This is a genomic window from Streptomyces sp. NBC_01471 (genome assembly GCF_041438865.1).
GTDB lineage: Bacteria > Actinomycetota > Actinomycetes > Streptomycetales > Streptomycetaceae > Streptomyces.
This window is the reverse complement of record NZ_CP109450.1, coordinates 4,015,628-4,129,091: the sequence shown is the minus strand read 5'-3', so window position 1 is coordinate 4,129,091 and position 113,464 is coordinate 4,015,628. Positions and strand designations below refer to the sequence as shown.

Sequence of the window (113,464 nt, the reverse complement as noted above, 5' to 3'; positions counted from 1 at the left end):
CCCGCCAACTCGATGATCTCCTCCGGGACACCCAACCGGTGCAGAGGCGTAGCTCCATACCGGTCGAGCCAGGCGACGCGTCTCTCTTGCTCACACCGCTCAAGGTCATGCCACGAATCGAGGGCCACCCCAGGCGCAATCCATGCACCCAGCGACCGCCGAAGCACTACGTGCCGAACGAGCGGCATGTATTTCACTGGGTCTCGCGCGAGAGCGATGAGACACCAAGCCGTCGAATCGGACATAGATGCGCCGTGAGTAGCTACGAGATGCCGAGCCCTCCATTGCCAGAGTGGGGCGAGGAGCCATCTGGTTTTTTGAGCCCTCACCCCCGGCCCCTAGCAAGCTCTGCCAAACATCTGCCCGCACTGCTGTAGGCCGGGATGCATCGACCGGACATCAGCTCGCACGCTCTTCATTCCCGGAGCTGGATGTTTCGAGTTGAAGCTCGCGCTTCCTCTGCTCTTCCTTGAGCCGTTCCACATAACGCGCAAACATCCGGAGTCGTTCATCTTCAGGAAGCGGCGTCTCATCATCCCGGCCAGCGTATTCATCGAGCATGAACTGCGAGGCGTTGTAGTGCTTCTCGATATCATCGGCCGTGGATTGCAGATTGTACCCTCGTTCACGAAACTTGAAGTATCCGGTCACGCCTGCTGAAATTCCGACGAGTGCGCTGAGGGAAGCCGAAGAAAGACGCAGCACTTGGCTACTGCCCTCGTTCATGGCAGCTAGCGTCGACGTGACGATCGACCCAGTGATGATTACGCCTTGGAAGGCGTTGTGAATCCGCCGATTCTTGTTAGCTGATTTTCTGTACTGATCGATCAGATCAAGCGAGGCTTCGCGGTAGATCCGGAGTCCGGAGGGTGAGTCAAGAGGCAGCTTTGCAGCGGCCGTTTGTCGATCCTGGAGTGCATTGCGCAGTTCACCGGTTCGACTAACAACTTTCTTACGATTCTTCCATAGCGCCACACCCATCGCTACCCAAAGGCAGTTGACAATGACTAGCCCAGCCCACCGGGTGAACACTGGCTGCGACTTCCACAGCCCCACGATAACCGTGTAGCCGAGGAGAAAGGTAAGGATTATCCCACCCAGCAGACACAAAAGATAGATTCGCTGGAAGGTTCTCGAAGTCCTTAGATCGTCTTCGATCTCATCGAATTTCTTGACGCTGCTTCGGTATTCCTCCTGCCGCCGAGCCTCATCTGTCGCAGAGATTCTGTTTGGCCCGATGCTTTCCTGACTCACTGACAGCCCCCACCTAGTTCAAACCACTCAGCGACAGCTGAAAGCCCTGCGGATTTCAGCGACACAAGTGGGAGATCGTAGAACCGAGATACCACACGAGCAAGGGCGCCTTACGAGCCACTACCTCTAGGAAGAATCGCGCCAAGATCCCTGCTGGCAAGAACTAGTTCATGCCAGCAGGCGTGTTTCCCATCAAGGCCCAATACAGGCCATGATCAAAACTCGATTGCCCCAATTGCTCCCCGAAGAAAAACCTTGCGCCCCTAAGAAATGGGCCGCACGGTAGACAGCCACACGAAGCTCCTAGTGAGAGGCAGCACCGGAGCGGAGCAAGCGGTGGGGCAATGGATGGTCAGAAGCCGATCCGGGCCACGGGCAGGCTCCGCACGCTCCTCTCGACCACATCTAGTCCCCAGCGGTACACGCCTTCCCACGTGTCCGCACTTGTGGGGCTGTGCCGTGGCGAAGGGGTCAGGGGTAACTGGACCGACGCGACCTTCGAGATCCGCCTGTTCCCGATGGAGGGACGCTGCGACAGTCCTCCGTCACGTTTCCCTCGGACACGTGCACGAGCATGCGACCAAACGGCGGCCGAAGCGGCAGTACAGCTGATTCCTCGTACCCGCCGGTCCGTCTCCGGACCAGGCGCTGCCGGCGCATCCGCTCACGCATCGCTCACGCACGAGCCCCGAAACGACTGAGTGCCCCGACCGGCAAACCAGGTCGGGGCACTCAGCTCCAGGTCAGAGGGGGTGTTCCCCCTCCTTCGTCGTAGACCGTGTGGGACTCGAACCCACAACCAATGGATTAAAAGTCCACTGCTCTGCCAATTGAGCTAACGGTCCGTGCTGACGCACCCCCCGAGCATAGCGGGAGCGTGCCCGGCAGCCGATCGGGTATCCCCTCTGCCGGGCAGGTCGGACTCCGCCGGCGGCCGCTGCGGGTCGTCGGCGGAGTGGTCGGACGGGAGCGCTCCGGCTCAGGGTGTCCCGGGGCCCTGGAGTACCTGGAGGTAGTTGCCGTCCGGGTCCAGCAGGGTGGAGAAGAACCAGCCGCCCCCGGTGTCCTCGACCGGCCTGACCCAGGTCACGCCGAGGCTGTTGAAGTGCTTCTCGGCCGCACGGATGTCGCGCACCATGATGTTGACCAGGTGCCGGCCGGGTTCAGCGGCCTTTTCCGCCACGTCGTCGCGGCGATCGAATCCGATGATCGCCTGCTGCCCGACGACGAGCATGTGGCCCTCCCAGCGGGCACCCAGCGGCTCCAGTGCGGCGCGGTACCAGTCGATGAGCGGTTCGGGGTCCGTACTGCCGAGGATGATGCCGAGTCCATTGATGTTGCCCGGGGCTGCCATGAGGTGTGCCTCCCTCTCGTCTTCGGTCGTGCTCGCCTGTGTGCGGCGCCTGCTGCGCCCACATGGCCGTGACCGGCCTCATGGTCATGACCGGCCCGGGCGGCGAAAGTCATCGGTCGGCGCCGGACACATCCGGACACGCGGATGACATTCGGCGCCGGACGTCCGGACACGAAGAAGCGGGCCCCTCCGCGAAGGAGGGACCCGCTTCTCAGGTCAGGCCGAATTCGACCGGTTCCGGCTCACCACCGGTTCCGGCTCGGGCCGGGCAGGTGCGTCAGCCGTTGCGCTTCCAGCGCGGCTTGTCGTCGCGGCGGCCGAACGAACCGGTGCCGGTACCCGTACCGGTCGTGCGGTGGTCGTCGCGGCGGCCGGTCGGACGGTCGCTGCTGCCGGAGCGGAAGCCGCCGGCAGGGCGGTCGTCACGGCGGTCGCGGTTGAACGGACGGTCGCTGCCGCGGTGGCCACCGGCGGGGCGGTCGTCACGACGCTGGAAGCCACCGTTGCCGCCACGGTCGTCGCGGCGGTCGCCGCCACGGAAACCACCGGACGGACGGTCGTTGTCACGACGCTCGCCACCACGGAAACCGCCACCGGAACCACCCGACGGACGGTCGTCACGACGGAAGCCACCGTTACCGCCACGGTCGTCACGACGCTCGCCGCCACGGAATCCACCACCGGAACCACCCGACGGACGGTCGTCACGACGGAAACCGCCGTTGCCACCCCGGTCGTCACGGCGCTGGAAGCCGCCACGGTCACCACCGCGGTCGTCACGGCGCTGGAAGCCACCGCGGTCACCACCGCGGTCACCGCCACGGTATCCACCGCGGTCGCCGCCCCGGTCGTCACGGCGCCCGAAGTTGCCGCGGTCGTCGCGACGCTCCTCGCGCTGCTCCGCCCTCGGCTGCTCCGGTACGGCGGCCGCGATCTCGGCCTCGGCGGCCTGCAGCACCTCGGCGACAGCGGCCTCGGGGTCGTCACCGCGCTCGCGGGCGGCACGCGCCACCAGACGGTCGGCCTCCTCGCGCAGCTCGGTCGCACGGCGCTGGATGCGCTCCAGCTCACGGGTGAGGTCCTTGGCCTCGCGCTCCGCCTGCTTGGCGGCGTTGTTCGCGGAGTCGGCCTGGACCTCGGTCAGCGAACGCGCACCGGTGATCTCGGCGACCTCGGGCTCGAACACCCCGGCACCCTGGACGATGTGGCGCGCGGCGTCGACGCCCGCGTCCTCCATCAGCCGGAAGATCTGGCGGCGCTGGTGCGGCAGCGACAGCGAGACGACAACACCGGACTTGCCGGCGCGGGCGGTACGGCCCGAGCGGTGCAGGTAGTCCTTGTGGTCGCCGGCCGGGTCCACGTTCAGGACCAGGTCGATGCCGTCGACGTGGATACCGCGGGCGGCGACGTCGGTCGCGACGAGCGCGTTGACGTAGCCCTTCTTGAAGTCCTCAAGAACGCGGGTACGGGCACCCTGCGTCATACCGCCGTGCAGGGCGTCCGCCTTGACGCCCGACTCGACGAGCTGCTCGGCGATACGGTCGGCGCCCAGCTGGGTCCGTACGAAGATGATCGTGCGGCCCTTGCGGGCGGCGATGGCGGCCGTGACCGGCGCCTTGTCCTTCGGCTTCACGACGAGGACGTGGTGCGACATGGTCGAGACATTGCCCTGGGCGCTGTCCACCTCGTGGCTGACCGGGTTGGTCAGGTAGCGCTTGACCAGCGTGCCGATCTCGTTCTCCATGGTGGCGGAGAAGAGCATGCGCTGACCGCCGCCGGGGATCTGGTCGAGCAGCTCGGTGACCTCGGGCAGGAAGCCCAGGTCGGACATCTGGTCGGCCTCGTCGAGGACGGCGACCTGGACGCTCGACAGCGAGCAGGCGCCGCGGTTGATGATGTCGCGCAGACGGCCCGGGGTGGCGACGAGGACGTCGACACCGCGCTCCAGGGCGTAGATCTGGTTGGACATCGACGTACCGCCGCAGACGACCTTCATCTTCAGGCCGAGCACGTCGCCGTACGGCTGAAGGGCGTCCGCGACCTGCATCGCGAGTTCACGGGTCGGGGTGAGGATGATGCCGCGCGGCTTCTTCTTCTCGGTGTGGCCGCCGGAGAGCGTCGCCAGCAGCGGGAGACCGAAGGAGAGGGTCTTGCCGGAGCCGGTACGACCACGGCCCAGGATGTCCTTGCCGGCCAGGGCGTCCGGGATGGTCGCTGCCTGGATCGGGAAGGGCGCGGTGACGCCGTTCTGGGCGAGCTTGCGGACGATGCCGTCGGGGAGACCGAGCGACCCGAAGGTCACGGTCGGCTCGGCGGGCTCTTCACCGATGACGGACTCGTCGGTGGCGCTCTCGTCGGCGACGGATCCGCCGGTGACTGCGGCCTCAGTGGCGGTGCCCTCGGCGGCTACGGCCTCGGCGACGGCCTCTACGACCTCGACCACGACAGCCTCGGCGTCGGCGACGATCTCGTCGTTCTCGGGCATGACGGCGTGGTCAGAACTGAAATTGGACATGCGAAATGCGAAACCTTCCGGAGTCTCGGCACGCGCCCATAACTCCGTGAATCGCTATTTCGACCGCCTCAATGCGGACCAGTCACGGTAAGGGAGAGTACGCGCCTCGGGGCGCTCTTCGTCTCTTGCTGATCAAGAGACACAGTGGCGCCGGGCAATGGGATCAAACGATCTACTACCATACTCACCCTCCCCCCTCCCTGGCAAACCCGGCCTGCCGCACCGGCTCCGCCTGCGGTGATGCCAGCGGAATCAGCATCGCCTCGGACCGCTTGGCGGGCCCGGCGGAAGGGGCCGTGGTGGCCCCGGGCGGCGAGCTGCCCGGATCGGGCGCCGGGCTCGTCCGCGGCGGGTCCGAGGGCTGCGCGGGCGGCTCGGGACTGCTGACGGGAGGCGCCGGACGGCCGGACGGCCTGCCACCCTGCCCCGGCGGCCGCCCGGCCCCGGAGTGCCCGGGCCGGGACGGCCGCGGAGCGCCGGGGGACGGGTCCGCCGAGGCCTCCGCCCCGTCACCGCCCTTCGCCGGGCTCCCGGCCTTGCTCCCGCCCTGGGCCTTCCGGCCGGACTTCCCGTGCGCGGGCTGCCCGTCCCCGCCTTCGCCCTTCCCGCCGGGCCCGGCGTGCACCTGGTCCCGCCCACCGCTGTCCGGGGCGGCGGCCGCGCCGTCCGACCGGGTGTCCGTACGCTGCGTCCCCTTCGTGGCGGACGGCGCGGGCCGGCCGGGGTGGTCGCTGACACTCATACAGCCCGCCGACGCCGCCACCGTCATCACGGCGGCGATCAACCGGGCGGGGACAGGCAACTGGCGCACGGGGCGCACCTCCGGAGGGAGCGGGCTGGGCGGGACCGCCCTGCCCAACTCCCCGGCCCCCGGAAGGGACACGCCCCGGCGGCCCGCCGAACGGACACCACCCCGGCGGCGCGCTGTACGGCGGAACCCCCGCGCACAGGCGGAACAACCCGTCAGGACGAGCGGAACACCCCTCAAGAGGGCAAAGCCGCCTGACCAGAAGCCAAGCCGGAAAGCCGAGCCGGGAAACCGAACCGGGAAACCCGAACCGGGAAACCGAGAAGGGGCGAGAACGGGCACGAAGGGGCGCGAAGGGGCGAGTCACCAGGAGCGCGAAGCCCGCCGCACCGGGCACCTCGGCACCCCGCTCAGCCGTACCCCAGCGCGTGCAGCCGTTCGTCGTCGATCCCGAAGTGGTGCGCGATCTCGTGCACCACGGTGATCTCCGTCTCGGCCACCGCCTCCTCCCGGGAGGCGCACATCCGCAGCGTCGGCCCCCGGTAGATCGTGATCCGGTCCGGCAGGACACCCGCGTACCACTCGCCGCGGTCCGTCAGCGGTGTCCCTTCGTAGAGACCGAGCAGCTCCGGGTCGTCGGAGGCCGGCTCGTCGTCGACGAACACCGCGACGTTGTCCATCAGCCGGGTCAGCTCCGGCGGGATGCGGTCCAGCGCCTCGGCGACCAGTTCCTCGAACTCCTCACGCGTCATCTCCAGCACCCGCCCATTGTCCCGTAGTTCCCCCGTATGCGCCGGGTCCGCATGGGACTTCCACCCCGTGGGCATACCGCACAAATGGCCGCCGCCGATCGACTACGGCAACTCCGGGCACTGAGCGCGCGCCGTCCCCGCATCCGGGGGCCACGCGCCGGACGGCCACGCACCGGCGGCACCCGGACCGCACGCCCCCGCTCCGCGCCGCCCGAGCTCTCCCTCGCCCCTCGTCCGCACCCCTGGGTCCGGGGGCCGGTCATGGTCGCCGTCGTCCTGCTCGGCGCCTGGCTGGGGCTGCTGGTCGTCGGCAACGTCCGGTCGCAGGTCGGCCCGATGGACACCACCATGACGCTGCGGCCCTCGCTCACCGGCGGCACCAAGATCAACGTCGCACCGCTCGGTGCGCTCGAACTCGACTCGCACACCGCCCCCATCCGGCTCGACGTCGACGTGGACCGCCTCGACCCGGTCCGCTCCCAGGCCCTGGTGGAACACCCCGAACGGATTTCCGGCCTCCAGACCGAGATCGCCCACGACGTCGAGCACAGCACCCTCGACCTGGCCGCCCGGTCCTGCGCCGCCGTGGTGATCGGCGCCACCGCGCTCGGCCTGGTCGTCTACCGCAGGCCGCGCCGCGCCCTGGCGGCCGGCGGCCTCGCGCTCGTGCTCCTCGCCGCTTCGGGCGCCACCGCGTACGCGACCTGGAACCCCAAGTCCCTGCTGGAGCCGAAGTTCTCCGGGCTGCTCTCGTCCGCCCCGCAGGTGGTCGGCAACGCGCGCTCGATCGTCACGGAATTCGACGTGTACCAGCAGGAGTTGGCCCGCCTCGTGACCAACGTGACGAAGCTGTACGACGCCACGTCGACCCTCCCCGCCTACCAGCCGGACCCCGGCACGATCCGCGTCCTGCACGTCTCCGACATCCATCTCAACCCGGCGTCGTGGCAGATCATCGGCTCGCTCGTGAAGCAGTACAAGATCGACGTGATCATCGACTCCGGCGACACGATGGACCACGGGAGCGCCGCCGAGAACACCTTCCTCGACCCGGTACGGGATCTGGGCGCGCCGTACGTGTGGGTCCGTGGCAACCATGACTCGGCCACCACGCAGAAGTATCTGAAGCACCTCAGGAACGTGCACGTGCTCGACAACGGCAGCGCCGTGACGGTCGGTGGGCTGCGGATCGCGGGGACCGGCGACCCGCAGTTCACCCCGGACCGCTCGGTCGTGCCCGGCGGTGACGCGGCCGAGCGGCTGGCCGGAATCCGGCTCGCCTCCGCCATCCGGGACCAGAAGGAGGCCGGCACCCCCGTCGACATCGCGGTCGCGCACGAGCCGCAGGCGGCCCGCGAGACGGACGGCACGGTCCCGCTGGTGCTCGCCGGGCACGTCCACCACCGCGAGAACCAGCTGCTCCCCCTCGGCACCCGGCTGAAGGTGGAGGGCTCGACGGGCGGCGGCGGTCTGCGCGCCGTACAGAACAAGCACCCGGAGAAGGTGCTCGCTTCGGTGCTCTACCTGGACCGGTCGACCCGGCACCTGCAGGCCTGGGACGAGATCACGCTGGGCGGTCTCGGCCTGACGACGGCCGAGGTCAGCAGGCATCTGCCGGACGACAACCTGCCGGGAGCCAAGCCCTCGCGCACTCCGCGCTAAACCGTTTTGGCGAACGGCGCCGCCATCCCATATGCTTCGGGACGTCCCCGACGCGCTGCAAAGCGCCCAGGCGGGCCCTTAGCCCTCATCGTCTAGTGGCCCAGGACGCCGCCCTTTCAAGGCGGTAGCACGGGTTCGAATCCCGTTGGGGGCACGCACAACTGTGTGCGAGAATATTTCTCGCACATTGCTTGGTCCTGTGGAGCAGTTTGGAGTGCTCGCCACCCTGTCAAGGTGGAGGCCGCGGGTTCAAATCCCGTCAGGACCGCTGCAGCGTCACCGCTGCTTCCCCAAGCTCTTCGAGCAGGGGATACCCCAAGGCTGGGTAGCTCAGTTGGTACGAGCGATCGCCTGAAAAGCGATAGGTCGCCGGTTCGATCCCGGCCCCAGCCACCATTACTTCGAGAGCCCCGACGGCGCGTCGGGGCTTTTCGTGTATTCCGGGGTTGCGCTACGCCCGCCGGCCGCCCAGCACCGTACGCCCGCCCGGGTGCCGGTGGCGCCAGGTCCAGAAGACGGCACACGACACCAGCGACCACCCGGCGAGCACCAGGAACGGGAAGGCGTGCTGGTAGCCGCCGAAGTAGACAGCGGTGTGCTGGGCATTGACCGAGGCGCCCGGCGGCAGCCACTGGCCGATGCGGCCCAGCGTCGAGGGAAGCAGCGGCCAGGACACCGCGCCGCCCGACGACGGGTTGCCGAGCAGCACCATCAGCCCCCAGGTGGGGAGCATCGCCCAGCGGCCGATGAGGGTGTTGAACATCGTGAAGACCATGCCGGACGTGAACATCGTGAAGGCCAGGATCAGCCACGACTCCACGAACGGCAGATCCAGCGCGCCCAGCAGCCAGTCGACGACGGCGGCGATGGCGAAGGCTCCGAGCAGCGCGTTGGCGACGATGTACGCGATGCGCTCCGCCGGATTCAGACCGCGGGCGTGCACGGAGAGCTGGATCGCGCCGACGAAACCGACGATCACCGCGGCCAGTGAGATGTAGAAGAGCGCGAGCCCCCGCGGATCGCCCTTCTGGAGCGGGTTGACGTCCTTCACCCGGACCGGCACGCCGGTCGCCTTCGCCACCGCGGGGGCGGACTCCACGAGCACCTGCGCGACCGAGGCACCGGACGCCCCGGACACGTCGAGCTGCACCGCACTGCTCCGTACATGCACGACCGCGAAGACCTTCTGCTGGTCCACGGCCCGCCGCGCCTGGGCGTCCGTCCCGTACACATGCAGCTTCAGCGAGGCGTCGAGGGCCTTCTCCATCCCGTCGATGAACCGCTTCCCGGTGGGCGATCCGTAGGGGCCGACGACGGCGGTCGGTACGCGGTGCGGGGTCGGGTTCGCCATGAAGTACGTGTACGAACCGGCGAAGAGCCCGGCGGCGGCGGCCAGGATGAACAGCAGCACGGTCGCCGGCACGAAGGGCGACTTCCGGAACGCCTCCCACCGTTCGGCCCCGGTCGGATGCCTGCCGTGGGCGCTGTGGGCGCCGTGGTGTTCCGTCTCGTCCGACATGGAACCAAGCTAAACCACGCATCGCGGACATACGTGTACATAAACGGGCGTCCAAATCCGTTCGCCAGCGGGTTGCGCAGGGTGAGATCCTGGATCAGGTATGTCTACTTCCTTCGCTGATATCCAGGCCACGCTCAACGAGCTGTCGCTGCGCGACGCGCACCGGCTCGGCCGACGCCTGGAGGGCGCCCGCCGTATCCGTAAACCAGAGGCCCGGCAGGCCGCGCTGGACCAGATCGCCGCCGACGCGGAGAAGTCCACCGCCCGCATGGCGCGCCGGGCTGCCCGGGTGCCCGCCGTCAGCTACCCCGAGCAGCTTCCGGTCAGCCGGAAGAAGGACGAGATCGCCGAGGCGATACGGGATCACCAGGTGGTGATCGTCGCCGGTGAGACCGGGTCGGGCAAGACCACCCAGATCCCGAAGATCTGTCTGGAGCTGGGGCGCGGGGTCCGGGGCATGATCGGCCACACCCAGCCCCGCCGGATCGCCGCGCGTACGGTCGCCGAGCGCATCGCGGACGAGATGAACACCCCGCTGGGCGAGGCGGTCGGCTGGAAGGTCCGCTTCACCGACCAGGTCGACCAGGAAGCCACCTTCATCAAGCTGATGACGGACGGCATCCTCCTCGCCGAGATCCAGACGGACCGCGAGCTGCGCGCGTACGACACGATCATCATCGACGAGGCGCACGAGCGGTCGCTCAACATCGACTTCCTGCTGGGGTACCTGGCCCAGCTGCTGCCGAAGCGGCCTGATCTGAAGGTCGTCATCACCTCGGCCACCATCGACCCGCAGCGCTTCGCCCGGCACTTCGGCGACGCCCCGGTGGTCGAGGTCAGCGGCCGTACGTACCCGGTCGAGGTGCGCTACCGCCCGCTCCTGGAGGAGGAGGGCGACGACGGCGACCGGGACCAGATCACCGCCATCTGCGAAGCGGTCGACGAGCTGCAGGGCGAGGGCTCGGGCGATGTGCTGGTCTTCCTCTCCGGCGAGCGCGAGATCCGGGACACCGCCGACGCACTGAACAAACGGAACCTGCGCCGCACCGAGGTACTGCCGCTGTACGCACGGCTGTCGCACGCCGAGCAGCACCGGGTGTTCCAGCGGCCCTCCGGCGGCGGCAGACGGGTGGTGCTCGCCACCAACGTCGCCGAGACCTCACTGACCGTCCCCGGCATCAAGTACGTGATCGACCCGGGCACCGCCCGTATCTCCCGCTACAGCCACCGCACCAAGGTCCAGCGGCTGCCCATCGAGCGGATCTCGCAGGCCAGCGCCAACCAGCGCAAGGGCCGCTGCGGCCGTACGTCGGACGGCATCTGCATCCGGCTGTACACCGAGGACGACTTCCTCACCCGCCCGGAGTTCACCGACCCCGAGATCCTCCGTACGAACCTGGCATCCGTCATCCTCCAGATGACCGCGGCCGGCCTCGGTGACATCGAGAAGTTCCCCTTCATCGACCCGCCGGACCACCGCAACATCCGCGACGGTGTCCAGCTGCTCCAGGAACTCGGCGCGCTGGACCCCAAGGAGAAGGACCCCAAGCGGCGGCTCACCGAGGAGGGGCGCAAGCTCAGCCAGCTGCCCGTCGACCCGCGGCTGGCCCGGATGGTCCTGGAGGCCGACCGGAACGGCTGCGTCAGCGAGGTCATGGTCATCGCCGCCGCGCTCTCCATCCAGGACCCGCGCGAGCGCCCGGCGGAGAAGCAGACGCAGGCCGACCAGCAGCACGCCCGCTTCAAGGACGAGACCTCCGACTTCCTCGCCTTCCTCAACCTCTGGCGCTACCTCCGCGACCAGCAGAAGGAGCGCGGCTCCTCCAGCTTCCGCCGGATGTGCAAGCAGGAGTACCTGAACTTCCTGCGGATCCGTGAGTGGCAGGACATCTACGCGCAGCTGCGCTCGGTCGCCAGGACCATGGGTATCCGGCTGAACGAGGAGGACGCGCCCGAGCAGGCGGTGCACACCTCGCTCCTCGCCGGGCTGCTCTCGCACATCGGGCTCAAGGACACCGAGAAGAACGAGTATCTGGGCGCCCGCAACGCGAAGTTCGCGGTCTTCCCCGGCTCGGCGCTCTTCAAGAAGCAGCCGCGCTTCATCATGTCCGCCGAGCTGGTGGAGACCTCACGGCTGTGGGCCAGGGTCAACGCCAAGGTCGAGCCGGAGTGGATCGAACCACTGGCCCAGCACCTGGTGAAGCGCACGTACAGCGAGCCGCACTGGGAGAAGGACCAGGCCGCGGTGATGGCGTACGAGCGGGTCACGCTGTACGGCGTCCCGATCGTCGCCCAGCGCAAGATCAACTACGGCCGGATCGACCCGGAGACCAGCCGGGAACTTTTCATTCGCAACGCACTGGTCGAGGGTGACTGGCGCACGCACCACAAGTTCTTCGCGGCCAACCGCAGACTTCTCGCCGAGGTCGAGGAGTTGGAGCACCGCGCACGGCGGCGCGACATCCTGGTGGACGACGAGACCCTCTTCGACTTCTACGACGGGCGGATCCCCGAACACGTCGTCTCCGGCGCGCACTTCGACTCCTGGTGGAAGCACAAGCAGCGGGACGAGCCCGAGGCGCTCGACTTCGAGCGCTCGATGCTGATCACCGAGAAGGCCGGAGCCGTCACCAAGGACGACTATCCGGACTCCTGGCGGCAGGGGAAGCTGAAGTTCCGGGTGACGTACCAGTTCGAGCCCGGCGCGGACGCGGACGGCGTCACGGTCCACATCCCGCTCCAGGTGCTCAACCAGGTGACGCCGGAGGGCTTCGACTGGCAGATCCCGGGGCTGCGCGAAGAGGTGGTCACCGAGCTGATCCGCTCCCTGCCCAAGCCGGTCCGCCGCCACTACGTGCCCGCGCCGAACTACGCCGGCGCCTTCCTGGACCGCGCGGTACCCCTCCAGGAACCGCTGCCGCTGACGCTCGCGCGGGAGCTCCAGCGCATGGTCGGCGTCCCGGTCACGGCCGAGGACTTCGACCTCTCCCGGGTGCCGGACCACCTCAAGATCACCTTCCGGATCGTGGACGAGCGTCGCCGCAACGTGGCCGAGGACAAGGACCTGGAAGCCCTCAAGCTCCGGCTTCGCCCCAAGGCCCGCCAGGCGATCTCCAAGGCGGCAGCGGCGACCGCGGGCCCGGCCGGCGAGTCGGTCGAGCGGACCGGGCTCACCGACTGGACGGTCGGCACGCTCTCCCGCGTCTTCGAGACCAGGCGGGCCGGCCAGCCGGTCCGCGCCTTCCCGGCCCTGGTCGACGCGGGCGGGAGCGTATCCGTACAGCTCTTCGACACCCAGGCCGAACAGCAGCAGGCGATGTGGCGGGGCACCCGCAGGCTCATCCTGCTCAACATCCCGGTGAATCCGGCCAAGTTCGCGTCCGACCGGCTCAGCAACCAGGCCAAGCTGGCCCTGTCCCGCAACCCGCACGGCTCGGTCCAGGCGCTCTTCGAGGACTGCGCCATGGCGGCGGCGGACCAGCTGATCGCTGACCACGGCGGGCCCGCCTGGGACGAGGAGTCGTACCGGAAGCTGTACGAGAAGGTGCGCGCCGACCTCGTCGAGACGACCATCAGGACGGTCGACCAGGTCCAGCAGATCCTGGCGGCCTGGCAGGCGGCCGAGCGCCGTCTGAAGTCCACCAGCAGCCTGGTGCTCGTCGCCAACCTGGCGGATGTGCGGACCCAGTTGGCGACGCTCATCAAGCCGGGCTTCGTCACCGCCACCGGGCTGCGCAGGCTGCCGGACCTGATGCGCTATCTGGTCGCGGCCGACCGCCGCCTCCAGCAGATGCCTACGGCCGTCCAGCGCGACACCACGCGGATGGAGAAGGTCCACGAGATGCAGGACGAGTACGCCTGGCTGCTTGAGCAGCTGCCGCAGGGGCGGCCGGTGCCCAAGGAGGCGCTCGACATCCGCTGGATGATCGAGGAGCTGCGGGTGAGCTACTTCGCGCATGCCCTCGGCACCGCGCAGACGGTCTCGGACAAGCGCATCGTGAAGGCCATCGACGCGGTGGTCGCGGGGGTCCGCTGAGCGGTTCGCAGCCGGTTCGACCGGGGGCCCCGACCTCCTGTACAGTCTGTCTCGCAGCCAAGCGGAAGCGACACCGTGCGAGTCTCTCGTACAGCGGGGCTGCGAAACCTGGTCCTGTGGAGCAGTTTGGAGTGCTCGCCACCCTGTCAAGGTGGAGGCCGCGGGTTCAAATCCCGTCAGGACCGCAGTAGAAGAGCACAGCAGAAGGGCCCGCATCCTCGCCGGATGCGGGCCCTTCTGCCGTTCCGGCCCCCCGCCGCCCGCGCACGCGTCTTGACGGCGCGTCCCGCCCGCGGGTACTTCAGACAGACAGCAGGGGTTCGCAGGGCGGCCGGGCGGCAGGCTGCCACGGCCCGGAGGGCGGCAGGGGGTCGGCGTATGACGACTGCGGCGCGACACGAGACGCGGGCGCTGCTGCGCGCCCATCTGGCGGCCGCTGTGGGCTACCGCCACCTCACCCGGCACTGCGCGGTCTGCCACCGGCTGCTGCGGCTGGCGATGGAGCCGTCCGCCACCGAGGAGGGCCGGCCCCCGGCGCGCCGGTGAACCATGACGCCCACCGGGTCTTTCCGTGACAGGCTCAGGTTTGGCAAGTGCCCCGCCATGTGACGGGTGTCACGGAAAGAGTTTTGATAAGTACTGAACTTAACCCCTTCCTACAACGGCCCAATTTAATATGTGCAATTGCACTGCTGTGCGAGACGTAACCAGCGGCACACGCTGAGCCTCCGGCAGCGCACCGACAACGGGACGACAGGGCGGAATCGGACGCCCCCCAACAAGCCCTGAGGGCCCGGCAGACGGCCCCGCGCGAGCGGCCGGTGACCGGCCGGAGGCCGGATCGCCACAGCCCTGCACGGCGCCGGGCAGGGCATGACACAAAAAAGATCGCGCTGGACCCGGCGGAGTCCAGCGCGATCAAAAACGGAAGTCCGTTGGGGCGGACAGCCGTCAAGTGGAGCAATAACGGGCCTAATCGGGTTGGGGGACCCGAAAACGCCCGATTTATTAGGGTGTTCAGGCCTCGCTGCGCTGCTGCGGAATACCCGCGAGCAGAGCACGGACCTCTGCCTCGCGGTACCGGCGATGCCCACCCAGCGTTCGGATGGACGTGAGCTTGCCCGCCTTCGCCCAGCGGGTGACCGTCTTCGGGTCCACGCGGAACATCGTGGCAACCTCAGCCGGGGTCAGCAGCGGCTCGGCATCAGGGGTGCGAGCGGTCATGAGCGGCCTCCTCGGGAGAACCGAACCATCTCGGTTCTTTCCTCTAAATTCTGCACCTTGACCCGCGTTGCCCGAAATGGCGGACACGGGCCGAGTCGGTTATAGGACGAACGGCTTGTCTTCGGCACTACAACTACACCATCCGTCCAGCCACGTCGGCCAAACCGATGGAATTGCCCTCTCAGGCGCTCATCAGCGGCCGAAGCCCGATGGACCATGCCATAGCGGACAGTCACGTCGCAGTGACGATCAGTCACATGGTCATCAGGAGTCATCAGACCCCCCATAGAGTGCAATGCCGAGGAATCCGCCCTTACTTGGACGGACGGAGCCCTCCCCGGACTCCTTGTCCTATTTTGACACGAGGGTGGGGGATGGGCGCAAGGCCCCGGTTAGTGCGGTCCGTCACGCTTGACGTAAAGGCCCGGATCAGGACCTAGGTCCCCGACCCCGGCCGTCCCCCGGACGGGCGAAGGCCGTCAGTTCGCGGTCTGCCGTGCCCGGACGGCCCGCCAGCGGTCCGCGAGGCGCTCGTACGCGGCGTCCGCCGTCTCCTCGTCGCCCGAGCGCAGCGCCGCCACCGCCGCCGCCACATCGGCGGCCGACCGGTCCTCCTCCAACTGCTCGCCGGACAGGGCGTGCACCAGACCGCCGTAGTCGAGCTCGACCAGCGACCGGGGGTGGAACTCCTCCAGCCACTTCCCGACATCGACAAGACCCTCGGTGAGCGGCCCCTCCTCGAAGTGCTCCCTGAGCGTCTTCAGCGACCGGGCCAGCCGACGCCTCGCCTGCACCATCGGCGTCCGGTAGCGCATGACCGGCGGCGTCCCGGCGGACGCCCCCTCACCGGGGCCGCCCTTCTCGTACTCGCGCTCCTCGTCGTCGAAGAGCGTGAACCAGCGCACCGGGACATGCCAGACCGTCGTCCGGATCCACGGCCGCGCGTCCGGGTTCCGCTCCAGCCAGCGCTCGTAGTCGGCGGCGGCCTGCAGGCGCACCACCGGCGGGAGCACCACGTCGAGCACCGGCTCCGGGTACTGCCCCGCCATCGCCTCCAGGGCCTGCCAGCCGCGCAGCCTGGTCCGCCAGGGGCAGACGCAGACCACACCGTCCAGCTCGGCCACGAACGCGTCGGCGCTCTCGTGCACCGGAACGGCGACCGGAGGCGTCGGCAGCAGATCCGCCAGCGCGCGCCGGAGCTCGTCCTGCGCCGTCGGCAGATCGCTGCGCCGCGCATAGCGGGCCCAGTGGTCGCGCTCGGCCTCCGGGAAGGCCGCCAAGGGCTCGTACACCCGCAGGTAGGACGTATAGGGGACGATCACTGAGGACACCACCGCCATAAGGTGAATCGTCCCATGTCGATGCGGAACGAGGGGGTGATCCTCGGCACTGCGCCTGATCCTCGGACGCGCAGGCCCTAATCTGCTGCCATCCGGCCCTCTCCACCCGTAAGAGGGCCGCCGCCTCGTACTTGGGAGTCACCACCGTGACCGATATGACCGGCGCTCGTGTTCCGGACGTCGCCGACGTCCCTGGCGTCCCTGCCGTACCTGTGGATGTGTTGCACACCCTGTTCCACTCGGATCAGGGCGGACACGAGCAGGTCGTCCTCTGCCAGGACCGCGCCTCCGGCCTCAAGGCCGTGATCGCCATCCACTCCACCGCCCTGGGCCCGGCCCTCGGCGGCACGCGCTTCTACCCGTACGCGAACGAGGAGGCGGCCGTCGCGGACGCGCTGAACCTCGCCCGCGGAATGTCGTACAAGAACGCCATGGCCGGGCTGGACCACGGTGGCGGCAAGGCCGTGATCATCGGCGATCCCGAGCTGATCAAGACGGAGGAACTCCTGCTGGCCTACGGCCGGTTCGTCTCCTCGCTCGGCGGGCGGTACGTGACGGCGTGCGACGTCGGCACGTACGTCGCGGACATGGACGTGGTGGCGCGTGAGTGCGCCTGGACCACCGGCCGCTCCCCCGAGAACGGCGGCGCGGGCGACTCGTCGGTGCTGACCGCCTTCGGCGTCTACCAGGGCATGCGGGCCAGCGCCCAGCACCTGTGGGGCGACCCCTCGCTGCGTGGCCGCAAGGTCGGCGTGGCGGGTGTCGGCAAGGTCGGCCACCACCTGGTCGATCACCTGCTGGCCGAGGGCGCGGAGGTGGTGGTGACGGACGTACGGGAGGACTCCGTGCGCCGCGTCACCGACCGCCACCCGGGCCGGGTCACCGCGGTCGGCGACACCGAGGCACTGATCCGCACCGAGGGGCTCGACATCTACGCCCCGTGCGCGCTGGGCGGCGCGCTCAACGACGCGTCGGTGCCGGCGCTCACCGCGAAGGTCGTGTGCGGCGCGGCCAACAACCAGCTCGCGCACCCCGGCGTCGAGAAGGACCTCGCGGACCTGGGCATCCTCTACGCCCCCGACTACGTGGTGAACGCCGGCGGGGTGATCCAGGTCGCCGACGAACTGCACGGCTTCGACTTCGACCGGTGCAAGACGAAGGCGGCGAGGATCTTCGACACCACACTGGCAATATTCGCACGTGCAAATGAAGATGGCATTCCGCCGGCTGCGGCGGCCGACCGGATCGCCGAGCAGCGCATGGCGGCCGCCCGTTCGGCCCGCGACCACTGACCGTGCGCGCCCGCTGACCCGCTGTCGGGGAGACGTGACTCACCCCCGTCGGCGGGTCGGCCGCCAAGAAGAGGTTAAAATCGCAGCTGACCAGCGAGGACGGGGCTCCTCGCCGGTTCTGTGAAGCGACGCTGCCTGCGGGCGGCGTACCGTATGGCCGCGGAAGCAGGTACCGTTGAAGCCCTACGGACCGGACTCTTTACGGAGAGTCCGTTCCGAATCATGAACGGGTGTCAAGACTCTGGGGCCGTCGAGCCCCGTCACCGAGGGGGTCGAGCCATGGGGCGCGGCCGGGCAAAGGCCAAGCAGACGAAGGTCGCCCGCCAGCTGAAGTACAGCAGCGGCGGAACGGACCTGTCACGTCTGGCCAATGAGCTGGGCGCATCTCCTACGAGTCAGCCACCGAACGCGGAGCCGTTCGAGGACGACGAAGAGGAAGATGACCCGTACGCACAGTACGCGGATCGTTATAACGAGGATAAGGACGAGGACGACGAGTCCGGTCCTTCGTCTCAGCGCCGCGGCGCTTGACGTACAACACCTCACAGCATTTCCCGGCGCCGTCTCCGGCTGCGCTGTCACACTGAACCCGGTCCAGGGCTCGCGCCACGGACCGGGTTCAGTGCTGTCCAGGCGGTGTACCGGCCCGCCGGTGCGGCGCGGGCGGCCCTTCGCGTCCGGACCTGTTCCCGGCCGCCTACTTGGCGTAGTCCCCGGTCAGCTCGGCGCCCGTCGAGTGAGCGCCGCGTCCGGTGATCTCCCCCGCGACCCAGGCGTCCAGGCCCCGGTCCTCGAAGGTCGCCAGGGCCGCGTCCACGGACTCGGCGGGGACGACGGCCATCATGCCGACCCCCATGTTGAGGGTCTTCTCCAGCTCCAGGCGCTCGACCTGTCCGGCCCCGCCGACGACGTCGAAGACCGCGCCCGGGGTCCAGGTCGAACGGTCGACCGTGGCGTGCAGGTGGTCCGGGATCACCCGGGCCAGGTTGTTGGCGAGGCCGCCGCCGGTGATGTGGCTGAAGCCGTGCACCTCGGTCGTACGGGTCAGCGCGAGGCAGTCCAGCGAGTAGATCCTGGTCGGCTCCAGCAGCTCCTCGCCCAGCGTCCTGCCGAACTCCGCGATCTCCCGGTCCAGCGCCCAGCCGGCCCGGTCGAAGACGACATGGCGCACCAGCGAGTACCCGTTCGAGTGAAGTCCGGACGAGGCCATCGCGATGACCGCGTCACCCTCGCGGATCCGGTCCGGGCCCAGCAGCCGGTCCGCCTCCACCACGCCCGTACCGGCGCCCGCGACGTCGAAGTCGTCCTCGCCGAGCAGGCCGGGGTGTTCGGCGGTCTCGCCGCCGACCAGCGAGCAGCCGGCCAGCACACAGCCTTCGGCGATGCCCTTGACGATCGCGGCGACACGCTCGGGGAAGACCTTGCCGACACAGATGTAGTCGGTCATGAAGAGCGGTTCGGCGCCGCAGACGACCAGGTCGTCCACGACCATGCCGACGAGGTCGTGGCCGATGGTGTCGTACACGCCCATCTTGCGGGCGAGGTCGACCTTGGTACCCACGCCGTCGGTCGCGGAGGCGAGCAGCGGCCGCTCGTACCGCTTCAGGGCCGAGGCGTCGAAGAGGCCGGCGAATCCGCCGAGCCCGCCAAGGCCCGCGACCTCGGGGCGCTGTGTCTTCTTCACCCACTCCTTCATCAGCTCGACGGCGCGGTCACCGGCTTCGATGTCGACGCCGGCAGCCGCGTAGCTGGCACCGGCGGCCTGGTGCGGAGCACGCTCGGAAGATTCAGCAGACATGGTTCTGGGACTTTCGTGTCGTACTGCGGGGCTTACGGGCGACGGAGCGCTTCGGCGGCGGCGGTGCTCGCCGGTCCGGCCGCGAGCTCGGTCTCCAGCAGCTGTTTGCCGAGCAGCTCGGGGTCGGGCAGTTCCATCGGGTACACGCCGTCGAAGCAGGCGCGGCAGAGGTTCGGCTTGTCGATGGTCGTCGCCTCGATCATGCCGTCGATGGAGATGTACGCGAGGGAGTCGGCGCCCATCGAGGTCGCGATCTCGTCCACGGACATGCCGTTGGCGATGAGCTCGGCGCGGGTGGCGAAGTCGATGCCGAAGAAGCAGGGCCACTTCACGGGCGGGGAGGAGATCCGGATGTGGATCTCGGCCGCGCCCGCCTCACGGAGCATCTTGACCAGGGCGCGCTGGGTGTTGCCGCGGACGATCGAGTCGTCGACGACCACCAGGCGCTTCCCGCGGATGACTTCCTTGAGCGGGTTGAGCTTCAGGCGGATGCCGAGCTGGCGGATCGTCTGGGACGGCTGGATGAAGGTCCGGCCGACATAGGCGTTCTTGACCAGGCCCGAGCCGTACGGAATCCCGCTGGCCTCGGCGTAACCGATCGCCGCGGGCGTACCCGACTCGGGCGTCGCTATCACCAGATCGGCTTCCGCCGGAGCTTCGGCGGCCAGCTTCCGGCCCATCTCGACCCGCGAGAGGTAGACGTTCCGGCCGGCGATGTCCGTGTCGGGGCGCGCCAGATAGACGTACTCGAAGACACAGCCCTTGGGCTTCGCTTCTGCGAATCGGGTGCTGCGCAGACCGTTCTCGTCGATGGCGATCAGCTCGCCCGGCTCGACCTCGCGGACGAAGGCGGCGCCGCAGATGTCGAGGGCGGCGGACTCGGAGGCCACCACCCACCCGCGCTCCAGACGGCCGAGGACCAGCGGGCGGATGCCCTGCGGGTCGCGGGCCGCGTAGAGGGTGTGCTCGTCCATGAAGACCAGCGAGAAGGCGCCCTTGGCTTCGGGCAGCACCTTGGGAGCGGCGTCCTCGATCGTGAGGGGCTTGCCGTCGTCATCGGTCTGGCCCGCCAGGAGCGCGGTGATCAGATCGGTGTCGTTGGTCGCGGCCAGCTGCGTGGAGCGGCCGTGCTCCTTGGGCAGCTCGGCGACGAGTGCGGCGAGCTGGGCCGTATTGACCAGGTTGCCGTTGTGACCGAGGGCGATCGAGCCGTGCGCGGTGGCACGGAACGTGGGCTGCGCGTTCTCCCACACCGAGGCTCCGGTGGTGGAGTAGCGGGCATGGCCCACCGCGATATGGCCCTGAAGAGAGCTGAGAGAGGTTTCGTCGAAGACTTGTGAGACCAGACCCATGTCTTTGAAGACCAGGATCTGGGACCCATTGCTCACTGCGATGCCCGCGGACTCCTGTCCACGGTGCTGCAGGGCATACAGTCCGAAATAGGTGAGCTTGGCGACCTCTTCGCCCGGAGCCCAGACACCGAAGACGCCACAAGCGTCCTGGGGGCCTTTCTCTCCGGGGAGCAGGTCGTGGTTGAGTCGTCCATCACCACGAGGCACGCCACCGAGTGTAGGCGAGATCGACCACTGGTCCGAATTGGGGATCCGCCCCGATGCCCCTCCCGACCGATACGCGGCGCTATGCGGTGGCCCGGATTCCGGTCCCGTCGTGGGCCGTGAGCGTGAGCGCGCGGTGCTGGATTCCGTAGCGCACAGGCCCATGGAGCACCTTGAGCAGCCGCCTCTCCAGGGTCATGGCGGACGCCTTGCACATCATGCGGGTGGTGGTGAGAGGCCCGAAGGTGACGGTGCTGCCCGTGACCTTCGCCATACCGCTGACCCTGTTGCAGCCCAGCTTCCCGCGGACCGAGCCGTCCTTGGCGAAGGTCAGCCGCGCGGTGCCGGCCGTGTCCCGTGGAAGGGTGGACATGCTCGCGCCGTCGGTCAGCGCGTCCACCTTCCACGCCGTCCCGACGAGCGGAGGGGTCCGCTCCGCGGGCTTCCGCTTGAGGGTCACGGAGTCGCCCTTCCCGGTACGCAGAGTGAGCTTGCCGCCGCTGAGGTGGACGGCGAGCCTGCCGGTGAGGGTCTTGTGGAGCGCGGTCTCGTAGCCCTGCAGGTTCTTCGGGCAGCCGACAAGCGTGCTGGTGGCGGCGCCGACGGTGAGGGTGTCGTCCTTGACGGTGACCGGCGCGCTGAAGTGGTTGCAGCCGGACGAGCCGTTCACCCGCCCCTTCTCGAATGCGATGCCGGCACCGGCCGGGGCCTTCCGCACGGTGCCGTCGGCCGAGACGCTGTCGACGGTCCAGCCGGTCCCGGTGAGGGGGACGTCCGGCTCGGCCGGGGTACTCGAACCCGCTGTTCCTTTTTCCGTGCCGCAGGCGGCCAGCGCGAAGAGGGCCAGGGCGGCGACGGCTGTTCGTTGCGTGTGCATGGCGGTTGGACGGGACGGGTGGGGTGTCCGGTTCCCCGCCTGGTTCCTGCTGCCCCTTCAGCTCATGGCTGCCGCCCCTTCAGCTCATGACGGGAAGCAGGGCCGAGAGGTCGGCCCGCTCCCCACTCGCCGCGACCTTCGCTCCGTCCACCGCCGTCTGCCATTCCGTACGCCCGGTGGCGAGCCGGATCCAGCTGAGCGGGTCGGTCTCGACGACGTTGGGCGGGGTGCCCCGGGTGTGGCGGGGGCCCTCGATGCACTGGACGACGGCGAACGGCGGGACCCGCACCTCCGTCGACGCGCCCGGGGCCTTGACGGCGAGGGCGTCCGCGAGGAGCCGGGTGCAGGCGGCCAGGGCCTGGCGGTCGTACGGGACCTCCAGTCCGGCGGCCGCGTTCAGATCGTCGGTGTGGACGGTCAGTTCCACGCAGCGCGTGACCAGGTAGTCGCAGAGCCGCATGGCGCCGACGCGGGTGCGGAGCAGCCGTTCGCCGTCGGCGCCGGGCAGTCGCTCGCCGATCCGGGCGGCGGTGCGGGCGAACAGCTCCTCGGGGGTGGAGGCGGCGGCGAGCGCCCTGACGTCGTCGGAGATCTGGACGGCGACCGAAGCGGTGGCGAACGGCCATTCCAGCAGGGTCAGTTCCTGGGCGGCCGGCGCCTCCTGGTCGAGGAAACCGCTGACACTCTCGACGACCATGACGAGATGCGCGGCCAGTTCGCGCACGGTCCAGTCGCCGAGCCGGGTGGGCAGCGCGAGTTGATCGGGCGTGAGGGCGGTCACCGCGCTCCGCACGTGCTCGAACTGGGCCAGCACGGCGGTGCGGGTCGTGTCGAAGTCGTAGCGACGGGCGCGTTTCTGGGACGGCGGCATGAAAGTGAGCGTAAGGGGTGGGTCCGACAACGCGACCGGGGAAGCCTCACGCCGGCAGCGCTCGGTGACCTCGGCGTCACGCGCCGCCTTGACCAGTCCACTTCAAGCCACATAAGTTCTGCCGTCCGGCCCGGCAACCAAGACGGGCCGCTCGGCATGACTTTGGGGGGACCGAAGTGAACTGGTATCTCGACGTAATCAAGAACTACGTGGGCTTCAGCGGGCGCGCACGCCGCCAGGAGTACTGGATGTTCACGCTGTTCAGCATCATCATCAGCATCGTGCTGGCGATCATTTCCGCAGTGGTGCTCGACAACAACTGGCTCAGTGGCCTCTACAGCCTCGCCGTCCTGCTGCCCACGCTCGCCGTGACCGTGCGCCGCCTGCACGACACCGGCAAGTCCGGCGGCTGGATCTTCATCGCGCTCGTCCCGTTCGTGGGCTGGATCGTCCTGCTCGTCTTCCTCGCATCCGAGGGCGAGCGGCAGAGCAACTCCCACGGAGCCGACCCGAAGGCGGCCGCCGGCTACTGATCCGGCCGAAGCCCGGAACGGCCGCCCGCGTCATCACGGCCGGGCGGCCGACATCATGACCAGCAACGGAACGACCCGCTCTACGGGCACCTCGTACTGACCACGCCCGGACGTCTTCAGCCAGCCGGCGGCGGTCAGTTGACGCAGGTGGTGGTAGATCTGGCCCGTCGTACCCAGCTCATCGAGCTCCGCGAGCGCGGCGGCCGTGCGCAGGCCGCCCAGGATTTCGCGGAGCAGCCGGAGCCGTACGGCATGACCGAGCGCGGCGAACGACTCGGCCGCCGCGGGCCAGTCGCTCTCCAGCAGGGCTGAAGTGGGCTCCCCGTACTGCCACTCGTACTGCTCCCGGGTGGGCAGCCGGACAGCTCCGGTGAAGAGCACGGCCCCGTCGGCCACTTCGGCCGCGTTGGCCTCGTCCTCCCCGAGCAGCTGCTTCAGCCCTTCGAGGGCCCAGAAGTCGCCGCCCGGTCGCGGGGCGGCAGCACCATCCGCCGACTCCACTGCGGCGAGGCGCAGTTCGAGAGCGGCAACCCGTTCCTCAAGTTCCACAAGTTCCATGAGCACAGACTTACGCAATTACGTAATCATGCACAAGGGGTGGGCCCGACGCGCCCGTACGGAAACGGCCCCCAGGACCACAACGGGTCCCGGGGGCCGGCCTGTCACACGAACCCGCTGCCACGCAGGCCCGGCATCACACCACCAGGGCTCAGGCGAACAGCGCCGGGACCGTGGCCTCGTGAGCGGCCCTCAGCTCGCTCAGCGCGATGCTGAACTCGCCCTGGACCTCGATCTCCTCACCGTCCACCACACCGATACGGGTGACGGGCAGGCCCCGCGCCCCGCACATGTCGTTGAAGCGGAGCTCCTCGCTGCGCGGGATCGAGACGACCGCACGCCCCGCCGACTCCGAGAACAGGAAGGTGAACGCGGACAGACCGTCGGGGACGATCAGACGCGCGCCCTTCCCGCCCCGCAGGCAGGACTCGGTGACCGCCTGGATCAGCCCGCCGTCGGACAGGTCGTGCGCGGCGTCGATCATGCCGTCGCGCGACGCCGAGATCAGGATCTCCGCGAGCAGCTTCTCGCGGCCGAGGTCGACCCGGGGCGGCACCCCGCCGAGGTGGTCGTGGACCACCTGGGACCAGGCCGAACCGCCCAGCTCCTCACGGGTGTCCCCGAGGAGGTAGAGCAGCTGGCCCTCCTCCGCGAACGCCATCGGCGTGCGGCGGTTGACGTCGTCGATCACACCGAGCACCGCGACGACCGGCGTCGGGTGGATGGCCGCGTCGCCCGTCTGGTTGTAGAGCGACACGTTGCCGCCGGTCACGGGCGTCCCCAGCTCCAGGCAGCCGTCCGCGAGACCACGGGTGGCCTCGGCGAACTGCCACATGACGGCGGGGTCCTCCGGCGAACCGAAGTTCAGGCAGTCGGAGATGGCGAGCGGCTTCGCACCGGTGGTGGCGACATTGCGGTACGCCTCGGCCAGCGCCAGCTGCGCACCCGCGTACGGGTCCAGCTTCGCGAACCGCCCGTTGCCGTCGGTCGCCATGGTCACGCCCAGATTCGACTCCTCGTCGATCCGGACCATGCCCGCGTCCTCGGGCATCGCGAGCACTGTGTTGCCCTGCACGAAACGGTCGTACTGGTCGGTGATCCACGCCTTCGACGCCTGGTTCGGCGACGCGACGAGCTGCAGGACCTGCTCCCTGAGCTCGGCCGAAGTGGCCGGGCGCGGCAGCTTGTTGGCGTCGTCCGCCTGGAGGGCGTCCTGCCACTCGGGCCGGGCGTAGGGCCGGTTGTACGTGGGTCCCTCGTGGGCGACCGAACGCGGCGGCACATCCACGATCTGCTCGCCGTGCCAGAAGATCTCCAGCTGCGAGCCCTCGGTCACCTCACCGATGTCGGTGGCGATGACGTCCCACTTCTCGCAGATCTCCATGAACCGCTCGACGTGCTGCGGCTCCACGATCGCGCACATGCGCTCCTGCGACTCGCTCATGAGGATCTCCTCGGGCGAGAGCGAGGAGTCGCGCAGCGGAACGGTGTCGAGCTCGACGCGCATCCCGCCCGAACCGGCGCTGGCCAGCTCGGACGTGGCACAGGAGAGTCCGGCGCCGCCGAGGTCCTGAATGCCCGCGACCAGCTTCTCCTTGAAGATCTCCAGGGTGCACTCGATGAGGAGCTTCTCCTGGAACGGGTCACCGACCTGGACCGCAGGCCGCTTGGCCGGTCCGGTCGACTCGAACGTCTCGGACGCCAGCACCGAGACGCCGCCGATGCCGTCGCCGCCGGTGCGGGCGCCGTACAGGATGACCTTGTTGCCGGTGCCCGAAGCCTTCGCGAGGTGGATGTCCTCGTGCTTCATCACACCGATGCAGCCGGCGTTGACCAGCGGATTGCCCTGGTAGCAGGGGTCGAAGACGACCTCGCCGCCGATGTTCGGCAGCCCCAGGCAGTTGCCGTAGCCGCCGATGCCCGCGACCACACCCGGCAGGACCCGCCGGGTGTCGGGGTGGTCGGCCGCGCCGAACCGCAGCGGGTCGACGACCGCGACCGGGCGGGCGCCCATGGCGAGGATGTCGCGGACGATGCCGCCGACGCCGGTCGCCGCGCCCTGGTAGGGCTCGATGTACGAGGGGTGGTTGTGCGACTCGACCTTGAAGGTGACCGCGTAACCCTGGCCGACGTCCACGACACCGGCGTTCTCCCCGATGCCGACGAGCATCGCGTCGTTCTCCGGGACCTTCTCGCCGAACTGCTTGAGGTGCACCTTGCTGCTCTTGTACGAGCAGTGCTCGGACCACATCACGGAGTACATGGCGAGCTCGGCACCGGTCGGACGGCGGCCGAGGATCTCGCGGATCCGCGCGTACTCGTCCTCCTTGAGGCCGAGTTCCTTCCAGGGCTGCTCGGCTTCGGGGGTCGCAGCGGCGTGCTTCACGGTGTCGAGGCGGCCCTGTGCGGCGCTCTCGTTTCGTTCAGTCGTCATGCGTTGACCAGCTTCTTCAGGATCGAGGAGAAGAATCCGATGCCGTCGGTACGCCCCGTACCGATCAGCGGCTCCACGGCGTGCTCGGGGTGCGGCATCAGACCGACCACATTGCCCGCCGCGTTGGTGACGCCGGCGATGTCGCGGAGCGAACCGTTCGGGTTGCCGTCGAGATACCGGAAAGCGACCCGCCCCTCGGCCTCCAGCTCGTCGAGCACCCGCTCGTCGGCCACGTAACGGCCGTCGATGTTCTTGAGGGGTACGGAGATCTCCTGGCCGGCGGTGTAGTCGGCGGTCCAGGCGGTCTCCGCGTTCTCGACGCGCAGCTTCTGGTCGCGGCAGATGAAGTGGAGATGGTTGTTCCGGAGCATCGCGCCCGGCAGCAAATGCGACTCGGTGAGGATCTGGAAACCGTTGCAGATACCCAGGACCGGGAGGCCGGCCTTCGCCTGCTCGATGATCGTCCCCATCACCGGCGAGAAGCGGGAGATGGCGCCCGCCCGCAAATAGTCGCCGTACGAGAAACCACCCGCGAGGACGACCGCGTCGACCTGCTGGATGCCCTTGTCGCGATGCCAGAGCGAAACAGGTTCGGCGCCCGCGATCCGCACGGCGCGCAGGGCGTCCTGATCGTCGAGCGTGCCCGGAAAAGTGACGACTCCGATACGAGCTGTCACTTCTCCGCCTCCACCTTCACGGTGAAGTTCTCGATGACGGTGTTGGCGAGGAAGGTTTCGGCGAGCTCGTTGATGCGGGCGAGGGCGGCGTCATCAACCGGCCCATCGACCTCCAGCTCGAAACGCTTTCCCTGACGGACGTCGGCGATTCCATCGAAACCGAGACGGGGCAGTGCACGCTGCACCGCCTGTCCCTGCGGGTCGAGGATCTCCGGCTTGAGCATGACGTCGACTACGACGCGTGCCACTGGCACTCCCGGTGTGTGGTGCGAAGGCGGTCCCATCACACTACCTGCCCAGAGAATCTACGCGGGTAGATATCGTACGGGCCCGATCACGTTCAGATATCGGCCCCGACAACACCGAAGGAAAATCCTCGAAAAAATCCGCCTACCGGATTGCACTCGGACACGCGCATGTAATTGGGTGGGCTTCACAATGCGACGCCTTCCGCTGTACAAAGGAATTGGCGTAACTCAAAATCAGCCGCAAGGCCGACATCGCAGCACGTCAACACGGCGGCACGCCTGCGTGACACCGTGCGGGCGCGGCGATGTCGAAGGAAAGGACCGAAGTCCGTGGCTCAGCGAGTAGTGGTCACGCTCTCCGACGACATCGACGGCGGAGAAGCGGCGGAAACGGTCACCTTCGGTCTCGACGGGAAGTCGTACGAGATCGACCTCAATACCGCCAATGCAAAGAAACTGCGCAAGTCACTGGCGCCGTTCCTGGAGGCGGGCCGAAAGCGGTCGAAGTCGGGCAAGGCCTACCGGCACACCTCGGTGGCACCCGACCCGGCGGCCGTCCGCGCCTGGGCCCGGTCCAACAAGATGGAAGTACCGGCCAGGGGCCGCATCCCGAAGAAGGTCTACGAGGCGTTCAACGCGGCCGGCTGACCCGCCCCGGGCCGGTCGGCGGCCCTGGCCGACGCCCCCTCGGACCTTGGCCGACTCCCCCTCGGAGTGCCCGACTTGCATTCCACCCCTGCTGGTCAGCTAGAGTCTGGAGCACGCCGAAGGGCGAGGCCGAAAGGCCCCGTTCGAAGCAGCGTGCGGGTGTAGTTCAGTAGTAGAACATCCCCCTTCCAGGGGGAAGGCGCAGTGTGCAATTCCTGTCACCCGCTCTGCATCCCTCTCCGGACCGGTCCACTCGGACCGTCGGGTAGAGTGGTGTTCGCACCGCCCGGTGAAAGCCGGTCGGATGCAATATGCGGACGTAGCTCAGTTGGTAGAGCGCAACCTTGCCAAGGTTGAGGTCGCCAGTTCGAACCTGGTCGTCCGCTCAGCAGCAGGAACGAAGAAGCCCCCGGTCGGATTCCGACCGGGGGCTTCTCCGTGGTTCCACTCTGATGACATATGTCATCGGGCGGAGGCCCGTGGCGGGGGCAGCCTGGACGCATGACAGATGTGATTGAGGTCGCAGACCTCCGGCGCAGCTATGCCGGTGGATACGAGGCGGTGGCAGGCATCTCCTTCTCCGTGGCCGCCGGGGAGCTGTTCGCGCTGCTGGGGACGAACGGCGCGGGAAAGACCTCCACGGTGGAGCTCCTGGAGGGACTGGCGCCGCCGAGCGGGGGCCGGGTGCGTGTGCTGGGGCACGATCCGTACCGCGAGCGCACCGCCATCCGGCCAAGAACCGGCGTCATGCTCCAGGAAGGCGGTTTCTCCCCCGAGCTGACCGTGGCCGAGACGGTCCGGATGTGGGCGGGCTGCACGAGCAGGGCACGGCCGGTCGGTGAGGCCATGGAGATGGTGGGACTCGGCGGGCGGTCGACCATACGGGTGAAGCAGCTGTCCGGCGGCGAGAAGCGGCGGCTGGACCTGGCGATGGCACTTCTGGGACGCCCCGAGGTGCTCTTCCTCGACGAACCGACGACCGGTCTCGACGCCGAAGGGCGCAGGGATACCTGGGAGTTGGTGCGGGAGCTGCGCGACAGCGGTACGACGGTCCTGCTGACCACGCACTATCTGGAGGAGGCCGAAGTGCTGGCCGACCGGCTGGCGATCCTGCACGAGGGCCGGATAGCGGCCGAAGGCCGGGTGGACGAGGTGGTGGCCGCACAGCCCTCGCACATCTCCTTCTCCCTGCCCGAGGGAATGGCGGTCGGCGATCTGCCCCCACTGGGGACGTACGTCCGCACGGGCGGGGAGATCCAGCTGCGGACCGACGAGCTTCAGCGGTCCGCCACCGAACTCCTGCTGTGGGCCAGGGACCAGGAGATCGAGCTGCGGGGGCTCGATGTCCGGTCGGCCTCGCTGGAAGAGGCATTTCTCGGTATCGCACAGAAGCAGGAGGTCACACGGTGAGCACGACGGGGGCACGCACGGGGGAGCGCGTGGTGGAGCAGACAGCGGCGGAACAGACCGCGGTGGAAGGCGCGACAAGGGCCAGGACCGGACCAGGAGACAGGGCCGGGGCGGGGGCCAGGGGTGAGCGCGGGAGCGGCGAGCGGGTACGGACGTTCAGTACGGGCAGAATGCTGGCCCTCGCCCGAGCCGAGCTGACCCTGCTGGGACGCAGTAAGGCCTCGCTCCTCACCATGCTGGTGCTGCCCGTCGCGATGACGTTCACGATTTCATCGACGACCGACCAGGCGACCCTGGACAAGGCGGGGCTGACGGCAGGCGCGATGCTGCTGCCCGGAGCCATAGGGTTCAGCCTGCTCTTCGCTCTCCACCACGGCGTGGTGGGGGTGCTGGTGGTCCGCCGTGAGCAGTTGGTGCTCAAGCGGCTGCGCACGGGAGAAGCGCGGGACACAGAAATACTCGCGGGGGCTTCACTCTCCTCGGTGATCGTCGCGCTGGTGCAGTGCGCCGTCCTCACCGCGGGCTGCGCGGTGTTCTTCGACATGAGCCTGCCGCCTGCCCCGCAACTCCTCTTCGCGGGCGTCGCTCTGGGGGTCGTGATGCTGACCGCGTTGGGGGCGGCGACGGCCGGGATCACCAAGTCAGCCGAGGCCTCTCAGCTGACGGTCATCCCGCTCATGCTGGCCACGATGGCGGGTTCGGGCGTGTTCGTCCCGCTGGAGATATTTCCCGACCGACTGGCGTCGGTGTGCGAGCTGCTGCCCCTGACCCCGGTGGTGGAGCTGGTGCGGGGCGCCTGGACCGGGTCGATGTCCGCGTCCAACGCCTTCGGGCATGTCCTGACGGCGTTGGCCTGGACGGTGCTCTCCGTGTTGGCTGTACGCCGGTGGTTCCGCTGGGAGCCACGCCGCTGACCGTGGCCGGGTGGCCGCGGGCGGTGCCGGGGGGGCGGAGACCGGGCGCGTGAGGCCGGGGCTGGGTAGAGGCCGGGGCTGGGTAGAGGCCGGGGCTGGGTAGAGGCCGGGGCTGGGTAGAGGCCGGGCACGACCCGGCCGTGGTCGGCAGCCAGAGACGACCAGCGAGCACCGGAGAGCACCGGGAGAGCACCGGCAGGCAAGAGCACCAGTGACAAGGGGTACGTGATGCAGTGGCTACGGGGATGGCGGAAGCGGGGCGGGTTCGCGCAGGCCGACCTCTATTCGCGCGCGACGATATACGCCCTGCTGTGGCTGGCCATTGCCCTACAGGTCATGTACAGCGTGACGCGCCCGGTCCGGCACTCCGGGGCGCCCGCCGCGCTGATCGCCGCATCCTGTCTTCTCGGGGTCGCACAGGGGGTGTACTGCACCTCTCTCGCGTCCGGTGGTCTGGCCGAGTATCTGGGCCAGGCCACGCTCTCCCGGCGGCTGGTGGCCTTCGGGGCGGGTCTGATGGTGACGAACCTGGCGGCTGTTCTGGTGCTCGCCTCGGAGGTGGGGCTACGGGAGTTCCCGGGTCTGGCGGTACTGCTGTGCGCTGCTGTGATGCCGTTCACGATGGCGCACAGTCTGATCGTCCGGAAGCGGATGTCCGCCCTGGTGCAGTTGGGTGCGCTGGGGGCAGTGTGCGGGGCTGTCCTCGTGCTCGGCGGCGATCGGGGGCTCGTCGCTGCCTGCATGGCCTGCATGGTGGGCGGACCCGCGTGGTACGCCGTCACCACCCGCTGCTCGGCCTGGCACCTGGGCGTGATGTGGAAACTGCACCAGGCCAAGGACGTCGAGGCGCGGCTGGCGGTCGCGGAGGAACGCCTGCGGTTCGGCCGTGATCTGCACGATGTGATGGGGCGCAATCTCGCCGTGATCGCGCTGAAGAGCGAGCTGGCGGTACAGCTGGCCCGGCGGGGGCGTCCCGAGGCAGTGGACCAGATGACCGAGGTGCAGCGCATGGCCCACGAAGCACAGCGGGAGGTGCGTGAAGTGGTACGGGGTTACCGGGAAGCTGATCTCACCACCGAACTGAGGGGCGCTCAGGGTGTGTTGGAGGCGGCCGGCATCGAGTGCACCGTCAGCGGGCCGCCGGACGGGCTCCCGGTGGACGTGCAGTCGGCGCTCGGCTGGGTGGTGCGGGAAGCGGCCACCAATGTGCTGCGCCATGGGGACGCCCGGCGCTGCGTCATCACGGTGGCCAGATCGGCCGCGGCCGCGACCCTGACCGTCGAGAACGACGGAGCGGCCGGCGGGAGCGGCAGCGGCTCCACTCCGGGCACCGGGCTTGCGGGGCTGCGCGAGCGGCTGACCGCTGTGGACGGGACGCTGACGGCCGGCCCGGCACCTGGCGGGAGATTCCGGCTGACCGCGGAGGTACCGCTCACCGAGCTCACCGACGGACCGGGCAGCCCGAAGACCGGATCGCGACCACCCACCGACACTCGCACCACGGATCACCTGCCCGCCCAGACTCACCCGCCCACTCCCACACCCACGTCCGCCGCCACGCCCGCCTCCACCGCAGCCCCTCACTCCGCCCCGCCCGCATCTGCCGAAGAGGCCACCGCATGACCGACCCGTCACCCGCACCCGCACCCGAGGTCACACTCGTACCGGCAGCCATCCCTTCAACGGCCCCCGCGCCCGCACCGGGGCTCGCCTCTCCGGCGGCCCCCGCGCCCTCCTTCGCGCCCATACGCGTACTGCTCGCGGACGACGAGCACCTCATCCGGGGAGCGCTCGCCGCGCTGCTCGGGCTGGAGGACGATCTGGTGGTCGTGGCCCAAGCCGCGTCCGGACCCGAAGCGCTCGCCATGGCGCGAGCCCACCAGCCAGACGTGGCGGTGCTCGACCTGCAGATGCCGGGGGCCGACGGTGTGAGCGTGGCCACATCCCTGCGCACCGCACTCCCCGAGTGCCGCTGCATGATCGTCACCAGCCATGGGCGGCCCGGCCACCTCAAACGGGCGCTCTCGGCAGGCGTGAAGGGGTTCGTTCCGAAGACGGTTTCCGCACAGCAGCTGGCAGAGATCATCCGGACGGTGCGGACCGGAGGGCGTTATGTGGACCCCGAGTTGGCAGCCGACGCGATCTCCGCGGGGGACTCGCCTCTCACCGCCCGCGAGGTGGAGGTGCTGGAGCTGGCGGCGGACGGTGCACCGATCGCGGAGATCGCCGAGCGGGCCTCGCTGTCGCAGGGGACGGTGCGCAACTATCTGTCGTCGGCCGCGTCGAAGCTGGGAGCGGAGAACCGTCATACCGCGGTGCGTCTCGCACGGGAGCGAGGTTGGGTATAGTGGTGCCCGCGCTACAGCGCATGCGGACGTAGCTCAGTTGGTAGAGCGCAACCTTGCCAAGGTTGAGGTCGCCAGTTCGAACCTGGTCGTCCGCTCAGCAGCAGGACCAGTGAGAAGCCCCCGACCGGATTCCGGCCGGGGGCTTCTTCATGCGTTCTGTGGGCGGGGCTGCGCGGGCCGACCGGTCACGGAGCGACCGGTCCCGGCACCGGCGGCCACCCCGCACGACCGGGCACCGCGCCGTCGGCCACCACCGCAGTTACGGCACGGCTACGACCAGGGGGTCCCGGTCAGCAGCTCGTACGCCTCCACATACTTCGCCCGGGTCGCGTCCACGATCTCCTGCGGGAGGGCGGGCGGCGGGAGTTCGCCCTTGCGGTCCCAGCCGGAAGCGTCCGACGTCAGCCAGTCGCGCACGAACTGCTTGTCGTACGAGGGCTGCGCATGGCCCGGCTCCCAGTCGGCAGCGGGCCAGAAGCGGGACGAGTCCGGAGTCAGTACCTCGTCAGCGATGACGAGTTGGTCGCCGTCGTAACCGAACTCGAACTTCGTGTCGGCGAGGATGATGCCCCGCTCGCGTGCGATGCCACGGGCCCGGTCATACACGTCGAGGGTCGTACGGCGCAGATCGAAAGCGGTCTCCGCGCCGGTCTGGCGGGCGACTTCCTCGTAACTCACGTTCTCGTCGTGGTCACCGACGGCCGCCTTGGTGGCAGGCGTGAAGATCGGCGCGGGGAGTTCGGAACCGTCGGTCAGTCCCTCCGGCAGCGCGAGACCGCAGACGGTCCGGTGCGCCTCGTACTCCAGCAGACCCGACCCGGTGAGGTAGCCACGGGCCACGCACTCCACCGGAACCATCCGCAGCGACTTGCAGACCAGAGTGCGGCCCGACCAGTCGGAGGGGGCACCGGCCGGCAGGTCCGTGGAGATGACGTGGTGCGGCACGAGATCAGCGAGCTGGTCGAACCACCACAGCGACAGCTGGGTGAGCACCCGGCCCTTGTCGGGGATCTCGGTGGGCAGCACCCAGTCGTACGCGGACATACGGTCGCTGGCGACCATCACGAGGTCGCCCGCCTCGTTCTGGTACAGATCGCGCACCTTGCCGGTGTGCAGGTGTACCAGGCCCGGCACCTGAAGCGGCTCGGGCTTTTCTACGAATCCGGACACGGTTCCTCCCCGTGGTTCTGTCCAAGCGGTGGGGTCGGAGTCGATTCTCCCGTATGCCCTGCGTGCGGGCCCCTCCAGGGTCGTCCCGCGGCCCGACGGCGTCCTGTGTCGGGCCGACGGCCTGATCAGTCGCGCTTGCAGATGCGGTCGAGGAGGTTGGCTGTCGCGCGCTGGATCCGGGGGTCGACATGGCCGGGACGGTCCAGCGCGGGCGACCAGGCGAACGTGCCCGAGGCGAACACGAGCGAGCCGGACGGGGCGCGGTACAGGGACGTCTCCTGGTGTCGCACGACCCCCTCGCTGTCCTCGTACGGCGAGTGGGCGAGCAGGATCCGGCTCTCGTGCTGCGGGAGCGCGGTCCGCGGGAAGTAGCGGTCGGCCTCGCCCGCGACCAGACCGTCGAGTTCGTCGCCCTCACCCGCGCCGGTCGCGTCCCAGAGCCAGTGCTCGGCGTTCCGTACGACCAGCGGGCTCGGCTCGGGGACCCGCCCCGCGTACTGGATGCCGAGGAGCTGCTGCTCCGGCCGGTCGATCTCGCGCCACAGCGTGGGCTTCCCGGGGCCGCGGCGCTTGCGGCAGGTGAGGAGCCGGTCCGGGACGCCGGAGGGGGACGGGCCGAGATCGACCTGCCAGTACATGGTGTTGGCCGAGAGGAAGACGAGAGAGGTGCCGTGTTCGCGTGCGGCCTCCGTCGTACGCCGCATGGGCACCGACCAGTACTCGTCATGGCCGGGGAAGACCAGACCGCGGTAGCGGGTGGGGTCGATGCGCCCGGCGTGCAGGTCGCGGGCGTCGGCGTAGGCCAGGTCGTATCCGTAGCGCTCGGCCCAGCGGATGAAGTCGTAGGCGTGGCCGACGTGCAGGGGCAGGCCGGCGCCCGCGTAGGGCCGGTCGAAGGAGACCGTGGTGGCGGCGTCCTCCTCGCCGAGGAGCCGGCCCACGCCGTCCCACGCGTGGTAGAGGCTGGCGCCGGTGTGCCCGTCCTCCGGGTAGAGGTTGTAGGCCTGCCAGGTCACATCGGGCAGGAGCAGGAGCAGATCCGCCGGGTGGCTGTCCCGGACGGTGAAGGGGATGTGGGAGCGGTAACCGTCGACGGTGGTCAGCACCGCGACATAGGCCCCGATCGACCAGTACGAGGGGATCTGCAACCGCCAGGAGAGCCACCAGTGGTGGCAGGAGACCGTGCGGTCGGCCGTGAGCGGGGCCGGCTGGACGATCCCGGAGATCCGCGGGCTTGTGGTGATCTTCGCCGCGCCGTCGCCGCCGTAGTGACCGATGCGGTAGATGTCGACGGAGAACTGCTGGGGCGGGTCGACCGTGACATGGAAGTCGATGGCCTCCCCCGGGGCGGCCGCGCCGTTCGACGCGAACCCCTTGATCTGCTTCTTCACGTCGTCGGCGGTGCGTGGGCCCGGGGAACGGTGGTGCGCGGCGTCCGGGGCGTACCAGGGGACGACGTGACCGGTGTCGTCGAAGTAGTGCTCGCTGCCGCGAAGCCAGGGCAGCGGGCCCTGCCCGAACGGATCCGAGACGGCGTGCGCGAGGGCCCCCGATTCCCATCGCCGGATCTGCTCCGCCCCCATGCGGGTCCCCTTCCCTAGGCCGCTCAGGCACAACAGTGATGCACCGACTGTCAGCGACCGGCCCCAGCACATCACATAAGGCACTCACTCCGTCACTGTTCGTCGCGAATTGGCGAGGAGAGTACCGAATTCGTTGAATGATCCAGGGAAATCCGGGCAAGTTCCGGCAAGATCATCCGGTTATTCGGTCCGGATGCCCGGATGCCCGAATGCCCGGATGGGCCATCACCGGCCTCGTCTCCCTGGGCTCCTGGCTCCCGGAGTCCTCTGCTCCCGGCCACGCGAGCCACACCGCGCCTGCCGCGGCACACGACCGCCTCAGGTTGGCCGCACGCCACGCGGCCGCCCCAGGTGGGCCACCGCCCCGCTCAGACCAGGCGTACCGGCTTGTCCGCACGCACCCCCACCGCCGTCAGCCACCCCCGCAACGACTCCCCGTCCCCGTCCTCCACCAGGCTCATCACATGGCCGCCCAGGTCCGCCCTGCGCTCCCCGCCCACCAGCAGCGCGGGCCCGTCCAGCCAGTCCAGGCCGGGTGCGGCTCCGGCCGTGTCCACTGCCGCGCAGCAGACCATCGCGGTGACGTGGTCGGCCAGCAGATCGCGCCCGGTACGGGGCGGCTGGAGCGGGAAGAGCGGAATCGCCCCGGTGTCCCAGAGCTCCTCGCCCTCCAGAGCGCCACCCGGCACGGGAGTCGGCGCTGCGGCCTCCTCGCGGGCGACCTCGGCGGTGACAGCGGCCGCCAGGGCCTCCGTGTCGTCGGCCGCGAGGTGGTCCAGGACGCGGGCCAGCGTCGGGTCGCCCGACTCCACCGCGTCCGCACCCGCTTCGGCCGCGCGACGCACGCCCACCTGGTCGAGGACGCGGTGCAGCCTGGCCGCCTCCGTACGCCATTTCCGGTCGACGACCTCTTCCGGGTACTGCTGCCAGTCCACCGGGGACCAGTCGGGGCCGGTGTCGGCCGGGCCGCCGTGGAAAAGCCTGGCCGCGAGGAGGGAGGTGGCCGCGTCGACGGCTCCCGGCTCCTCCAGCAGGTCGCAGGCGGGGCGCTCGCCCAGCCGGGAGGTGAAGCCCTCGGCAAGACGGTCCCTGCGCGACAGTTCGGTGAGCGCGGAGACCACTCCGGCGTCGAGCCGGGAGGGCCAGCGGCCCATCCGCCAGGCGGGCAGCGCGACCCTGGTCAGCAGCCGGTCCCAGCCCGCGTACGCCAGGCCCACCTGCTCCTGGGCGACGATCCGCAGCCCGTAGTCCACAGCCTGTGCACGGTCCGAGGCGGCAGCCGCGACGCCGCGCTCCATCTCGGCCGCATGGCCGCGGCAGCTGCGCAGCAGCAGGCGCGCGGTCCAGCCGATGAAGCCGTACGCGGCCCGCCGCACCGGGCCGAGCCCGGCCCGGGACGAGACGGCGACCGCCGCGTCCAGACCCCGTACGAACCGGCGCGAGGCCGCGATGTCGGGGTGCGCGGAGGGTCCCGTACCGGCGATGACCGGTGCGAGAAGGGCCCGCAGCTCGGCCACTCGCATCCACCACAGGAAGGGCGAGCCGATGACCAGCACGGGGGCGTCGGCCACGCGGCGGGAACGTATCGACCGCATTCCGCGCACGACGCCCAGCGGGCCGCCGGATATGGACTGCGCGGCGGGGTGCGAACGGTCCTCCAGCCAGCTGTCGCAGTCGGGCGTCAGCGCTATCGCCGACGGGACGGGCACGTCGAGCCGGTCCGCGAGGTCCCGCACCATCCGGTGCAGATCGGGCGCGGATGTCTCCGTGAGGGCCACCGTCGGACTGACAGCAGGTCCCGCCCTTGCGATCACGGCTCCCACGACGGCGGCCACCCCCAGCACCACCAGCGCGAACCCTGTCACCACCCAGCGCGCCACGTCCCAGCTTCCGCCGCTGAGACGGCCCATGGCACCGCCTGCCAGCAGCACGACCGCGACCGCGGCCGGCAGCAGCGCGATGGCCAGCGCTCTGCCCCGGACCGCCAGAACGGCCAGCGCATGGGCGCGTGCGCCCTGCGCACCCCGCTTCGCACGCGGATTCACTCGCGCATCACTCGTACGGTTGTCGGACACGGCTGGACGTCACCCCCCTCTGCCCTGCGACGGCTTTGCTCACTCCCCCACTGTGGCACCCGCCACTGACATCGCAATGCCGGTGGGCCAAGTGCCGGAACGCCGGAACGCCTGCGCCGCACCCTAGTTGGGCTCCGGGCAAGCGTCATCCGGATGGGTCAGCCGTCACTCGATGGAATGGCTTTGGGTAAAGGTGCTGACGCCAAGCCGTCAGATGGCTGCGGCTTTCGCAGCGATGTCCGTACGGTGCTGCGCCCCGTCGAGCCGCACCCTGCCCAGCGCGGTGTACGCACGCTCACGGGCTTCGCCCAGATCGGCGCCGGTCGCGGTCACCGAGAGCACCCGGCCGCCCGCGCTCACCACCGCGTCGCCGTCCTGCCTGGTGCCGGCGTGCAGAACGTACGCATGGGGCGCATCCTCGGCCGCCACCTCGTCCAGCCCGCCGATGGGGTCACCGGTGCGCGGCGTGTCCGGGTAGTTGTGCGAGGCGATGACAACGGTCACAGCAGCCTCGTCGCGCCAGTTCAGCCGGGGGACCGTGTCGAGGGTGCCGTTGGCCGCGTTCAGCAGGACACCGGCCAGCGGGGTCTTCAGCCTGGCCAGCACCACCTGGGTCTCGGGGTCGCCGAACCGGGCGTTGAACTCGATGACCCGTACCCCGCGTGAGGTGATCGCGAGGCCCGCGTACAGCAGCCCCGCGAAGGGCGTACCCCGGCGGCGCAGCTCGTCGACGGTCGGCTGGAGCACGGTCTGCATGACCTCGTCGACCAGCTTCGGGTCGGCCCAGGGAAGCGGGGAGTACGCACCCATACCGCCGGTGTTGGGCCCCTCGTCGCCGTCCAGCGCGCGCTTGAAGTCCTGCGCGGGCTGGAGCGGGAGGACGGTCACCCCGTCCGAGATCGCGAAGAGCGAGACCTCCGGGCCGTCGAGGAACTCCTCGATGACCACACGGCCGCACGCCAGCGCATGGGCGCGGGCGGCGGCGACGTCCTCGGTCACGACGACGCCCTTGCCCGCGGCGAGGCCGTCGTCCTTCACCACGTACGGGGCGCCGAAGGCATCGAGCGCGGCGTCGATCTCCGCCGGAGTGGTGCAGACATAGGCACGGGCGGTGGGGACGTTCGCCCCCGCCATCACGTCCTTGGCGAAGGCCTTGGACCCCTCCAGCTGCGCGGCTTCCCGGCTCGGGCCGAAGCACGGGATGCCCGCGTCCCGTACCGCGTCGGCGACCCCGGCGACCAGGGGCGCCTCGGGCCCGACGACGACGAGCCCGGCATCGAGACGGACCGCGAGCCGGGCGACGTCCGCGCCGTCCATCGCGTCCACCGCGTGCAGCTCGGCCACGTCCGCGATGCCCGCGTTGCCTGGGGCACAGTGCAGGGAGGTGACCTCGGGGTCGAGGGAAAGAGAGCGGCACAGGGCGTGTTCGCGGGCGCCGCCGCCGATGACAAGGACCTTCACGCTGCGAAGCCTAGCCCGCGCGCCGGGACCGGCCCGGCGCGGGCCTTGTACGGGAGGCCGAAAGCGGCGGACGGGCGGGCTCGTAGATTCCTCCACGTGCGCGACGTACTACGCGACGTACGACGTGCATGAGGCACGCGACGTGCATGAGTTACGCGCGGTGCATGAGGTACGCGCGGTGCCGTCGCCCGCTCAGCCACTCAGCCACTCCGCCGCTCCCGCCGTTCGCGGGCCCCTACTCGTTCGTGAACTCCTCGACCACGGTCGCCCCCAGCTCGCGCACGATCAGATCGTGGCCGGAGAGAGCCGAGTCGACCAGGTCGGGGTCGTCGTCCTCGGGGGTGTCGTCCTCCAGCGAGACGTGCGGGGGGCCGTCCGGCACCGGTGGCGGCTCGGGCTCCCGGAAGGCCTGCGGCCGCTGGCGCTGCGGCGGCTCCGGGGCGGGCGGCTGCTGGACCGGCCCGGGCGCCGCGGAACCGCCTCCGGCCTGGGGCGCCGGACGCTGCGGGGCAGGGGAGGAACCACCCGGGCCGGGGTGATTGCTGCCGCCCGGAGGCTGCGTACCGCCCGAGGGGTCGACGATCGCGTCGACTCGCCACTGGACGTGGAACTGGTCGGCGAGGACCTGCTTCAGTACGTCCTCGCTGCCGCTGGACGCGAAGTTGTCCCGGGCCCCCGAGTTGGGAAAGCCGAGTTGGAGGGTGGTCCCGTCGAACCCGGCGACCTGGGCGTTCTGACTGAGCAGGATCCAGGTGAAGCGGCGCCGGTTCTTGACGGCCTCAAGGATCTCGGGCCACATGTTCCGCACCTGCGCCGCGCCCTGGGCCATACCGGGCGCGGGTGCGGCGGGGGGCGCGGATGACGGGGCGGCAGGCGCGGCTGCCTGAGCGGGCTGCCCCTGCCCCGGAGCGGTGGCGGACGGCCAGCTGCCGGCAGGGCGCTGGGTGGACTGGGACTGGGACCGGGCTGCGGGAGCGGCGGCACCGGGCCAGGCGCCGGGCTGTCGGGCGGCCGGGGCCGAGGCGGGGGGCTGCTCCGGAGCGGCGGGCGGAGCGGATGGAGTGGATGGAGCGGCCGAGGGAGGATGCGCAGCCTCGGCAGGAGGCCCGGCCTGAGCGGGAGCCGGAGCAGGAGCACCAGTGGGACCGGCACCGGGCACGGCACCACTGCCTGCCCCCGCACCCGGGCCGTCTCCTCGAGCCGCGGCACGAGCGGCGGCGGGACCCGTACCGGGCGCAACCGTCATGCCGGGCCCCGAGGGCCCGGCAGACCCAGCAGCCCCTCCGGACGGGGCAGCCATCGTGGGATGCGCCTCGGCGCCCGGTACGTACCCCATGGCGGGCCCCTGCCCACCGGGCACGAAGGCGCCGCCGCGCTCCAGGCGGTCCAGCCGGGCCTGCAGGGAGCGCTCGTCGTCGAAGGCGGCCGGAAGCAGCACCCGCGCACAGATCAGTTCGAGCTGGAGCCGCGGGGAGGTGGCGCCGCGCATCTCGGTGAGCCCGGTGTTGACCAGGTCCGCCGCACGGCTCAGCTCGGCGGCGCCGAAGACGGAGGCCTGCGCCTGCATCCGCGTGACGACATCCGCCGGAGCGTCGATCAGCCCCTTCTCCCCCGCGTCCGGCACGGCGGCCAGGATCACCAGGTCGCGCAGTCGCTCCAGAAGATCGGCGACGAAGCGACGCGGGTCGTTGCCGCGCTCGATGACCTGGTCGACCAGTTCGAAGGCGGCGGCTCCGTCCGAGGAGGCGAAGGCGTCGATGACGGAGTCGAGGAGCGTCCCGTCCGTATAGCCGAGGAGGGCGGTGGCCATGGCATACGTCACACCCTCCTCACCCGCGCCTGCCAGCAACTGGTCCATGACGGACATGGAGTCCCGCACGGATCCCGCTCCGGCCCGCACGACGAGAGGCAGCACGCCGTCCGCGACCTGGGCGCCCTCCTGCCCGCACACCTCGCCGAGGTAGTCGCGCAGGGTGCTGGGCGGCACAAGCCGGAAGGGATAGTGGTGCGTACGCGACCGGATGGTGCCGATGACCTTTTCGGGCTCGGTGGTCGCGAAGATGAACTTGAGGTGCTCCGGGGGCTCCTCGACCACCTTCAGCAGGGCATTGAACCCCGCCGACGTGACCATGTGCGCCTCGTCGATGATGTAGATCTTGTAACGACTGCTCGCCGGCCCGAAGAACGCCTTCTCGCGCAGGTCACGGGCGTCGTCCACGCCACCGTGCGAAGCGGCGTCGATCTCGATGACATCGATCGACCCCGGCCCGTTGCGCGCGAGGTCCTGGCAGGACTGGCACTCACCGCACGGCGTGGGCGTCGGCCCCTGCTCACAGTTCAGGCAGCGGGCCAGGATCCGGGCACTGGTGGTCTTGCCACAGCCGCGCGGCCCGCTGAACAGATACGCGTGGTTGACCCGGTTGTTCCGCAGGGCCTGCTGCAACGGGGCAGTGACGTGCTCCTGCCCGATGACCTCGGCGAACGATTCGGGACGGTAGCGGCGGTACAGCGCAAGGGACGACACATGTACGAGGTTATCGGGGCCCACCGACAACCCACGCCCCGAGAACGCCCCGGAGAACGTCAGGAACGCAAAGGGCCCCCCACGCACCCGCCAGAGCCAACCTACCCTTGCTGCCTTCCGGCCCTGGGGGAGTTCAGTCAGATAGCGCCACGTGAGGGGCTGACCCACACCCTAGCTGATCCACCCGGCAGGAATCGAGTTCGCTAGCACTCCTCAACGTCTTGTATTGTTTGCCGCGGAGGATTCGCCTAGTGGCCTAGGGCGCACGCTTGGAAAGCGTGTTGGGGGCAACCCCTCACGAGTTCGAATCTCGTATCCTCCGCACTGGCCCAGCAGGGCAGACGAAGGTCCCGACCGGTTCACCGGTCGGGACCTTCGTCGTTCGCGGCCTCATCCACGGTCTCGATGCGGGCTTCGCCGCCCCCCCCCCCCGTTCCGCTGGAATCGTCGCCCTTGGTCACCTCCCGGATCAGACCGCCCAACCGCTGCGCGACGTCATCAGGATGCCGCCCGCGACGTGCCGGCAGCGGGCAACCGTCGCGGCGCACGCCACCCCATGGTCTGCATCGCGACCCGTTCGGGAATCCCGATGAGGAGCAGACCTCGGCGGCGGCGCCGACCAGGCCGCCGCATGGATTCGCGGAGCCCGGCAGCCGGGCTCCGCGACGCACTTCGCCAACGCCGCGCAGCGCGGCACGAAGTCACGTCCATGTTTGACGCGTCGCCGCCGGCACACCTGTCACCAATACATACACATCCGGGGCTACCAAAGTAACCACAGCGGGACCTATAGTTAATACACCCCGCCATTAAAGGTATCCACTACGGAGGTAGCTGTGATCGTAATTGGTGCAGGCGTCGAGCAGCCGATCGATCCCGCCGAGGACGAACTCGGACGCGACCGGATCGGCTACGGCCCGACCATGAGCCCGATGGCGCTCTACGACGCCACGCACGGCACCTGGCACCTCGGCGAACGTGCCCAACGCGAACGCTTCGCCTTGATCACTCACGACGGCCGGGGCGTACTCGCCGTCGCCATCGATCGCGTCGAGCCCGCCACCACAGGACGGCAAAGCTCGGGCCGCTCTGTGATCCACGGCGAGATCCTCACCACCGGCCACCCGATGCACGACGCCTACGTCGGCGCGCCCTCGCCCATTCCGCCGCAGCGCAACCCCATCGGGTACTTCAACGCCCCCGAGGAGCAGACAGTCTGCGCCTGCGGATGCGACGAACCGATTCCAGCCGGCAAGCACTTCGCCAGCGGGCACGACCAGACCGCCTTGCACGAGCGGGTCCGCCAGCTCGGCGGCGTCGTCGACTTCATCGCCTGGTTCGACCGCACCCACGGCTACTGGCCTGACATCAACGTCATCTATGAACCGGTCAGCCTGAAGGACGGCGGCCCCACCGGTGCCCCCGCCCGAGCCCGCCACAGACTGGGATGCAGCCACTTCTTCCTCGACAAGGACGGTCGCATCATCAACCGCCCCCGGCTCGCCACCGCCAAGGAAATGACGAGCCTCCGGCCCTGTAAGTCCTGTCAGGACGCCTCCGCGAAGGCAGCTACGAGAAAATAACGACCGCCGCCGGAGCGGCCATGGCTGGTTGAATTCGCCCTCCGTGACGCACCCGCCACTGCTCTCACCGGGCAAGTACGTCCCCGTCGGCCTCCCCACCTGAGGGCAGCGCGCCGACCGGGCCGATATTGATCGTTACCTCGATGCCGCCTCCGACGACACCGGTGATCGGGTGACGCGGGCCGCCCCCGCCCATGCCCTTGGCCAGTCCCTGTGTCAGCCGCCGCAATGGTGGTCACGGGTCCCCCTTCGCCGGGTGGGCGCACACCCGGCCGGCAAAGCATCCCCGGTGGTGGCGCCGCGCCGTTGCGCCTTCTCAGCCGATGGTGACAACGCGGGCCCACGGTGGCGGGGCGTCCGGGGCGTACTCAGGGTTCTGTTCGTCCGCTGCGCTCGCTGGACGGGGGAAGAGACCCACGACGGTGCGGCAGGATGGCTGCGCGGAGGGCCAAGGCGTCTGACCGTCCGTCAAGGCGACGATCACGTCCGGGCGCGGCCGGGAGCGGAGCGCGCGGGCGAAACCGGAGCGCAGATCCGTTCCCCCGCCGCCGACAAGTTCGATGCTCTCGGCGCGGCAGAGTGGGACGGCGACCCCGGCCGCCGCGTCACAGGAGATCACCGACACCAGGTCACGCCGCCCGCCCACTGACCGCGAGATCGCGGCCACCTCCAGCAGCGCACTTCCCAGCTCCGCATCGCTCACCGACCTTGAGGTGTCGATCACGACGCAGACCCGGGGTGGCGTGCGGCGCAGGCTCGGCAACAACACCCCGGGAACAGCGGCCGATCGGCGGGACGGACGTCGGTAACTGTGGTCCTCGCCCGGTCCCGACGCGCTCACCGCGGAGCGGACCGCCGCCCCCAATAACTGCCGCCACGGCTGGGATGGATGAAATGCCTCGTCCGCCCACCGGCGCCAACCCTCCGGAGCGTCGCCCGGACGGCCCTTGATCCCCTCGGCGACCCGGAAACGGACCGCGTCCCGCTGCTGCTTGCTCAGCCCGTGTGCCCCGTCGGGTCCCAGTTCCCACGACCGGTGCTGTCCGTCGGCCCCACTGCCACAGTCCAGCCAGGCCACTTCCGCGGCGAGCCCCGACATCGACGCCCTCCGGAGGTATTCCTCCATCAGCAGTCCGTCGGGCAGCCGCAGCAGCGACGGCAACACCGCCCCGGCCGGTAGGGGCAGACCGTCGCCGTAGATGTCGTCGTTGATCTCGAAGTCGGCCGCGATGTTCCGCCGCAACCGCTCGCCCGGCCCACGCTCCCCGTACTCCCGCGCATACCGCTCGCCCCGCCCGTGGTGGTCCCGGAGCAGGTGGGAGACCTCGTGCACCCAGACGCCCGCCAGTTCCTCCACCGGAGTGCGCGCCACGAAACCGGAGGAGACATAGCAGCGCCAGTGCGCGTCCACCGCCATCGTCGGCACCGACCGGTCCTCCACCACGTGCAGCGCGAAGAGTGCGCCGGCCAGGTAGGGACGGACCTTCACCGCGTGCAGCCTGGCGGCCAGCAGCTTCTCCATGTCCAGCGGGAGACCGGGCCGGCCGTGCGGTCGGCCCGAGCCGGCCACCGGTCTCAGCACTGCGGACCGCGCCGGGCGAGGCGGCGAGGGCCGGGGCATCGGGTACGGCCCCGGGCGCTTCGCGGCTTCCGTCATCGCGGCGCCCCCGTCGTACGCCCGGCGTCGGCCGCCGCCGCAACCCGCCCCACCGACTGATCCGCCAGCCGGACGAGACCGATCACCCCCGCCAACCGATCCAGTGCCTCCGGCACCTCCCAGTCGTCGCGCCGCAGCGCGGCCAGCGCGGTCGCCGGTGCGACCAGCAGGTCCGGGGCGCCGGTCTCCAGCGCCCTCACCAGCACCGCCCATGCCGCCTCCCACCGTGCCCGCCGCGGCCGTGCCCCTACGGCGGCCACCACCGCCTCCAGCGCGGCCTGCCGCAGATCACCTCGCTCCGGCAGCTCGGCCGAGGCCGGATCGGCCAGCAACGACTCCGGGTCGGGCAATTCCATCCGGTCCAGATGGGCGAGGAGTTCGAGCCCTGGCCCGTCTCCCACCGCGCCTCGCACCAGCAGCGCCAGCACCTCCCGGGAAGCGGAGGCCGCCGTACCGAAGGCCAGCAAGGTCAACGCTGCCTCCCAACTCCGTGGCGACGGCCAAGCACCGCCGCGCCGCGTCTCGGTGCTCGGCAGCCGATGGATGAGCGTCGGCCGAGCTTCCAGGAATCCGCAGACTGCGCGCCGGGCGTAGGCCACCGCCTCTGCCAGTCGCTCCGGCACCAGCCGGGGCAGTTCCGCCCGGGGCCAGATCCCGCCCAGCCCGCGCACCACCACCTCCCGGTCGTGCACCCAGTACAGATGCACGAACCGGTTCGCCAGCGGAGGGCTGAGCTCCCAGCCGTCCGCCGCCGAGGCACGCGGATTGGCGGCGGCTACGATCCGCACCCCCGGAGGCAGTTGCAGCGCACCAACCCTCCGCTCCAGAACGACTCGGAGCAGCGCGGCCTGAACTGCCGGTGTGGCAGTGGAGAGTTCGTCCAGGAAAAGCAACCCCTTTCCGGCCCGCACGAGTTCCACGGCCCACTGCGGCGGCGCCATCGGCACCCCCTGCACCGTCGGGTCGTCGCCGACGATGGGCAGTCCGGAGAAATCGGTCGGCTCATGGACGCTGGCGATCACGGTCTTCAGTGGCAGGTTGAGTGAGGCAGCGAGCTGCGTCAGGGCGGCGGTTTTGCCGATGCCCGGCTCGCCCCACAGCAGTACGGGCAGATCAGCCGCGACAGCCAGGGTGAGCGCTTCAAGCTGCTCGTCGGGGCGCAGTTCGGTGGTGGTGGTCCGCAACAGGTCCAAGAGGTCCTCGGCGACCACGAGCTGGGTGTCGGTTCCGGGCAGAAGAGTACTGGAAGTCATGGGCATCACCTGGGTGGGATAGAGGAACGGGGCGGCCCGCCCCGTTGGGGTGGTGAAGTCGTGCGGCACGGAACGCGCTCGCGCGGGAGGCAGGTGGTTCAGTCGGCCGGGCGAGCGCCCGGTAGTCGGGTCAGGCCAGGCCTGTACGGGGCCGTGCCCGACTGATCCGCTTGAGGCGCAGCACGGCGGGCGTACGGCGGTCGAGCCGGGGCCGATGGCCCGGTTTCGCGTGCTCCGAGCCGGAGGAGTTCTCGCCCCTCACCGCACCGGCAGCGGGGTGCACGGCGACCAGTCCCGAGCGGAAGAGCCCGTGATCGATGCGGCCGGCCGCAGCCGACTCCAGTTCGTCGCGGAGTTGCCCTTGCCGCAGGACCGCACCAGGACCGAGCAACGCCTCGACCACGTTCAGCGCTCCAGCGACGTCACCGTGGCCGAGCCGCTCCCGGATCGCGGGCAGTGCCTCCGGGTCGCGGTGAACCGCGTCGATCGCTCGCAGGCAGGGCAACGAGGGCCCGCCGAGCGCCACCAACAGCTCCTCACGGCGTAGTTGAGCCGGATCGTGATCGACCGCCGTAAGTGCGCCGTCCCGCAGCGCGATTCGGTGGATCTCGCCCCGGCATTCCACCCGGTGCGGATCGCTGGGCCGGGGAGCGGAGCGGGTCACCGGCCCCGAGTCGGCCACCGCCAGTGCTGAGGCGACAAGCGGATGCAGCCGATCGGACACGACCAGCCCGGCCCGCAGCAGCTCCAGATCCGGAAGGGCCCGGGCCGCCGCTTCCGGCAGCATCGGAAGCGCCGCAATCTCCTGAGGCGGCAGCGCTTCCCGCAGCGGCCGCATCGTCGGGGCGTGGCTGTCGTCGGGGGCGACGAGTTCGAGCACGGCGCGGCTCCGCGCGTCGAGCCGCACGGTGAAAGCCCCGCGAGAGCGGCTCTCGGCCGCCAACAGCAACTCGGCCTCGGCGGCCCACCGTGCCGACGCCCACGAGCAGTCGTGGACAGCGGACCGATCGGACAGGTCTGGCACGTCCGGCCGGGCCGGCGCGCAGGGCCGACCGGGCGGCGCCAGGAACGACGTCCCGCCCGCACCGCACCGCCACGTCAGTTCGCCGCACCGCCCGGAGTCCCAGAGATGCCGGTGCAGGTCGAGCCGGAAACGCCGGTTGGGATGCGGGTGCGGATGGTGTCTCCGGGCGCCGATCCCGGACTCTTCCCACAGGGACAGGGACATCCGCTGTCCGGCGTCCGCCCAGGCCGGCGATGTCCGCACCACCAATTGCAGCGGCGTTGCTCCGGAACTCCGGTATCGGGCCAGGGAGATGGTCAGGCCGGGCCGGAGCCGCCCGTCAGGGGCGATCCGGGGCATGTGCCAACGGAGCAGATCCGGGGCCAGCCGACGCAGATCCGCACGAAGGCGGATGACGAGATCAGTTCCGTGGCGGTCGCGCAGGGCGCGCAGATCGAGATCGAGGTCGACCCGAGCGGCGGCACAGGCCCCCACCCAATCGCCGACCGCACGCCGTGCGGTCGCAGTCTCGATCATGGACGGCGGCACGGCGTACTCACGCACGCGCTGCCACATCAACAGGTGGGAGGGAATCGTGTTCGCGAAGTCAAGTGCCATCAGCACTCACCGTTCGCGAATGATTCCCCCGATCCATACGAGGAGTAGTTTTTCATCCCCGTGATCATAAGCACCTTGATGAGGGTCTGTCAGTCCCTTTCGACCGCTGCTGGTACCGGCCACGCTTCCTCGCCCGTCCGAGGATCTTCACGCTTCTCCTCGGTCACCGGTGGAATCGACTGCACGAGACCGTGGCCCACGAGGACATCAAGATCGACGGAAACTACGAGCCCACCTTCACCATCCAAACGCGACGGCATCGCGGCTGCCGTTCCCTTCCGCTTCGACGTGCACGCCCTCATCTTCAGCAAGGACGCGGTCGGCCTGAAGACACGCCTGCGCCAGGCACAGAAAGGTTTCTTCTGCGTGGCGCCCGGCGAGGTACGAGACGCCCTGAAACGCTACGCGGGCGAGCACGCTGTCGAGTTCAGCGAAGTACCGCAGGTGCTGGAATGGCGCCTCAGCGCCGCCGGTCGGAATGCCTGATTCTGCCGCTGCCAGCATGTCAGGGTGAGTGTCTCGAACCGCGCTGATCCACCGCGACCATCGAAGGACCTGGACTCAGTTCTGGTCTCATTCACCGGCGTACAGCAGCGTTCGGACACGCCGCCCACCTCAGCTCCGCCGCAGGTGTTGACGCTTCCGGCCACCTCCGAACCCCCGGACGAACATTTGGAAAGCGTGTTGGGGGCAACCCCTCACGAGTTCGAATCTCGTATCCTCCGCAGTTGCCCTCACCGGGCACGATGTCGAAGGGCCCCACCGTTCGCGGTGGGGCCCTTCGGCGTACCAGGAGAGAGGCTCAGGTCAGGGCGAACTTCTGGGCGGGCGAGCCGTTGCAGTCGTAGATCTGGAGTCGGGTGCCGTTGGCGGTGGCGCCGGACGGGGAGTCGACGCAGCGGCCCGTGGTCGGGTTGGAGAGGGAACCGTCGGCGTTGGCGACCCAGTTCTGGTAACCGCCACCGTTGCAGGTGGCCAGTTGGAGCTTCGTGCCGTTGGCGTTGACGCCGCCGGCGATGTCCAGGCACCTGCCGAGGGTCCGCAGGGTCTGGCCGCTCCAGGTCCAGTGCTGGTCCTTCGCCGCCGCCTGGCAGTCCCAGAGCTGGACCGCGGTGCCGTCGCCGCCGGTGTCGTCGCCCGCCACGTCCACGCACTTGCCGCCCGGTCCGGTGATCGGCCGGCCGGTCACCGGACCGCCTCCGGCCGCCTTGTTGTACACGGCCACCGAGTCGATCACCAGCTTGCCGCCGGAGACCGTGGCCGCGTTCGGGCCACCGCCGTACGCGGCCGGGAAGCCGCCGCCGATCGCCAGGTCGTAGATGATGAAGAAGGGGTGGTCGATCGCGTCGGCCCAGGTGGTCGCATCGACCTGGTTGGCCTTGACGGTGAAGAAATTGGTCCCGTCGAGGTAGAACCGGACCTGCTCCGGCGAAACCGAGCGGTCGATCTCCACCGCGTAGTCGTGGAAGCCGGTCTGGCAGCCCGCACAGGCACGCTCGCCGGAGCCGATGCCGGTCGACTCGTTGCACGGGCCGCCCGGGTTCACGCCGCAGTGGATGGTGCTGAAATCGGAGCTGCGGCCGTTGATGTCCTCCATGATGTCGACCTCACCGGACCTCGGCCAGGTCACGCCGGACCGCAGCGTCGAGCCGAGCATCCAGAACGCCGGCCAGTAGCCCGCGCCGTTGGCGGTGGTGACGTTGGGCTGCTGGAGGACGGACTCCATGCGTACGACGCCGCCGGCCGGAGCTCCGAAGGCCGCCGCCTGGGTCTCCACGCGTCCGGACGTCCAGCCGCTCGCCGGGTCGGAACCGGAGTGCAGGGCCTGGAGCACCAGATGGCCCTGGCCGTCGTAGTGGACGTTGGACGTACTGCTGGTCATGGTCTCGATCTCACCGGTGCCGAACGTGCTGCCCGCACCGGTGTCGTACTTCCACAGGCTCTGGTCGATGCCGGTGCCGGAGGCACCGTTGAAGTCATCGCTCCAGGTGAGGGTGAACCCCGACGGCGCCGAGGGCACCGTCGCCCCGGCGTTCGACGAACCGACGAGGGTGGTCGCCACCATGACGGCGACGACAGGGAGCAACCCGAGCGTTCTCTTCCACCCGCCGCGCCGCCGTCTTGCCCGACTCAAGCGCATTCGTCCGACCTCCATGGGAGATGGGAGGGGATAGGCGCGCTTTCGGCGCGTCCACACCGCCTCTGACGGGACATCACCGGGGTGCGGTGCCGAGGTACGTCGGCCCGTCCCGGCAGGGGCGGACACCCAGGCATGTCATGGACACAGCGTGTCGAGGGGTCAGGTGTTCGGCAAGATGACCGGCACGCCCATCTTTCGGCGGGCCCGTGGGGCGGCATGGAGCACGCGAGGCCGGAGGAGGCGGAGGCGGCAGCACAGGGCCGATATCGCTACGGGGTTGCAGCTCGGGTCACGTGCCATGATCCGGCACCACCTATCCTCGCCAGGTGAGAACCACCAGTCGCACTCGCCAGTTGGGGAACGCGCTGCGCAGCTGGGCACTCCTGCCCTCCGGCGACGGCGACGGCGACGGCTACGGGGGCGTGGCGCAGAGCCTCGTGGCGCGGCCCGTACCCCGCTCGCCCCTCCTGCCCGCGCGCGCCATGGATCTGGTGCTGACGGCCGTCGCGTTGCTGCTCGCGGTGTGGATCAGCGCCCAGAACCCCTCCATGGGACCGGCCGCTCCCTGGGCGAATCTGCTGATCGCCGCGGTGAGCGCACTGCCGCTGCTCGCACGGCGCCGGGCGCCCGAACTGGTACTCGCCATCGGGCTGCTCGCCAAGGTCCTCCAGGTCTCGGCTTTCGTGACGCCGCTCGCCTACTACGCGGAGGGTGCCTATCGCGGTCCGCACAGCCGCCGGATCGTCTGGGCATCGGCCGGTATCGGGCTGGTGGCCCTCGCGCCCTGGAATGCGGCAGCGTGGTCCAGCTTCCGGACTGTGGTGACCTGGTTCGCGGTGAACTTTGTCTTCTCCTGCCTGGTGCCGCTGCTGCTCGGGCTCTACGTGGGCCAACGGCGTGCCGTCGTCGCCGGTCTCGTCGAACGGGCGGAGCGCGCCGAGCGGGAACAGCGGCTCGTCGCCGAGGCCGCGCGGGAGCAGGAGCGCCGGCGCATCGCCGGAGAGATGCACGACGTGGTCTCCCACCAGGTGAGCCTGATCGTCGTACACGCCAACGCGCTCAGCGCTGTCGCCCACGACCCGGAGGTTACGGGCGAGACCGCGCAGATCATTCAGACGGCCGGCCGGCGCGCGCTCACCGAACTCCGCGAGATGCTGGGGCTGCTCAGAAACGGCCCGGACACCGGGGAGGGGGAGCCACCGGCATCCACGGGAAGCGACGCCGCGAAGGGTGGGTCTGGGACCGCCCCGCACGATCCTGCCGCGTCGGCCGGGCGGCGGCCTGTCCCCGGGGCCGCCGTCGACAGGATCGCCGAGCTGGCCGAGGGCTCCCGGACCGCCGGGCTGCCCGTCACCGTGCTCGTCGAGGGCGCGCCGCAGCCGCTGGGAGAACCGGTCGAGCGTGCCGCACACCGGGTCGTGCAGGAGGCTCTGACCAACGTGCACAAGCACGCCCCGGGCGCCACGACGCAGATTCGCCTCGCCTTCGACCCGCGAACCGTACGGGTACAGATCGTCAACGGCCCGCCAGAAAGGCGCCCCGAGCCGACTGCCGACGGTGAGCCGCTGCTGCCCAGCGGGGGACACGGGCTGATCGGTCTGATGGAGCGGGTCCGCTTGGCCGGAGGCACCATGGGGTCCGGACCCACCGGTGACGGCGGCTTCCGGATCGACGCCGCGCTGCCCACCTCGGCGCCCGGAACTTCCACAAACGGAGCTTCCACAACCGGCTCATCCACAAACGGCGCATCCACAAACGGAGTTTGACTCTGCCGGAGATCGTGGCGTTCCGCCGGGCAGCCGCCTCGCCGTCCGCCGCACTCCGTGTTCGACGAGCCGCAGCACTCGGCGACGTCACCGACACGTCAGGCGCTCAGATCGGTCCGGCGTCGTGGGTGATGAGCGCGACCTGGGTGCGGTTGGCTGCGTCGAGCTTGGTCATGATCCGGCTGAGATGGACCTTGACCGTGGACTGGCTCATGGACAAGTCGGTGGCGATCCGGGAGTTGCTGTGGCCCTGGGCGACTGCCACGGCGACCTCGCGTTCGCGTGCGGTCAGCTCCGCCATCCGCGATCGCGCCCGCGAAGCGGCCGCACTCGTGGCGAAGACGGACAGCAGCTTGGTGGTGATGCGCGGTGAGAGCATCGCCTCGCCGCGCGCGAGGACCCGTACCGCGTCGGCCAGCTCGCGCGGCGAGGTGTCTTTGAGCAGGAACCCCGCCGCGCCGTGCCGGAGTGCGGCGTAGACGAATTCGTCGACGTCGAAGGTGGTGAGCACCGCGACCACTGGAGGATCGGGCAGCGCGGTGAGCTGCCGGGCGACCTCCAGGCCGCCGACGCGGGGCATCTGGATGTCGGTGAGCACCACGTCCGGGCGGTGCCTGGCCACCAGGTCCACTGCCACCGAGCCGTCATCGCCCTCGGCGACCACCTCGATGTCCGGCTCGGCGTGGAGGATCATCCGGATGCCCTTGCGCACCAGCTTTTCGTCGTCGAGGAGGACTACCTTGACGGTCACTCACGCCACCACCTCGTCCGCGTACGGGCAACTCCGCCTGCACACGGTAGCCGCCGTCGCCCGTGCTGCCCGCACGCAGTGATCTGCCTGCCCGCGTCACGCGTACCCACACCCCGTCGAGCCACAGCCGGATCCGGGACGGACATCCGCCTCCGCGGCGTCGCCGCCATCGGCCAGTCGCCCGGAGTCCCCGGCGGCCGTCGTCGGTGGAGTCGTCGGTGGAGTCGTCGGTGGCTTCCCCGCTACCTCGCGGTCGTCCCGCAGCACGAGCCAGCAGGCGTGCCGTACGACTTTCGGGCAAGTCCACCCGGGCGGAAAGAGTGACGCGACGAGGGTTCCGACCGGGACAGGCTGGACGTCGTCGAGTCCGGCCGGGTCCGACGTGAGTGTTCGGATCCAGGAATTCGGGCGGACTCCACGAGGACTCCACGAAGACTCCAAGAGGACTTCAACGAGCAGCAGGAGGACAGATGACCAAGCGCGGCAGGGCAGCACTGTTTGCAGTGGCGGGGGCGATCACGCTCACCATGGCAGCGGCGCCGTCGGCGTCAGCGATCATCGGGGGACACGATGCCACCGCTCCGTACCCGTTCATGGTGAGCATCCAGAAGGACGGCCACCACTACTGCGGAGCCTCCCTGATCAAACCGGACCGGATCGTGACCGCCGGGCACTGCACGGTGAACGTCAAGCCCCAGCAGCTTTCCGTGCGGGTCGGCGACCACGATCGGACGAAGGGTGCCAAAGCGAAGGTCATCAAGGTCATCGCACACCCGGACTTCTCCTACGAGCCGTTCCGCAACGACGTGGCCGTCATGAAGCTGGACCACCCCGTGGACGCGAAGCCCATCAAACTGGCCGCGAAATCCGGGCCGGTGGGCACCAACACTCGGATCCTCGGCTGGGGAATGACCTGCGAGGACGGCAACGACTGCCCGAACCCCCCGATCCGTCTCCAGGAACTGGACACCAAGCTCGTCCCCGACGACCGGTGCAGCGAGAACTACAACGCGGCCAACGAGCTGTGCACCGACAGCCCCACCAAGAACGCGCAGGCGTGCATCCTCGACTCTGGCGGCCCGCAGATCAAGGGCCGTCCCGGGCGGTGGGAACTGATCGGGGCAACCAGCCGCGACGGCGACGCCGACCCGGAGTGTGCCACCGGCCCCGGCATCTACACCGACCTGACGGCCCACCGCGCATGGATCGAGCGGGCCACCGCGAAGTGATCGGCGACGACTCCGCCCACCTGGAGGGCGGTTGCGTTCGCCCCCGCCCAGCACCGCCCCGGGCTCCCGATGAAGACGTGGAGAGCGGGTGGGGGGACCCGCACGAGTTCGGATCTCGTATCCTCCGCAGTCGCCCTCATCGGGCAGTACGCAGAAGGACCCCGCCGTTGCTGTGGCGGGGTCCTTCTGCGTGTGTGTCCCCGGCGGCCCCTGCACGGCCGTCCTGCCTGGTGTCGGCTTGTCCGTCAGTGCGCGCCGGCGAGAGCCGGTGCGGGCCAGGCGTCGATCACGATCCGGTGCTGCTTCGGGCTCACCGCCGCCGCGCCCTGCGCGTAGTTCCGGTCGACCTGCGCCACCTCTGCCGCGCTCGGCTTGGCGTTGGTGCACGACGTACCGGGGCCGTGGCCGGACATCAGCTCCGAGCACGGGCCGCTGTAGTCGTCCGGCAGCCCGAGGATGTGCCCGGTTTCGTGCGCCGCGATCCGGGTCATGTCGTAGCCCTCGTCGACCGCTTCCTGGCCCAGTTGCACCTGACCTCTGCTGCCGCCCGGGACGATCGGCCCGAGGGTCGTCTGGGGCCAGCCGCTGGTCGCCACATAGACGAAGTTGGCCGAGCTGGGAGAGCTCGCCGGCTTCAGTTGCACGTTGTGTACCGATGCGTTCCAGTTCTTGGCACCTTGCGCGAGCGCGCCCGCCCACTGTCCTGCTCGACTGGCGTCGTAGGTCAGAGTGACCACCGCCGCGGTCGCCTTGGGTGCCGGGTGCGCCGAAGCGGCACCGGACGTAACGCCCAGCATGGCTGGGATCAGCGCCGCCACGGCCGCTATTCGCCTGATCATGAGATTCGTTCCCCTCCCTGACATCGGTTGCCTGTGAGCCACAAGGGCACCACGTGATCAGTGAGCGCCACAAGTACGCGATTGGCAAAGGGAGTTGAGTGTGATCACTGCGGCGGTGATCAATTCCGTTGCGTCATGGACGTCGTGGCAGCCCTGCCGCATCACGCCGCAACAGGGTGCGGACGGTTCCGTGGAGCGCCGTGTGACGGACGATGGGTACTGACGGGTGAGAGCGGACACGAGAGGCGGCGCAGTGGCAGACAGCGAATCCATCCGGGCGGAGTCGGACCTCCGGTCGTCCGGTGGGGAGCCGGAGGGCGTCGCGGCCTCCGTGGCGCGGCCCGGTGACGGGGCGGAGTCCGCGCCCGGGGACGGGGCGGAGTCCGCGCCACCCGGGCCCCGGTCCGAGGAAGGCAGCCCGCGTCCCCCGCGGTCCCTGCGTCGGCGACTGGGCGGGGCCGTGGTCCTCCTCGTCCTCGCGATGCTGTTCTTCCTGCCCTGGTGGACGCTTTTCGCCTCCGGCGCCGACTGGCCGTTCCCGGTCTTCCTCGCCGGCACGGTCGTCTTCGCCTGCTGGCTGGTCTCCTTCCCCTTCCTCATGGCCGCGGGCCACGGGCGGCGGCGGGCCGACCGGGCGGCCCGTATCGCGGACAGCACCCTCGGGGTGATCTGGGTGCTGTTCACCTGGTCGGTGCTGGGCGGCCTGGTGCACCTCGTGCTGATCGGGCTCGGCGCCGGCGGCGCCGAGCGGGCCAGGATCATCGCCGTGGCCGTCGCCGTGGTCTCGGCCGGACTGCTGGCCTGGGGACACCACGAGGCCATGCGCGTGCCCCGGGTGAAGCGACTGGACGTCCACGTCCCCCGGCTCGGCGGCGGTCTGGACGGCACCCGTGTCGTGGTGCTGGCCGACACCCACTTCGGGCCGATCGACCGGGCCGGCTGGTCGAAGCGGGTCGCGGAGGCCGTCAACGCGCTCGACGCGGACATCGTGGTCCACGCGGGCGACATCGCCGACGGCACCCCCGCCCAGCGCCGGGAGCAGTCCGCGCCGCTCGGAACGATCCGGGCACGGCTGGCGAAGGTCTACGTCACGGGGAACCACGAGTACTTCGGGGAGGCTCAGGGCTGGCTGGACCGCATGGCGGAACTGGGCTGGGAACCGCTGCACAACCGCCATGTCGTGGTGGAGCGCGGCGGGGGCCGCCTCACCCTGGCCGGTGTGGACGACGTGACCGCGGAGTCCTCCGGCCTGGCCGGGCACCGTGCGAACCTGCTCGGTGCGCTGGCCGGGGCAGACCCGGCACGACCGGTCCTGCTCGTCGCCCACCAGCCCAAGTACGTCGGCCAGGCCGCTGCGGCCGGCGTCGACCTCCAGGTCTCCGGGCACACGCACGGTGGCCAGATCTGGCCGTTCAACTTCCTCGTCCGGCTCGATCAGCCGGTCGTACACGGTCTGAGCCGGCACGGCGAGCGCACGCAGCTCTACACCAGCCGGGGCGCCGGCTTCTGGGGGCCGCCCTTCCGGGTCTTCGCACCGAGCGAGATCACACTGCTCACCCTGCGGCCGGGCGACGAGCCGCCCGCGCGGGAGCGCACCGGAGACACGGCCGTGGACGGCACGAACTCCACGGCGGGCACGGGTGCCGACGACAGCTGACCGCGGGGCGACGCCCCACACGGTGGGCGCTTCCGGCATCGCCACCCGTTGATCCGCACGAAACCGCTCAGGTCCCGGCCGCAGCGAACGGCTCCGTACGAAATCGCTCAGGTCCCGGCCGCAGCGAACGGCAGGGACGCGTACCGCCGGACGTAGTTGCCGTCGGCGAAGGTGCCCGCAGCCGCGTCGACCTCGAAGCCCGGGAAGCGGGCGAGGAGTTCCTCCAGGGCCGTTCGGGAGACCAGGCGGGCCGCGGAGGCGCCCAGGCAGTGGTGGGGGCCGTGGGTGAAGGCGAGCTGCTGGGGGCCCTGGCGGGTGAGGTCCGGGTGGTGAGCGGTGGGGCCGAAGGCGCGTGGGTCGCGGTTGGCGGCGGCGTAGAGGAGGAGAACCTTGCGGCCGGCGGGGACGGTTCGGCCGTGCAGGGTGGTGTCCTCGGTGACGGTGCGGGCCAGGCACTGCACGGGGGAGGTCAGCCGGAGGAACTCCTCGATGGCGGAGGGGAGCAGGGCGGGGTCGTCCAGGAGGGCACGGCGTTGGCCGGGGTGGGCGGTGAGGAGTTCGGCGGCGCCGCCGAGCAGGCCGGTGGTGGTGTCGTTGCCTCCGGCGACCATCGTGAAGGCGAAGCCGAGGATGCGCAGCAGGGTGCTGGGGTCGCCGGACGGCATCAGGCCTACCAGGTCGGAGACGGTGTCGTCGGCGGGTTCGGAGCGACGGCGTTCGATCAGCTCGGTGAAGTATCCGAAGAGGCCGGTGACGGCTTCGGCGGCGGTGAGCGGATCGCCCAGCGCATTGGCCTCGACGATGGCGTGGGTCCAGCCGTCGAAGTGGGCGCGGTCGTGTTCGGGGACGCCGAGATAGCGCCCGACGACATAGCTGGGCAGCGGTTTGAAGAGTTCGGCGACGATGTCGCAGCTGCCGCCGAGATCGGCGATGCGGTCCAGGCGGGCCCGGACGAAAGCACGCACGTGCGGCTCGATGGCGGCGACCCGGCGCGGTGTGTAACCGCGGGTGATCAGTCGGCGGAAGGCGGTGTGCTCGGGCGGGTCCAGCATCACCATGGGGGCGGCGTCGGTGATGCCGAGGCGCTCGCGCTCGCCGTAGGTGATGGTCAGGCCGTCGGCGGAGGAGTAGCGGTCGGTGTCGCGGGCGGCGGCCAGTACGTCCGCGTAGCGGGAGAGGACCCAGTAGTCGCCGTCGGTGACGTGGTGGAGGGGGTGCGCGTCGCGCAGTGTCGCGTACATCTCCCACGGCGAGCGCCAGCTCTCGCCGGCGCAGGGGGCGAACGGGGCCTGACGGGATGCGGTCATGCCGGGAGGGTGGGGGTGGCGCCCGCAAGAGTCAATGACGCCTGCGGAGCCGCACCCTGGGTGGATCTGCCGGCCTGGACGGATCTGCCGGCCGCCGAGATGACCGCACCGTAAGGATGGCGATGACCCGGACCACCCCACCCCGGCCTCTGGACATCGAGGCAGTCTTCCCTGAGCTGTCCGCCCACCGCGCGACCAGCACCCGCCTCCACCCCCGCCCCGGAACACCGGCAGCACACGAGAGCTCGATCGGCGGCCCCTTCCTGTGGCCGGCCGACGAGCCCTGGCCCGTCTGCCGGGAACCGCACCCGCGCGACGGGGGCCGGCGCGTCGCCGACGTGTACCGCGAGCGGACCGTGCTGCGTGAGGCGTGGACCCGCAACCCCGGCGTCGGCCCGGCCGACGAGGACCGCGTACTGCTGGCCACTCTGCGCGAAGACCACCACGTACCGGACCGCACCGACGTCACCCCGATCCCGCTGCTCCCGCTCGCCCAGCTCTTCACCCGGGACGTCCCGGGACTGGTGGCCCCGGAGGGCGCCGACCTCGTGCAGGTCCTGTGGTGCCCCTTCGACGGACACGGCCCGCAGGGAGCCCCCGGCGTCCATGTGCGGTGGCGCAGCTCGTCGGAGTGTCAGGAGATCCTGACCGCTCCTCCGCTCCCCGAGGTTGTCGGGTTCGGCGGATACCTGCCCGAACCGTGCGTCATCGCCCCCGAACAGGTCGTGGAGCACGAGTACGTCGAACACCTCGACAGCGATCTGCGGGAGCGCATCGAGGCATGGGAGACACAGCTGGAGGAGGAAACGGAGGAGGAAACGGGGGAGGAAACGGGGGACGACGAGGAGGAAGCCGAAGAGGAGGCCGAAGGGGCCATCCTCACGTATCACCACGACCTGTCCGTCGCCGCCGGCTGGAAGGTCGGCGGGTACGCGAAGTGGAACGTGACCGGCCCGGCCTGCGCCACTTGCTCGTGCGGCAGCTCCATGCGGCTGTTCCTTACCGTCGCCACCTCCGAATGGGACGGCATCATCTCCAGCTGGACCCCGCTGGAGGACCGCCAGACCCCCAGTCCGCAGGACATCAAGCACCCGACGGAGGTCGTCGTCGGCAGGGGCGGATCGCTGAACATCTTCACGTGCGCCGCCGACCCGCGGCACGAGCACTCAGTGTTCCTCCAGTGACGGGTGCGGCACAGATGTTCCGCCTGCTGATGTGACCGGAGAGCGACAGCCCCCGCGGGGCGGGGGCAGCGCCCGGTGCCAGGCGCTCTGGCAACACGGCAAACAGGAAGACCAGTTGGTGATCCTCCTGCAGTTAGTGGGTGGAGAAGGATGTCCTCCTCCTCTTCGACTCTGCCTCAACAGCGCTGTGCGGACGGTATCCACCACCGGAAGAGTGCCGGTTCATCAGCCGCGCCCACCGGAGGCTCCCCCACACCTGACAGGCCCGCGCACGCCGGATCCCACTAGCATCGCCCGGCATGGACTGGCTTGAGCGCACCGCGAAGTTGAGGCTGTGGACCAGGAGCGGGAACCGCGCTCCGCACAAGCCGCTGCTCTTCCTCTACGCGCTCGGACGGTTCCAGCAGGATGCCGGCGGCGAGCTGCGGTACAGCGCGGTCGAGGACGATCTCAAGGAGCTGCTGACCGAGTACGGGCCGTCCAACAGGACGACGCCCTCCTACCCGTTCCACCACCTCGTGAGCGACGGGGTGTGGGAGGTACGCACCGATCGCGGGCCGGGCAGTCCCGGCAGCGGGGTGCGGGAGCTGCGGGCGGCAGGAGCCTCCGGGCGGCTGGCACCGGACCTGCGGGCGGCGCTGAGAGGGGATCCGTCGCTGCTCGGACGCGTGGCGCGGGTGCTGCTCGACCTGAACTTCCCGCCCTCGCTCCACACCGAACTCTGCGAAGCCGTCGGCCTGGAGCTGGAGCCGGCCGAGACCGGACAGCTCGCGACGGGGCCGCGCCAGCGCGACCGGCGGATGAGAGAGCTGGTGCTGACCGCGTACGAGTACCGGTGCGCCTTCTGTGGTTACGACGGCAGGATCGGCCCGGTGCCGGTCGGGCTGGAGGCCGCACACGTGCGGTGGTGGGCGTTCGACGGCCCCGACGACGTCGAGAACGGGCTGTGCCTGTGCTCGCTGCACCACAAGCTCTTCGACAAGGGCGTCCTGGGCATCGGCGAGGACCACCGCATCCTGGTGTCGCAGCGTTTCGTCGGGCACAGCACCACCGCCCGCCTGCACGTCATCGCGCTCGCCGGGCGTCCGCTCCTCGGACCGCAACCGGGCGCCCGGCCCGTCGCGGCGGCTCACCGCTCCTGGCACACCGCCCAGGTCTTCCACGGCGCCCCACGCCCGGCCGCCACCGTCTGACGGCCGTTCCCGGGGTGGCCAAGGGACGGCCACGGGTCCGCACTCCCGTAGCGTCCGCAGCCCGCCGTCCGCAGCCCGCCGTCCGGAGCCCATGGCCCGCGTCCTCACGCCCCTGTGCTCTCCCGCACGTCCCCGGCAGGCGTCGGCGCGTCCTCGGCAGGCGTCGCGAACTCCTCCGGCCTGCCCTTCTTCGGGAGCAGGAGCGTGATCGCCAGAAAGGCGACCAGCAGGCAGCCCTGGACCAGCAGGGCGTGGTGGAAGCCGGTGGTGAAGTCGCCGGACCTGGCCCGTGCGAAGAACACCGAGCCGAACACAGCCACACCGATCGAGCCCCCGATCGACTGCACCGCCGACAGCACACCGGACGCCGAACCGATCTCGTCGTCGTCCACCGCGGCGAGGATGAAGCTGAACAGCGCGGCGATGACCAGACCGGCCCCGATGCCGCAGACGACCACGCCGGGCGTGATGTCCCAGATGGAGAACGTGCCGCCGAGGTGGTCGAGTTCGTACCAGAGCAGGGCCGCGCCGCCCAGTTGCACGAGCGGGCCGATCTGCAGAACGGCCCGGCCGATCCGGTCGGCGAGTACGGCTCCGCTGACCGCGCCGCCGATCGCGGTGCCGAGGGCCAGCGGCAGGTTGCCGAGACCGGCCTCTCCTGCCGTGAAGCGCTGGCCGATCTGGAGGAAGAGGGTCAGTACCAGCTGCACCCCGACCAACCCGCCGAAGAACAGCGCGATCCCGCCCAGTCCGACTGTGAAGGCGGGCTTGCGCAGCAGGGCAGGAGTGACGAGCGGCTCGCGTCCATGCGCCGCCGTACGTCGCTGCTGCACGGCGAAGAGCGCGAACCCGGCCACCGAAGCGGCCATGCAGAGCCAGGTCCACAGGGGCCAGCCGGCGTCCTGGCCCTGGTTCAGGGGCAGGACGAGCAGGGCGCAGGAGAGGGCCACCAGAGCCGCCCCCACGCTGTCCACGACCACGGCGCGGTCGCCCGGTTTCCTGGGGACGAACTTCGCGGCGACGGCCAGGGCCACGAGGCCGATCGGCACGTTCACCAGGAACACCAGCCGCCAGCCGAGACCGAAGAAGTCACCCTGGACGATGCCGCCGCCCAGCACCGGGCCGACGATGCCGCCGAGCCCCAGAACGGGGCCGAAGATCCCGAACACCTTGGTGAGTTCGGCGCCCGTGAAGTTCTCCCGCAGCAGACCGAGCCCCTGGGGCAGCAGCATCGCCCCGGCCGCACCCTGGATCAGCCGGAAGGTGATCAGCGTCCCGATGTTCGGCGCGGTCGCGCAGAGCAGTGAGGCGGCGGTGAACGCTCCCAGGCCGATCAGGAACATCCGGCGCCGCCCGTACCGGTCGCCGAGCCGGCCGCCCAGCACCAGCCCCGCGCCCAGCGTGAGGGCGTAACCGCCGATGACCCACTGGAGGCCCACGGATGTCGCACCGAGCGACTTCTCCAGGGCGGGCCCGGCCACGTTGACGATCGACGCGTCCAGCAGATCCATGATCTCCGCGACGAGCATCACCACCAGGATCAGCCACCGCCACCGGTAGGGAGCCGACGGTTCAGGTGTCGGCGAGGGGGTCGACGGCGGTGGTGCGGATGTCGGTGGTGTCGGTGGTGTTGATGACCGCGACCGGTCTGCCGGGTGCTGGCCTGCCGGGACAGGATTCATTATGCCTCATACTCTTGATTACCAATTTTATTAGCAATACCGAGAGTATCCTCCTTCCCATGGACGTCAAACCGCCTGCCCCCGCCGCCCCCGAAGCCGCACCTGTTTCCGGGGCCGGAGCGGGCGGTGCCATCCGTGACCAGCTGCGGCTCCTGACGCTCAACCAGCAGCGCTTCGAGCGGTATCTGAGCCGCCGGCTCCAGGTGGACCCGGCCGGACTCGCGGTCATGGACCATCTCGTCCACGTCGGCCCGACCACCCCCACCGACCTCGCCCGGCGCCTGGACGCGTCGACCGCCGCGACGACGCTCGTGATCGACCGGCTCGCGGCCGGGGGGCATGTCACCCGGCAGCCCCACCCCACCGACCGCCGCAAGGTGATCATCACCCCGGCCGACCACTGGGAAGCGACGGCCTACGAGCACGTCGCCCCGCTCATCGAGGGCGTCACCGCCGCCGCCGAAGCGCTGACGCCCGAGGAACAGGCCGCCGTGGCGGCCTTCCTGCGGCGGATCGTCGGCGTCTACGACGAGGCGATCAAGACCTGACCCACGCCGCCCCACCGCGCATCAGCACCGGACCCGGCAGCACCGCCGCCAGGGCCCACGGCTGTACCGCCGGGGGCCTACGGTGGAGACGACCCATATCTCATCCGCCCCCGCCCGCACCCGGCAGAAGGAAGCGTCCGATGAGCCCCTTCGAAGAGTTCCGCGCCCTGCACCTGCCCACCGCCGAGGGTCCGCTCGTCCTGCCCAACGCCTGGGACCACGCATCGGCGGCCGCCCTCGCCGAGGCCGGGTTCCGCGCCATCGGGACGACCAGCCTCGGGGTCGCCGCGGCTGCGGGGAAGCCGGACGCGACCGGTGACGCCCGTGCGGAGACCGTGCGGCTCGCACTGGGGCTCGTCCGGATGGATGCCCTGATCAGCGTGGACATCGAAGGCGGCTTCAGCGCCGACCCGGACGAAGTCGGGCGGCTCGCCGCCGAGTTGGCGGACGCGGGCGTCGTCGGCGTCAACATCGAGGACGGGCGGACCGATGGCACCCTCGCCGATCTGGACCGGCAGTGCGAGGTCATCCGGGCCGTGAAGGACGCGGCGCCCGAGCTCTTCGTGAACGCCCGTACGGACACGTACTGGCTCCCCGGCCACACGGAGGAGACCGCACGCCGGGCGGACGCCTACCAACGCGCGGGCGCCGACGGCCTGTTCGTCCCGGGCCTCCAGGACGGACACGCCCTCAGCGCACTGATCCGGGACCTCGCCGTCCCGCTCAACATCCTGGTGTCACCCGGCGGGCCCTCCGCCGAGGGGCTCGCCGCACTGGGAGTACGCCGGATCAGCTGCGGTTCCCTGCTGTTCCGGGCGGCCCTGCACGCAGCGGTCCATACCGCCAGAGCGGTGGCAGACAGCACGGCGCTCCCCGCCGGGACCTCGGGCATCCCCTCGTACGCGGAGGCGCAGGCGCTCTCCGAACAGTTCGGCGGCACCGACACCTGAGCGGCATGCTCGGCACCACCACGCCCGGCGACAGCGCCCGTTCCGTCAGGCGTCCTGCGGATACCAGCGCAGCTCGACGGTGTTCCCGTCCGGGTCACGCACATACACCGACTGGGCGCGCCCCCGGGCGCCGAATCGCTCACCGGGGCCGTCCACCGCGGTGAACTCGGCCAACTCACCCGCTTCGATCGCCTGTTGCCAGTCGAGCGGCTCGACCACCAGACAGATGTGGTCGACATTGGCACGACCGGCCATCAACTCCTGCCCGGACCGGGGGCTTTCCGGCTGACGGACGATATCGATGATCGTCGTGGGACTGACCCGTACGGACGGGAAAGGCGCCTCCCCCGCACGCCACTCCTCCACCCGGACCGGATCGAGGCCGAGCGGGCCGCAGTAGAACTCAAGAGAGCGTTCGACATCGGCAACGTTGAGGACAAGGTGGTCAAATCCAGTCACGCGCATGGGGACTCCATCTCATGAACTCCGTCTCATGAACTCCATCCGGCCCGACGTGCACCCGCACACCCCCATTCCACTCAACATAGTGGGCATCAGGCAGGAAGACCGGCGTTCTCGATACCCCGTGCAAGACGACTGGATATACCCGGCCCGTATCGCATATGCGAGGAAATACCCAGACAGGAGAAGCAGACAGTTCAGAACCAGAGCGTGAGAACCACAGCGTGAGAAGCGGACCGTGGCGCCCCCGGGATCCCCGGGATCCCCGGAATCCCCGGATTCTCCGGCGAGCGGCGAGAACTCCACAGAGCCCTGGTGAACGCCCCTCCGATGCCCGAGAGCACCCGACGGAATTACCTTCACCGACACTTCAGCGGCACGGCGCTAACAGGACCGGCAGCACCGACAGCACGACAGAAACACTGACAGAGCCGGGTATTAACAGAACACCGTTGCAGTATTAAGCGAAGGCGACCGCTTTCCCGCTCTCGTATGCTGACCGAGCCATGTCATCAGAGAATTTTCTCCGGGCACGCAGACCGGAGCAGAAGCAGCAGCGGCGCGAGACCATTCTCGCGGCCGCCCGCCGTCTTGCACGGGAAGACGGGGTACGACGGGTGACGCTGGGCAGCGTCGCCGATGCCGTGGGGCTCGCCAAGTCCAATGTCATCCGGTACTTCGGGACCCGCGAAGAGATCTTCCTGGTGCTCGCGGCAGAGGACTGGCAGGAGTGGCGGAACGAGGTGGCCGCGCGGCTGGACGCGGGCGAGGAGGCCACCGGCGCGCTCGCCGAGACCCTCGCCGAGCGGCCGCTCTTCTGCGATCTGCTCAGCCAGACCGCGACGATCCTGGAACACAACATCTCGCTCGAAGCGGCCCGCGCGTACAAGCACACCGTGCTCGCCGCCATCTCCGCGCTCGGCACCCAGGTCGCGCGGGCCCACCCCGGGCTGACCGAGCGCGAGTGCACCGACCTGGTGTCGACGGCCGGGGCTCTCGCCGCCAGCCTCTACCCGATGGCCACACCGCCACCCGTACTGGCCGAGCTGTACGCCCAGGAACCACAGCTCGCAGCCGTCCGGCCCGTGCTGCTCCCGACACTGCGGCGCACCCTGTCCGCACTGGCCGCCGGGCTGCCCGCCGTGCGCTGACCGCCCGTGCCCGGCACCCGAACGCCACACCGGCGTTCGCGGGGCCCGATCGCGCGGGAAGGATCCCGGGTGACCCCGACACGCAGCAGCGCACCTCACCGCAGCGACACCGGCGGCCCCCGCACGGACGCCGCCGCCGTCCCCCGCGCCGTGCGGGCCGCCGCCGTCCCCCGCGCCGTGCGGGCCGCCGCCATCGCCGCCTCGCTGGCCCTGGTCTCGACAGCCGCCGCCGCGGCGGCCCCGCTCCCCGTACGCCCCGGTCCGGCGCAGCAGGCCGCGCGGCTGTCCCGGGAGCTGGTACGGGCCTCGTCCGCGCAGGGTGCCTACCGGCAGCTGGCGAAGTTCCAGTCGCTCGCCGACGCACACCACTCCACCCGCGCCGCCGGGACGCCCGGCCATGAGGCGTCCGCCCGGTACGTCCACGACACGCTGCGGAAAGCCGGATACCGGGTCTCGTACCAGCCCTTCCCCATCACCTACATCGAGACCCGCGCCGAGAAGCTGGCCGTCGTCGCGCCCGCCCCGCGCGACCTGAAGGTCTCGGCGCTCTCGTACACCGCGTCCACCCCGGTGGGCGGGATCACGGCCGCACTCGCCGCCGTACCGGTGGACGCCACCACGGGATGCGAGCCGGCCGACTACGCAGCGGGGACGTTCACCGGGAAGGTCGCGCTGATCCGCCGTGGCGGCTGCACGTTCGCCCAGAAGCAGAAGGCGGCGGCCGGTGCGGGTGCGGTGGCCGCGCTCATCTCCAACAACACCGCGGGCGCCCTGTCCGGCACCCTCGAATCCCCCAGGGGCGTGAAGATCCCCACCGGCGCGATCTCACAGGCCGACGGCGCCGCGCTGGCCGCCGAAGCGGACCGGGTCACGGCGCGACCGCAGGCCGGCGCCCGGAATCACACCGGCGGCACCAGCCGTGGCGCCACCCGCAGCACCGCCCGGGGCAACACTCCTGACAATGCCCGTAGCCGCACCGGGGCCGTGACCGTCTCGCTGGAGATCCGCCAGCTCCAGGAGCAGCGCACCACCCGCAATGTCATCGCCGAGACCAGGGGCGGCGACCCGGCCCACACCGTGATGCTCGGCGCCCACCTGGACTCGGTCACGGCGGGACCCGGCATCAACGACGACGGATCGGGCTCGGCCGGCCTCATCGAGGTCGCCCAGCAGCTCGCGCGGGTACACCGGCAGCACGCCAACAGAGTGCGGTTCGCCTGGTGGTCGGCGGAGGAACTGGGGCTGCGCGGCTCCGAGGCGTACGTCAAGAGCCTCACCGCCCCGCAGCGGAAACAGCTCGCGCTCTATCTGAACTTCGACATGATCGCCTCACCGAACTACGCCGAGCTCGTCTACGACGGCGACAACTCGGACGCCAAGGGCGCCGGCCCGGGCCCGGCGGGGTCCGGGCGGCTGGAGAAGGGCCTCACCACCTTCCTGGACCGCAGACACGTTCCGCACGAGGGAGCGGACTTCGACGGCCGCTCCGACTACGGCCCGTTCATCACCGCGGGCATCCCCTCGGGCGGCACCTTCACCGGCGCGGAGGAGATCAAGACCGCCGAGCAGGCCAAGAAGTTCGGCGGGACGGCGGGAGCCGCGCTCGACGCCTGCTACCACCTTGCGTGCGACACCCTGAAGAACATCAACATGAAGGCGTTCGGCATCAACATCGCCGTCATGGCCGACGCCGTGGGGACGTACGCATCCGACGTGCGGCCGCTGACATCGAGTACACGCCCATCGAGTGCAGGACCGGTGAAGGCCGGGTAACCGTCGGCAATCTTGGCCACGGGGTCACCGGAGGGAGTGGTTCCGATCCTGGTTCACTCCCGGGCCACCCTCGGTTCACTCCCGATTTGTCACGGGATAGGGGCTTTGGGCAGCGCTACCGCCACCCCACCATGGCTGCGCCCGGAGGCGCTTCCCCGGTAGGCTTTCCGTGTGATCTTCAAGCGCATCGGAAGCGGACGCCCGTACCCCGACCACGGCAGGGAATCCACCCGCCAGTGGGCGGATGTCGCGCCGCGCCCGGTCCGGCTGGACCAGCTCGTGACCACCAAGGGCCAGCTGGACCTGGAGACGCTGCTCGCGGAGGACTCCACGTTCTACGGGGATCTCTTCGCGCACGTCGTGAAGTGGCAGGGCGACCTCTATCTGGAGGACGGACTGCACCGGGCCGTGCGGGCCGCACTCCAGCAGCGTCAGGTCCTGCACGCCCGCGTCCTCGACATGGGCTGACCCCTCACGGCCGATGGCTCGCGGGGTCGGCAATCCACCCTGGCCAGAGCCGTCTACTGGTCCTTTTGGGCTCATTTTCGCTCATCCGGCGGTCATCAGATGATCGTTCAGTTCGCATCGCTGCCCCGCCGCACTACGCTGCGCTCATGAGCATGCTCACACCCCCCGGCATGGGCGGAAAGTACCGCATCACGGGCGACAAGTACCCGAGGATGCACCGCCCCCGACGGCGTGGCCGACTCGTCTTCGGGATCGTGGCCGCAGTCGTCGCCCTCGGCCTGGTCGGCTGGGGATCGCTGCAGCTCATCCATCTCTTCACCGGCGACTCCGGCAAGGCGTCGGCCGCGGGCCAGCAGCACGATTGCAAAGCCGCTGCCTCGCCCGCCTCCACCGCGCCGCCGAAGACGCTGCCGAAGCCCGCGAAGATCAAGGTCAACGTCTACAACGCGACCCCGCGCGGCGGACTCGCCAAGACCACCGCCGACGAGCTCAAGAAGCGCGGCTTCACCATCGGCAAGGTGGGCAACGCCCCGGCGGCCTTCGACAAGAAGATCCCCGGCACCGCGCTCCTGCTGGGCTCGGCCAGGACCCCGGGCACGTCGTTCTCCGTACTCGGCACGCAGGTCAAGGGCGCCACCCAGAAGACCGACACCCGGAAGACCGGCGACGTCGACCTGATCATCGGCACCGGCTTCAAGGCCCTGGACACGAAGCAGGACGCCGCCAGGGCGCTGACCGCACTGGCCCACCCCCAGCCGGCGTCCGCCGGAAAGTGCTGACGCCGGGAAGCTACTCGGCCGACCCGTACATCCGGTCGCCCGCGTCGCCGAGCCCCGGCACGATGTAGCCCTGCTCGTTGAGCCGCTCGTCGACCGCGGCGGTGACCACCGTGACCGGCGTGCCCGCGAGCTCGCTCTCCATGACCTCGACACCCTCGGGCGCGGCGAGGAGCACGACGGCCGTGACGTCGTCGGCGCCGCGCGCGATCAGCTCGCGGATCGCGGCGACCAGCGTGCCGCCGGTGGCCAGCATCGGGTCCAGGACGTACACCTGACGCCCCGAGAGGTCGTCGGGCATCCGCGACGCGTAGGTGGACGCCTTCAGCGTCTCCTCGTCGCGGACCATGCCCAGGAAGCCCACTTCGGCGGTCGGCAGCAGCCGCACCATCCCTTCGAGCATCCCGAGCCCGGCCCGCAGGATCGGCACGACCAGGGGGCGCGGGTACGACAGCTTCACGCCGGTGGTCGCCGTCACCGGGGTGTCGATGTCGACCTGCTCGGTGCGCACATCGCGGGTCGCCTCGTACGCGAGCAGGGTGACCAGCTCGTCGGCGAGGCGCCGGAAGGTGGCGGAGTCGGTGCGCTTGTCGCGCAGCGTGGTGAGTTTGTGCGCCACCAGCGGGTGGTCGACGACGTGGATACGCATACGACAACGGTAACCGGGCCCCGGACCGGCCCGCGCTGGCATCAACCCGCCGGCCGCGGGGAAGGCGGCACGCTACGAAGGTGGTGTGGTCCATGCCCGAGTCCGAGCCCGCGAACGCGGCCCGCAGCAAGGCCGGCGACAAGCCGGAGAGTGCCGCCGACCGGCGGAGGCGCCGGGCGCAGTTTCTCCGTGAGCTGAACGAGGCCAAGGAACTGCGCGACCGTGTGCAGCCCAGGCGCGCCAAGGTCGCGAGGCTGCGACAGGCCATGCGCATGCGTACGTTCCGCTGGTAGCGGCTACCAAGGTTTTACCGGCTTCGGGAAGCAACACGCAGACCTGAGCCCGAAGACCTCTCGCGAACGCCATGTTTCTGCCACGATTCCCACTGGGCGGGCGCACAGCGCGCCCTTTCGATAGACACCCCCAAGACCAGTGGGAGAGTCACGGTGTACTTCGCCGCACTGCTCGCGCGCACCGAAGACGGGTGGGAAGCGAGCGACACGGAGCTCGACGATGTGGAAACCCTCAGTGATCTGACCGATCTCGCCCGGGAAGCCTCCGGGGACGAGGACACCGTCCTCGTCTTCATCGAACAGGAGGGCGCCTGGTTCGGCGTCGTCCGGGTCGACGGCGAGGACGATCCACGGATCTACGTCTCGGACGCCGCAGCCGCAAGCCGTTCCTCGTACGGAGAGATCCTGCTCACCGACGAGCTGATGGGCCGGGACCCACAGGACCCGGACGCCCTGGAAGAACTTGTCGACCTCGACGGCACGGAGGACGGTGAGCAGGAGGAGGACGGGGACGACCCGGCCGACGAGAGCGAAGCCGTACCGCCGGGACCGCTCGGGGACATCACGATCCTCGCCGACCTCGGCGTGACGGAGAAGGAGCTCCTGACACTCGGCACAGACGCACTGGCAGACATCGCCGACGCACTGGGCGCCGCCGAGGTCCTGGAAACCGTCCGCTGACCTATCTCAGGTGCCCGACGGCCGGACACACCGCCGCCGTCACACCGTCATCGGGCACACCATCGAACAGACGAGCAGATGACCGATCCCCTACGTGATCCCTGGGCCGCGCCGATGCGGCTGGCCCTGGCCGAGGCCGCGCGGGCGGCGAAGGCCGGCGATGTGCCGGTCGGCGCCGTCGTGCTGTCCCCGGACGGCACGCCGCTCGCGGCGGGCCACAACGAACGCGAGGCGACGGGCGACCCGACGGCACACGCCGAGATCCTGGCGGTCCGCCGGGCCGCGGCGTCGCTCGGCGAGTGGCGGCTGACCGGCTGCACGCTCGTCGTCACGCTGGAACCGTGCACGATGTGCGCGGGCGCGATCGTCCAGTCGCGGGTGGACCGGGTCGTCTTCGGCGCCGTCGACGAGAAGGCGGGAGCAGCGGGCTCGCTGTGGGACGTCGTACGGGACCGCAGGCTCAACCACCGCCCGGAAGTCGTCGTCGGGGTACTCGCGGACGCGTGCGCGGACCAGCTGACGTCCTTCTTCCGCGACCGCCAGGTCCGGCCGGACAGGGCCTGAGCGACCGCTGCGGCCCCCTTCCCGAAGGCCGATTTCTGACCACGGCCGACCTTGGGCTAAGCTCTCTCTCGGTAGCGTGTCCGAGCGGCCGAAGGAGCTCGCCTCGAAAGCGAGTGTGGGGAAACTCACCGTGGGTTCAAATCCCACCGCTACCGCTCTCACACCCTCCTGATCCGCAGAAACGCGGTCAGGAGGGTGTTTTGCGTGCGGCCACCCGCGCACCGGGCGCGTCGTCTCCCGCCTTCTCCCCCCCCTCTCCGCATAGGGGGTGATTTTCCCTCAGATCTCCGCGCTGTGTCACGGCCGCCCCACTCCCGTGTCACAGAAGTGTCTTGGTGGCACCGCATCGTGAACCCCGGCGGCGCCAGCCGTATCGGACCAAGAAGAACAGCCCGCCCGGCAGGGACATCCGAACCCAGGGAGAAGCAATGCGCATTCAGAAGATCTCGGTCCTCACCCTCGTCGCCGTAGCTGCCGGCCTCTCCCTCACGGCTTGCGACAAGGGCAGCGACAGCTCCAGCGCCCCCGTGAGCTCGTCGGCCGGCAGTTCGGACAGCCGGAGCCAGGCCGGCTCGGCCAGGACCGACTCCGTCTCCGCGAGCGGGGTCGGCACCAGCGTCGTCAACAGCTCCCGCTCGGAGTCGGCCGCCGGGCACGCCTCCGCCGGCGCCTGCCGGACCGCGGACCTGGGGTTCACCACCTCGGGCGGCATGGCGGAGGGCGAACTGATCGTGAACCTCAAGAACACCGGCGCCGGCACCTGCACGCTGCACGGCTTCCCGGGTGTGGACCTCAAGGGGCGCTACGGCACCGTCAGCGCCACCCGCAGCAAGCTCGCGGCGCGCGACGTCAGCGTGGCACCCGGCCAGGAGACCCGCTTCACCCTGCACTACCCGCCGAACCACACGGGCGGCTCCGGTGTCACGTTCACCAGCCTGATCGTCACGCCGCCCAACGAGACCCACGCGCACACCATTGCCCAGAACATCAACATCCCCGCCTCCCAGTCCGCCCCGGTCATCTCCGTCGACCCGGTCGGCGCGGGAAAATAACCCACCCGGCCCGGCCCCGGCTCCGCTGCGGACGCCCCTGGCCGGACGGGGCCGTGTGTGCCGGGCGGAGAGCCGTGTGCCGTGGGCTGATCCGTCCCGCATGGCGCGGGCGAGTGCGGGCCGTATGCCGCGAGTGGGTGCGGTCATGACCCATCGCCCGGCCCGCGCAGACAGGCTCGCGCCCCCTTTCGACCGGCGTTCGGGCGCCGTTTTCGACCGGCGTTCGGCCCCTGTGGCGCCGCCCTCCGTACGCCCGTCGCTCCAAGGGTCCCGGCAGTCGACCGGGGCCCTTCGGGCGTCCGGGGCCAACACCGCTCCGCCCACTGGCCCTTGATCCACCGGCGCCCCGTCCGGTTAGACTCTCGCGACTGCTCAGGGACCTCAGGGGAAGCAGGGCCGAACGGTGCCAGTGAAGAAGATCATTCTCTATATAGCAGTCGTCTTTGTGCTGTACACGATCATCACTTCGCCGGCCAGGTCCGCCGACCTCGTGCAGGTAGGGTTCGAAGGAATCTCCAATGCCGCAAAAAGTGTCGGTCAGTTCATGACCGAACTGGTGAGCTGAGCTCGTACATCCGTTCCGTAGGGAGTGCCCCTTGATCCGCCACCTGGTCCTCTTCAAGCTCAACGAGGGCGTCTCACGTGACGAGCCCCGGGTCGTGGCCGGCGCCAAGGCGTTCGCGGAGCTCGGCGGGCTGATCCCCGAGACGGAGTTCTGGGAGTGCGCCTGGAACATCAGCGACCGGCCCATCGCCTACGACTTCGCCATCAACTCGGCCGTCCAGGACACCGACGCACTGAAGCGGTACATCGAGCACCCGGCCCACCAGGCGGCCGTCGGGCAGTGGAGCGAGTTCGCCACCTGGGTGATCGCCGACTACCCCTTCTGAGCCGATCCCCGAGCCGCCCCTGCGCCCTGCCTGAGCCCTTCGGGCGTACGCCCTCCATCGTTTCGATGGGGGGCTTTTGGGCGTTTAGGCCAGTTTGGAGCCCTTTTTAACGTCAACACGACGTTATGCGGTGCTTGCACACAGTGCACATGTCTTGTGATGCTATGACCGCTTTTGACGAATGAGTTGACCAAAAAGTCGACCAAAAAGGGGTGGCGTGACCGTGCCGGCCAGTACTGCGCCTGAAGTACCGCCCCAGACCGCCCTGCCCCAGAACAACCGGACGCCGGCCTCCCAGCCCACGAGCAGCCAGGACCAGAGCCCGCAGACCCCGGACAGCCCGGCCCGGGATTCCCAGGACCGGAGCAGCCAGGACCAGGGCGGTGAAGACCAGAGCGGTACGGACCAGGACGGTGAGGACCGGAGCAGCCGGGCCCCGGTCGAGGAGACCCCGCCCGCCAGGACCCGGGGTGCCGACACCCGGGCGCTGACCCAGGTGCTGTTCGGCCGGCTCAAGGGGGTCGAACCGGGCAGCGCCGAACACACCAGGGTGCGCTCGGCGCTGATCGAGGCGAATCTGCCGCTGGTCCGGTACGCCGCCGCCCGGTTCCGCAGCCGCAACGAGCCGATGGAGGACGTCGTCCAGGTCGGCACGATCGGCCTGATCAACGCCATCGACCGGTTCGATCCGGAGCGCGGGGTGCAGTTCCCGACCTTCGCGATGCCGACCGTCGTCGGCGAGATCAAGCGCTACTTCCGCGACAACGTACGGACCGTCCACGTCCCCCGCCGGCTGCACGAGCTCTGGGTGCAGGTCACCGGGGCCACCGAGGACCTCACGACGATGCACGGCCGGTCCCCCACGACGGCGGAGATCGCCGAGCGGCTGCGGATCAGCGAGGAGGACGTCCTCTCCTGCATCGAGGCGGGCCGCTCCTACCACGCACAGTCGCTGGAGGCCGCCCAGGAGGGCGACGGGCTGCCGGGGCTGCTCGACCGGCTCGGTTACGAGGACCCGGCACTGGCCGGAGTCGAACACCGCGACCTGGTCCGGCATCTGCTCGTCCAGCTGCCCGAACGGGAACAGCGGATCCTGATGCTGCGCTACTACAGCAATCTGACGCAGTCGCAGATCAGCCAGGAACTGGGCGTCTCCCAGATGCATGTCTCCCGACTGCTGGCCAGAAGCTTCGCCCGGCTGCGATCCGCAAACCGGATCGAAGCGTAACCGGTACGGGTGATCCGCACCTGAAGCACAAATGCCCCACACCCCCTCTTTCCGGCGCAGATTTGTCGACTTGGCGCTACAGCGCGTTGCCGACATGTGACATTCTGCTGGAACCGCGTTTGCCGCAGTCCACCCTCCGGTATTCAGGTGGAGGCTGCGTTCCTCCGACGGGAGCGTCCGCCGCGACCGTCCGCGACCTCAAGGGGGTGGCATGTCCGCAGAACAGGGCAGCTCGAAGGTGCTCACGAAAGACGCACCGGAGACACTCAGCTCCGAATTGCCGAGCTCAGGCGCCATCGACACCCGCACTCTGTCCCGCTCCCTCTTCCTGCGGCTCGCCGTGCTGGCCTCCCAGGAACCGGACAGCCCGGAGCGCACCTACGTACGGGACACACTGATCGAGCTCAACCTGCCGCTGGTGCGTTACGCGGCGGCCAGGTTCCGCAGCCGGAACGAGCCGATGGAGGACATCGTCCAGGTCGGCACGATCGGCCTGATCAAGGCCATCGACCGGTTCGACTGCGAACGGGGCGTGGAATTCCCGACGTTCGCGATGCCGACCATCGTCGGCGAGATCAAGCGCTTCTTCCGCGACACCTCGTGGTCGGTACGGGTACCGCGCCGCCTCCAGGAGCTGCGGCTCGCGCTGACCAAGGCCAGTGACGAACTGGCCCAGAAGCTCGACCGTTCACCCACCGTTCCCGAACTCGCCCTGGCCCTGGGCGTATCGGAGGAGGACGTGGTCGACGGGCTCGCGGTGGGCAACGCGTACACCGCGTCCTCGCTCGACTCGCCCTCCCCCGAGGACGACGGGGGCGAGGGGTCCCTGGCGGACCGTCTCGGCTACGACGACACGGCGCTGGAGGGGGTCGAGTACCGGGAGTCCCTCAAGCCGCTGCTGGCCAGACTGCCCGCGCGGGAACGGCAGATCATCATGCTGCGGTTCTTCGCGAACATGACGCAGTCGCAGATCGGCGAAGAGGTGGGCATCTCCCAGATGCATGTGTCCCGGCTGCTCACGCGGACGCTGGCACAGCTGCGGGAGGGCCTGATCGGGGAGTAGGCGGAATCCGGCGGGAACGCACAGGAACAGGCGGGGCTCGGCCGTCTCCGGGCTCCTCCGCTTCTCCCACTCCCGCCGGGTTCCTAATTGACGGTCCGTCAGAGACACTGGCGCGATGCGACGCCAGCACGCGGCCATCGCCGCCACCGCAACGGCCCTCTGCCTGGGCGGCCTGGTGGCCGCTTGCGCGGGCGGCACCGCACACCACGGCTATGCCGCCGTCGGCGCCGCGGGCGCCGGGCAGGCACTCACCACACCCGTACCGCCCTCCGGGAACGTCACCCTGACGCCCCTGGACGGGCCGGGAGCGCCCGCAGGGCACAGCGCGGGGAGGACGACCCCCGGCCCCGGTGACTCCGCGGCCGGTGAGGGCGCACAGGGCCCCTCCGCGCCCGGCGGGGCCAACTCCGCGCACCAGCAGCCGGATACGGCCGGTGCGGGAACCTCGGGCGGCACAGGAGCAGCAGGCGCCTCGCGGACACCGGACGGTCCGGACGGATCACACGGACCAGCCACCCCGGGCCCACCCGGCCACACCGGCGGCGGCAGCGCCCCCACCCCGCCCAAGTCCGGCTCCGGGAAACCCTCTTCGGGCTCCACCGGGGGGTCCGGCAGCGGACCGGGCAGCACCTCGCCCACCCCTCCGGCAGGGCCCGCCGTACTCAAGGCCGGCGCTCCGTCCCGTGCCGCGACGGACAAGCGCTGGTGCGAGAAAGTGACCGTGCGCTTCAGCAACACCGGTGGTTCACCGGTCGCTTCGGGCACGGTCACTTTCTCGACGCACATCATCGGCGGGCTCGGAGTGGACTGGGCGACCCGGACGTCGGCTCAGCCGCTGCCGGGGCCGATCGCCGCCGGTGCGGCCAAGTCGAAGACGTACACCGTGTGCGTGGACGACTGGCGGGTACCGCTGGGAATGCACATAGAGACCCGGAAGGTCTCGGTCAGCTGGAAATGACCCCGGACGGACCGGAGTCGGGACGCGCCCGGGCCTGCGGCGAAGGAAACGGGACGGCTGGAAGACTCAGCCCAGCGCGAGGAACGCGACGGCGGCCAGCACCACGATCACCGCGATGACCCCGGCGATCACGCCGATCCTCGGGCCCGACTGCTGCTGCGGAGCGGCCGCGGGCCGGGCGGCGCCCTGCGGTGCGCCGTCGTCGACAAAGGCGCGGAACATCTGAGTGCTGCCCGCAGGATCGTGGTTGCCCTCGGGGCCTTGGGGCGCTTGGGGGTTGTGTGCCATGAGGCAGGACCCTAGCGAACCCTGCGGTTCCGCCCAACCCCAGGCCGGAGGGCGACACCTTCCGAACACCCTTCCGTCACCTCGTTGACCTCACGCTTGCGGATATTTTGCGTTCCCTTTGCCCTTCCTGGCACTATTTCATTTGCCTGCAGCAACCAACGGCTTTAATGTTGCCTGAAGCAACAACATAGAGAGCTCACAGACAGCCCACAGGGAGGTGCCCGTGGCAGCGCAGAGTCAGTACGAAGAACTGGCCAGGCAGCTGAGTGCCATCGGCGCCATCAAGCGCGGTCTCTCCCGCATCCTCCCGCCTGAATGCCCGACCGGGTCGGCCGCCGTGCTGTCCCTGCTGGGCCGGCACGGCGAGATGCGGATGAGCAGGCTCGCCGAATTGCTCGCCGTGGACATGTCGGTCACCAGTCGCCATGTGGCTCACGTCGCGGAGCGCGGCTGGATCGAGCGGTCTCCGGACCCCGCCGACCGGCGCTCCCGCATCCTGCGGCTCACCGCCGCAGGCAACGACATGCTCGGCGTGCTCGCCGAGCGACACATCGAATCCCTCGCTCGCACCCTCAGCGACTGGTCCGACGACGAGGTCGGGCAGCTCAACGTGCTCCTGGAACGCCTGCGCGCCAGCTTCGGCAACTGCAGGGCCTGGGCCGGACACCACGAGCAGATCCGGGCGCACGAGCAGACCCGTACATCCGCACAGACCCGCGTATCACCCGCGTAACGCGTATCACCGCGTCAGTAGAAGCAAAGGAATTCCATGGCTACGACCACACCGGCCGGTGTGCGGGGCGGCCACGCCAAGCACGGGGGGAATCCCGCCCCCCACGGGGGAAATCCCGCCCCCGACGGCAGTGCGCCGATGACCCACCGGCAGATCATGGAGGCCCTGTCGGGCCTGCTGCTCGGGATGTTCGTCGCGATCCTGTCGTCGACGATCGTCACGAACGCGCTCCCGAAGATCGTCTCCGATCTGCACGGCAGCCAGTCCTCGTACACCTGGGTCGTCACCGCCTCCCTGCTGGCGATGACGGCGACGACCCCCCTCTGGGGCAAGCTCTCGGACCTGTTCAGCAAGAAGCTGCTCGTCCAGATAGCCCTGGTCATCTACGTCCTGGGCTCGGCCGCCGCCGGGCTCTCGCAGAACTCGTCGACGCTGATCATCTTCCGTGTCGTCCAGGGCATCGGTGTCGGCGGTCTCTCCGCCCTCGCGCAGATCGTCATGGCCGCGATGATCTCCCCGCGTGAGCGGGGCCGGTACAGCGGTTACCTCGGCGCCACCTTCGCCGTCGCGACCGTCGCAGGGCCGCTGCTCGGCGGTGTCATCACGGACACCAGCTGGCTCGGCTGGCGCTGGTGCTTCTACGTCGGTGTGCCCTTCGCGATCATCGCGCTGATCGTTCTGCAGAAGACCCTGAAGCTCCCGGTCACCAAGCGGGAGGTCAAGGTCGACTGGGGCGGCGCGTTCTTCATCGCCGCCGCCGTGTCCCTGCTGATGGTCTGGATCACGTTCGCCGGCGACAAGTACGACTGGATGTCCTGGCAGACGGCCGCCATGGTCGGCGGCTCGATCGTCCTGGGGCTGCTCTTCATGCTCGTCGAGACCAAGGCGAGCGAGCCGATCATCCCGCTGCGGCTCTTCCGCAACCCGACGATCACCCTCGCCTCGATCGGCTCGCTGTTCGTCGGTGTCGCGATGTTCTCCGGCACCGTCTTCTTCAGCCAGTACTTCCAGCTGGCGCGCGGCAAGTCGCCGACGATGTCCGGTGTGATGACGATCCCGATGATCGGTGGTCTGTTCATCTCGTCGACCGTCTCGGGGCAGTTCATCACCCGGACCGGAAAGTGGAAGATCTGGCTGGTCAGCGGTGGTGTGCTGGTGACCGCCGGGCTCGGCCTGCTCTCCACCATCCGGTACGACACCACGTACTGGCACGTGGCGATCTTCATGGCCCTGATGGGTCTCGGCATCGGCATGATGATGCAGAACCTGGTGCTCTGCACGCAGAACCAGGTCTCCCAGAAGGACCTCGGTTCGGCGTCCTCCACCGTCTCGTTCTTCCGCTCCCTCGGTGGTGCGGTCGGCGTCTCGGCGCTGGGCGCGGTGCTCGCCAACCGGGTCACCCACTTCGTCACGGACGGCCTGCACGACCTCGGCCCGAAGGGCGCGGCACTGGCCGGAAAGGGCATGGGCGACGGATCGGTCCCCAACCTCAAGGCCCTGCCGGAGCCGCTGCGCTCCATCATGGAGAGCGCGTACGGACACGGCGTCGCCAATGTCTTCCTGTACGCGGCCGCGTGCGCGCTGCTCGCGTTCCTGGTGACGCTCTTCATCAAGGAGGTCCCGCTGCGGACTCGCGCCGTGGGCGCACCCGAGCAGGACGTACCCGCCGACGCCGTCCCGGCGGCGGTGGCGGAGACTGTTCCTGTCAACGCCGTTCCGGCCGGCCCCCGACCGGCCCCCGCCACTCCGTCCTGGAGTGGCCCGACCACTGAGGAGACGATGCCGATGCAGTCCGCCCCCACTCCAGGTATCACAATCCACGGTGTCGTCAGGGGCGCCGAGGGCGCACCGGTCGGCCAGGCGGCCGTCACACTGATCTCGCTGGCCGGGCGCCAGCTGGGCCGCGCGGTCGCGCAGGGAGACGGCGGATACGCGGTGGACGCGCCGAGCTCCGGCTCGTACGTCCTGATCGCCTCCGCCGACGGCTTCCAGCCGCAGGCCTCCACCGTGTCCGTCGGGGACGAGGCGCTGTCGTACGACATCCTCCTCTCCGGTACGAGCGGTCTCGCCGGATTCGTGCGGTCCGCCGACGGCGGCAACGTCGAGGGCGCGATGGTCGTCGTCACCGATGTGCGCGGCGACGTGCTGGCCACCGGCAAGTCCGGTGCGCAGGGCGAGTTCACGTTCAGCGAGATGATCCCCGGCCCGGTGACCGTCGCGGTGAACGCGACCGGCTTCCGGCCGATGGCCCTGCCGGTCGACGTCGGCGGCCAGGGTGTGACCCGTATCGAGGTCGCGCTGGAGTCCGGCTCGCTGGTCCAGGGTGTCGTACGCGGCGGAGCCGACCGGCGCCCGCTGCCCGACGCCCGGGTGACGCTCGTGGACGCCGCGGGCAACGTGGTGGCCACCGCGACCACCGGGAGCGACGGAGCCTACGGCTTCGCCGACCTCAACTCGGGCGAGTACACGGTCATCGCGACGGGTTACCCGCCGGTTGCGGGCTCGTTGACCGTCGCGGGAAGCGGCACCGACGGACACGACATCGAACTGGCCCACCCGGGCGAGTAGTCACCAGGCTGCCCCAGCGGATGCGGGGCGCGAAGGGGCCCGGTCAGGCCGGGCCCCTTCAAGCCCCGGACGCGGTGGTGGCGGGCAGGGGACGGCCCGCCACCACCGCCCGGGGCCCACTTTTTTGAAGGAGAGAGAACGGGAATGGGACTTCGCGCACAGGTACGGACGCGCGACGGCTGGGCGGTCCAGCACGCCGTGGTGACCGTGACCGACATGACCGGCGCCCAGGTACTGCGGGCGCAGGTGGGCGAGGACGGCACGGTGAGCGCGGACGCGGCCCTGGCCCCCGGCCCGCACACCGTGATCGTGACGGCCGTCGGTTACGCGCCCGCCGCGTCCACGGCGTTCGTCACGGCGAGCGGCCGTGCCGATGTCGGCACCGTGGTACTGGCCAGGCAGGGCGGCGTGGAACTCCCGCCGCCGGGCACCTGGACGCTGGACCCGGCGCACTCGTCGGTGGGCGCGGTCGCCCAGCACCTGGGGATCTCCAGCGTGCACGGCCGGTTCACGGAGTTCGTGGGACGCATCGAGATCGCTGAGGACGTCGAGAAGTCACGGGTGGAGGCGGTCATCGCGACGGCCTCGATCGACACGGGCAACGGTATGCGCGACGGCCATCTGAAGTCCGCGGACTTCCTGGACGTCGAGAGCTACCCGCAGATCACCTACAGCAGCACCGGGATCACCCCCGCGGGACCGGACCGCTGGACGGTCCACGGTGAACTGGCCCTGCACGGCGTCGCCCGCGAGGTCGACCTGAACCTGAGCTACCTGGGCACGGGCCCCGACCCGTGGGGCGGCGTGCGCGCGGCCTTCCACGCGACGGCCGAACTGCGCCGCGAGGACTTCAGGATGAACTACAACCAGGTCGTCCAGGCGGGTATCTCGGCCATCGGCACGACGCTCAAGGTCGAGCTGGACATCCAGGCCGTCCAGGGCGACTCGCTGCCGGCCGTGTGACCGGCGGCACCGGCCCGATCGACGGTCCAGCACGGACCGCACGGACCGCACGGTCCTGACGGACTTCGCCCGGCCCCACAGCGCGTCACTCCTTGCGCTGCGGGGCCGGGCTTTCCGCTGCCCGCGTCCGCCGGGCCGGGCCGCGTGGTGCGACGTATCGTGCAGCCATGGCACCCAACATCGCGACCAACACCCCTGTGGACCTGCCCGAGCTGCTCGACTTCGTACGCCCCAGGCACCGGGCGATCCTGCTCACCACCCGCTCCGACGGCCGCCCCCAGGGCTCCCCGCTGACCTGCGGGGTGGACGACGCGGGGCGGATCGTCCTGTCGACCTACCCCGAGCGCGCCAAGACCCGCAATGTCCGGCGCGACGCCCGGGTGAGCGTCATCGTCCTGTCGGACGAGTGGAACGGCCCGTGGGTCCAGGTCGACGGAGCGGGCGAGGTCATCGACTCGCCGGACTCGGTGGAACCGCTGGTGGAGTACTTCCGCACCATCTCCGGTGAGCACCCGGACTGGGACGAGTACCGCGCGGCCATGGTCAAGCAGGGCAAGTCGATCATCCGGATCACGCCGGAGCGGTGGAGCCCGATCGCGACCGGCGGCTTCCCGGCCCGGCTGGCCGAGGACAGCTGACACCACCGGGCCGAGGACAGCTGACACCACCGGGAGGGGCAGCTGTTCTTCAGCCTTCTCCGCGTTTGGCCTCGATGCCCGCGATCAGCAGGTCGAGCGCGAAGTCGAAGTCGCGCTCCCGCATCTCCTCGACCGTGTCACCGCCGCGTGCCGCCATCACGTCCTGGGCCTGTTCGAACGTCCGGCGCAGGGAGGGCTGTTCGCTGATGTGGCCCATCGCGTGCTGGTGGTACTCGTCCTGGGTCATCCCGGCCCGTGCGCAGCGGTCCCTGAAGTGGCCCTCGACGGTGCCGAATCCGTAGACGAACTGGAAGACGGCGGCGAGGCCGCCGGTCTGGCCGCGCAGCGGCAGATCGGCACTGCGCATCACGTCCTGGGACGCCGCCGCGAACTTCACCGCGTGCGGGCCGATGTTGAGGAACACACCGACGAGCGGCGAGACCCAGGGGTGACGCACCAGGACGCCGCGGTATCCGGCGGCGAGGCGGCGCAGCTGAAGCCGCCAGTCGGCTTCGCCATCGGTCGAGCGGGCCGGATCGGTGGGGTCCAACGGGCCGGTGGAATCGGCCGGTCCAGTGGAATCGGCCGGTCCAGTGGAATTGACCGATCCGGTGGATCCGGTGGACGCACGTGCGCCGGTGGATCCGGTGGACGCGTGTGCGTCGTCAGGTTCGTCAGGTTCGTCAGCGGGCCGGCCGTCGGGCCGGGGCTCGGGCTCGTCCTCGGTTGTGGGCAGCACCAGTTCGCCCATCACCGCGTCCAGGGCCAGTTCGAGGAGGTCGTCCTTGGTGTCCACGTACCAGTAGACCGACATGGCGGTCACGCCCAGTTCGGCGGCGAGACGGCGCATGGAGAACTTCGCGAGGCCCTCGGAGTCCAGCAGCCGGACCGTCGCCGCGGTGATCTTGTCCAGGTCGAGCCCGGCCGGCTGGTCCGTTCTGCGGGTACGGGTCGCCTTTCCGCCCAGCCAGACACTGGTCCGTGCGGAACCCTTCGCACGGTCGGCCGCAGTCACCATGGCGCGCCTCCTACGGAACGTGTGGATCAACCGGTACCGACACCGATGTTAGGCCGCCGTCGCCGGTGGATCCGCCCGCTCGGCCCGCCGGAGGAGCACCGCGGCGAGCAGCCCGCCCGCAAGTACCGCTGCGGCGCCGACCAGTTGACTGGTCTGCACACCTGAGGCAAAAGCGTCCGCGACCCGGCCGCGCTCGCCGGGCCCGTCGGCGGCGGCGAGCGCGGCGGGCAGCGAGGCGGCGCCCAGCGCGGCGGGCAGCAGGGCGGCGAAGCGGGAGTTGAGTACGGCGCCGAGCACGGCGACGCCCAGGCCGTTGCCGAATTCGGCGAGGGTGCCGTTGACGCCCGCGCCGACCCCGGCCTTCTCCGGCGGGATCGCGCTCATGATCGCGTTGGCCATCGCGGGCATGGCGAAGGCGATCCCCGCCCCCATGACCACAAGACCCAGCAGCATCCCCGGATAGCTGTCCCCGCCGAGCAGCGCGATGGCCGCGAGCCCGGCGGCGAGCGCGGTCATCCCGGTGGCGATGGTGCCGGGCGTGCCCAGCCTGGGCAGCAGCTTGGCCGAGACCCCGGTGAGGTTCAGCACCACGATCGTGAGCGCCAGGGGCGCGGTCCGCAGCCCCGCGTCCAACGGCCCGTACCCGAGCACGAACTGCAGGTGCTGGGTGAGCAGGAAGAGCGAGCCGCCCATGCCGAAGGCGACGAGGATCGCCCCGGCCACGGCGCCGACGAAACGCTGGTTGCGGAAGAAGTGCATGTCCAGCATGGGGAACGGGATGTGCAGTTCCCAGGCGACGAACCCGGCCAGGAAGACGACGCCGATGGCGGCCGAGGCGAGGACATGGGTGGAGGTCCAGCCGTGCGCGGGGCCCGAGATGATCGCGTACACGACCGCGGTCATGCCCACGGTGGAGAGCAGCGCGCCGAGCAGGTCGGGGCGTTCGCTGGACGGGTTCCTGGACTCCGGTACGAGGCCGACGACCGCGGCGAGCGCGATGACGGCCACCGGGATGTTGACCAGGAAGATGGCGCCCCACCAGAAGTGGTCGAGCAGCGCTCCGCCGATGAGCGGCCCGGCGGCGAAGCCGAGTGAATTGACCGTGGACCAGAGGCCGATGGCCCTGACGCGCTCGGTGTTGTCGAAGATCTGGACGACGACGGCGAGGGTGGTGGTCATCAGCAGGGCGCCGCCGACGCCCATGCCCGCGCGGGCGGCGATCAGCTGTGCCGTGGACTGGGCGAGCCCGGCGACGAGCGACCCGGCCCCGAAGAGCGCGAGGCCCGCGATCAGCATCTTCTTGCGGCCGTAGCGGTCCGCGGCGCTGCCCGCGGTGAGCAGCAGACCGGACTGCACCAGCGAGTACGCGTTGATCATCCACTGGATGTCGGCGGTGGACGCGTGCAGATCGCGGGTGAGCGAGGGGATCGCGACGTTGAGGACGGTGTTGTCGAGCAGCACGGTGAGCTCGGCGAGGCAGATCACCCCGAGGATCACCCAGCGCTGGGGGTGACGGGTGATGGCGCTCTCGTGCTCGGCGGCGGTGGCCGTCATGCCGACTCCTGTTTCGTGGACGGGCGAGGCGGGGCGGTCAGGGGTGGGTGGGGCAGGTCCGGGTCTGGTGGGGCAGGTCCGGGTCGGGTCGGGTCGGGTCGGGTCGGGTCGATTCAGGCCTGGGCCGGGTCGGATCGACCGTGGAGTTCTACACCGTAAAGGCAATCCTTCTACGGTGTAAATTCGTTTTGCGCCGAGCCGCTTACGGGTAGCTACGTCCGATGAAGCTGACTGGTCGTGTTGCTGAAGTGCTTCTGGTCTCCGGCGTCCTGGCGGCGATGGTCGCGCCCCCGGCGCAGGCACGGGCGCAGGCGGCGGCGCAGGTACGGGCGCCCGAGCGGGCCACCGCTCGCGGCCTCGGCCGCGCTGTTCCGCTGCGGGTCGCCTCGTACAACATCCATGCGGGCGCCGGCATGGACAACGTCTTCGACCTCGGCCGGCAGGAGACGGCGCTGCGCGCGCTGCACGCCGACGTGATCGGGCTTGAGGAGGTCGACGTCCACTGGGCCGCGCGCAGCGAGTGGCGGGATGTGGCCGGCGAGCTGGCGAAACGGCTCGGGATGCACGTGTATTTCGCGCCGATATACAGCGTCGGCGGGCGGGAGTTCGGGGTGGCGGTGCTCTCGAAGTACCGCATCCTGAAGGCCACGAACCACAAGATCACCCGCCTCTCCACCCAGGATCCGAACCCGGTACCGGCACCGGCCCCCGGTTTCGGTGAGGTGGAGCTGCGGGTGAAAGGCGTGCCGCTGCATGTGTACGTGACGCATCTGGACTACCGCGCGGACCCCTCCGTACGGGTGACCCAGGTGGCCGAAACGCGCCGCATCATGGGGCAGGACCGGAACCGGAAGATCCTCCTGGGTGACTTCAACGCGACCCCGGACGCACCGGAGCTGGCGCCCCTGTGGCACGAGCTGAGGGACGTGGAGCCGGGCAGACCGACGTTCCCGGCGCTGAATCCGGTGCAGCGGATCGACTACGTGGCGGTTTCGCGCGGAGTGGCGGTGCGGGGCGCGGAGGTGCCCGACACGCTCGCGTCCGACCACCGGCCGATCGTGGCGGACGTGTCGCTGACACGGCGGTAGGCGGGCGGGTGGCGGAGAAGCGCGACGAGCGGGAAAGGGGTGGGGCGGGGAGATGGCTCTCCCCGCCCCACCCCTTCACGGACCGGCCCCGCCCTCCGGCACAGACCGGCCGCGCTCGCTCCTCAGCTGCCGGATGTGGCTGTGCCGGCCTCAGCTGCCGGATGTGCCTGTGCCGGCCTTCACCTGTGTCAGGTCGTACAGCGTCGCCGACCCCACCGTCACCTTCACGAACCGTCCCTCGACCCAGGACGTGATCTTCGAAGCGGCACCACTGCCGGAGCCGCCGCGCCCCATCCCGCCGCCCATCCCGCCGCCTGCGACGAAGTAGTGGATCTTCCCGTCCGTCACGTCCTTCTTGAACTGCGCGAGCGTGGGGGAGGGATCGCTGCCGTTGAAGCCGCCGATCGCCATGACCGGCATCTGAGTCGCGAGCTGGTAACTCGCGGCGTTCTGCGAGCCGATGGCTGCGGCCATCCAGGTGTAATCGTCGGCGTGCGCACTGATCTTGGTCTTGACCTTGGCGCTGACCTGCTGGCCGTCGAGAAGACCGCCCATACCGCCGCCCCCGAAGCCGCCTTCGGCCATCCAGCCGCCCGGTCCGCGGCCCGCCTGGCCGCGCCCGTTCTGCGCCTGGCCCCGGCCCTGCCATCCCTTGCCCTGCTGGCCGGACCCCTGCCCGCCGGCCGGCGGCTGGCCCAGCCGGCCGCCGGGGCCGTTCGCCGGAGCCTGACCGTTCGCCCCGGCCCGGCCGTTCCGCCCTGCCTGACCCGCCTGACCTGTCTGGCCTGCCTGACCGCCCTTCCCGGTGGGCGTCTGTCCCGTCCTCGGACCGCCCCAGCCACCGCCACCCCGGCCGGGACCGCCGCCCATACCGCCCATCCGGCTCGCGCCCGCCGGACCCGCCGTGACGATCGACCCGGTGTGTGCGCTGTTCAGCGTGGAGACCGTGTACGCGAACGGCGCGGCCAGCGAAGCCACCAGACCCACACCCGCGGCGCTCAGCGCGAACGTCCGGTTCAGCCGGCCGGCCACCGCCAGGCCGAGCGCCGCGGCGAGCCCCACGACCAGCACCGCCCAGCGCAGCCAGGGCAGATAGTCCGGCGTCCGGCCGAGCAGCACGTACGCCCAGACCGCGGTCGTCGCGACCGCGACACCCAGCACCGCCGCCCACGCGACCCGGCCGCGCTCCTCCCACAGCACCGTGACGCCCATCCCGACAAGGGCGGCGATGTACGGCGCCAGTGCCACCGTGTAGTACTGGTGGAAGATCCCGGCCATGAAGCTGAAGATCAGCAGTGTCATCAGCAGGGAGCTGCCCCACACCAGGAACGCCCCGCGTGCGGTCTCCGTACGCTTCGCCCGCCAGGTGATGACGACCCCCGCGACCAGCAGGATCAGCGCGGCGGGCAGCAGCCACGAAATCTGGCTGCCGATCTCGGAGTTGAACATCCGGTCAAGACCGGTCTCCCCCCAGCCGCCCATACCCCGGCCGCCGCCACCGCCGCCTCCCCCGACACTGCCGGTCTCGTCACCGCTGATCCGGCCGAGCCCGTTGTAGCCGAAGGTCAGCTCCAGGAACGAGTTGTTCTGCGAGCCGCCGATGTACGGACGTGAGGACGCGGGCCACAGTTCGACGATCGCCGTCCACCAGCCGCCCGCGACGACCATCGCCCCTGCGGACAGGCCGATCTGGGCCAGCCGCCTGCGTACCGTCGTCGGCGCGAAGACCGCGTACACGACAGCCAGTGGCGGCAGGATCAGGAACGCCTGGAGCGTCTTGGCCAGGAAGGCGAAGCCGACCGCCACGCCCGCCCACACCAGCCACTTGGTCCGCCCGTCCTCCAGCGCACGCAGCACGAAGTAGACGGTGACCGTCATCAGCAGCGCGAGCAGCGCATCGGGGTTGTTGAAGCGGAACATCAGCGCGGCGACCGGGGTCGTCGCCAGCACCCCGGCGGCGATGAGCCCGGCCGCCGCGCTGAACCGGCGCCGTACCGCCGCGTACAGCACGGCGACCGTGCCGACTCCCATCAGCACCTGCGGGACGAGGATCGCCCACGAACTCAGCCCGAAGATCCGAACCGAGAGCGCCATCGGCCAGAGGGAGGCCGGTGGTTTGTCGACGGTGATGGCGTTGGCCGAGTCGAGCGAGCCGAAGAAGAGGGCCTTCCAGCTCACCCCGCCGGCCTGGGCCGCCGCCGAGTAGAAGGAGTTGGCGTATCCGGAGGCGCTGAGGTCCCAGAGATACGCCACGAGCGTGAGCAGCAGCACCCCGAGGAACGCGGGACGCACCCAGCGCGGGTCGTCAGCACGTCCACGCCACAGCCGGGCGAGGCGCGGCTGACGGAACGGCGGTGCGCCGGCCGCCGTGATCGGATCGGTGGGGATGGTGGTCATCGTGCAGTCCTCGGGTCGTCGGTGCGCCGCTCGGGGAACACCCAGGCGCGGAAGAGCAGGAAACGCAGCACCGTCGCTGCGAGGTTGGCCGCGATCAGCACCGCGAGCTCGGTGCCGTGCGAGGGGTCGTCCGACGCCGCGCCGAGCGCGGCGAGGGATCCGCTGGTGAGGGCCAGACCGATCGCGAACACGACCAGCCCCTGGGCCTGATGGCGGACCGCGCTGTCGCGCCCGCTCACCCCGAAGGTGAGTCTCCGGTTGGCGGCGGTATTGATCAGCGCCGAGACCAGCAGGGCACCCGCGTTGGCGATCTGAGGGCTCACCCCCGTACGGAACAGGGAGTACAGCAGCAGATAGAGCAGTGTGGAGAGCGCACCGACGACGCAGAAGCCGACCAGCTGTCGGGCCAGTCCCCCGGGCACCCCGGTCAGTTCGCGGTCACGCGGATCGTCCCCGAAAGGGCGCGCGAGCCGGTCGAGCGGGAGCGCACCGACACCCAGCGCGCGCCCCACCCGCCAGACGCCCCTGAGGTCGTCGACGGCCGTCCGCACGATGTGCACGGTGGACTCCGGATCATCGACCCAGTCGACCGGCACCTCATGGATCCGCAGCCCGGCCCGTTCGGCGACCACCAGCATCTCGGTGTCGAAGAACCATCCGGTGTCCTCGACCATCGGCAGCAGCCGCTGCGCGACATCCCGGCGGATGGCCTTGAACCCGCACTGGGCGTCGGTGAACCGGGCGGAGAGCGACGAGCGCAGGATCAGGTTGTACGCCCGCGAGATGAACTCCCGCTTGGGACCGCGCACCACCCTCGAACTGCGCGCGAGCCGGGAGCCGATGGCGAGATCGGAATGCCCGGAGATCAGCGGGGCCACCAGCGGCAGCAGCGCGTTGAGCCCGGTGGAGAGATCGACGTCCATATAGGCGAGAACGGGGGAGTCGGACGCGGACCACACACTCCGCAGCGCCCGCCCGCGCCCCTTCTGGTCGAGCCGGACGGCCCGTACCTCGTCCAGCATGGCCTCCAGGCCGGCAGCCACCTCGGGCGTCCGGTCGGTGCTCGCGTTGTCGGCGATCGTGATCCGGAAGCTGTACGGGAACGTCCCGGCGAGATGGTCACGGAGCCGCAGCACACACGGTTCGAGGTCCTTCTCCTCGTTGTACACGGGGATCACCACATCGAGCACCGGGGCGTCGGCCGCTGTCACGGGAAGAGGTTCCCGTGCCGGCAGGGTGCCCGGAGAAGTGTCGGTTCGCATACCGACGACACTCGCCAGCGGCGCTGTCACCCCTGTGTGGTCAGCCTGTGGCGGAGCTGTGAGTCGGGGGAGAGGTGTGGGTCGGGGGGTACGGGCCGTTGGGCACGTGCGGGTGGTGGGGCGGGCGCGCCGGGACTGCCGGGGCCGTGGGAACCGCCGGGGCCGTGGGAACCGCCGGAGCCGTGGGAACCGCCGGGGTCGTGAGAACCGCCGGGGCCGTGGGAACCGCCGGCAGCCGGACCGCGAACTCCGTGTGCCCCGGCACACTCCGTACGCTCACCGCCCCGCTGTGCGCCCCCACGACCGCCTGCACGATCGCGAGACCGAGCCCGGTCGAACCGGCGTGCCGGGACCGTGAGGCGTCCCCGCGAGCGAACCGTTCGAAGACGTACGGGAGCAACTCGGCCGGAATCCCCGGGCCGTCGTCCAGCACCTCCACCACCATCCAGCCCCCGTCCCGCCGTACCCGTGCGGTGACGGTCGTGCCGGGAGGGGTGTGCGTACGGGCGTTGGCCAGCAGATTGACCAGAACCTGCTGGATGCGGGGCCCGTCGGCCGGCACCGGCGCAGGGTCGTCGGGCAGTTCGAGCCGCCAGATGTGGTCCTGGCCCGCCGCCCGCGCATCGCTCACCGCATCGACGACCAGCGGGGAGAGATCAGTGCTCTCGTACGCGATCGGGCGCCCGGCATCCAGTCGCGCGAGGAGCAGCAGATCCTCCACCAGACCGGTCATGCGCCCGGCCTCCGACTCGATACGGCCCAGCGCGTGCCGGGTGTCCGGGCCGGTCTCCTCGCGGCCGCGCCGGGTCAGCTCGGCGTAACCGCGGATGGAGGCCAGCGGGGTCCGCAGCTCGTGGCTGGCGTCGGCGACGAACTGCCGTACCCGGGTCTCGCTCTCCTGTCGCGCCGCCAGCGCCGAACCGACATGGCCCAGCATCCGGTTGAGCGCCGCACCGACCTGACCGACCTCGGTCCGCGGATCGGCCTCGGCATCGGGAACCCGTTCCAGCGGGGCCACCTCACCGCTGTGCAGGGGGAGTTCGGAGACCCGGGTCGCGGTCGCCGCGACCCGCCTGAGCGGCCGCAGCGCTATCCCGACCAGCGCGGTCCCCGCGATGGCGGCCGCGAGCAGCCCGGCCGCGGTGACACAGACCTCGACCACGATCAGGGTGGTGACGGTGGACTGGACACCGGTCAGCGGAAAGCCGAGCACGAACGTGCCGCTGCTGGAGTAGGTCGCCCGGAAGTCCCCGAGCCCGGGGATCGAGACGGTGTGCGGACAACCGTCCCTGGGGACCGACTCCAGGGCGTCGAGCTGACCGCCGCCGAGTGGCACGCTGTCGGGTCTGGCACCCGGCACGGCCACGCTCTTCACCCCGTCGACCAGGTCGTCGCTGCCGACGACGGTGCGCCCGCCGACGGCCCCTATCGGCAGCCCGGGCTGCTGGACGATGGAACGGTCGCCGCCCATCGGGTCGTGGTCGGGCCGCTGCGCCGCCGCCGTCAGCTGCTTGTCGAGCTGCCGCTCCAGGTTGGAGTGCATGGCGATCGTGGTGACCGTACCGATCACGGCCACCACCACGGCGATCAGCGCCACGGCCGAGACGACGAGCCGCGTCCGCAGCGACCAGCGCCGCCGCGCCGACACCTGCTACTCCCCGGGCTTGATCAGATATCCGGCCCCGCGCCGGGTGTGGATCATCGGCGTACGCCCCGCGTCGATCTTGCGCCGCAGGTACGAGATGTAGAGCTCGACGACGTTGGCCTGGCCGCCGAAGTCGTACGACCACACCCGGTCGAGGATCTGCGCCTTGGAGAGCACCCGGCGCGGGTTGCGCATCAGGAAGCGCAGCAGCTCGAACTCGGTGGCCGTCAGATGGATGTTGGTCCCGCCCCTGGTGACGTCGTGGCTGTCCTCGTCGAGGGTCAGGTCACCGACGGCGAGCATCGACTCACTGCGCTGAGCGCCCGTACCGGACCGGCGGATCAGCCCGCGCAGTCTGGCCACGACCTCCTCCAGGCTGAACGGCTTGGTCACGTAGTCGTCACCACCCGCCGTCAGACCCGCGATCCGGTCCTCCACGGCGTCCTTGGCGGTCAGGAAGAGCACCGGCACATCGGGCAGCTCGCGGCGCATCCGGCCGAGCACGGCGATACCGTCCATGTCGGGGAGCATCACGTCGAGCACGACGGCATCGGGCCGGAACTCCCGCGCGGTCCGCACGGCTCCGGCCCCGTCACCGGCGCTGCGCACCTGCCAGCCCTCATAGCGCAGCGCCATGGAGAGCAGTTCCGCGAGCGCGTCCTCGTCGTCCACGACGAGAACGCGCACCGCGCTGCCGTCGGGCCTGCACATTTCGGTACGCCCCTGGGGCGAGGTCGTAGTCATGGGCCCAGCCTCCGAGCGACCTCTGAGAGACCCCTTTCCCCAACCTGTGAAATTCCTGAGAAACGCCCGCCCACCGACGGGACACGCACCTGCCTCCACCTCCCACCACCTGCCCGGCCGGGACATGCCGCCCGGTCGGCCCGGGCTGTCCCGTCGGCCGGGGGCTGACGTACGGTCGCCGCATGCGGATCCTCACCCTGCCGGGCAGCCTGCGGGCCCGTTCCACCAATGGCGCTCTGCTGCGTGCGGCCGGGTCCCTGGCCGCAGCCGAGGGGGCAGCTGTCACGACGGCCGACATCGGCGGGCTGCCCCACTTCAACCCCGATCTCGACGGCGAGGGCGCTGCGGCCCCGGCCCCGGTGGCGGCCCTGCGGAACTCCGTGGCCGAGGCGGACGCGGTCCTGGTCGTGAGCCCCGAGTACGCGCACGGCGTGCCCGGCGTACTGAAGAACGCCCTGGACTGGCTGGTCAGCAGCGGCGAGTTCGTCGACCGCAGGGTCGGTGTGATCACCGCCTCACCCAGCCCGACGGGCGGCGACTACGCCAATGCCCAACTGCGCGAAACACTCCGGATGATGACCGGCACCGTGATCGATGAGGCCTGCCTGAAGGTCGGAACCGTCAGCGCCAGGCTCGACCGGGACACAGGTGAGATCACCGACCCGGAACTCACGACACAGCTCAAGGCAGCGCTGAAGGCACTGGCAGCAGCCTGACCAAGCGGGCCGGCCCTCACGCGCCACACCAGCCCCACCCGCCACCCCAGCCCAAGCCGCCCAAGCCACCCCGCAAGGCCTCCGACCAGACCGGGTCACACCACCCCCGCCTCAGAACAACCCGGGCTGCTCCACCTCCGGTTCCGCCGGGGCCACCCGCACCGGCACGGTCACCCCCGCGCTCCGCTCCGCGCCTGTCAGCCCCCAGCCGGCCATCAGCCGCGTGTCGAGGACGATCACCGCACCGTCCTCCCCGGCGAGATGCAGGTCGGGCCCCGCAGCGGCCACCAGCCGCCCGGCGACCGCCCCACCGGCCACCAGTTCGCTCACCACCCCCGCCGCGTCACCGAGCCCCGCCAGCCCGAACGCCTCCCCGTGATCGGCAACTTCGCACACCAGCCGCTCCAGCGAATCCGGCCAGCCGGTCAGCGCGACCGCCCGTGCGTGCACCTCACGCACCTCGGCAGCACGCTCCTCCCGCCCGGGCAGCCGGGACCGCACCAGCCGCTTGTCCGCGTACGGAATCCGGTCCGGCACACCCAGCGCCGTACGCAACAGCTCCTCGGTCCGCCGCGCCGCCATCAACGGCCCCCGCCCCAGCCAGCTGAAAGCCACCGCCCCCTGCTCCCTCAGCCGCGCCGGACCGCGCTCCTCCGCCGTGATCCCCACCTTGACCATTCCGGCCCCGAACCAGGCGAGATAGACGCGGTAGACCCGGGGATCGTCCGCGATCGTGTCGGCCGCCACCGAGTGCGCCCGGTCGAGCCGCGCGCACTCCCCGCAGCGCGCCTGCGTACCGCGGGCCGACACCCGCGCCCCCACCGGACAGGGGTGCCCCCGCGCCCCCACACACGTACGCTCCCCTGCCTCCTCGACCCGGAAGCCGACATCGGTCCCGTAGACAAGCGGACTGGCCCTGGCCCGCCCCTCCCACGCGAGCCGGGGCCCCTCGTCCCCCCACCGCAGCCCACCGGAACGCCACATGACCGCTGCGCCCCCTTCTCTGATCCGCCGGTGCACGGACGGTGAATCCGCGTCACTCGCAGCATGCCACCCACCACTGACAGTGGGCTCTCCACGCCTGGCAGGGGCCGCCCGCCCGCCTCAGACGAGTACGTAGACGGGCGCACCGTCGGGAGCGCACCCCGACTGCCGTATGCATCCACGCCGCAGCAGATGCCGGACACAGTCCTGAACCCGGGCGTGCGACAGGCCGGTACGCGTGGCGATCTCCTCGGCACTGCAGCGGGCAGCGCCCTCGACGAGGCCGGGCGCCAGCACGGTCGCGACCGTACGGACGTCCTCGGTGATGACCAGGTTCCTCTCCTGCCAGCGGGCGAGCAGCTCCTGAGGCGTGCCGGCCGGCCCGGCGGCCCCGGAGGCGCCCGGCTGTGCCCGCTCGGCGAGCCGGTCCAGCGAGTCGGCGATCCGGTGGAAGGCCTGGGTCAGCAGATCGTGCCCCCGGTTGGCCTCGCGCAGAAGCAGATGACGCTCCGCGTCCCTGGCCGCACACGCCTCCTCGGCCCGGATGCTCCGCTCCTCCAGCCGCACGAGCGCGTCGACGATCTCCTCCGGCATGACGTAAGCGGTCCGCAGATCGTGCGCGGGCTGCACCGCGGCCGGCACGAGTTCGTACGCACCATCACGCTGCACCGCCGCCACCACGTCGGCCACCCATCTCCTGAAGGGCGCGCACTCCTGCTTCGTACAGCCGTTGACGAGCTGGACGAGCCCGGCGAGCGTCACCATCTGCATGGACTTCTTGAGGCCGTGACCAGCGATCCGGCGCGAAGCGTCTGCCCCGTAGACACCTCGTGCAAGATCGCCGAGACTCTGCCGGCAGTCCACGGAGACATGCAGCAGCAGAGCCTGCCGGGTGTTCGCGTAACCAAGATTCCCCGCGACATCCACCGCCGGAAACCAGTGCGCCCCGTCCGGCAACGTCAGCCGCCGCACGCGCGCACCCGTCGCCGCGTACACGAAATCGCTGACGTCGACCGCGTCCCGACAGTGCGCCATCGGCTCGTCCTCCGGCGTGTCCTGCTCACGCATCGAGCACCACCTCCGCCCCGGAACCTAGCCGCAGGCATATTCAACTCCGCCTGAAAAAAGGGAGGTTCACTCGATAGGCGACAGGAATCACCGGTTCCGCAGCGCTGGCAGCCCACACGAAAAAGCCCCCTGGATGATCTCCAGGGGGCTTCCTCAGTATGTGCACTCGGCAGGATTCGAACCTGCAACCTTCTGATCCGTAGGCGGGTGCATCGCCGATGCCCCGTCACTGCCCTCCAGGCAGGGGGCGGGCCACCCGCGTTTCCAACTCAACAACGGTGCCTGGTTGTCCGCCCGAGTACACCCACGTTGATGTCACCGGTTGATGTCCCGTGGAGGGCTTCCTGGCCGCAGGTTGGCCGCACGGTCACAGCTCCAAGCTTCACCAAGTGGCGATAGTCGCTGAATGGTGCTCTGCGATTGCTTCGCGATCCACCGGAGCGTCCTCTGGGATGTGCAGAGGACATCCCCCCAGCGACCTGTACAGAGTGTGGCCGGCCAGGCTCGGCGCGACGCACACGACCCAGCCGGGCGCGATGGTGAGCAGCCCGCTGTCGAAGAGTCGGTGGATGTCCGAGCGCAACATCAGCCCTTCTTCGACACGATGGCGTTCCGTGCTGGCGAAAGGGCGGAGGTGGGCTGCCTCAAGGACCTCTGCTGGAGCCGCGCCTGTGATGGCGCAGATGAGCCCGTATTGACGGATCAAAGCTCGCCGGAAGGCGTCCTGGCCACGTCGAGCCGCCGCTGTCGTTCTCCGGCGGCCTCCCGGCAGCTCGCAAGGGTAAGGACGATCGGCACCCGAGGCCTTTCGTTGACCAGGGAGTCGGACACCTCGGGAAGCCACTGCTTCCAGAGTCTGCTCCCTGTCCATCGCCTTGATGGATTGCTGATCGGACTTGCTCAAGCTGAGCTCGGCCAACCGCGTCTTGTCCAGGCAGCCCTCAAGGGGTTGCCAGGTCCCCCCGTAGTGAGCCCTGTAGCCCGTGACCCGCAGTGTCTCGACGGTCGGCTCGTCGAACGTGGTGGTGCAGGGACTACATCGGAAGCGGGGCCGTTCTGTGGTGCGCTCCTTGAAGCCTGTACTGCCGCATTGAGGGCACCGGCTACGAAGCTTCTCCTGACCCGGCAGCACTTCCAAAGCTTCCACGAAACCGACGCCAAGGGCTTCATGCCCGCTCCGTACGATCACCAGATCACCGATGGCAACGCGGAGATGGTTCCCCACGGTCGAGTCGTAGCTGTAGGACTCCTCCACGACATCTTCGTAGCCCGTGTTTCCCTGGAACTGCCGCTCCGCGCCCGCGATTAGGAACGACCAAGCCCTGCCGCCAACTTCGGTTGCCAAGATCTCCACCCCAGTCATGGGGGGAGCATACGAGCGCCCACCGACATCCAAGCTTGGCCAACAAGATCTGCCCAGTAGTTCCCGCGCGCTCACTCCAGGGGCTGGGCGTCCAGCAGTCTCCGCACGGCATCGTGTCCTGTATCTGTGAGCTGCAGGCCGACGGTGCCGATCGACCCGTCTGACACCGAGTCCCACGTGGGTGGCCGGTCTACGACCACGGCCAGCCCATCACGGGTCAGATTGCCGAACGCCCAGTCGACCCCGCGGGGAATATCGATCTCTTGACGGGCCGTGTCGTCAGCGAACCACTGAAGAGCTTGCAATTCCAAAGGGCCGTACCTACCCGAGAGGAGACCCAGGTTCGCCTTGTACTGACGCATCGATCTTCCGTCGATGTCGCCGCGGTCAAAGCGCGTGTGGCAGGTTGGACACAACGCGATCAAGTTCTCAAACGTGTGCTCCAAGACTTGGGCATAGGGGCGGATATGCGCAAGCTCCACAGGGGTGGCCCGGCAAGTTGGGATTGCGCAACGGTGGCCGGCTTCAACGCGCACCTGGCGCTGCATCGGTTGCGGGATGGCCGGACGTCCTTGAGGCATGAAGGACACCGTAGGCAAAGCGGCATCACCTGTCTCGGCTTTGATGATGCCGCTGTCAGCCATGCACGCTTTCCAACTCTGCACGAGTGAGGTCGTGACTGTTCAGGGCCGTTCAGCCGCTGGCCTCAACCCGGTATCTGCTGGCTGTTGAACGCCCCCGAACCAGCACGGATGAGACTGCGGTTGAGACTGTGCGCCGGGGCGTACAGGGCCCAGGCGGGCGGGTGTGCAACTGGCGCCGGGTTACGTCAGTCCGGCCCTTACGGGGAACCCAAAGCTTCGGCCACTGTGGCCATGGTGGTGACGACTACATCGGCGCCCGCATCTGCCAAGGCGCGATCCTTGCCAGGCTTGTTGGCGAAGCCGATGGAGCGCCCGCCGGTGGCCTTCGTGGCTTCGACGTCCGTCACTGAGTCGCCAATGAGGGTGCAGTCACGGGGGCGTGTTTCCAACTGGCTGGCTGCCATCAGCAGCGAGTGAGGGTCGGGCTTCATCGCGTCCGGCCAGTACGGTGCCCGGCCGACGACCGTGTCCACGAGATGGCGGAGGCCGTGCAGCATCAGGAACGCTCGGACGCACGCCGTCGAGTTGTTGCTCACGATGGCGACCTTCCGGCCCGACGATCGGGCCGCTTCGAGCGCGGCCACGGCACCAGGGATAGGTGGCCCCGCCAGCCTTACCGCCGTCACCTCGGCCTTGGTCAGTTCCTCCTCGATCACCCGCAGGGAGGGTTCCCCACCCTGCGGGGCGAGACGGAGGATTTCCATCGGGTCGTCGGTGCCGTGAGCCTTGGTCCCGAGAGCCGCGTCGTACTCCGCCAGAGTCTCCGCGAGATGCCGCGCGACATCTGGCGCCGGGCTCCCCGCGAACACGTCGCAGATAGGACCGTCGAAGTCGAACAGGACTGCTCGGGTGGCTTCGAGGACTTCGGAGAGGGCGCTACTTCCCATCCGGGTCAAAGTCCCTTCCGATGGTCTCCCACACGCTGTCGAACCACATGCGTGCCTGGTCCACCTGCTGGGCCCCACTGGACGACTCGCCCTCGTTCAGCGAGTAGTGGAACAGGGTGGCGTCCGCGCCTACGAAATCGTAGATCTCAATGGCTTCGCCCTGGGTGACAACCTTGTTCGGCCGGATCGGGTAGTACCCGAAGAAGGCGTCTTCCTGGTTGATCACGTAGAGCTTGAAGAACTGCGTTCCACTGTGGACACGCACGCTCACCTTCGCCTCACTGACGAGTCCGAGCACGCTGAGTTCGTGCATCGTGTTGGCGATGCTTCGGGTGAAGCTGACCATCATGTCGTGCATGCGGGCCCGGAGGCGTGGATCGTCTACGCCGTCCTCGCGCCTGACGGGCGCGGCCTGGGGGACTGACATGTCCGGCACCAGGATGCGGATGTTGATGCTCGACGGGGTCAGGCGCCCGATACGGATTTTGTCGATTGGTTCCTGAAGCGCCCCGTGCAGGGTCTCGCTGGAGAATCCGGCGAAGTCGATTGACACGTTCTGACTGGCGAAGGCGTGTTCCACGTACGGACGGAGGCCCGCCGGCCGCTCGGTGCGGTTTCGTACGTACACGCCGCTGCCCTTGCGGGAAACGATCAAGCCCTCATCTTCCAGCTCGCGGAGCGCGCGCTGGATCGTCGCGCGGGCGAATCCGTACGCCTCCGTTAGCTCTTTCTGCGAAGGAATCTTGTCGCCAGGGCCCAGCTTCCGGGTCCGGATGGCGGCGCTGAGGCTGCTCGCCACCTGCTCGTACGGAGGCCGATCGTCGTCCGGGTCCAGGGGTTCAGGCGTGAACGTCATGCCGTCGATGGTACGGCCTCTTCTCTCGATTAGGGCAGCCAAGCTAGCCAGATGTTGACATGGCTAGCCAGGATGGCTACGTTGTTCTCATCCGAACCGGGCTAGCCAGGTTGGTCAGGTCGATTCGGATTGTGCTGGCTTGGGATTGCTTGTTGGAAGGCGACTTTGGGCGTACGCCATCGGGCCCTGAGCTGGTCGTTCCTTGAGAACTGAACAGTGAACTCAGAAGGGGTGAGAGTCCCCGTCCCCGTGGCGACCGGGTGATGTTCGTCGGCAGCGGTACCGGGCGTCGGCTCGGTACGCACCGCACACCGGCTCTGGAGAACACCCCTCGGGGGTGCCACCCGCTGTGAGTTGCCCTGCTGTGCGCCAGGCAGAGACATGGCGCCCCGATTACGCACTCTCCGCACTGCTTGAGGCAGTGCGGCCGGTTGCCTCCTCCGCCCGTCCGCCCCTCCTGGGGGCTGTACGGGCGGGGCTGAGGGGAGCCGGAAGGTCTGGCCCCGAGAGGGGGAGTTATGGAGATCGCTGCTGCGGTTGTCGCGGTCATCGGCACCGTGGTTGGTGCTGGTGTCGTCGGTGTCCAGCAGTACTACGCGGCTCGGTCCCAGCGTCGTCAGGCCCTGCGCGACCGGGCTCTGACTGCGCTGACCGAGCTGAGCACCGCACTGGCAGATCACCGCCGTGCGATGTGGGTTCGCGAGGATCTGCGCTTGTCCGGTGCAGCTGCGGCAGATGTCGCTGCTGCCCGTGAGGCCAGCCACGTCACCCGCTCCGCTGTCACCGGCCCGCAGATCGCCCTGGTGGCCCTGCTGCCTCAGGTCCGCATCGACGTGGAAGCCGCTGTGCGTGCCGTCTACGAGATGCGCGGCGCGGTGAGCGCGGAGGTTCTGGTGTTCATGCGTGAGCAGGCCGTATCCGCGGCCGATGCCCTGATCGGCAGTACGGGACGCGTCCTGTCCCGCCCCTGATCCACCCCACAACGGCCCGCGGCCCCGGTGTTCGAGCACCGGGGCCGCAGTTTCGGGCCGTCCACCCTGAGGAGAGAACGACCCATGAAGTACATCGTTGCTGGTCACGTGGCCGTTACGGCCACCGAGTTCACCGAGTTGGCTCTCGGTATTGATCTGGAGCTGTTCACCGGTTCGGCCACGGAGTCCGCGATGGAGCGGGCCGCGCGGCTGGACGTCGCTCACGAGGTCCTCGCGGAGTTGCGTGAGAGTGACCTGGAGACCGCCGCGTATGCGGAGGGTCTGCTGCGGACGCTCCCGCTGAAGACCGGCCGGCCGGTCGTGCGGCGCCCGCGCCGCACCGTTCGTCGTCCGGTGCAGGTCTGCACGAGCGGTGCGGCGGTGGCAGCATGATCGCGCTCGTCCGCACCCGCACCCTGCGGGCCCTGCGCACAGACCTGGCCGAGGTGAAGAGCACCGCCGAGACCGAGGCCGAGCAACACCGGTTGTCTACCGCGCTGGCGACGGATTCCGCGATCCGGGCCGAGGACACCATCGAGACGCTTCGCCAGGCGCTCGCCCGGGCGCAGACGGATGCGGCCGGCGCCCGGGGAGAGGCCGCTGTCCTGGCGGCGCAGCATCTGCTGGACGCTGAGGATCGCGTCACGCTCCGGATGCTGCTGCGTGCCGCCCGCCGACAGAGCGGGCGGGCCGACCGGGTCTATGTCCTGTTCCGCTACGGGCGGCTGCACGGCGTCTACACCACCCAGGACGCGGCGGAGCTCGGAGCCGAGGCCGAGGGTGCGCCCCGCAGCGGGTGGACCGATCACGCCCCGGGCGCCGCCGTTCCCCCGGCCTGCGAGACCCAGTGGCGTATCCAGCCGCTCCCGCTGGGAGGTGAGGAATGGTGACCCTCCTGACGACACTGTCGCCCCGGCAGATCGCCGCGGCTGAGCGGACGTTGTCCGCTGGGACGTGGGGGATCACCGCCGGTGCGGTTGCCTACTCCGTCCTGACCGTCACTCCTCTCGTCGCGCGGGTCACTCCGCCCGGATGGGCGTGGACGGCACCTCTGCTGCCGCTGGTCGTGGACGCGGCGGTCATCACGTCCGTGAAGCTGGACGCGACGGTGGCCCGGCTCGGTGAGAAGGCCGGCGGGTGGGCGACGCTGCTGCGCTGGATGAGCGGAGCGATGACGCTCGGCCTGAACGTCGGCGATTCCGCGCTGAACGGGGACACGACCGGGGTCGCTGTTCACGCGGTGATCCCGCTCATCCTGATCGTCATCGCGGATGCCGGACTGGCTTGGCGGCGTGCGATCGGCCGTGCGGTGGAGCGGATCGAGTGTTCACGGGCTGCCGAGAAGAGCGCCCGTGAACAAGCGGCTGAGGTCCGTGAACGGAAGAACCGCGAAGAGCGTGAACACCGTGAACAGCGTGAACGCACGGAGCGTCTTGAGCGTGAGGAGCGTACCGAACGCCTGGAGCGCGAGCGCCGCACCCATGAAGCACAGCAGGCCCGGGAGGCCCGCGATCACACGGTGGTCATGGCCCGTGAGCAGGCCGAACGGGAGGCCGCTGAGCGTCAGGCCGACCGAGACGCACAGACGGCGCGGGAGCGGCGCGAAGAGGAACGGCGTGAACGCGAAGCCCGGGAAACACGGGATCAGCAGCTTGCCGAGCAGGCGAAGGAAGCTGAGCGCGTCCGGCTCACCACCGAGGCGGAGTCGGCCCGTGAACAGCATGAGCCCCCCGTGAACACGGCGACCGCCGCTGTGAACACCGACACGGCCCCCGTGTTCACGGATGACGGGGCCGTGAACACCGACGCTCCTTCGGCTCCGGTCGTGAACACGATCAAGCCCGCCGAGGACGACAAGCTCACCCAGGAGCAGGCCCGTGCGGTGATCGCGGCTGCAGTGAGCAGCGGGCGCACGATCCGTGAACTCGCGGACGAGACCGGGTGGTCGATCGGGTGGGTGTCCTCCCGTCGGCAGGAACTCGCGATGACCAAGGCGGGCGGATGATCACCCCCGAACAACCGCTGGTACGCGAGCGGCGTGAGCTGCTCTGCTCGCCCACCTGCCGGTGGTGTACGCGGTGACCACGCTGCCCGTCTACCGGTGGCGCCTGGCCCCGGACGGCTACGCCACCTACCGCCAACTCCGATCCATGGGCCTTCGGCCCGGCGGGCAGGACGTGGCCGCGCAGATCGAGCGCCCCCGGCGTCGCCGGGGTCCGCTGGTCGCCTACCTCTACCGCATCGACCGTGCGAAGCCGGTTCGGCCGATGACGGCCGCGAAGTGGGCGGCTCTCGCGAAGGCGAATGCCGCCCGCCGCATCTGTCCTGACTGCCGGCGCGATGCCGGATACACGATCCCCGCCTCGCTCGGTGTCTGCGTCGCCTGCGCGGATGCTCCCGCCCTCGCTGCCTGAACCGGAGGAACACCCGCCATGAGCACACAGACCAACTCCAACACCCCCAGCGGCGCGCCTGCCGGGCGCCCGTCGCATCACTGGGTGATCAGCCTCGACAAGCCGAATGTCGGGGTGGGCAGTTGGCACTCCGCCTATACCCCGGCCCCGGGTGCCACCCGGCAGGGAGAGTTCCAGGCCATCAAGGACCTGGTGTTTTCGCAGAACCCTGCGATGGCCGGCGCGGTCGTCGTCTTCTTCTCGCTCGAACGCAACGACCTGTGAGTCCCGTTTCAGCTCGGAGGCCCGACCGCCAACCTTCCAAAGCGTCGGTCGGGCCTCCTCCTCCCAAAGGAGTGACATCAGCATGACCGAGACCTACACGGAAGCGGTAGTGGCCCCTCAGGCCACCCCCGCTCCTCCCGTCGAAAAGCCCCCGGAGCCCGCACCGCCCACGGCCACGGTGGACCACACCCCCGGCGGCTGGCCGGTACTCCCGCTCGCGGTGACCGGCACGAACAGCGCGGTTGGGATCATCGCGGCCGCAGCGGTGGCCGGTGGGCCGGTCGCAGCCGCGGTCGCCGCGACCGGCGCCGCCGCCCTGGGCACCGCCGCTGCCATCCGCTCCACCCGCACCGCACGCAAAAACAGCCCCCGCCGCCGCAACGTCGGCCGCACCGGGCGGACCATGTCCGCCGCAGGCCTGACCCGTGCCATGCGGTCCAGCTCGGCCGGCCGTATCCCCTCTTCTGGCCGCAAGGGCGGGGGCACCGGCTCAGGATCCGGCCGCTCGGGCCACAGCCTGCTCAAGTCATCTGGCAGCAAAGGCCGTTCGACGGGCACGACCGGTACGGCCGGTGGAGCCAAGCAGCGTAGCGGCGCTTCCGGTGGCCGGGGCGGTGCCGGTGCCGGCCGTTCGGCACTCGGTTTGGGCCGCTCGACCGGCCGTTCTCCAGGTGGTGCGGGTGGGCGGATCGGGCAGGTCAGAGCCCTGCGGCAGGCCCAGAGGCAGCAGGCCCCGACCCGCTCTGCAGCCCGGACCCAGGGCACGGCCAACCGCAGGAACGTGGCCGATGCACGCCGGGGAGCCCATGCGGCTGGACGTACTGCCGGGGCATCCTCGCGGGGCGCGGTGGCCCGCACCGCCGCCAGGACCCTGCGAAGTGCGGGCCGCATAAGCCGCGCTGCCATCGGCAGGGCCCGCCAGGCTGCTGACCGGCGCACTCAGGGCCGCGTCGACAACAACCGGGCGGCGGTGCGTCACGCGGTGGCCCGCAGGCGGGCGCGCTCGGCGCTGTGGCGCTCCGCGGCCCGTATGCACGGCCGGCGCCTGTTCGCCGCGCTGCTGGCCGCCCCGTTCGGTGTACTCGGCGCGCTCACCACGCCGTTGGGGCGCAAGCTCGGCTGGGCGTGGCTCCAGTACCCCGGTCGGCGCCTGTACCAGCGGATGATGCGCTCCGCTCAGGAACGCCGCGCTGCCCGCGACGCCGCCGCACGAGAGCGGCTGGCCGCTGAGAAGGAAGCCCTCGACGCCGCCGCCGCGGGCGATACCGCGGAGATCGGCGACACCGTTCAGCGCCCGTTCCGCCTTGCTCCTGCCACGAACATCACGCCTGTGGAGGTCGTCAACATGTCCGGTTTCAAGTTCGAAGAGGCCGCCGCCGAGATGGAAGCTGCCGCCGCCTCTTACGACCCCGACGGGTCCATGGAGATCCTCGCCATGATCGAGGGACTCCCCGACGCACTCACCTCGGTCGCCAACACCATGAAGATCCTTGGTGAGCGCTCCGACTCGGAATTCCCCCTGGAGAAAGCAGTAGCCGAGACGTTCCGCGACTGCTTCGGCGCCGTCATGGCCGCCGTGTCCGTCGCCGAGGAAATGGGCCCGATCTTCCGCCGGGTTCACGAGGCCGACATCGCCCGCCATGAGGACCCGCGCAATGGGCCCGAGGCTGAGAAGGGCTGGAACGTCTGACATGACCACCAACACCGCCACCAAGAACAACTCGGGTGGTCCGGTGTGGGACTGGGCTGCTGGTCACGGACCCGTGACCGGCGCCCTGTCCGCCACCACCGGAGCCTTCGCCCTCGCCACCACGGGAGCTGCCACCGGCATGCCGCCCGGCTGGGCCCTCGCCGTCGGCGCCGCCGGCGCCATCGGCCACACCATCAGTTCTCTGCGGGACCGGTTGTCCGCCCGCACCATCGCCATGCGCTCCGCCTCCTGGCTCGTCGGCGCCGGATGGACCACATGGGCCATGACCAGCGGCCCTCTGACCTGGGCCGCGCTCGGTTCCCTCGCCGTGATCGGCGTCGGGATCGGCACCACCACCCGCACCGCACTCCTCCACGAGGAAGCCCGGGAGCTGGAAGCCCTCGCCGCCGCTGAACGTCAGGTCGACGCCGAACTGTCCGCCGACCGGAGGGCCATCGCCGCTGAGTGGGTGGACCGGGTACAGCGGGTTTGCGGGATCACCCTGCGCGTCCTGGCGGTGGAGATGTGGCCGACCGGGACCGGCTTCACGATCGACGCCGAACTCCCGCCCGGCGGCACGACGTACGGGCGGATCGCGCAGGAGTCGGCCAAGCTCTCCGCCGACGCCCGCCTCCCGCACGGCTGCACCGCAACCGCCGGACCCGGCATCGACCAGGGCCGCGTCCTCATCGACGTCACCACGAAGAACGTGCTGGAGCAGGAGGTCTTCTACCCCTCCGACTACAGCCGCCTGTCCATCCACACGGGCATCCCGTGGGGCCTGCGCACCAACGCCGAGGAGATCCAGGCGTTCCTGCGCGAGCAGTGCGCCCTGGTGGTCGGGCCGACCGGGTCGGGCAAGACGAACATGGTCCACACGATCCTCGCCGGATTCGCCCGCGCCGACGACATCCTGACCTTCGCCATCGACCTGAACGCCGGGTCGGCGGGCCTTCCCTGGGTCCGCCCCGCCTTCGATACCCACGGGAACCCAGTGGACGGGCTGCGGCCCGGGGTTGACTGGCTGGCCGCCTCGCACAAGGAGGCACTGGCCATGCTGGAGGCGCTCGTGCGGATCGCCAAGCACCGCAAGACCGCCTACCAAGACCTCATGTCCCAAGCGAACACAGACCTGTTGCCGATCAGCCCCCGGATTCCTCAGATCATGCTCGTCGTGGACGAGGGTGCGGAGATCCTGGCCAGCAACGACCGCGAAGTCCGCAAGCTCGCTGACCGGATCCTGGAGGTCATCCGGATCGCCCGCGCCATGGGTATCCGCACGGTCCTGACCGCGCTCGGCGCCACCAGCAGCGTGCTCGGCAACCTCATGATCCGCCGTGAAGCCAAGGTCCGCGTCGCCCTGACCGGCGGTGAGAAGGAAGGCATGGACCTGGGTAAGCAGTTCCCCGGCTCCCGGGGACTCAAGCCCGAGCAGGCCCCGTACAAGGGGTCCGGGTTCATGGGCACTCCGGAAAGCGAGGCGGGGCTGTTCAAGTCGTGGCGGATCCTGCCCAACCAGATCCGCGACATCGTCGCCGCCACCTCCGACCGCCACCCCACCCTCGACGGCCCGTCCGCGAAAGCAGCCGGCGCCATCTACGCGGAGCGGTGGAACACCGACCGCACCGCGTGGATGCGTGACGGGACCGCCACCCCGGTCGACACTGCCTCGCCCGCATCAGGCGGGCAGGCCCCGGCCGGCGGAGGACTGAACCTATCGGCTCTGCGCAACGAGCCGTCGCCCGCGGATGACGCCGACACTGACGCGGCGGTGCAGGCGTTCATGGAGCAGATCGACCAGCAATTCGGCACCGCACCCGAACCCCCGGCCACCTCGGAGCGCCCGGCAGTACCAGGGCTGAACCTGTCCGCGCTGCGGGCCGGAGACAGTGACGCCCGGCAGGCAGCACTCCAGATCCTCATGGACGCCGGATCCGAGGGCACCGGCGCCTCCGCGATCTCCCGAGCCCTCGCCGACGAGCACGGCACCACCCGCCAGACCATCGTCGGATGGCTGAAGGAATGGGCCGAGAAGGGCGAAGCGGTTCGTGTCGGGGAGGGCACCAAGACCCGCTACGTCCACCGCAACCACATCTGACCCGGCCCCTGCTTGTCGCCTGTCACCCATCCCACCCGAGAACACCTCCATACGGGTCCGTGAGGGCCGAAAACGGGTTGTGACCTGCAAGGCGACAAGCGACAAGACAAGACAAGCGACAAGCCGCACGACAAGTCAGACGACAAGCAACGCGACAAGCCACCGGCGGGCCGCACCCCTCTTCGGGTGTGGCCCGCCGGACGTCTTCGGGAGGCCGCTCATGATCGTGACCCTGTCCGCCGTTGCCCTCTTCGGAGTGCTCACCTTCGCCCTGCTGCGCAGCCGCTCCGTCGGCCCGCTCACCGCGCTCACCGTGTTCCTCTTCGGGTTCTTCGTCGCCGACACCGGAGCCGCCACCGCCATACGCGCCGTCCTCAACGCGCTCATCAACGCGGCCCACAACATCTCCTGACCCCAACTCACGGAGGTCCCGATCATGACCGACTACGAGCAGCCGATGGCGGCATGGGGGCCGCGGATGAGCGACGCCGAAGCCAACGCCGAAGCCCAACGGATCATCAACGACATCTACCGACCCACCCCTCCCGCCCAGCCGATCCCCACCCACTTCCGCGACGAATCACCGTCTCAGTCGTCCACGGAGGCCGTACCGGTCCATCAGGAAGACCACCGCATCGTCCCTGCCTGGGCCGCCGGGGCCGCGGTCGCCTCCATCGGCATCGGCGCCGGCACGACCGGCATCGGATGCGGCGCCTGGCTCGTCCTGAAGGGATTCGCCTCCATGAGCGTCACCGGAGTCGTCGCCATGGGCGCCCTGTTCACCGGCATCGCGTTCGCCGCGCTCTGCATCGGGGCCGCCCTCTCCCGTGCCAAGTCCAGCGTCTCCAAGCCCGTCTACAACGGGCCGGTCACCACGAACACACACGTGACCACCCACACCAAGGGCACGTTCGCCCGCTCCCACACCCACCTGCACAACTGACCAGACGAGGAGATCCCCATGGCACGCCTGCGCTTTCAGCGCGCTGACTGGCCCCGCCCCGCGCTCATCCTGACTGACACCCCCCGCCCCAACTGCTGGAAGTGCGGCGGAGAGGGCGGGCACCACCACGATTACGGCGATCACACGGGCGAGTACGCCGGGACCGAGTGGGAGCCCTGCCCCTGCTGGGACGAAAACCGCCGATGGGCCCTGCTGCCGCTGCCCCGCCGCCGCCAGTGGGGGACCAGCCGCGACACGAACCCGTGGGCCCCGAACGGCTACCGCGACGAACCCCCCTTCTAGCTACGCCAAGGGCGGCCCCCACATCTCGCCAAAGAAACGGGGCCGCCCTTGCCAGCCAGAACCCAACAGAGAACTGGAGGAATCTCAGCATGACTCAACCCACCCCTATCCGGCGAGTGCCCGACCGGCCGCGCCTGCTCGACGCGTTCTGCTGCCAGGGCGGCGCCGGCAAGGGATATACCGATGCCGGGTTCGACGTGACCGGCATCGACATCGCCCCGCAGCCCCGCTACCCCTATCGGTTCATCCAGGCCGAAGCGGTCGCGTACATCCGCGCCCACGGCCACGAGTACGACGCCATCCACGCATCCCCGCCGTGCCAGTTCGACAGCGACTGCCAGCGCCTCCAAGGCCGCGTCCACCCCGACCTCATCGGCCCCACCCGGGCCGCTCTGGAGTCCACGGGGCGTCCGTGGGTGCTGGAGAACGTGCGCGGTGCCCTCACCAAGCTGAACGCCCCGGTGATGCTGTGCGGGGCCATGTTCGGCCTGGCCACCTACCGCCACCGGTACTTCGAGACCGGCGGCGGCGCCACCCTCACCGCCCCGGAACACCCGCTGCACCTGGTGCCGCAGGCGAAGATGGGCCGCCCCGTCCCGCCCGGCCACTACGGGCAGTTCATCGGGAACTTCTCCGGCGTCGACCACGCCCGCCGCGTGATGGGCGTTGCGTGGATGAACCGCGACGGCATCCGCGAATGCATCCCGCCCGCCTACACCTACCACATCGGAGCCGGGCTCGCCCACCAGGTGAACCACCCGGCGGGGGTGGCGGCATGAACGCCACCGTTCTCCCCCTGCGCCGCCCCAACGGGCTGCGGGTCCTCGATCTGTGCTGCGGCGCAGGCGGCCTCTCCATGGGGTACCACCTGGCCGGGTTCGACGTGACCGGCGTCGACAACCGCCCCCAGCCCCACTACCCCTTCACCTTCCACCAGGCCGACGCCCTGACCTACCTGGCCGCCCTCACCGCGTCCGGGGAGATCCAGCGTTACGACCTGGTGCACGCCTCCTGGCCTTGCCAGAACAAGGCCCGCGTTACCGCCTGGCGCGGCAGCCGCGAGGACCACCCCGACCTCATCACCCCCGGCGGGGAATTGCAGCGCGCCTGCGGGCGCCCCTGGGTCATCGAGAACGTCCCCGAAGCCGCCTGGGACGGCACCCTGCGCCCCGACTACCTCCTGTGCGGGACGCAGTTCGGACTCAACGTCCGCCGCCACCGCGTCTTCGAATCCTCCTGGGGCGGCGGCGGGGACCTGGTCGCACCGTGCTGGCACCGCAAAGACCTCCTCGTCTTCGCACACAAAGGTGAGCGCGCTTACGCGGACGCCATGGGCTGCACCTGGATGAGCAACGTCGAAGCCCGCCAGGCCGTACCCCCCCGCCTACAGCCAATGGATCGGTCACCAGTTCCACACGCTCGGAAAGGCCGCCGCGGCATGACCAACCACCTTCTGAACGCCGCCCTGGCGGCGGCCGCCCGCGGCTGGCGTGTCTTCCCGCTCCGCCCCGGTGACAAGCGCCCCGCCCTGCACGGTCAAGCCGTCTGCCCCGGTCTCGGTGACTGCGCCGGCGGCCACCGCAAGTGGGAACAGCGCGCCACCCTGGCCCCGGACCGGATCCGCCGTGCCTGGGCCGACAGGCCGTTCAACATCGGGATCGCTACCGGCCCGTCCGGGCTGATCGTCGTAGACCTCGACATGCCCAAGCCCACCAGCAGTACGGGCACGCCTTCCGGCGTGACGACCTTTGAGGCGCTCTGCGAGCGCGCCGGACAGGCCGTCCCCGCCACCTACCGGGTCCGCACTGCGAGCGGCGGACAGCACCTGTACTTCACCGCCCCCGACGGGCCCCGGCTGGGGAACACGGCGGGCACCCTCGCCCCGCTGGTCGACACCAGGGCATGGGGCGGCTACGTCGTCGCCCCCGGCAGCACCACCCACAGCGGAACCTACGAAGTCACCGACCCCACCCCGCCCGTGGAACTCCCCGCATGGCTGGCCGACGCGCTCTCACCCGTCCCTCACCGGTCACGGCCGGTAGAGATCCGGGTACAGCGGTGCGGCACCCGGGCCGCCGAAGTCGCCTTGCAGCGCGAGACCGCTGCCGTTGCTGCCGCCTCGGAAGGGGGGCGCAACTCCCAGCTCCTGCGCAGCGCCCGCGCCGTGGGCCGCTTTGTCGCATGGGGCGACATCCCCCGGCACGTGGCCGAAGAAGCTTTTCAGGGAGCGGGCGAAGCGGCCGGACTCCCGGCTGCAGAGTGCCGGGCGACCGTGCGCAGCGCCCTCAACTGGTCCATCCGAACCTGCCGGCCCCAGCAGGAGGCAACGGCATGAGCCCCCAGCACACCCCCCTCCTGAAAAGCCTGACCACCACCCCCACCAGCCCCAGCCCCGCCGAACCGGCCCCGGTCACAACCAGACAGGGGGCGCTGAAGGTCGTCGCCGAAGGCGTCCCCACTGCTGTTCTCCCTGACCCGCGCACGATCACCGTGACCGGGATCGGCCCGGGACTCCACCTGCGTGGACTCGACCGGGGCGAGGTTCCCGTAGCCGATTGGCTCTGCGCCTGCGGGCACCACGAACGCGCCCGCGGCCGCAAGGCCGTCACCGAACTGACCACCCGCGTACGCGTCGGCCACTGCCCGCACAACGCCCCGGCACAGAACCGGAGGGACGCCGCATGACCGGCACCGACATCGACGGCGCGACCCTGCTCGACCAAGTCGAAGCCTTCCATCGCCGTTTTAACGCCTTCCCCGTGGAAGCCGCTTACGTCGCGGTGACGCTGTGGGACGCGCACGCCCACCTTCTCGACTGCTTCGACGCCACCCCGCGACTCGCGTTCCTCTCCCCGGAACCGGCCAGCGGCAAGAGCAGGGCACTGGAGATCGTGGAAACCCTCGTGCCCTACCCCATGGTCGCGGTCAACGCGTCCGCCTCCGCTCTCTTCCGGGCCGTGTCCGGACTGGAGGCACGGCCCACGATCCTCTTCGATGAGATCGACACCGTGTTCGGTCCCAAAGCGGGGGAGAACGAGCAGCTTCGTGGGTTCCTGAACGCGGGACACCGGCGCTCCGGAGTGATGTACCGGTGCGTCGGAGACGGCTCCAACCAGCAGGTCCAGGAGTTCCCCAGCTTCTGCGCGGTGGCCGTCGCGGGGCTTGGGTCGCTGCCGGACACGATCCTCACCCGCTCCGTCATCATCCGCATGCGCCGGCGGGCCCGGAACGAGCGCGTCGAGCCGTTCCGTCAGCGCGTCCACGAGAGCGAAGGCCACGCTCTGCGGGACCAGCTCGCCCGCTGGGCGGACAGCGTGCGTGAACGGGTCGACGGCGCGTTCCCGCAGATGCCGGACGAGGTCACCGACCGGCCCGCCGACGTGTGGGAACCGCTCCTGGCCGTGGCAGACGCTGCGGGCGGGGACTGGCCGAAGCGAGCACGGCAAGCATGCGTCGACCTGGTCAACGCCGCCAAGGTCGATGACAAGGGAAGCGTCGGTATCCGGCTGCTCACCGATCTGCGCGACCAGGTGTTCAACGGCATCGACCGACTGCCCACCGTCGCCATCCTGGACCGGCTCCACAGCCTTGATGAAGCACCGTGGGCCGACATGGGCGGCAAGCCCCTCGACCCCCGAGGCCTGTCGAAGATGCTCCGCGAGTACATGACCGGCGACAACGCCCCGATCGCGGCCCGCAACATCAAGGCCGGGACGAGCGTCATGAAGGGCTACTACGCCACCGACCTGCACGACGCGTGGCAGCGGTACTGCCCTCCCCCCGCTGAAAGTCCGCTACTTCCGCTACCTCCGCTACCGGCCAGCTCAGAGCCCCTTTCCAGGTAGCGGCAAGCCGCTACCTGGCCGCTACCCGCACCACTTTGCCGCTACCGGCCCGACAGCTCACCGCACCGGGCCGGTAGCGGATACATCCGCTACCGCTACCCCTATCCGCTACCTCGATCATGCCCCTGACCAGCGCGGTAGCGGAGGTAGCGGAAGTAGCGGACCTGACAGGTGGGGGGCCGGACCCCCCTCACGCCCTGCCGAGGAGGCAGCGACCCATGAGCGCTCCCCTGTACGCCACTCCCCAGGCCCTGAAGGTCCCAGAAGTGATGGAGGCCCTGCGCCTCAGCCGCAGCAAGGTCTACGACCTCTTCCGATCCAGGCAGCTCGCCAGCTTCACCGTCGGACGCGCTCGCCGTGTCCCGGTCGACGCCCTGAACCAGTACATCCAAGACCAAGTCGAGGAGGCCGCCTGATGGCCAAGCGTCGCGCCAACGGCGAAGGAACGATCACCAAGCGCAAGGACGGCCGCTATCACGCAGCCGCGTACGTCTTCCGCCCGGACGGGACCCGGACGCGGAAGTTCGTCTACGGCAAGACCCGTGATGAGGTGGGCAGCAAACTCACGGAGCTGCAAGAGAAGACGCGGCAGGGCATCCCCGCCGCGTCTTCCACGATGTCGTTCGGGGACTACCTCACCTACTGGCTGGCAACAGTCGCACCGGAACGCCTCAAGCCAGCGACGCTGAACAGCTACGAGGGGCTCTCACGCCTCTACATTCGCCCCGCGCTCGGCAAAAAGAGGCTGAACCGGTTGTCGCCCGCTGATGTGCGGCGGTTTCTCGCAGAGTTCAAGTCTTCCTGCCTGTGCTGCCTCCGTGGGGCGGACAAGGAACGGCCGGAGGGTAAACGCAACTGCTGCGCGGTCGGCCGTTGCTGCAAACGCCGCCCCTCGGCCCGCACGGTCCAGTACATCCATGCGGTTCTGCGGTCCGCGCTGCAACAGGCAATGCGCGAGGAGCTGATCGCGCGGAACGTCGCACGGATCGTGGAAACACCCACAGTCGATACCAAGGAGGTACGTCCGTTGGACGCCGGGGAAGTTCGCCTGTTGCTCCGCACCACGAAGTCTCACCGCCTGTCCGCCCTCTGGCTGCTGCTCGTTTCGACCGGCTTGAGGAGAGGCGAAGCCCTCGGGCTCACCTGGTCAGACGTCGACCTTTCGGGCGGACAGCTCCGTGTGCGGCGGAACGTTCAGCGCATCCGGCGTGAGCTGATCTTCGGTACCCCCAAGACAACGCGATCTGTCCGCACAGTGGCTCTCCCCAAGGGCTGTGTACGGGCTCTCGCCGAGCACCGCGAGCAGCAGGAGCGTGAGCGCAAAGTGGCCGGCCGGAAGTGGCAGCCGATCCCGGAACACCCGGCGGGCCTGATCTTCACCACGGTGACGGGCCGTGTCACCGACCCCCGCAGCCTGAACCGGATGCTCACCCTCCTGTGTCGGGACGCAAAGGTACGGCGGGTGCGCGTGCACGACCTGCGGCACACGTGCGCATCGCTGCTGCTGGCACAGGGGGTCGACGCACGCACGATCATGGAGACGCTCGGGCACAGCACCATCACGATGACCCTGGACACATACGCGCATGTGATGGGCACGACGCTTCGGGCCGCTGCTGATCAGATGGACGACGCGTTGAAGTTCGACGACTCAGAGAGCGGAACGGGGGACGAGACCGGATCGGAGACCGACGCCTGAGCCACGTTTCCGGGCGCGTTGATGTCACCCGCTGATGTCAAAGGCCCCCTGGACCATGTCCAGGGGGCCTTTGACCTGTGTGCACTCGGCAGGATTCGAACCTGCAACCTTCTGATCCGTAGTCAGATGCTCTATCCGTTAAGCTACGAGTGCTTGGCGTTCCGGGCTTTTCTGCCCCGTCTGCGTTGCGAGAACAACATTACATGACCTGCGGCGTCAGGTGAAATCCATTGGCCGCACCCCCTCTGAACTGCGAAAACGCGTCCTGCTGCGCTCTGTGGACACCGTCACGGAACGACTGAAGCCCCGTCCATCGCGGACGGGGCTTCAGTGATCCTTCTGGCGGAGGCGGAGGGATTTGAACCCTCGATGGGCCGTAAAACCCAAACCGCATTAGCAGTGCGGCGCCATAGACCGGACTAGGCGACGCCTCCAGCACACCGAACACAGTCGCGCGAGCGCGAAGTGGTGCGTGCAGATGATGACACAGCCTTGCGGGCCGTCACCAATCGCGCCCCACGGTACTAGGCCGTGGGGTGGCAGAGCAAAGTCGTTCGTGTCGCGCAACGCCCGGGGCGCAGGAGCGTTAGACGGGCTGAGGGGCGCCGCCCCTCAGCGGTACCACTGGCCGGGTCCGCGGATCTGTGTCCGCGGTTCTGTGTCCGCTGATCCGTATCCGTTGGTCCATGTCTGCTGATCCGGGTCGGTTGACCCGTATCCGCTGACCCGGGTCGGCTGATCCGTTCTGCCGAGGAGTTTCGTCATGCTGCGCCGCCTCGCACTCTCCGCCGTCGCCTGTCTTTCCGCACTCGCCGCCGCCCCCGTCGCGTCCGCCGCCCCCGCCGGGCCTGTGCCGACCGCCGCCTCCGCCACCACCGGCGCGGTGCCCGTCCCCTTCCCGTACCCCGGGCACCGGCTTCCCGGTCCGCAGGTCCGTGACCGGCTCACCATCACCGTCTCCGACTCCGGCAGCCGCGCCGCCGACGGCACACGCCGACTGGACTGCGCACCGGCCGGGGGGACACACGCCTCGCCGCAGCGGGCCTGCGACCGGCTGGACCAGCTCGCCGCCGACAAGCGGTCGCCGTTCGCGCCCGTTCCCACCACCATGATGTGCACGATGCAGTACGGCGGTCCGGCCACCGCGCACATCACCGGAGTCTGGCGGGGACAGCCCGTCGACGCGACGTTCCGGCGGACGAACGGGTGCGAGATCGCCCGCTGGAACGCCCTCGAACCCGTGCTTCCCGACACCGTCGCCTGAGGCCGGCCGAGCCGTTCTTCCACACAACCTTGGTGAGAGCTCCCCCTCATCCGCCGCATGTCCGGAGCGCCTGCCTTTAGACTTCCAGCAGTGACACGCCAAGGCCCGAGAGGCAAGATGGGCCAGGTTGTCAGCAAGGTGCAGTAGTTCAGGGAGGAAGCGTCGTCGTGAGCAGCAGGCCATCCCGAGGCGCTGCTCGCCTCGCAGCCATACTTGACGCCCTCCCGGACGGGCTGTTGCTCGTCAATTGCAACGGAACGGTCGTCAACGCCAACTCCATCGCCCTCGACGCCTTCGAAACGCCGGGCACGGCGCTCGTCGGCCGGGGACTGCTCGATCTGCTGCCGGAGTTCGACTCGCGGCTGATTCCGGGCTCGATGCGGCGGCCCGAAGGCGCGGACGAGCAGGGCAGGACCAAGCCGACGCGGATGCTCGCGCGGCGTACCGACGGCGCCGAGTTCCCCGTCGAGGTGACCAGCGCGAACCTGGAGGACGGCCGGGAGGCCTACGACTCCTACGGTGGCGGATTCACCGGTGACGAGCTGCTGATGCTCGTCGTACGGGATCTGTCGGGCACCGTCGACACCGAGGCCGAACTGGCCCGTTCGCAGCGGCAGACCGAGATGATTCTGCGCGCGGCGTCCGAGGGCGTCGTGGGCACCGACACCGACGGGCGCGTCGTACTCGTCAACCCCTCCGTCGCGCAGATCCTCGGCTTCCGGGCGAGCGACCTCGGCGGCAGGGAGCTGCACCCGCTGGTGCAGCACTCCCGCGCCGACGGTGAGCCCTTCCCGTACGACGAGAGCGCCCTCGCCGACACGCTCAGGTCCGGGCGCAAGCACCGGGTGCGCGGGCAGGTGCTGTGGGCGAAGGACGGCAGCCCCGTACCGGTCGACCTGACCACGGCGCCGGTCCGGGACGGCGAGCAGCTCGTCGGCGCGGTGCTGACCTTCGCGGACCGCCGCCCTTACGAGAAGCAGGCGAAGCAGCACGCCGCCGAACTCCGGGCCAAGGACGAGCGGAACGCCGCCGCCGAGGCGCGGCACACGGACGAGCTCGCGGCCCGGGACGAGCAGCACGCGGCCGAGCTGTCGGCGCGGGCGGAGCAGTACGAGGCGCTCGAAGAGCGGCAGCAGCAGCTGACCGCCGTGCTCGGCGACGCGCTGCGCGGGCCGCTGGAGGAGCTCCGGGCCGAACTGGGCACGCTCGCCGCCGACCCGGCAGGTCAGTTGTGGCCCGAGGCCAACCAGATCCTGCACCATCTGGCCGCCGGTTACGCGCGGATGACCACGCTCGTCGACAGCGTGCTCGGCTTCCAGCGGCTCGCCGCCGGAACGGAGGAGCTGACCAGGACGAAGGTCATGCTCGACGCCGTGGTGGCAGCGGGTGTGGAGGGCGCGGTCGAGCTGATCGGCCCCGGCCGGGTGCAGTTCGCGGTGCACGCGCCGCCCATAGAGGCCGAGGTCGACGGGGGGCGGCTGGCGACCGCGCTCGCGCATCTGATCGCCGATGTGGCCGGCGTGGACGCCACGGGCAAGGCGCGGGTCGCCCCCGGCGGCGCCTATGTGGACTCGACGATCGTGGTGGCCGCCGCGCAGCGCGGCAAGGTCGTACGGATCGAGGTGCGCGGGCCGTTCGGCGGCGGCGACCCGGTGCACGAACCGATCGTGCGCGGGATCGTCCGGGCGCACGGTGGCGTGCTCCAGACCCATGAGGTGCCGGGGACGACCGGCAGTGCGTACGTTCTGGAGCTGCCCCTCGGGGGCGGTTCCGGGACGGTGGCTCCGGCCGCTGCGGCCTCCGACGCG

The 113,464-nt window shown here is 69.8% G+C and carries 103 protein-coding genes, 12 tRNA genes, 1 other RNA gene and 1 pseudogene (1 of these 117 only partly in view); 67 read left to right on the top strand and 50 right to left on the bottom strand.

The genetic code is table 11. The annotated features are described in order from the left end of the window. Positions 1–399 precede the first annotated feature (399 nt). From OG285_RS18205 to OG285_RS18180, 6 genes are all read right to left on the bottom strand, one after another. Complete coding sequence (locus tag OG285_RS18205) at positions 400–1,254, bottom strand: DUF4231 domain-containing protein (protein WP_371791558.1); 855 nt, start codon at positions 1,252–1,254, stop codon at positions 400–402. 772 nt (positions 1,255–2,026) lie between these two features. Then, positions 2,027–2,099, bottom strand: a tRNA-Lys gene (locus tag OG285_RS18200). Positions 2,100–2,233: 134 nt separating this feature from the next. Further along, complete coding sequence (locus OG285_RS18195; RefSeq protein ID WP_371791557.1) at positions 2,234–2,608, bottom strand: VOC family protein; 375 nt, start codon at positions 2,606–2,608, stop codon at positions 2,234–2,236. Positions 2,609–2,885: 277 nt separating this feature from the next. Next, a complete protein-coding gene (locus tag OG285_RS18190; protein ID WP_371791556.1) occupies positions 2,886–5,123 on the bottom strand; it encodes a DEAD/DEAH box helicase in 2,238 nt (745 codons plus the stop codon). 184 nt (positions 5,124–5,307) lie between these two features. Beyond that, positions 5,308–5,934: a hypothetical protein gene (locus OG285_RS18185; protein WP_356834883.1), complete on the bottom strand. Its 627-nt coding sequence runs from the start codon at positions 5,932–5,934 to the stop codon at positions 5,308–5,310. A gap of 347 nt (positions 5,935–6,281) precedes the next feature. Continuing rightward, entirely contained in the window at positions 6,282–6,632 is a 351-nt protein-coding gene (locus OG285_RS18180; protein WP_356834885.1) for a metallopeptidase family protein, read from the bottom strand. A 75-nt stretch (positions 6,633–6,707) separates the two neighbouring features. On the opposite strand from OG285_RS18180, the gene OG285_RS18175 reads away from it, so the two are divergent. From OG285_RS18175 to OG285_RS18160, 4 genes are all read left to right on the top strand, one after another. Beyond that, positions 6,708–8,285, top strand: a complete 1,578-nt coding sequence (locus tag OG285_RS18175; protein ID WP_371791555.1) for a metallophosphoesterase — start codon at positions 6,708–6,710, stop codon at positions 8,283–8,285. A gap of 81 nt (positions 8,286–8,366) precedes the next feature. After that, a tRNA-Glu gene (locus tag OG285_RS18170) sits at positions 8,367–8,439 on the top strand. A 39-nt stretch (positions 8,440–8,478) separates the two neighbouring features. Then, positions 8,479–8,553, top strand: a tRNA-Asp gene (locus tag OG285_RS18165). 51 nt (positions 8,554–8,604) lie between these two features. Next, positions 8,605–8,681, top strand: a tRNA-Phe gene (locus tag OG285_RS18160). A 55-nt stretch (positions 8,682–8,736) separates the two neighbouring features. Here the strand turns inward: OG285_RS18160 and OG285_RS18155 are convergent. Continuing rightward, on the bottom strand, positions 8,737–9,804 hold the full coding sequence (locus OG285_RS18155; RefSeq protein WP_356834887.1) for an ABC transporter permease: 1,068 nt from the start codon (positions 9,802–9,804) through the stop codon (positions 8,737–8,739). Between the two features lie 100 nt (positions 9,805–9,904). Between OG285_RS18155 and hrpA the strand changes: the two genes are divergently transcribed. The 3 genes from hrpA to OG285_RS18140 all read left to right on the top strand — a co-directional run bounded on the left by hrpA (position 9,905) and on the right by OG285_RS18140 (position 14,386). Continuing rightward, positions 9,905–13,840, top strand: a complete 3,936-nt coding sequence (gene hrpA / locus OG285_RS18150; RefSeq protein WP_356834889.1) for an ATP-dependent RNA helicase HrpA — start codon at positions 9,905–9,907, stop codon at positions 13,838–13,840. Between the two features lie 110 nt (positions 13,841–13,950). Continuing rightward, a tRNA-Asp gene (locus tag OG285_RS18145) sits at positions 13,951–14,025 on the top strand. A gap of 193 nt (positions 14,026–14,218) precedes the next feature. Then, entirely contained in the window at positions 14,219–14,386 is a 168-nt protein-coding gene (locus OG285_RS18140; RefSeq protein WP_356834891.1) for a DUF6274 family protein, read from the top strand. A gap of 471 nt (positions 14,387–14,857) precedes the next feature. On the opposite strand, the gene bldC is transcribed toward OG285_RS18140, so the two are convergent. Together bldC and OG285_RS18130 are read right to left on the bottom strand one after the other, a co-directional pair. After that, positions 14,858–15,064: a developmental transcriptional regulator BldC gene (gene bldC / locus OG285_RS18135; RefSeq protein ID WP_003949541.1), complete on the bottom strand. Its 207-nt coding sequence runs from the start codon at positions 15,062–15,064 to the stop codon at positions 14,858–14,860. A 479-nt stretch (positions 15,065–15,543) separates the two neighbouring features. Further along, a complete protein-coding gene (locus OG285_RS18130) occupies positions 15,544–16,404 on the bottom strand; it encodes a hypothetical protein (RefSeq protein WP_356834893.1) in 861 nt (286 codons plus the stop codon). A 155-nt stretch (positions 16,405–16,559) separates the two neighbouring features. Here OG285_RS18130 and OG285_RS18125 point away from each other — a divergent pair, with 155 nt between their 5' ends. Next, entirely contained in the window at positions 16,560–17,696 is a 1,137-nt protein-coding gene (locus OG285_RS18125; RefSeq protein WP_356835036.1) for a Glu/Leu/Phe/Val dehydrogenase dimerization domain-containing protein, read from the top strand. A gap of 279 nt (positions 17,697–17,975) precedes the next feature. Beyond that, entirely contained in the window at positions 17,976–18,227 is a 252-nt protein-coding gene (locus OG285_RS18120) for a DUF3073 domain-containing protein (RefSeq protein ID WP_356834895.1), read from the top strand. Positions 18,228–18,393: 166 nt separating this feature from the next. Here the strand turns inward: OG285_RS18120 and purM are convergent, their stop codons facing one another. The 4 genes from purM to OG285_RS18100 all read right to left on the bottom strand — a co-directional run bounded on the left by purM (position 18,394) and on the right by OG285_RS18100 (position 22,798). Then, positions 18,394–19,494 (bottom strand): phosphoribosylformylglycinamidine cyclo-ligase, encoded by a 1,101-nt coding sequence (purM, locus tag OG285_RS18115; RefSeq protein ID WP_371791554.1) that lies wholly within the window; start codon positions 19,492–19,494, stop codon positions 18,394–18,396. A gap of 32 nt (positions 19,495–19,526) precedes the next feature. Further along, a complete protein-coding gene (gene purF, locus OG285_RS18110; RefSeq protein ID WP_356834899.1) occupies positions 19,527–21,053 on the bottom strand; it encodes an amidophosphoribosyltransferase in 1,527 nt (508 codons plus the stop codon). A gap of 79 nt (positions 21,054–21,132) precedes the next feature. Continuing rightward, on the bottom strand, positions 21,133–21,927 hold the full coding sequence (locus OG285_RS18105) for an META domain-containing protein (protein WP_371791553.1): 795 nt from the start codon (positions 21,925–21,927) through the stop codon (positions 21,133–21,135). Between the two features lie 79 nt (positions 21,928–22,006). Continuing rightward, the gene (locus OG285_RS18100; protein ID WP_356834903.1) at positions 22,007–22,798 is read right to left on the bottom strand and encodes a sterol carrier family protein; all 792 of its coding nucleotides are present in this window, start codon (positions 22,796–22,798) and stop codon (positions 22,007–22,009) included. Between the two features lie 176 nt (positions 22,799–22,974). Here OG285_RS18100 and OG285_RS18095 point away from each other — a divergent pair, with 176 nt between their 5' ends. After that, positions 22,975–23,331: a DUF805 domain-containing protein gene (locus tag OG285_RS18095; RefSeq protein ID WP_356834905.1), complete on the top strand. Its 357-nt coding sequence runs from the start codon at positions 22,975–22,977 to the stop codon at positions 23,329–23,331. A gap of 33 nt (positions 23,332–23,364) precedes the next feature. On the opposite strand, the gene OG285_RS18090 is transcribed toward OG285_RS18095, so the two are convergent. From OG285_RS18090 to purS, 4 genes are all read right to left on the bottom strand, one after another. Further along, a complete protein-coding gene (locus OG285_RS18090) occupies positions 23,365–23,880 on the bottom strand; it encodes a winged helix-turn-helix domain-containing protein (RefSeq protein WP_356835038.1) in 516 nt (171 codons plus the stop codon). 160 nt (positions 23,881–24,040) lie between these two features. Beyond that, on the bottom strand, positions 24,041–26,323 hold the full coding sequence (gene purL, locus OG285_RS18085) for a phosphoribosylformylglycinamidine synthase subunit PurL (protein WP_371791552.1): 2,283 nt from the start codon (positions 26,321–26,323) through the stop codon (positions 24,041–24,043). Continuing rightward, positions 26,320–27,000 carry a phosphoribosylformylglycinamidine synthase subunit PurQ gene (purQ, locus tag OG285_RS18080; protein WP_356834909.1) on the bottom strand — a complete coding sequence of 227 codons (681 nt, stop codon included), beginning with the start codon at positions 26,998–27,000 and terminating at the stop codon, positions 26,320–26,322. The genes purL and purQ overlap by 4 nt, the downstream gene beginning before the upstream one ends. Then, positions 26,997–27,248 carry a phosphoribosylformylglycinamidine synthase subunit PurS gene (gene purS, locus OG285_RS18075; protein ID WP_266855405.1) on the bottom strand — a complete coding sequence of 84 codons (252 nt, stop codon included), beginning with the start codon at positions 27,246–27,248 and terminating at the stop codon, positions 26,997–26,999. The genes purQ and purS overlap by 4 nt, the downstream gene beginning before the upstream one ends. Positions 27,249–27,578: 330 nt before the next feature. Between purS and OG285_RS18070 the strand changes: the two genes are divergently transcribed. The 8 genes from OG285_RS18070 (at position 27,579) to OG285_RS18035 (ending at position 32,663) form a co-directional block, all read left to right on the top strand. Next, a complete protein-coding gene (locus OG285_RS18070) occupies positions 27,579–27,896 on the top strand; it encodes an Lsr2 family protein (RefSeq protein WP_356834912.1) in 318 nt (105 codons plus the stop codon). 155 nt (positions 27,897–28,051) lie between these two features. Continuing rightward, positions 28,052–28,123: transfer RNA gene (locus tag OG285_RS18065), tRNA-Gly, on the top strand. A gap of 86 nt (positions 28,124–28,209) precedes the next feature. Continuing rightward, a tRNA-Gly gene (locus OG285_RS18060) sits at positions 28,210–28,282 on the top strand. Between the two features lie 115 nt (positions 28,283–28,397). After that, on the top strand, positions 28,398–29,306 hold the full coding sequence (locus OG285_RS18055) for an ABC transporter ATP-binding protein (protein WP_356834914.1): 909 nt from the start codon (positions 28,398–28,400) through the stop codon (positions 29,304–29,306). 170 nt (positions 29,307–29,476) lie between these two features. After that, positions 29,477–30,220 (top strand): ABC transporter permease, encoded by a 744-nt coding sequence (locus OG285_RS18050; protein WP_371793562.1) that lies wholly within the window; start codon positions 29,477–29,479, stop codon positions 30,218–30,220. A 228-nt stretch (positions 30,221–30,448) separates the two neighbouring features. After that, positions 30,449–31,843: a sensor histidine kinase gene (locus OG285_RS18045; protein WP_371791551.1), complete on the top strand. Its 1,395-nt coding sequence runs from the start codon at positions 30,449–30,451 to the stop codon at positions 31,841–31,843. Continuing rightward, complete coding sequence (locus tag OG285_RS18040) at positions 31,840–32,568, top strand: response regulator (protein ID WP_371791550.1); 729 nt, start codon at positions 31,840–31,842, stop codon at positions 32,566–32,568. Before OG285_RS18045 ends, OG285_RS18040 begins: the two co-directional genes overlap by 4 nt. 22 nt (positions 32,569–32,590) lie before the next feature. Further along, positions 32,591–32,663: transfer RNA gene (locus tag OG285_RS18035), tRNA-Gly, on the top strand. Between the two features lie 175 nt (positions 32,664–32,838). Here the strand turns inward: OG285_RS18035 and OG285_RS18030 are convergent. From OG285_RS18030 to ffs, 6 genes are all read right to left on the bottom strand, one after another. Next, a complete protein-coding gene (locus tag OG285_RS18030) occupies positions 32,839–33,738 on the bottom strand; it encodes a phosphoribosylaminoimidazolesuccinocarboxamide synthase (RefSeq protein WP_371791549.1) in 900 nt (299 codons plus the stop codon). A gap of 125 nt (positions 33,739–33,863) precedes the next feature. Further along, positions 33,864–35,321 (bottom strand): N,N-dimethylformamidase beta subunit family domain-containing protein, encoded by a 1,458-nt coding sequence (locus OG285_RS18025; protein WP_356834924.1) that lies wholly within the window; start codon positions 35,319–35,321, stop codon positions 33,864–33,866. Positions 35,322–35,689: 368 nt separating this feature from the next. Then, positions 35,690–37,366 (bottom strand): hypothetical protein, encoded by a 1,677-nt coding sequence (locus OG285_RS18020; RefSeq protein ID WP_371791548.1) that lies wholly within the window; start codon positions 37,364–37,366, stop codon positions 35,690–35,692. A 240-nt stretch (positions 37,367–37,606) separates the two neighbouring features. After that, positions 37,607–38,857, bottom strand: coding sequence for a phosphoribosylamine--glycine ligase (gene purD / locus OG285_RS18015; RefSeq protein ID WP_356834928.1), 1,251 nt, complete (start codon positions 38,855–38,857; stop codon positions 37,607–37,609). 235 nt (positions 38,858–39,092) lie between these two features. After that, positions 39,093–41,381: a DNA polymerase III subunit gamma and tau gene (locus OG285_RS18010; RefSeq protein WP_371791547.1), complete on the bottom strand. Its 2,289-nt coding sequence runs from the start codon at positions 41,379–41,381 to the stop codon at positions 39,093–39,095. 68 nt (positions 41,382–41,449) lie between these two features. Then, positions 41,450–41,544: signal recognition particle sRNA small type (gene ffs, locus OG285_RS18005), an RNA gene on the bottom strand. A gap of 74 nt (positions 41,545–41,618) precedes the next feature. Here ffs and OG285_RS18000 point away from each other — a divergent pair. Continuing rightward, positions 41,619–41,703 (top strand) — tRNA-Ser (locus tag OG285_RS18000). Positions 41,704–41,740: 37 nt separating this feature from the next. Here OG285_RS18000 and OG285_RS17995 read toward each other — a convergent pair. Beyond that, entirely contained in the window at positions 41,741–41,929 is a 189-nt protein-coding gene (locus tag OG285_RS17995; protein ID WP_371791546.1) for a hypothetical protein, read from the bottom strand. A 288-nt stretch (positions 41,930–42,217) separates the two neighbouring features. On the opposite strand from OG285_RS17995, the gene OG285_RS17990 reads away from it, so the two are divergent. Further along, entirely contained in the window at positions 42,218–42,964 is a 747-nt protein-coding gene (locus OG285_RS17990; protein WP_371791545.1) for a hypothetical protein, read from the top strand. Positions 42,965–43,280: 316 nt separating this feature from the next. Here OG285_RS17990 and OG285_RS17985 read toward each other — a convergent pair whose 3' ends face one another. From OG285_RS17985 to OG285_RS17965, 5 genes are all read right to left on the bottom strand, one after another. Beyond that, the gene (locus OG285_RS17985) at positions 43,281–44,486 is read right to left on the bottom strand and encodes a VWA-like domain-containing protein (RefSeq protein ID WP_371791544.1); all 1,206 of its coding nucleotides are present in this window, start codon (positions 44,484–44,486) and stop codon (positions 43,281–43,283) included. A gap of 131 nt (positions 44,487–44,617) precedes the next feature. Beyond that, positions 44,618–45,874, bottom strand: coding sequence for an AAA family ATPase (locus OG285_RS17980; protein ID WP_371791543.1), 1,257 nt, complete (start codon positions 45,872–45,874; stop codon positions 44,618–44,620). A gap of 130 nt (positions 45,875–46,004) precedes the next feature. Further along, complete coding sequence (locus tag OG285_RS17975) at positions 46,005–47,495, bottom strand: hypothetical protein (protein ID WP_371791542.1); 1,491 nt, start codon at positions 47,493–47,495, stop codon at positions 46,005–46,007. Positions 47,496–47,732: 237 nt separating this feature from the next. Further along, entirely contained in the window at positions 47,733–47,999 is a 267-nt protein-coding gene (locus tag OG285_RS17970; protein WP_371791541.1) for a hypothetical protein, read from the bottom strand. A 298-nt stretch (positions 48,000–48,297) separates the two neighbouring features. Beyond that, positions 48,298–49,560, bottom strand: a complete 1,263-nt coding sequence (locus OG285_RS17965; protein WP_371791540.1) for a ricin-type beta-trefoil lectin domain protein — start codon at positions 49,558–49,560, stop codon at positions 48,298–48,300. A 401-nt stretch (positions 49,561–49,961) separates the two neighbouring features. On the opposite strand from OG285_RS17965, the gene OG285_RS17960 reads away from it, so the two are divergent. Then, the gene (locus OG285_RS17960; RefSeq protein WP_371791539.1) at positions 49,962–51,401 is read left to right on the top strand and encodes a sensor histidine kinase; all 1,440 of its coding nucleotides are present in this window, start codon (positions 49,962–49,964) and stop codon (positions 51,399–51,401) included. Positions 51,402–51,507: 106 nt separating this feature from the next. Here the strand turns inward: OG285_RS17960 and OG285_RS17955 are convergent, their stop codons facing one another. Then, complete coding sequence (locus OG285_RS17955; RefSeq protein ID WP_371791538.1) at positions 51,508–52,152, bottom strand: response regulator; 645 nt, start codon at positions 52,150–52,152, stop codon at positions 51,508–51,510. A gap of 470 nt (positions 52,153–52,622) precedes the next feature. On the opposite strand from OG285_RS17955, the gene OG285_RS17950 reads away from it, so the two are divergent. After that, positions 52,623–53,381 carry a trypsin-like serine protease gene (locus tag OG285_RS17950; protein ID WP_371791537.1) on the top strand — a complete coding sequence of 253 codons (759 nt, stop codon included), beginning with the start codon at positions 52,623–52,625 and terminating at the stop codon, positions 53,379–53,381. A 245-nt stretch (positions 53,382–53,626) separates the two neighbouring features. On the opposite strand, the gene OG285_RS17945 is transcribed toward OG285_RS17950, so the two are convergent. Further along, on the bottom strand, positions 53,627–54,220 hold the full coding sequence (locus OG285_RS17945; RefSeq protein ID WP_371791536.1) for a snapalysin family zinc-dependent metalloprotease: 594 nt from the start codon (positions 54,218–54,220) through the stop codon (positions 53,627–53,629). A gap of 436 nt (positions 54,221–54,656) precedes the next feature. Between OG285_RS17945 and OG285_RS17940 the strand changes: the two genes are divergently transcribed. Continuing rightward, positions 54,657–55,877, top strand: a complete 1,221-nt coding sequence (locus tag OG285_RS17940; protein ID WP_371793561.1) for a metallophosphoesterase — start codon at positions 54,657–54,659, stop codon at positions 55,875–55,877. Between the two features lie 107 nt (positions 55,878–55,984). Here the strand turns inward: OG285_RS17940 and OG285_RS17935 are convergent, their stop codons facing one another. Further along, a complete protein-coding gene (locus OG285_RS17935) occupies positions 55,985–57,184 on the bottom strand; it encodes a cytochrome P450 (protein ID WP_371791535.1) in 1,200 nt (399 codons plus the stop codon). A gap of 122 nt (positions 57,185–57,306) precedes the next feature. Between OG285_RS17935 and OG285_RS17930 the strand changes: the two genes are divergently transcribed. Both OG285_RS17930 and OG285_RS17925 read left to right on the top strand, forming a co-directional pair. Further along, positions 57,307–58,368: a hypothetical protein gene (locus OG285_RS17930; protein WP_371791534.1), complete on the top strand. Its 1,062-nt coding sequence runs from the start codon at positions 57,307–57,309 to the stop codon at positions 58,366–58,368. Between the two features lie 299 nt (positions 58,369–58,667). Beyond that, positions 58,668–59,561: a phosphorothioated DNA-binding restriction endonuclease gene (locus OG285_RS17925; protein ID WP_371791533.1), complete on the top strand. Its 894-nt coding sequence runs from the start codon at positions 58,668–58,670 to the stop codon at positions 59,559–59,561. Positions 59,562–59,665: 104 nt separating this feature from the next. Here OG285_RS17925 and OG285_RS17920 read toward each other — a convergent pair whose 3' ends face one another. After that, positions 59,666–61,090 carry an MFS transporter gene (locus tag OG285_RS17920; RefSeq protein WP_371791532.1) on the bottom strand — a complete coding sequence of 475 codons (1,425 nt, stop codon included), beginning with the start codon at positions 61,088–61,090 and terminating at the stop codon, positions 59,666–59,668. Positions 61,091–61,302: 212 nt separating this feature from the next. Between OG285_RS17920 and OG285_RS17915 the strand changes: the two genes are divergently transcribed. Together OG285_RS17915 and OG285_RS17910 are read left to right on the top strand one after the other, a co-directional pair. Continuing rightward, on the top strand, positions 61,303–61,791 hold the full coding sequence (locus OG285_RS17915) for a MarR family transcriptional regulator (protein WP_356835015.1): 489 nt from the start codon (positions 61,303–61,305) through the stop codon (positions 61,789–61,791). Positions 61,792–61,931: 140 nt separating this feature from the next. After that, positions 61,932–62,741: an isocitrate lyase/phosphoenolpyruvate mutase family protein gene (locus tag OG285_RS17910; RefSeq protein WP_371791531.1), complete on the top strand. Its 810-nt coding sequence runs from the start codon at positions 61,932–61,934 to the stop codon at positions 62,739–62,741. Positions 62,742–62,786: 45 nt separating this feature from the next. Here the strand turns inward: OG285_RS17910 and OG285_RS17905 are convergent, their stop codons facing one another. Beyond that, on the bottom strand, positions 62,787–63,206 hold the full coding sequence (locus OG285_RS17905; protein ID WP_371791530.1) for a VOC family protein: 420 nt from the start codon (positions 63,204–63,206) through the stop codon (positions 62,787–62,789). 503 nt (positions 63,207–63,709) lie between these two features. Between OG285_RS17905 and OG285_RS17900 the strand changes: the two genes are divergently transcribed. The 4 genes from OG285_RS17900 (at position 63,710) to OG285_RS17885 (ending at position 67,374) form a co-directional block, all read left to right on the top strand. Further along, positions 63,710–64,354 (top strand): TetR family transcriptional regulator, encoded by a 645-nt coding sequence (locus OG285_RS17900; protein ID WP_356835022.1) that lies wholly within the window; start codon positions 63,710–63,712, stop codon positions 64,352–64,354. A 69-nt stretch (positions 64,355–64,423) separates the two neighbouring features. Next, on the top strand, positions 64,424–66,127 hold the full coding sequence (locus OG285_RS17895; RefSeq protein ID WP_371791529.1) for a M20/M25/M40 family metallo-hydrolase: 1,704 nt from the start codon (positions 64,424–64,426) through the stop codon (positions 66,125–66,127). A 171-nt stretch (positions 66,128–66,298) separates the two neighbouring features. Further along, positions 66,299–66,595, top strand: a complete 297-nt coding sequence (locus OG285_RS17890; protein ID WP_164262735.1) for a type II toxin-antitoxin system VapB family antitoxin — start codon at positions 66,299–66,301, stop codon at positions 66,593–66,595. A gap of 146 nt (positions 66,596–66,741) precedes the next feature. Further along, positions 66,742–67,374 (top strand): LytR C-terminal domain-containing protein, encoded by a 633-nt coding sequence (locus OG285_RS17885; RefSeq protein ID WP_356835024.1) that lies wholly within the window; start codon positions 66,742–66,744, stop codon positions 67,372–67,374. Positions 67,375–67,384: 10 nt separating this feature from the next. Here the strand turns inward: OG285_RS17885 and upp are convergent, their stop codons facing one another. Continuing rightward, the gene (gene upp / locus OG285_RS17880; RefSeq protein WP_356835026.1) at positions 67,385–68,020 is read right to left on the bottom strand and encodes a uracil phosphoribosyltransferase; all 636 of its coding nucleotides are present in this window, start codon (positions 68,018–68,020) and stop codon (positions 67,385–67,387) included. Positions 68,021–68,112: 92 nt separating this feature from the next. Between upp and OG285_RS17875 the strand changes: the two genes are divergently transcribed. From OG285_RS17875 to OG285_RS17830, 10 genes are all read left to right on the top strand, one after another. Further along, entirely contained in the window at positions 68,113–68,313 is a 201-nt protein-coding gene (locus tag OG285_RS17875) for a hypothetical protein (RefSeq protein ID WP_356835028.1), read from the top strand. Positions 68,314–68,466: 153 nt separating this feature from the next. Continuing rightward, positions 68,467–68,994 (top strand): hypothetical protein, encoded by a 528-nt coding sequence (locus OG285_RS17870; protein ID WP_328318388.1) that lies wholly within the window; start codon positions 68,467–68,469, stop codon positions 68,992–68,994. A gap of 78 nt (positions 68,995–69,072) precedes the next feature. Continuing rightward, positions 69,073–69,558: a tRNA adenosine(34) deaminase TadA gene (gene tadA / locus OG285_RS17865; RefSeq protein WP_356835030.1), complete on the top strand. Its 486-nt coding sequence runs from the start codon at positions 69,073–69,075 to the stop codon at positions 69,556–69,558. A gap of 70 nt (positions 69,559–69,628) precedes the next feature. Further along, positions 69,629–69,713: transfer RNA gene (locus tag OG285_RS17860), tRNA-Ser, on the top strand. A 273-nt stretch (positions 69,714–69,986) separates the two neighbouring features. Further along, positions 69,987–70,610: a DUF4232 domain-containing protein gene (locus tag OG285_RS17855; RefSeq protein WP_371791528.1), complete on the top strand. Its 624-nt coding sequence runs from the start codon at positions 69,987–69,989 to the stop codon at positions 70,608–70,610. Between the two features lie 409 nt (positions 70,611–71,019). Next, complete coding sequence (locus OG285_RS17850; RefSeq protein WP_164262696.1) at positions 71,020–71,175, top strand: hypothetical protein; 156 nt, start codon at positions 71,020–71,022, stop codon at positions 71,173–71,175. Between the two features lie 31 nt (positions 71,176–71,206). Further along, complete coding sequence (locus tag OG285_RS17845; protein WP_371791527.1) at positions 71,207–71,500, top strand: Dabb family protein; 294 nt, start codon at positions 71,207–71,209, stop codon at positions 71,498–71,500. A gap of 223 nt (positions 71,501–71,723) precedes the next feature. Next, complete coding sequence (locus OG285_RS17840) at positions 71,724–72,728, top strand: RNA polymerase sigma factor SigF (protein WP_356826886.1); 1,005 nt, start codon at positions 71,724–71,726, stop codon at positions 72,726–72,728. A gap of 211 nt (positions 72,729–72,939) precedes the next feature. After that, a complete protein-coding gene (locus OG285_RS17835; RefSeq protein WP_356826885.1) occupies positions 72,940–73,791 on the top strand; it encodes an RNA polymerase sigma factor SigF in 852 nt (283 codons plus the stop codon). Between the two features lie 115 nt (positions 73,792–73,906). Further along, positions 73,907–74,749: a hypothetical protein gene (locus OG285_RS17830; protein WP_371791526.1), complete on the top strand. Its 843-nt coding sequence runs from the start codon at positions 73,907–73,909 to the stop codon at positions 74,747–74,749. 66 nt (positions 74,750–74,815) lie between these two features. On the opposite strand, the gene OG285_RS17825 is transcribed toward OG285_RS17830, so the two are convergent. Further along, positions 74,816–75,037, bottom strand: a complete 222-nt coding sequence (locus OG285_RS17825) for a hypothetical protein (protein WP_356826883.1) — start codon at positions 75,035–75,037, stop codon at positions 74,816–74,818. 223 nt (positions 75,038–75,260) lie between these two features. Between OG285_RS17825 and OG285_RS17820 the strand changes: the two genes are divergently transcribed. The 4 genes from OG285_RS17820 to OG285_RS17805 all read left to right on the top strand — a co-directional run bounded on the left by OG285_RS17820 (position 75,261) and on the right by OG285_RS17805 (position 79,939). After that, on the top strand, positions 75,261–75,770 hold the full coding sequence (locus tag OG285_RS17820) for a MarR family winged helix-turn-helix transcriptional regulator (RefSeq protein ID WP_371791525.1): 510 nt from the start codon (positions 75,261–75,263) through the stop codon (positions 75,768–75,770). 36 nt (positions 75,771–75,806) lie between these two features. Continuing rightward, a complete protein-coding gene (locus tag OG285_RS17815) occupies positions 75,807–78,338 on the top strand; it encodes an MFS transporter (RefSeq protein WP_356826881.1) in 2,532 nt (843 codons plus the stop codon). A 144-nt stretch (positions 78,339–78,482) separates the two neighbouring features. Continuing rightward, on the top strand, positions 78,483–79,301 hold the full coding sequence (locus tag OG285_RS17810; RefSeq protein WP_356826880.1) for a YceI family protein: 819 nt from the start codon (positions 78,483–78,485) through the stop codon (positions 79,299–79,301). 167 nt (positions 79,302–79,468) lie between these two features. Next, positions 79,469–79,939, top strand: a complete 471-nt coding sequence (locus OG285_RS17805) for a PPOX class F420-dependent oxidoreductase (protein ID WP_356826879.1) — start codon at positions 79,469–79,471, stop codon at positions 79,937–79,939. 49 nt (positions 79,940–79,988) lie between these two features. On the opposite strand, the gene OG285_RS17800 is transcribed toward OG285_RS17805, so the two are convergent. Further along, positions 79,989–80,957, bottom strand: coding sequence for a TetR/AcrR family transcriptional regulator (locus OG285_RS17800; RefSeq protein ID WP_371791524.1), 969 nt, complete (start codon positions 80,955–80,957; stop codon positions 79,989–79,991). Positions 80,958–81,005: 48 nt separating this feature from the next. Continuing rightward, positions 81,006–82,511, bottom strand: coding sequence for an MFS transporter (locus tag OG285_RS17795; protein WP_356826877.1), 1,506 nt, complete (start codon positions 82,509–82,511; stop codon positions 81,006–81,008). A gap of 221 nt (positions 82,512–82,732) precedes the next feature. Here OG285_RS17795 and OG285_RS17790 point away from each other — a divergent pair, with 221 nt between their 5' ends. Next, positions 82,733–83,599, top strand: a complete 867-nt coding sequence (locus OG285_RS17790; protein ID WP_356826876.1) for an endonuclease/exonuclease/phosphatase family protein — start codon at positions 82,733–82,735, stop codon at positions 83,597–83,599. A gap of 150 nt (positions 83,600–83,749) precedes the next feature. Here the strand turns inward: OG285_RS17790 and OG285_RS17785 are convergent, their stop codons facing one another. Genes OG285_RS17785 through OG285_RS17770 form a run of 4 tightly spaced genes read right to left on the bottom strand, consistent with a single transcriptional unit; the run spans position 83,750 to position 89,647 of the window. Further along, positions 83,750–85,996, bottom strand: coding sequence for a glycosyltransferase family 39 protein (locus tag OG285_RS17785; RefSeq protein WP_371791523.1), 2,247 nt, complete (start codon positions 85,994–85,996; stop codon positions 83,750–83,752). After that, on the bottom strand, positions 85,993–87,258 hold the full coding sequence (locus tag OG285_RS17780; RefSeq protein ID WP_371791522.1) for a glycosyltransferase: 1,266 nt from the start codon (positions 87,256–87,258) through the stop codon (positions 85,993–85,995). The genes OG285_RS17785 and OG285_RS17780 overlap by 4 nt, the downstream gene beginning before the upstream one ends. Positions 87,259–87,298: 40 nt before the next feature. Next, a complete protein-coding gene (locus OG285_RS17775; protein ID WP_371791521.1) occupies positions 87,299–88,906 on the bottom strand; it encodes an ATP-binding protein in 1,608 nt (535 codons plus the stop codon). 3 nt (positions 88,907–88,909) lie between these two features. Beyond that, the gene (locus tag OG285_RS17770; RefSeq protein WP_356826873.1) at positions 88,910–89,647 is read right to left on the bottom strand and encodes a response regulator transcription factor; all 738 of its coding nucleotides are present in this window, start codon (positions 89,645–89,647) and stop codon (positions 88,910–88,912) included. Positions 89,648–89,829: 182 nt separating this feature from the next. Between OG285_RS17770 and OG285_RS17765 the strand changes: the two genes are divergently transcribed. Then, positions 89,830–90,363 carry an NADPH-dependent FMN reductase gene (locus OG285_RS17765; RefSeq protein ID WP_371791520.1) on the top strand — a complete coding sequence of 178 codons (534 nt, stop codon included), beginning with the start codon at positions 89,830–89,832 and terminating at the stop codon, positions 90,361–90,363. A gap of 111 nt (positions 90,364–90,474) precedes the next feature. Here the strand turns inward: OG285_RS17765 and OG285_RS17760 are convergent, their stop codons facing one another. From OG285_RS17760 to OG285_RS17735, 6 genes are all read right to left on the bottom strand, one after another. Then, the gene (locus OG285_RS17760; protein WP_371791519.1) at positions 90,475–91,347 is read right to left on the bottom strand and encodes a DUF2797 domain-containing protein; all 873 of its coding nucleotides are present in this window, start codon (positions 91,345–91,347) and stop codon (positions 90,475–90,477) included. Positions 91,348–91,467: 120 nt separating this feature from the next. Further along, on the bottom strand, positions 91,468–92,415 hold the full coding sequence (locus OG285_RS17755) for a Bro-N domain-containing protein (RefSeq protein WP_356826870.1): 948 nt from the start codon (positions 92,413–92,415) through the stop codon (positions 91,468–91,470). A gap of 382 nt (positions 92,416–92,797) precedes the next feature. After that, the gene (locus OG285_RS17750) at positions 92,798–93,778 is read right to left on the bottom strand and encodes an HNH endonuclease (RefSeq protein ID WP_371791518.1); all 981 of its coding nucleotides are present in this window, start codon (positions 93,776–93,778) and stop codon (positions 92,798–92,800) included. 71 nt (positions 93,779–93,849) lie between these two features. Then, a complete protein-coding gene (locus OG285_RS17745; protein WP_371791517.1) occupies positions 93,850–94,422 on the bottom strand; it encodes an HNH endonuclease in 573 nt (190 codons plus the stop codon). A gap of 197 nt (positions 94,423–94,619) precedes the next feature. Continuing rightward, on the bottom strand, positions 94,620–95,309 hold the full coding sequence (locus tag OG285_RS17740; RefSeq protein ID WP_371791516.1) for an HAD family hydrolase: 690 nt from the start codon (positions 95,307–95,309) through the stop codon (positions 94,620–94,622). Next, positions 95,299–96,165 (bottom strand): winged helix-turn-helix domain-containing protein, encoded by an 867-nt coding sequence (locus OG285_RS17735; protein ID WP_371791515.1) that lies wholly within the window; start codon positions 96,163–96,165, stop codon positions 95,299–95,301. Before OG285_RS17735 ends, OG285_RS17740 begins: the two co-directional genes overlap by 11 nt. A gap of 518 nt (positions 96,166–96,683) precedes the next feature. On the opposite strand from OG285_RS17735, the gene OG285_RS17730 reads away from it, so the two are divergent. From OG285_RS17730 to OG285_RS17645, 18 genes and pseudogenes are all read left to right on the top strand, one after another. Beyond that, positions 96,684–97,136 (top strand): protein kilB, encoded by a 453-nt coding sequence (locus OG285_RS17730; RefSeq protein WP_371791514.1) that lies wholly within the window; start codon positions 96,684–96,686, stop codon positions 97,134–97,136. 84 nt (positions 97,137–97,220) lie between these two features. Further along, positions 97,221–97,529, top strand: coding sequence for a hypothetical protein (locus tag OG285_RS17725; RefSeq protein WP_371791513.1), 309 nt, complete (start codon positions 97,221–97,223; stop codon positions 97,527–97,529). After that, complete coding sequence (locus OG285_RS17720; RefSeq protein WP_371791512.1) at positions 97,526–98,026, top strand: hypothetical protein; 501 nt, start codon at positions 97,526–97,528, stop codon at positions 98,024–98,026. Before OG285_RS17725 ends, OG285_RS17720 begins: the two co-directional genes overlap by 4 nt. Next, entirely contained in the window at positions 98,020–99,141 is a 1,122-nt protein-coding gene (locus OG285_RS17715) for a DUF2637 domain-containing protein (protein WP_371791511.1), read from the top strand. Before OG285_RS17720 ends, OG285_RS17715 begins: the two co-directional genes overlap by 7 nt. A 73-nt stretch (positions 99,142–99,214) precedes the next feature. Continuing rightward, a complete protein-coding gene (locus tag OG285_RS17710) occupies positions 99,215–99,550 on the top strand; it encodes an RRQRL motif-containing zinc-binding protein (RefSeq protein ID WP_371791510.1) in 336 nt (111 codons plus the stop codon). Between the two features lie 18 nt (positions 99,551–99,568). Beyond that, positions 99,569–99,814, top strand: coding sequence for a hypothetical protein (locus OG285_RS17705; protein WP_371791509.1), 246 nt, complete (start codon positions 99,569–99,571; stop codon positions 99,812–99,814). An 82-nt stretch (positions 99,815–99,896) separates the two neighbouring features. Further along, entirely contained in the window at positions 99,897–101,504 is a 1,608-nt protein-coding gene (locus OG285_RS17700; RefSeq protein ID WP_371791508.1) for a hypothetical protein, read from the top strand. A gap of 1 nt (position 101,505) precedes the next feature. Further along, a complete protein-coding gene (locus tag OG285_RS17695) occupies positions 101,506–103,602 on the top strand; it encodes a hypothetical protein (protein ID WP_371791507.1) in 2,097 nt (698 codons plus the stop codon). 220 nt (positions 103,603–103,822) lie between these two features. Further along, on the top strand, positions 103,823–104,014 hold the full coding sequence (locus OG285_RS17690; protein ID WP_371791506.1) for a hypothetical protein: 192 nt from the start codon (positions 103,823–103,825) through the stop codon (positions 104,012–104,014). A 24-nt stretch (positions 104,015–104,038) separates the two neighbouring features. Further along, positions 104,039–104,545 (top strand): hypothetical protein, encoded by a 507-nt coding sequence (locus OG285_RS17685; protein WP_371791505.1) that lies wholly within the window; start codon positions 104,039–104,041, stop codon positions 104,543–104,545. A gap of 18 nt (positions 104,546–104,563) precedes the next feature. Further along, positions 104,564–104,848 carry a hypothetical protein gene (locus tag OG285_RS17680; RefSeq protein ID WP_371791504.1) on the top strand — a complete coding sequence of 95 codons (285 nt, stop codon included), beginning with the start codon at positions 104,564–104,566 and terminating at the stop codon, positions 104,846–104,848. Positions 104,849–104,937: 89 nt separating this feature from the next. Continuing rightward, a complete protein-coding gene (locus OG285_RS17675) occupies positions 104,938–105,627 on the top strand; it encodes an SAM-dependent methyltransferase (RefSeq protein ID WP_371791503.1) in 690 nt (229 codons plus the stop codon). Then, positions 105,624–106,290: pseudogene (locus tag OG285_RS17670) on the top strand (DNA cytosine methyltransferase). Before OG285_RS17675 ends, OG285_RS17670 begins: the two are co-directional and overlap by 4 nt. Continuing rightward, the gene (locus OG285_RS17665) at positions 106,287–107,183 is read left to right on the top strand and encodes a bifunctional DNA primase/polymerase (RefSeq protein WP_371791502.1); all 897 of its coding nucleotides are present in this window, start codon (positions 106,287–106,289) and stop codon (positions 107,181–107,183) included. Before OG285_RS17670 ends, OG285_RS17665 begins: the two are co-directional and overlap by 4 nt. Next, entirely contained in the window at positions 107,180–107,533 is a 354-nt protein-coding gene (locus OG285_RS17660) for a hypothetical protein (RefSeq protein WP_371791501.1), read from the top strand. Before OG285_RS17665 ends, OG285_RS17660 begins: the two co-directional genes overlap by 4 nt. After that, the gene (locus OG285_RS17655) at positions 107,530–108,693 is read left to right on the top strand and encodes a DUF3631 domain-containing protein (protein ID WP_371791500.1); all 1,164 of its coding nucleotides are present in this window, start codon (positions 107,530–107,532) and stop codon (positions 108,691–108,693) included. Before OG285_RS17660 ends, OG285_RS17655 begins: the two co-directional genes overlap by 4 nt. A 218-nt stretch (positions 108,694–108,911) precedes the next feature. Then, the gene (locus OG285_RS17650; protein ID WP_371791499.1) at positions 108,912–109,109 is read left to right on the top strand and encodes a helix-turn-helix domain-containing protein; all 198 of its coding nucleotides are present in this window, start codon (positions 108,912–108,914) and stop codon (positions 109,107–109,109) included. Continuing rightward, on the top strand, positions 109,109–110,392 hold the full coding sequence (locus OG285_RS17645; protein WP_371791498.1) for a tyrosine-type recombinase/integrase: 1,284 nt from the start codon (positions 109,109–109,111) through the stop codon (positions 110,390–110,392). The genes OG285_RS17650 and OG285_RS17645 overlap by 1 nt, the downstream gene beginning before the upstream one ends. An 80-nt stretch (positions 110,393–110,472) precedes the next feature. On the opposite strand, the gene OG285_RS17640 is transcribed toward OG285_RS17645, so the two are convergent. Beyond that, positions 110,473–110,545: transfer RNA gene (locus OG285_RS17640), tRNA-Arg, on the bottom strand. A gap of 187 nt (positions 110,546–110,732) precedes the next feature. Next, a tRNA-Ser gene (locus tag OG285_RS17635) sits at positions 110,733–110,826 on the bottom strand. Between the two features lie 329 nt (positions 110,827–111,155). On the opposite strand from OG285_RS17635, the gene OG285_RS17630 reads away from it, so the two are divergent. After that, positions 111,156–111,656, top strand: a complete 501-nt coding sequence (locus OG285_RS17630) for an SSI family serine proteinase inhibitor (RefSeq protein ID WP_356826869.1) — start codon at positions 111,156–111,158, stop codon at positions 111,654–111,656. Between the two features lie 167 nt (positions 111,657–111,823). Then, a protein-coding gene (locus OG285_RS17625; protein WP_371791497.1) for a PAS domain-containing protein crosses the window boundary here: on the top strand, positions 111,824–113,464 show its 5' end (the start). The gene runs 2,427 nt beyond the window's last position; the window shows 1,641 of its 4,068 coding nt (coding positions 1–1,641); the start codon lies at positions 111,824–111,826; its stop codon lies off the right edge, out of view.

What these genes read in the sequence shown, in the direction of transcription:
- OG285_RS18195 (WP_371791557.1), bottom strand. Translation starts at nt 2,608, where the DNA reads ATGGCAGCCCCGGGCAACATCAATGGACTCGGCATCATCCTCGGCAGT.
- OG285_RS18190 (WP_371791556.1), bottom strand. Translation starts at nt 5,123, where the DNA reads ATGTCCAATTTCAGTTCTGACCACGCCGTCATGCCCGAGAACGACGAG.
- OG285_RS18175 (WP_371791555.1), top strand. Translation starts at nt 6,708, where the DNA reads ATGGCCGCCGCCGATCGACTACGGCAACTCCGGGCACTGAGCGCGCGC.
- OG285_RS18155 (WP_356834887.1), bottom strand. Translation starts at nt 9,804, where the DNA reads ATGTCGGACGAGACGGAACACCACGGCGCCCACAGCGCCCACGGCAGG.
- hrpA (WP_356834889.1), top strand. Translation starts at nt 9,905, where the DNA reads ATGTCTACTTCCTTCGCTGATATCCAGGCCACGCTCAACGAGCTGTCG.
- OG285_RS18140 (WP_356834891.1), top strand. Translation starts at nt 14,219, where the DNA reads ATGACGACTGCGGCGCGACACGAGACGCGGGCGCTGCTGCGCGCCCAT.
- bldC (WP_003949541.1), bottom strand. Translation starts at nt 15,064, where the DNA reads ATGACCGCTCGCACCCCTGATGCCGAGCCGCTGCTGACCCCGGCTGAG.
- OG285_RS18130 (WP_356834893.1), bottom strand. Translation starts at nt 16,404, where the DNA reads ATGGCGGTGGTGTCCTCAGTGATCGTCCCCTATACGTCCTACCTGCGG.
- OG285_RS18125 (WP_356835036.1), top strand. Translation starts at nt 16,560, where the DNA reads ATGACCGGCGCTCGTGTTCCGGACGTCGCCGACGTCCCTGGCGTCCCT.
- OG285_RS18120 (WP_356834895.1), top strand. Translation starts at nt 17,976, where the DNA reads ATGGGGCGCGGCCGGGCAAAGGCCAAGCAGACGAAGGTCGCCCGCCAG.
- purM (WP_371791554.1), bottom strand. Translation starts at nt 19,494, where the DNA reads ATGTCTGCTGAATCTTCCGAGCGTGCTCCGCACCAGGCCGCCGGTGCC.
- OG285_RS18105 (WP_371791553.1), bottom strand. Translation starts at nt 21,927, where the DNA reads ATGCACACGCAACGAACAGCCGTCGCCGCCCTGGCCCTCTTCGCGCTG.
- OG285_RS18100 (WP_356834903.1), bottom strand. Translation starts at nt 22,798, where the DNA reads ATGCCGCCGTCCCAGAAACGCGCCCGTCGCTACGACTTCGACACGACC.
- purL (WP_371791552.1), bottom strand. Translation starts at nt 26,323, where the DNA reads ATGACGACTGAACGAAACGAGAGCGCCGCACAGGGCCGCCTCGACACC.
- OG285_RS18055 (WP_356834914.1), top strand. Translation starts at nt 28,398, where the DNA reads ATGACAGATGTGATTGAGGTCGCAGACCTCCGGCGCAGCTATGCCGGT.
- OG285_RS18050 (WP_371793562.1), top strand. Translation starts at nt 29,477, where the DNA reads ATGCTGGCCCTCGCCCGAGCCGAGCTGACCCTGCTGGGACGCAGTAAG.
- OG285_RS18045 (WP_371791551.1), top strand. Translation starts at nt 30,449, where the DNA reads ATGCAGTGGCTACGGGGATGGCGGAAGCGGGGCGGGTTCGCGCAGGCC.
- OG285_RS18040 (WP_371791550.1), top strand. Translation starts at nt 31,840, where the DNA reads ATGACCGACCCGTCACCCGCACCCGCACCCGAGGTCACACTCGTACCG.
- OG285_RS18025 (WP_356834924.1), bottom strand. Translation starts at nt 35,321, where the DNA reads ATGGGGGCGGAGCAGATCCGGCGATGGGAATCGGGGGCCCTCGCGCAC.
- OG285_RS17985 (WP_371791544.1), bottom strand. Translation starts at nt 44,486, where the DNA reads ATGGAGAAGCTGCTGGCCGCCAGGCTGCACGCGGTGAAGGTCCGTCCC.
- OG285_RS17980 (WP_371791543.1), bottom strand. Translation starts at nt 45,874, where the DNA reads ATGACTTCCAGTACTCTTCTGCCCGGAACCGACACCCAGCTCGTGGTC.
- OG285_RS17975 (WP_371791542.1), bottom strand. Translation starts at nt 47,495, where the DNA reads ATGGCACTTGACTTCGCGAACACGATTCCCTCCCACCTGTTGATGTGG.
- OG285_RS17970 (WP_371791541.1), bottom strand. Translation starts at nt 47,999, where the DNA reads ATGCTGGCAGCGGCAGAATCAGGCATTCCGACCGGCGGCGCTGAGGCG.
- OG285_RS17965 (WP_371791540.1), bottom strand. Translation starts at nt 49,560, where the DNA reads ATGGTGGCGACCACCCTCGTCGGTTCGTCGAACGCCGGGGCGACGGTG.
- OG285_RS17950 (WP_371791537.1), top strand. Translation starts at nt 52,623, where the DNA reads ATGACCAAGCGCGGCAGGGCAGCACTGTTTGCAGTGGCGGGGGCGATC.
- OG285_RS17945 (WP_371791536.1), bottom strand. Translation starts at nt 54,220, where the DNA reads ATGATCAGGCGAATAGCGGCCGTGGCGGCGCTGATCCCAGCCATGCTG.
- OG285_RS17935 (WP_371791535.1), bottom strand. Translation starts at nt 57,184, where the DNA reads ATGACCGCATCCCGTCAGGCCCCGTTCGCCCCCTGCGCCGGCGAGAGC.
- OG285_RS17930 (WP_371791534.1), top strand. Translation starts at nt 57,307, where the DNA reads ATGACCCGGACCACCCCACCCCGGCCTCTGGACATCGAGGCAGTCTTC.
- OG285_RS17925 (WP_371791533.1), top strand. Translation starts at nt 58,668, where the DNA reads ATGGACTGGCTTGAGCGCACCGCGAAGTTGAGGCTGTGGACCAGGAGC.
- OG285_RS17920 (WP_371791532.1), bottom strand. Translation starts at nt 61,090, where the DNA reads ATGCTCGTCGCGGAGATCATGGATCTGCTGGACGCGTCGATCGTCAAC.
- OG285_RS17915 (WP_356835015.1), top strand. Translation starts at nt 61,303, where the DNA reads ATGGACGTCAAACCGCCTGCCCCCGCCGCCCCCGAAGCCGCACCTGTT.
- OG285_RS17910 (WP_371791531.1), top strand. Translation starts at nt 61,932, where the DNA reads ATGAGCCCCTTCGAAGAGTTCCGCGCCCTGCACCTGCCCACCGCCGAG.
- OG285_RS17905 (WP_371791530.1), bottom strand. Translation starts at nt 63,206, where the DNA reads ATGCGCGTGACTGGATTTGACCACCTTGTCCTCAACGTTGCCGATGTC.
- OG285_RS17900 (WP_356835022.1), top strand. Translation starts at nt 63,710, where the DNA reads ATGTCATCAGAGAATTTTCTCCGGGCACGCAGACCGGAGCAGAAGCAG.
- OG285_RS17885 (WP_356835024.1), top strand. Translation starts at nt 66,742, where the DNA reads ATGAGCATGCTCACACCCCCCGGCATGGGCGGAAAGTACCGCATCACG.
- upp (WP_356835026.1), bottom strand. Translation starts at nt 68,020, where the DNA reads ATGCGTATCCACGTCGTCGACCACCCGCTGGTGGCGCACAAACTCACC.
- OG285_RS17875 (WP_356835028.1), top strand. Translation starts at nt 68,113, where the DNA reads ATGCCCGAGTCCGAGCCCGCGAACGCGGCCCGCAGCAAGGCCGGCGAC.
- tadA (WP_356835030.1), top strand. Translation starts at nt 69,073, where the DNA reads ATGACCGATCCCCTACGTGATCCCTGGGCCGCGCCGATGCGGCTGGCC.
- OG285_RS17855 (WP_371791528.1), top strand. Translation starts at nt 69,987, where the DNA reads ATGCGCATTCAGAAGATCTCGGTCCTCACCCTCGTCGCCGTAGCTGCC.
- OG285_RS17835 (WP_356826885.1), top strand. Translation starts at nt 72,940, where the DNA reads ATGTCCGCAGAACAGGGCAGCTCGAAGGTGCTCACGAAAGACGCACCG.
- OG285_RS17830 (WP_371791526.1), top strand. Translation starts at nt 73,907, where the DNA reads ATGCGACGCCAGCACGCGGCCATCGCCGCCACCGCAACGGCCCTCTGC.
- OG285_RS17825 (WP_356826883.1), bottom strand. Translation starts at nt 75,037, where the DNA reads ATGGCACACAACCCCCAAGCGCCCCAAGGCCCCGAGGGCAACCACGAT.
- OG285_RS17815 (WP_356826881.1), top strand. Translation starts at nt 75,807, where the DNA reads ATGGCTACGACCACACCGGCCGGTGTGCGGGGCGGCCACGCCAAGCAC.
- OG285_RS17810 (WP_356826880.1), top strand. Translation starts at nt 78,483, where the DNA reads ATGGGACTTCGCGCACAGGTACGGACGCGCGACGGCTGGGCGGTCCAG.
- OG285_RS17805 (WP_356826879.1), top strand. Translation starts at nt 79,469, where the DNA reads ATGGCACCCAACATCGCGACCAACACCCCTGTGGACCTGCCCGAGCTG.
- OG285_RS17800 (WP_371791524.1), bottom strand. Translation starts at nt 80,957, where the DNA reads ATGGTGACTGCGGCCGACCGTGCGAAGGGTTCCGCACGGACCAGTGTC.
- OG285_RS17795 (WP_356826877.1), bottom strand. Translation starts at nt 82,511, where the DNA reads ATGACGGCCACCGCCGCCGAGCACGAGAGCGCCATCACCCGTCACCCC.
- OG285_RS17790 (WP_356826876.1), top strand. Translation starts at nt 82,733, where the DNA reads ATGAAGCTGACTGGTCGTGTTGCTGAAGTGCTTCTGGTCTCCGGCGTC.
- OG285_RS17785 (WP_371791523.1), bottom strand. Translation starts at nt 85,996, where the DNA reads ATGACCACCATCCCCACCGATCCGATCACGGCGGCCGGCGCACCGCCG.
- OG285_RS17780 (WP_371791522.1), bottom strand. Translation starts at nt 87,258, where the DNA reads ATGCGAACCGACACTTCTCCGGGCACCCTGCCGGCACGGGAACCTCTT.
- OG285_RS17770 (WP_356826873.1), bottom strand. Translation starts at nt 89,647, where the DNA reads ATGACTACGACCTCGCCCCAGGGGCGTACCGAAATGTGCAGGCCCGAC.
- OG285_RS17765 (WP_371791520.1), top strand. Translation starts at nt 89,830, where the DNA reads ATGCGGATCCTCACCCTGCCGGGCAGCCTGCGGGCCCGTTCCACCAAT.
- OG285_RS17760 (WP_371791519.1), bottom strand. Translation starts at nt 91,347, where the DNA reads ATGTGGCGTTCCGGTGGGCTGCGGTGGGGGGACGAGGGGCCCCGGCTC.
- OG285_RS17755 (WP_356826870.1), bottom strand. Translation starts at nt 92,415, where the DNA reads ATGCGTGAGCAGGACACGCCGGAGGACGAGCCGATGGCGCACTGTCGG.
- OG285_RS17750 (WP_371791518.1), bottom strand. Translation starts at nt 93,778, where the DNA reads ATGACTGGGGTGGAGATCTTGGCAACCGAAGTTGGCGGCAGGGCTTGG.
- OG285_RS17745 (WP_371791517.1), bottom strand. Translation starts at nt 94,422, where the DNA reads ATGGCTGACAGCGGCATCATCAAAGCCGAGACAGGTGATGCCGCTTTG.
- OG285_RS17740 (WP_371791516.1), bottom strand. Translation starts at nt 95,309, where the DNA reads ATGGGAAGTAGCGCCCTCTCCGAAGTCCTCGAAGCCACCCGAGCAGTC.
- OG285_RS17735 (WP_371791515.1), bottom strand. Translation starts at nt 96,165, where the DNA reads ATGACGTTCACGCCTGAACCCCTGGACCCGGACGACGATCGGCCTCCG.
- OG285_RS17730 (WP_371791514.1), top strand. Translation starts at nt 96,684, where the DNA reads ATGGAGATCGCTGCTGCGGTTGTCGCGGTCATCGGCACCGTGGTTGGT.
- OG285_RS17725 (WP_371791513.1), top strand. Translation starts at nt 97,221, where the DNA reads ATGAAGTACATCGTTGCTGGTCACGTGGCCGTTACGGCCACCGAGTTC.
- OG285_RS17720 (WP_371791512.1), top strand. Translation starts at nt 97,526, where the DNA reads ATGATCGCGCTCGTCCGCACCCGCACCCTGCGGGCCCTGCGCACAGAC.
- OG285_RS17715 (WP_371791511.1), top strand. Translation starts at nt 98,020, where the DNA reads ATGGTGACCCTCCTGACGACACTGTCGCCCCGGCAGATCGCCGCGGCT.
- OG285_RS17705 (WP_371791509.1), top strand. Translation starts at nt 99,569, where the DNA reads ATGAGCACACAGACCAACTCCAACACCCCCAGCGGCGCGCCTGCCGGG.
- OG285_RS17700 (WP_371791508.1), top strand. Translation starts at nt 99,897, where the DNA reads ATGACCGAGACCTACACGGAAGCGGTAGTGGCCCCTCAGGCCACCCCC.
- OG285_RS17695 (WP_371791507.1), top strand. Translation starts at nt 101,506, where the DNA reads ATGACCACCAACACCGCCACCAAGAACAACTCGGGTGGTCCGGTGTGG.
- OG285_RS17690 (WP_371791506.1), top strand. Translation starts at nt 103,823, where the DNA reads ATGATCGTGACCCTGTCCGCCGTTGCCCTCTTCGGAGTGCTCACCTTC.
- OG285_RS17685 (WP_371791505.1), top strand. Translation starts at nt 104,039, where the DNA reads ATGACCGACTACGAGCAGCCGATGGCGGCATGGGGGCCGCGGATGAGC.
- OG285_RS17680 (WP_371791504.1), top strand. Translation starts at nt 104,564, where the DNA reads ATGGCACGCCTGCGCTTTCAGCGCGCTGACTGGCCCCGCCCCGCGCTC.
- OG285_RS17675 (WP_371791503.1), top strand. Translation starts at nt 104,938, where the DNA reads ATGACTCAACCCACCCCTATCCGGCGAGTGCCCGACCGGCCGCGCCTG.
- OG285_RS17665 (WP_371791502.1), top strand. Translation starts at nt 106,287, where the DNA reads ATGACCAACCACCTTCTGAACGCCGCCCTGGCGGCGGCCGCCCGCGGC.
- OG285_RS17660 (WP_371791501.1), top strand. Translation starts at nt 107,180, where the DNA reads ATGAGCCCCCAGCACACCCCCCTCCTGAAAAGCCTGACCACCACCCCC.
- OG285_RS17655 (WP_371791500.1), top strand. Translation starts at nt 107,530, where the DNA reads ATGACCGGCACCGACATCGACGGCGCGACCCTGCTCGACCAAGTCGAA.
- OG285_RS17650 (WP_371791499.1), top strand. Translation starts at nt 108,912, where the DNA reads ATGAGCGCTCCCCTGTACGCCACTCCCCAGGCCCTGAAGGTCCCAGAA.
- OG285_RS17645 (WP_371791498.1), top strand. Translation starts at nt 109,109, where the DNA reads ATGGCCAAGCGTCGCGCCAACGGCGAAGGAACGATCACCAAGCGCAAG.
- OG285_RS17630 (WP_356826869.1), top strand. Translation starts at nt 111,156, where the DNA reads ATGCTGCGCCGCCTCGCACTCTCCGCCGTCGCCTGTCTTTCCGCACTC.